At 64.5% G+C, this 110526-nt stretch carries 117 protein-coding genes, 1 pseudogene and 1 riboswitch (2 of these 119 running past the window's edge); of the genes and pseudogenes, 52 read left to right on the forward strand and 66 right to left on the reverse strand.

Annotated elements, in window-relative coordinates; all coding sequences use genetic code 11:
- Together XH96_RS14365 and XH96_RS14370 are read right to left on the reverse strand one after the other, a co-directional pair.
- A protein-coding gene (locus XH96_RS14365; RefSeq protein ID WP_194393066.1) for a GNAT family N-acetyltransferase crosses the window boundary here: on the reverse strand, positions 1-1022 show its 5' portion. 148 nt of this gene lie to the left of the window's left edge; 1022 of the gene's 1170 nt are visible here — the first part of the coding sequence; its start codon is at positions 1020-1022; its stop codon lies beyond the left edge, outside the window.
- A 106-nt stretch (positions 1023-1128) separates the two neighbouring features.
- Positions 1129-2064 carry a transglutaminase family protein gene (locus XH96_RS14370; RefSeq protein ID WP_194393067.1) on the reverse strand — a complete coding sequence of 312 codons (936 nt, stop codon included), beginning with the start codon at positions 2062-2064 and terminating at the stop codon, positions 1129-1131.
- A 181-nt stretch (positions 2065-2245) separates the two neighbouring features.
- Here XH96_RS14370 and XH96_RS14375 point away from each other — a divergent pair, with 181 nt between their 5' ends.
- A complete protein-coding gene (locus XH96_RS14375) occupies positions 2246-3109 on the forward strand; it encodes a transglutaminase family protein (protein WP_194393068.1) in 864 nt (287 codons plus the stop codon).
- A gap of 88 nt (positions 3110-3197) precedes the next feature.
- Here the strand turns inward: XH96_RS14375 and ccoG are convergent, their stop codons facing one another.
- Genes ccoG through XH96_RS14395 form a run of 4 tightly spaced genes read right to left on the reverse strand, consistent with a single transcriptional unit; the run spans position 3198 to position 6629 of the window.
- Positions 3198-4637 carry a cytochrome c oxidase accessory protein CcoG gene (ccoG, locus tag XH96_RS14380; protein ID WP_194393069.1) on the reverse strand — a complete coding sequence of 480 codons (1440 nt, stop codon included), beginning with the start codon at positions 4635-4637 and terminating at the stop codon, positions 3198-3200.
- A 36-nt stretch (positions 4638-4673) separates the two neighbouring features.
- Positions 4674-4877: a DUF2892 domain-containing protein gene (locus XH96_RS14385; RefSeq protein ID WP_028181089.1), complete on the reverse strand. Its 204-nt coding sequence runs from the start codon at positions 4875-4877 to the stop codon at positions 4674-4676.
- Between the two features lie 25 nt (positions 4878-4902).
- Positions 4903-5346, reverse strand: a complete 444-nt coding sequence (gene trxC / locus XH96_RS14390; protein WP_194393070.1) for a thioredoxin TrxC — start codon at positions 5344-5346, stop codon at positions 4903-4905.
- A complete protein-coding gene (locus XH96_RS14395; RefSeq protein ID WP_194393071.1) occupies positions 5343-6629 on the reverse strand; it encodes an NAD(P)/FAD-dependent oxidoreductase in 1287 nt (428 codons plus the stop codon). The genes trxC and XH96_RS14395 overlap by 4 nt, the downstream gene beginning before the upstream one ends.
- Before the next feature lie 117 nt (positions 6630-6746).
- Here XH96_RS14395 and XH96_RS14400 point away from each other — a divergent pair, with 117 nt between their 5' ends.
- From XH96_RS14400 to XH96_RS14415, 4 genes are all read left to right on the forward strand, one after another.
- Positions 6747-7046 (forward strand): ArsR/SmtB family transcription factor, encoded by a 300-nt coding sequence (locus XH96_RS14400; RefSeq protein ID WP_371740165.1) that lies wholly within the window; start codon positions 6747-6749, stop codon positions 7044-7046.
- A 128-nt stretch (positions 7047-7174) separates the two neighbouring features.
- Positions 7175-8170, forward strand: a complete 996-nt coding sequence (locus XH96_RS14405) for an efflux RND transporter periplasmic adaptor subunit (RefSeq protein WP_246790078.1) — start codon at positions 7175-7177, stop codon at positions 8168-8170.
- Positions 8167-11391, forward strand: coding sequence for an efflux RND transporter permease subunit (locus XH96_RS14410; RefSeq protein ID WP_194393073.1), 3225 nt, complete (start codon positions 8167-8169; stop codon positions 11389-11391). The genes XH96_RS14405 and XH96_RS14410 overlap by 4 nt, the downstream gene beginning before the upstream one ends.
- Positions 11392-11401: 10 nt before the next feature.
- Positions 11402-11758, forward strand: a complete 357-nt coding sequence (locus tag XH96_RS14415; RefSeq protein ID WP_194393074.1) for a carboxymuconolactone decarboxylase family protein — start codon at positions 11402-11404, stop codon at positions 11756-11758.
- Between the two features lie 76 nt (positions 11759-11834).
- Here XH96_RS14415 and XH96_RS14420 read toward each other — a convergent pair whose 3' ends face one another.
- Both XH96_RS14420 and XH96_RS14425 read right to left on the reverse strand, forming a co-directional pair.
- Positions 11835-12167: a hypothetical protein gene (locus XH96_RS14420; protein ID WP_194393075.1), complete on the reverse strand. Its 333-nt coding sequence runs from the start codon at positions 12165-12167 to the stop codon at positions 11835-11837.
- Positions 12168-12267: 100 nt separating this feature from the next.
- The gene (locus tag XH96_RS14425) at positions 12268-12672 is read right to left on the reverse strand and encodes a hypothetical protein (protein WP_194393076.1); all 405 of its coding nucleotides are present in this window, start codon (positions 12670-12672) and stop codon (positions 12268-12270) included.
- Positions 12673-12824: 152 nt separating this feature from the next.
- Here XH96_RS14425 and XH96_RS14430 point away from each other — a divergent pair, with 152 nt between their 5' ends.
- A complete protein-coding gene (locus tag XH96_RS14430; RefSeq protein WP_194393077.1) occupies positions 12825-13046 on the forward strand; it encodes a hypothetical protein in 222 nt (73 codons plus the stop codon).
- Positions 13047-13223: 177 nt separating this feature from the next.
- On the opposite strand, the gene XH96_RS14435 is transcribed toward XH96_RS14430, so the two are convergent.
- Positions 13224-13463, reverse strand: coding sequence for a PilZ domain-containing protein (locus XH96_RS14435; RefSeq protein ID WP_194393078.1), 240 nt, complete (start codon positions 13461-13463; stop codon positions 13224-13226).
- 122 nt (positions 13464-13585) lie between these two features.
- Positions 13586-14050: a PaaI family thioesterase gene (locus XH96_RS14440; protein ID WP_028181100.1), complete on the reverse strand. Its 465-nt coding sequence runs from the start codon at positions 14048-14050 to the stop codon at positions 13586-13588.
- A gap of 381 nt (positions 14051-14431) precedes the next feature.
- Between XH96_RS14440 and XH96_RS14445 the strand changes: the two genes are divergently transcribed.
- Both XH96_RS14445 and XH96_RS14450 read left to right on the forward strand, forming a co-directional pair.
- Positions 14432-14728, forward strand: coding sequence for a hypothetical protein (locus tag XH96_RS14445; RefSeq protein WP_194393079.1), 297 nt, complete (start codon positions 14432-14434; stop codon positions 14726-14728).
- Positions 14729-14834: 106 nt separating this feature from the next.
- A complete protein-coding gene (locus XH96_RS14450; RefSeq protein WP_028181102.1) occupies positions 14835-15089 on the forward strand; it encodes a hypothetical protein in 255 nt (84 codons plus the stop codon).
- Between the two features lie 23 nt (positions 15090-15112).
- On the opposite strand, the gene XH96_RS14455 is transcribed toward XH96_RS14450, so the two are convergent.
- Complete coding sequence (locus tag XH96_RS14455; RefSeq protein ID WP_035680900.1) at positions 15113-15346, reverse strand: hypothetical protein; 234 nt, start codon at positions 15344-15346, stop codon at positions 15113-15115.
- A gap of 309 nt (positions 15347-15655) precedes the next feature.
- Here XH96_RS14455 and XH96_RS14460 point away from each other — a divergent pair, with 309 nt between their 5' ends.
- On the forward strand, positions 15656-15913 hold the full coding sequence (locus tag XH96_RS14460; protein WP_194394138.1) for a DUF2798 domain-containing protein: 258 nt from the start codon (positions 15656-15658) through the stop codon (positions 15911-15913).
- A 423-nt stretch (positions 15914-16336) separates the two neighbouring features.
- Here the strand turns inward: XH96_RS14460 and XH96_RS14465 are convergent, their stop codons facing one another.
- The 8 genes from XH96_RS14465 to XH96_RS14500 form a co-directional block, all read right to left on the reverse strand.
- A complete protein-coding gene (locus XH96_RS14465) occupies positions 16337-16510 on the reverse strand; it encodes a hypothetical protein (protein WP_194393080.1) in 174 nt (57 codons plus the stop codon).
- Between the two features lie 67 nt (positions 16511-16577).
- Positions 16578-16748, reverse strand: coding sequence for a hypothetical protein (locus XH96_RS14470; RefSeq protein ID WP_194393081.1), 171 nt, complete (start codon positions 16746-16748; stop codon positions 16578-16580).
- Positions 16749-16901: 153 nt separating this feature from the next.
- Positions 16902-17102 carry a hypothetical protein gene (locus XH96_RS14475; protein ID WP_061882986.1) on the reverse strand — a complete coding sequence of 67 codons (201 nt, stop codon included), beginning with the start codon at positions 17100-17102 and terminating at the stop codon, positions 16902-16904.
- Between the two features lie 646 nt (positions 17103-17748).
- Positions 17749-18168 carry a Rap1a/Tai family immunity protein gene (locus XH96_RS14480; RefSeq protein WP_194393082.1) on the reverse strand — a complete coding sequence of 140 codons (420 nt, stop codon included), beginning with the start codon at positions 18166-18168 and terminating at the stop codon, positions 17749-17751.
- A 588-nt stretch (positions 18169-18756) separates the two neighbouring features.
- On the reverse strand, positions 18757-19446 hold the full coding sequence (locus XH96_RS14485) for a hypothetical protein (RefSeq protein WP_371740166.1): 690 nt from the start codon (positions 19444-19446) through the stop codon (positions 18757-18759).
- Positions 19447-19543: 97 nt separating this feature from the next.
- Entirely contained in the window at positions 19544-19744 is a 201-nt protein-coding gene (locus tag XH96_RS14490; RefSeq protein ID WP_194393084.1) for a hypothetical protein, read from the reverse strand.
- A 195-nt stretch (positions 19745-19939) separates the two neighbouring features.
- A complete protein-coding gene (locus tag XH96_RS14495; RefSeq protein WP_194393085.1) occupies positions 19940-20524 on the reverse strand; it encodes a protein-S-isoprenylcysteine O-methyltransferase in 585 nt (194 codons plus the stop codon).
- A 5-nt stretch (positions 20525-20529) separates the two neighbouring features.
- Positions 20530-21762 carry a hypothetical protein gene (locus tag XH96_RS14500; RefSeq protein WP_194393086.1) on the reverse strand — a complete coding sequence of 411 codons (1233 nt, stop codon included), beginning with the start codon at positions 21760-21762 and terminating at the stop codon, positions 20530-20532.
- A 185-nt stretch (positions 21763-21947) separates the two neighbouring features.
- Here XH96_RS14500 and XH96_RS14505 point away from each other — a divergent pair, with 185 nt between their 5' ends.
- Positions 21948-22670, forward strand: coding sequence for an SGNH/GDSL hydrolase family protein (locus XH96_RS14505; RefSeq protein ID WP_246790079.1), 723 nt, complete (start codon positions 21948-21950; stop codon positions 22668-22670).
- 501 nt (positions 22671-23171) lie between these two features.
- Here XH96_RS14505 and XH96_RS14510 read toward each other — a convergent pair.
- Positions 23172-23399: pseudogene (locus XH96_RS14510) on the reverse strand (integrase core domain-containing protein); the annotation flags it as partial.
- A gap of 408 nt (positions 23400-23807) precedes the next feature.
- On the opposite strand from XH96_RS14510, the gene recA reads away from it, so the two are divergent.
- Together recA and XH96_RS14520 are read left to right on the forward strand one after the other, a co-directional pair.
- A complete protein-coding gene (recA, locus tag XH96_RS14515; protein WP_028178852.1) occupies positions 23808-24896 on the forward strand; it encodes a recombinase RecA in 1089 nt (362 codons plus the stop codon).
- 52 nt (positions 24897-24948) lie between these two features.
- Complete coding sequence (locus tag XH96_RS14520; RefSeq protein ID WP_194393088.1) at positions 24949-25374, forward strand: hypothetical protein; 426 nt, start codon at positions 24949-24951, stop codon at positions 25372-25374.
- Positions 25375-25482: 108 nt separating this feature from the next.
- Here the strand turns inward: XH96_RS14520 and gcvP are convergent, their stop codons facing one another.
- From gcvP to gcvT, 3 genes are all read right to left on the reverse strand, one after another.
- Complete coding sequence (gcvP, locus tag XH96_RS14525) at positions 25483-28350, reverse strand: aminomethyl-transferring glycine dehydrogenase (RefSeq protein ID WP_194394139.1); 2868 nt, start codon at positions 28348-28350, stop codon at positions 25483-25485.
- Between the two features lie 87 nt (positions 28351-28437).
- Positions 28438-28806: a glycine cleavage system protein GcvH gene (gcvH, locus tag XH96_RS14530; protein WP_194393089.1), complete on the reverse strand. Its 369-nt coding sequence runs from the start codon at positions 28804-28806 to the stop codon at positions 28438-28440.
- Positions 28807-28816: 10 nt separating this feature from the next.
- The gene (gene gcvT, locus XH96_RS14535) at positions 28817-29965 is read right to left on the reverse strand and encodes a glycine cleavage system aminomethyltransferase GcvT (RefSeq protein WP_194393090.1); all 1149 of its coding nucleotides are present in this window, start codon (positions 29963-29965) and stop codon (positions 28817-28819) included.
- Between the two features lie 146 nt (positions 29966-30111).
- Positions 30112-30200: riboswitch (glycine riboswitch) on the reverse strand.
- A gap of 223 nt (positions 30201-30423) precedes the next feature.
- On the opposite strand from gcvT, the gene alaS reads away from it, so the two are divergent.
- Both alaS and XH96_RS14545 read left to right on the forward strand, forming a co-directional pair.
- The gene (alaS, locus tag XH96_RS14540; protein WP_194393091.1) at positions 30424-33102 is read left to right on the forward strand and encodes an alanine--tRNA ligase; all 2679 of its coding nucleotides are present in this window, start codon (positions 30424-30426) and stop codon (positions 33100-33102) included.
- Between the two features lie 6 nt (positions 33103-33108).
- Positions 33109-34335, forward strand: coding sequence for a cyclic nucleotide-gated ion channel (locus tag XH96_RS14545; protein WP_194393092.1), 1227 nt, complete (start codon positions 33109-33111; stop codon positions 34333-34335).
- A 4-nt stretch (positions 34336-34339) separates the two neighbouring features.
- Here the strand turns inward: XH96_RS14545 and XH96_RS14550 are convergent, their stop codons facing one another.
- Together XH96_RS14550 and XH96_RS14555 are read right to left on the reverse strand one after the other, a co-directional pair.
- Positions 34340-34843, reverse strand: coding sequence for a DUF3455 domain-containing protein (locus XH96_RS14550; protein WP_194393093.1), 504 nt, complete (start codon positions 34841-34843; stop codon positions 34340-34342).
- Between the two features lie 98 nt (positions 34844-34941).
- On the reverse strand, positions 34942-36156 hold the full coding sequence (locus XH96_RS14555) for an NADP-dependent isocitrate dehydrogenase (RefSeq protein ID WP_194393094.1): 1215 nt from the start codon (positions 36154-36156) through the stop codon (positions 34942-34944).
- A 324-nt stretch (positions 36157-36480) separates the two neighbouring features.
- Between XH96_RS14555 and XH96_RS14560 the strand changes: the two genes are divergently transcribed.
- Both XH96_RS14560 and XH96_RS14565 read left to right on the forward strand, forming a co-directional pair.
- Positions 36481-37689, forward strand: a complete 1209-nt coding sequence (locus XH96_RS14560; RefSeq protein ID WP_194393095.1) for a TrmJ/YjtD family RNA methyltransferase — start codon at positions 36481-36483, stop codon at positions 37687-37689.
- A gap of 187 nt (positions 37690-37876) precedes the next feature.
- The gene (locus tag XH96_RS14565) at positions 37877-38320 is read left to right on the forward strand and encodes a DoxX family protein (protein ID WP_246790081.1); all 444 of its coding nucleotides are present in this window, start codon (positions 37877-37879) and stop codon (positions 38318-38320) included.
- Positions 38321-38326: 6 nt separating this feature from the next.
- Here XH96_RS14565 and XH96_RS14570 read toward each other — a convergent pair whose 3' ends face one another.
- Positions 38327-38476, reverse strand: coding sequence for a hypothetical protein (locus XH96_RS14570; RefSeq protein WP_194393097.1), 150 nt, complete (start codon positions 38474-38476; stop codon positions 38327-38329).
- 201 nt (positions 38477-38677) lie between these two features.
- Positions 38678-39331 carry a TetR/AcrR family transcriptional regulator gene (locus XH96_RS14575; protein ID WP_194393098.1) on the reverse strand — a complete coding sequence of 218 codons (654 nt, stop codon included), beginning with the start codon at positions 39329-39331 and terminating at the stop codon, positions 38678-38680.
- 247 nt (positions 39332-39578) lie between these two features.
- On the opposite strand from XH96_RS14575, the gene XH96_RS14580 reads away from it, so the two are divergent.
- Genes XH96_RS14580 through XH96_RS14590 form a run of 3 tightly spaced genes read left to right on the forward strand, consistent with a single transcriptional unit; the run spans position 39579 to position 42217 of the window.
- A complete protein-coding gene (locus XH96_RS14580; protein WP_028178841.1) occupies positions 39579-40121 on the forward strand; it encodes an OsmC family protein in 543 nt (180 codons plus the stop codon).
- Positions 40122-40156: 35 nt separating this feature from the next.
- Positions 40157-41290: an acyl-CoA dehydrogenase family protein gene (locus XH96_RS14585; protein ID WP_194393099.1), complete on the forward strand. Its 1134-nt coding sequence runs from the start codon at positions 40157-40159 to the stop codon at positions 41288-41290.
- Positions 41291-41338: 48 nt separating this feature from the next.
- Positions 41339-42217: a sulfurtransferase gene (locus tag XH96_RS14590; RefSeq protein ID WP_194393100.1), complete on the forward strand. Its 879-nt coding sequence runs from the start codon at positions 41339-41341 to the stop codon at positions 42215-42217.
- A gap of 117 nt (positions 42218-42334) precedes the next feature.
- On the opposite strand, the gene XH96_RS14595 is transcribed toward XH96_RS14590, so the two are convergent.
- On the reverse strand, positions 42335-44281 hold the full coding sequence (locus tag XH96_RS14595; protein WP_194393101.1) for a sigma 54-interacting transcriptional regulator: 1947 nt from the start codon (positions 44279-44281) through the stop codon (positions 42335-42337).
- A 160-nt stretch (positions 44282-44441) separates the two neighbouring features.
- On the opposite strand from XH96_RS14595, the gene XH96_RS14600 reads away from it, so the two are divergent.
- From XH96_RS14600 to cynS, 4 genes are all read left to right on the forward strand, one after another.
- A complete protein-coding gene (locus XH96_RS14600) occupies positions 44442-45824 on the forward strand; it encodes a CmpA/NrtA family ABC transporter substrate-binding protein (RefSeq protein ID WP_194393102.1) in 1383 nt (460 codons plus the stop codon).
- Positions 45825-45990: 166 nt separating this feature from the next.
- The gene (gene ntrB, locus XH96_RS14605; RefSeq protein WP_194393103.1) at positions 45991-46830 is read left to right on the forward strand and encodes a nitrate ABC transporter permease; all 840 of its coding nucleotides are present in this window, start codon (positions 45991-45993) and stop codon (positions 46828-46830) included.
- Between the two features lie 5 nt (positions 46831-46835).
- Positions 46836-47759, forward strand: a complete 924-nt coding sequence (locus XH96_RS14610; protein WP_194393104.1) for an ABC transporter ATP-binding protein — start codon at positions 46836-46838, stop codon at positions 47757-47759.
- A gap of 14 nt (positions 47760-47773) precedes the next feature.
- Entirely contained in the window at positions 47774-48262 is a 489-nt protein-coding gene (cynS, locus tag XH96_RS14615; RefSeq protein WP_194393105.1) for a cyanase, read from the forward strand.
- A gap of 56 nt (positions 48263-48318) precedes the next feature.
- On the opposite strand, the gene XH96_RS14620 is transcribed toward cynS, so the two are convergent.
- On the reverse strand, positions 48319-48642 hold the full coding sequence (locus XH96_RS14620; RefSeq protein ID WP_194393106.1) for a DUF1476 domain-containing protein: 324 nt from the start codon (positions 48640-48642) through the stop codon (positions 48319-48321).
- A 323-nt stretch (positions 48643-48965) separates the two neighbouring features.
- Between XH96_RS14620 and purC the strand changes: the two genes are divergently transcribed.
- Positions 48966-49733 carry a phosphoribosylaminoimidazolesuccinocarboxamide synthase gene (purC, locus tag XH96_RS14625; RefSeq protein ID WP_173015815.1) on the forward strand — a complete coding sequence of 256 codons (768 nt, stop codon included), beginning with the start codon at positions 48966-48968 and terminating at the stop codon, positions 49731-49733.
- 15 nt (positions 49734-49748) lie between these two features.
- The gene (gene purS / locus XH96_RS14630; RefSeq protein WP_025037302.1) at positions 49749-49991 is read left to right on the forward strand and encodes a phosphoribosylformylglycinamidine synthase subunit PurS; all 243 of its coding nucleotides are present in this window, start codon (positions 49749-49751) and stop codon (positions 49989-49991) included.
- Positions 49992-50001: 10 nt separating this feature from the next.
- Here purS and XH96_RS14635 read toward each other — a convergent pair whose 3' ends face one another.
- Positions 50002-51018, reverse strand: a complete 1017-nt coding sequence (locus tag XH96_RS14635) for a magnesium and cobalt transport protein CorA (RefSeq protein WP_194393107.1) — start codon at positions 51016-51018, stop codon at positions 50002-50004.
- 169 nt (positions 51019-51187) lie between these two features.
- Between XH96_RS14635 and purQ the strand changes: the two genes are divergently transcribed.
- Both purQ and XH96_RS14645 read left to right on the forward strand, forming a co-directional pair.
- Positions 51188-51889 carry a phosphoribosylformylglycinamidine synthase subunit PurQ gene (gene purQ / locus XH96_RS14640; protein WP_194393108.1) on the forward strand — a complete coding sequence of 234 codons (702 nt, stop codon included), beginning with the start codon at positions 51188-51190 and terminating at the stop codon, positions 51887-51889.
- Positions 51886-52857 (forward strand): tripartite tricarboxylate transporter substrate binding protein BugD, encoded by a 972-nt coding sequence (locus XH96_RS14645; RefSeq protein ID WP_194393109.1) that lies wholly within the window; start codon positions 51886-51888, stop codon positions 52855-52857. The genes purQ and XH96_RS14645 overlap by 4 nt, the downstream gene beginning before the upstream one ends.
- Positions 52858-52860: 3 nt before the next feature.
- On the opposite strand, the gene XH96_RS14650 is transcribed toward XH96_RS14645, so the two are convergent.
- Both XH96_RS14650 and XH96_RS14655 read right to left on the reverse strand, forming a co-directional pair.
- Entirely contained in the window at positions 52861-53823 is a 963-nt protein-coding gene (locus XH96_RS14650) for a DMT family transporter (RefSeq protein ID WP_194393110.1), read from the reverse strand.
- A 76-nt stretch (positions 53824-53899) separates the two neighbouring features.
- On the reverse strand, positions 53900-54379 hold the full coding sequence (locus XH96_RS14655) for a PaaI family thioesterase (RefSeq protein ID WP_194393111.1): 480 nt from the start codon (positions 54377-54379) through the stop codon (positions 53900-53902).
- Between the two features lie 186 nt (positions 54380-54565).
- Here XH96_RS14655 and purL point away from each other — a divergent pair, with 186 nt between their 5' ends.
- Positions 54566-56776, forward strand: coding sequence for a phosphoribosylformylglycinamidine synthase subunit PurL (purL, locus tag XH96_RS14660; RefSeq protein WP_194393112.1), 2211 nt, complete (start codon positions 54566-54568; stop codon positions 56774-56776).
- A 156-nt stretch (positions 56777-56932) separates the two neighbouring features.
- On the opposite strand, the gene XH96_RS14665 is transcribed toward purL, so the two are convergent.
- Positions 56933-58120: an acyltransferase gene (locus tag XH96_RS14665; protein WP_194393113.1), complete on the reverse strand. Its 1188-nt coding sequence runs from the start codon at positions 58118-58120 to the stop codon at positions 56933-56935.
- A 181-nt stretch (positions 58121-58301) separates the two neighbouring features.
- Here XH96_RS14665 and XH96_RS14670 point away from each other — a divergent pair, with 181 nt between their 5' ends.
- On the forward strand, positions 58302-58475 hold the full coding sequence (locus XH96_RS14670; protein WP_061883064.1) for a DUF1328 domain-containing protein: 174 nt from the start codon (positions 58302-58304) through the stop codon (positions 58473-58475).
- A 116-nt stretch (positions 58476-58591) separates the two neighbouring features.
- On the opposite strand, the gene XH96_RS14675 is transcribed toward XH96_RS14670, so the two are convergent.
- Entirely contained in the window at positions 58592-58951 is a 360-nt protein-coding gene (locus tag XH96_RS14675) for a DUF427 domain-containing protein (protein ID WP_194393114.1), read from the reverse strand.
- A 202-nt stretch (positions 58952-59153) separates the two neighbouring features.
- Between XH96_RS14675 and XH96_RS14680 the strand changes: the two genes are divergently transcribed.
- Positions 59154-59390 carry a BolA/IbaG family iron-sulfur metabolism protein gene (locus XH96_RS14680; RefSeq protein WP_008139419.1) on the forward strand — a complete coding sequence of 79 codons (237 nt, stop codon included), beginning with the start codon at positions 59154-59156 and terminating at the stop codon, positions 59388-59390.
- 24 nt (positions 59391-59414) lie between these two features.
- Positions 59415-60608, forward strand: coding sequence for a low temperature requirement protein A (locus tag XH96_RS14685; protein WP_194393115.1), 1194 nt, complete (start codon positions 59415-59417; stop codon positions 60606-60608).
- 9 nt (positions 60609-60617) lie between these two features.
- On the opposite strand, the gene egtD is transcribed toward XH96_RS14685, so the two are convergent.
- Positions 60618-61589, reverse strand: coding sequence for an L-histidine N(alpha)-methyltransferase (gene egtD, locus XH96_RS14690; RefSeq protein ID WP_194393116.1), 972 nt, complete (start codon positions 61587-61589; stop codon positions 60618-60620).
- A 48-nt stretch (positions 61590-61637) separates the two neighbouring features.
- A complete protein-coding gene (egtB, locus tag XH96_RS14695; protein WP_194393117.1) occupies positions 61638-62936 on the reverse strand; it encodes an ergothioneine biosynthesis protein EgtB in 1299 nt (432 codons plus the stop codon).
- 238 nt (positions 62937-63174) lie between these two features.
- Here egtB and grxD point away from each other — a divergent pair, with 238 nt between their 5' ends.
- The 3 genes from grxD (at position 63175) to XH96_RS14710 (ending at position 65446) form a co-directional block, all read left to right on the forward strand.
- Complete coding sequence (grxD, locus tag XH96_RS14700; RefSeq protein WP_194393118.1) at positions 63175-63501, forward strand: Grx4 family monothiol glutaredoxin; 327 nt, start codon at positions 63175-63177, stop codon at positions 63499-63501.
- 3 nt (positions 63502-63504) lie between these two features.
- Positions 63505-64074 (forward strand): O-acetyl-ADP-ribose deacetylase, encoded by a 570-nt coding sequence (locus tag XH96_RS14705; protein WP_194393119.1) that lies wholly within the window; start codon positions 63505-63507, stop codon positions 64072-64074.
- Positions 64075-64186: 112 nt separating this feature from the next.
- Entirely contained in the window at positions 64187-65446 is a 1260-nt protein-coding gene (locus XH96_RS14710) for a serine hydrolase (RefSeq protein ID WP_194393120.1), read from the forward strand.
- Position 65447: 1 nt separating this feature from the next.
- Here the strand turns inward: XH96_RS14710 and XH96_RS14715 are convergent, their stop codons facing one another.
- From XH96_RS14715 to XH96_RS14755, 9 genes are all read right to left on the reverse strand, one after another.
- Complete coding sequence (locus XH96_RS14715; protein ID WP_194393121.1) at positions 65448-66515, reverse strand: low specificity L-threonine aldolase; 1068 nt, start codon at positions 66513-66515, stop codon at positions 65448-65450.
- A gap of 313 nt (positions 66516-66828) precedes the next feature.
- On the reverse strand, positions 66829-67056 hold the full coding sequence (locus tag XH96_RS14720) for a hypothetical protein (RefSeq protein WP_194393122.1): 228 nt from the start codon (positions 67054-67056) through the stop codon (positions 66829-66831).
- Between the two features lie 114 nt (positions 67057-67170).
- A complete protein-coding gene (gene rpsD / locus XH96_RS14725) occupies positions 67171-67788 on the reverse strand; it encodes a 30S ribosomal protein S4 (RefSeq protein WP_028181912.1) in 618 nt (205 codons plus the stop codon).
- A 278-nt stretch (positions 67789-68066) separates the two neighbouring features.
- Positions 68067-68834, reverse strand: a complete 768-nt coding sequence (locus XH96_RS14730; protein ID WP_194393123.1) for an acyltransferase — start codon at positions 68832-68834, stop codon at positions 68067-68069.
- Positions 68835-68943: 109 nt separating this feature from the next.
- Complete coding sequence (locus tag XH96_RS14735; RefSeq protein WP_194393124.1) at positions 68944-69081, reverse strand: hypothetical protein; 138 nt, start codon at positions 69079-69081, stop codon at positions 68944-68946.
- Between the two features lie 71 nt (positions 69082-69152).
- Positions 69153-69926, reverse strand: coding sequence for an HpcH/HpaI aldolase/citrate lyase family protein (locus XH96_RS14740; protein ID WP_194393125.1), 774 nt, complete (start codon positions 69924-69926; stop codon positions 69153-69155).
- Between the two features lie 63 nt (positions 69927-69989).
- Positions 69990-70787: a glutamate racemase gene (gene murI / locus XH96_RS14745; RefSeq protein WP_061882945.1), complete on the reverse strand. Its 798-nt coding sequence runs from the start codon at positions 70785-70787 to the stop codon at positions 69990-69992.
- A gap of 109 nt (positions 70788-70896) precedes the next feature.
- Entirely contained in the window at positions 70897-71703 is an 807-nt protein-coding gene (locus XH96_RS14750; protein ID WP_194393126.1) for a Crp/Fnr family transcriptional regulator, read from the reverse strand.
- 249 nt (positions 71704-71952) lie between these two features.
- The gene (locus tag XH96_RS14755; protein ID WP_194393127.1) at positions 71953-73035 is read right to left on the reverse strand and encodes a preprotein translocase subunit SecD; all 1083 of its coding nucleotides are present in this window, start codon (positions 73033-73035) and stop codon (positions 71953-71955) included.
- Positions 73036-73263: 228 nt separating this feature from the next.
- Here XH96_RS14755 and XH96_RS14760 point away from each other — a divergent pair, with 228 nt between their 5' ends.
- Complete coding sequence (locus XH96_RS14760; RefSeq protein ID WP_194393128.1) at positions 73264-75171, forward strand: acyl-CoA synthetase; 1908 nt, start codon at positions 73264-73266, stop codon at positions 75169-75171.
- 162 nt (positions 75172-75333) lie between these two features.
- The gene (locus tag XH96_RS14765; RefSeq protein ID WP_194393129.1) at positions 75334-77178 is read left to right on the forward strand and encodes a caspase family protein; all 1845 of its coding nucleotides are present in this window, start codon (positions 75334-75336) and stop codon (positions 77176-77178) included.
- A 9-nt stretch (positions 77179-77187) separates the two neighbouring features.
- Here XH96_RS14765 and XH96_RS14770 read toward each other — a convergent pair whose 3' ends face one another.
- The 3 genes from XH96_RS14770 to purB form a co-directional block, all read right to left on the reverse strand.
- Positions 77188-78360, reverse strand: a complete 1173-nt coding sequence (locus tag XH96_RS14770) for a M20 aminoacylase family protein (RefSeq protein WP_194393130.1) — start codon at positions 78358-78360, stop codon at positions 77188-77190.
- 86 nt (positions 78361-78446) lie between these two features.
- Positions 78447-79283 carry a HEPN domain-containing protein gene (locus XH96_RS14775; protein ID WP_194393131.1) on the reverse strand — a complete coding sequence of 279 codons (837 nt, stop codon included), beginning with the start codon at positions 79281-79283 and terminating at the stop codon, positions 78447-78449.
- Between the two features lie 105 nt (positions 79284-79388).
- Positions 79389-80696 (reverse strand): adenylosuccinate lyase, encoded by a 1308-nt coding sequence (gene purB, locus XH96_RS14780; RefSeq protein ID WP_194393132.1) that lies wholly within the window; start codon positions 80694-80696, stop codon positions 79389-79391.
- A 582-nt stretch (positions 80697-81278) separates the two neighbouring features.
- On the opposite strand from purB, the gene XH96_RS14785 reads away from it, so the two are divergent.
- Entirely contained in the window at positions 81279-81866 is a 588-nt protein-coding gene (locus tag XH96_RS14785) for a TetR family transcriptional regulator (RefSeq protein ID WP_194393133.1), read from the forward strand.
- Positions 81867-82418: 552 nt separating this feature from the next.
- Here XH96_RS14785 and XH96_RS14790 read toward each other — a convergent pair.
- A complete protein-coding gene (locus XH96_RS14790; protein WP_194393134.1) occupies positions 82419-83072 on the reverse strand; it encodes a response regulator transcription factor in 654 nt (217 codons plus the stop codon).
- Positions 83073-83079: 7 nt separating this feature from the next.
- Positions 83080-84447, reverse strand: a complete 1368-nt coding sequence (locus XH96_RS14795; protein WP_194393135.1) for a sensor histidine kinase — start codon at positions 84445-84447, stop codon at positions 83080-83082.
- Positions 84448-84647: 200 nt separating this feature from the next.
- Between XH96_RS14795 and XH96_RS14800 the strand changes: the two genes are divergently transcribed.
- The 5 genes from XH96_RS14800 to XH96_RS14820 all read left to right on the forward strand — a co-directional run bounded on the left by XH96_RS14800 (position 84648) and on the right by XH96_RS14820 (position 89001).
- Positions 84648-85418: a MotA/TolQ/ExbB proton channel family protein gene (locus tag XH96_RS14800; protein ID WP_194393136.1), complete on the forward strand. Its 771-nt coding sequence runs from the start codon at positions 84648-84650 to the stop codon at positions 85416-85418.
- Entirely contained in the window at positions 85415-86101 is a 687-nt protein-coding gene (locus tag XH96_RS14805) for a hypothetical protein (RefSeq protein ID WP_194393137.1), read from the forward strand. Before XH96_RS14800 ends, XH96_RS14805 begins: the two co-directional genes overlap by 4 nt.
- Complete coding sequence (locus XH96_RS14810) at positions 86094-86699, forward strand: hypothetical protein (RefSeq protein ID WP_194393138.1); 606 nt, start codon at positions 86094-86096, stop codon at positions 86697-86699. Before XH96_RS14805 ends, XH96_RS14810 begins: the two co-directional genes overlap by 8 nt.
- 116 nt (positions 86700-86815) lie before the next feature.
- Positions 86816-87556, forward strand: coding sequence for a metallophosphoesterase (locus tag XH96_RS14815; RefSeq protein ID WP_194393139.1), 741 nt, complete (start codon positions 86816-86818; stop codon positions 87554-87556).
- A gap of 5 nt (positions 87557-87561) precedes the next feature.
- Positions 87562-89001, forward strand: coding sequence for a bifunctional serine/threonine-protein kinase/universal stress protein (locus tag XH96_RS14820; protein WP_194393140.1), 1440 nt, complete (start codon positions 87562-87564; stop codon positions 88999-89001).
- 25 nt (positions 89002-89026) lie between these two features.
- Here XH96_RS14820 and XH96_RS14825 read toward each other — a convergent pair whose 3' ends face one another.
- The 5 genes from XH96_RS14825 to rpe form a co-directional block, all read right to left on the reverse strand.
- Positions 89027-89209, reverse strand: a complete 183-nt coding sequence (locus XH96_RS14825; RefSeq protein WP_131871275.1) for a hypothetical protein — start codon at positions 89207-89209, stop codon at positions 89027-89029.
- A gap of 25 nt (positions 89210-89234) precedes the next feature.
- On the reverse strand, positions 89235-89414 hold the full coding sequence (locus tag XH96_RS14830) for a hypothetical protein (RefSeq protein WP_194393141.1): 180 nt from the start codon (positions 89412-89414) through the stop codon (positions 89235-89237).
- Between the two features lie 4 nt (positions 89415-89418).
- Complete coding sequence (locus tag XH96_RS39625; protein ID WP_256439349.1) at positions 89419-89553, reverse strand: hypothetical protein; 135 nt, start codon at positions 89551-89553, stop codon at positions 89419-89421.
- A gap of 131 nt (positions 89554-89684) precedes the next feature.
- Positions 89685-90245 (reverse strand): hypothetical protein, encoded by a 561-nt coding sequence (locus XH96_RS14835; RefSeq protein WP_194393142.1) that lies wholly within the window; start codon positions 90243-90245, stop codon positions 89685-89687.
- Between the two features lie 49 nt (positions 90246-90294).
- Complete coding sequence (gene rpe / locus XH96_RS14840; protein WP_194393143.1) at positions 90295-90996, reverse strand: ribulose-phosphate 3-epimerase; 702 nt, start codon at positions 90994-90996, stop codon at positions 90295-90297.
- A 250-nt stretch (positions 90997-91246) separates the two neighbouring features.
- Here rpe and XH96_RS14845 point away from each other — a divergent pair, with 250 nt between their 5' ends.
- Positions 91247-92032 carry an EF-hand domain-containing protein gene (locus XH96_RS14845; protein ID WP_194393144.1) on the forward strand — a complete coding sequence of 262 codons (786 nt, stop codon included), beginning with the start codon at positions 91247-91249 and terminating at the stop codon, positions 92030-92032.
- 13 nt (positions 92033-92045) lie between these two features.
- Here XH96_RS14845 and XH96_RS14850 read toward each other — a convergent pair whose 3' ends face one another.
- Genes XH96_RS14850 through XH96_RS14860 form a run of 3 tightly spaced genes read right to left on the reverse strand, consistent with a single transcriptional unit; the run spans position 92046 to position 96193 of the window.
- On the reverse strand, positions 92046-92258 hold the full coding sequence (locus XH96_RS14850) for a KTSC domain-containing protein (RefSeq protein ID WP_194393145.1): 213 nt from the start codon (positions 92256-92258) through the stop codon (positions 92046-92048).
- A 55-nt stretch (positions 92259-92313) separates the two neighbouring features.
- On the reverse strand, positions 92314-93309 hold the full coding sequence (locus XH96_RS14855) for a P1 family peptidase (RefSeq protein WP_194393146.1): 996 nt from the start codon (positions 93307-93309) through the stop codon (positions 92314-92316).
- Between the two features lie 58 nt (positions 93310-93367).
- Positions 93368-96193 carry a PAS domain S-box protein gene (locus XH96_RS14860; RefSeq protein ID WP_246790084.1) on the reverse strand — a complete coding sequence of 942 codons (2826 nt, stop codon included), beginning with the start codon at positions 96191-96193 and terminating at the stop codon, positions 93368-93370.
- 238 nt (positions 96194-96431) lie between these two features.
- Here XH96_RS14860 and XH96_RS14865 point away from each other — a divergent pair, with 238 nt between their 5' ends.
- Entirely contained in the window at positions 96432-96818 is a 387-nt protein-coding gene (locus XH96_RS14865; RefSeq protein ID WP_194393148.1) for a response regulator, read from the forward strand.
- 81 nt (positions 96819-96899) lie between these two features.
- Here the strand turns inward: XH96_RS14865 and XH96_RS14870 are convergent, their stop codons facing one another.
- From XH96_RS14870 to XH96_RS14890, 5 genes are all read right to left on the reverse strand, one after another.
- Positions 96900-98018 carry a branched-chain amino acid ABC transporter substrate-binding protein gene (locus tag XH96_RS14870; protein ID WP_061882924.1) on the reverse strand — a complete coding sequence of 373 codons (1119 nt, stop codon included), beginning with the start codon at positions 98016-98018 and terminating at the stop codon, positions 96900-96902.
- A 158-nt stretch (positions 98019-98176) separates the two neighbouring features.
- The gene (locus tag XH96_RS14875; protein ID WP_194393149.1) at positions 98177-98920 is read right to left on the reverse strand and encodes an ABC transporter ATP-binding protein; all 744 of its coding nucleotides are present in this window, start codon (positions 98918-98920) and stop codon (positions 98177-98179) included.
- Positions 98917-99750, reverse strand: coding sequence for an ABC transporter ATP-binding protein (locus XH96_RS14880; RefSeq protein WP_194393150.1), 834 nt, complete (start codon positions 99748-99750; stop codon positions 98917-98919). The genes XH96_RS14875 and XH96_RS14880 overlap by 4 nt, the downstream gene beginning before the upstream one ends.
- Positions 99747-101048 carry a high-affinity branched-chain amino acid ABC transporter permease LivM gene (livM, locus tag XH96_RS14885; RefSeq protein ID WP_194393151.1) on the reverse strand — a complete coding sequence of 434 codons (1302 nt, stop codon included), beginning with the start codon at positions 101046-101048 and terminating at the stop codon, positions 99747-99749. Before livM ends, XH96_RS14880 begins: the two co-directional genes overlap by 4 nt.
- 27 nt (positions 101049-101075) lie before the next feature.
- A complete protein-coding gene (locus XH96_RS14890) occupies positions 101076-101993 on the reverse strand; it encodes a branched-chain amino acid ABC transporter permease LivH (RefSeq protein WP_194393152.1) in 918 nt (305 codons plus the stop codon).
- A gap of 291 nt (positions 101994-102284) precedes the next feature.
- Between XH96_RS14890 and XH96_RS14895 the strand changes: the two genes are divergently transcribed.
- Together XH96_RS14895 and XH96_RS14900 are read left to right on the forward strand one after the other, a co-directional pair.
- Positions 102285-102470, forward strand: coding sequence for a hypothetical protein (locus XH96_RS14895; RefSeq protein ID WP_081494932.1), 186 nt, complete (start codon positions 102285-102287; stop codon positions 102468-102470).
- A gap of 200 nt (positions 102471-102670) precedes the next feature.
- Positions 102671-103225, forward strand: coding sequence for a hypothetical protein (locus XH96_RS14900; protein WP_194393153.1), 555 nt, complete (start codon positions 102671-102673; stop codon positions 103223-103225).
- On the opposite strand, the gene XH96_RS14905 is transcribed toward XH96_RS14900, so the two are convergent.
- The 3 genes from XH96_RS14905 to XH96_RS14915 form a co-directional block, all read right to left on the reverse strand.
- A complete protein-coding gene (locus XH96_RS14905; protein WP_084807568.1) occupies positions 103187-103579 on the reverse strand; it encodes a carboxymuconolactone decarboxylase family protein in 393 nt (130 codons plus the stop codon). The genes XH96_RS14900 and XH96_RS14905 overlap by 39 nt on opposite strands.
- 127 nt (positions 103580-103706) lie before the next feature.
- The gene (gene pcaD, locus XH96_RS14910; protein ID WP_194393154.1) at positions 103707-104489 is read right to left on the reverse strand and encodes a 3-oxoadipate enol-lactonase; all 783 of its coding nucleotides are present in this window, start codon (positions 104487-104489) and stop codon (positions 103707-103709) included.
- Positions 104490-104524: 35 nt separating this feature from the next.
- On the reverse strand, positions 104525-105880 hold the full coding sequence (locus tag XH96_RS14915; protein WP_194393155.1) for a 3-carboxy-cis,cis-muconate cycloisomerase: 1356 nt from the start codon (positions 105878-105880) through the stop codon (positions 104525-104527).
- 171 nt (positions 105881-106051) lie between these two features.
- Between XH96_RS14915 and XH96_RS14920 the strand changes: the two genes are divergently transcribed.
- From XH96_RS14920 to XH96_RS14945, 6 genes are all read left to right on the forward strand, one after another.
- On the forward strand, positions 106052-106498 hold the full coding sequence (locus tag XH96_RS14920) for a carbon monoxide dehydrogenase subunit G (RefSeq protein WP_024340831.1): 447 nt from the start codon (positions 106052-106054) through the stop codon (positions 106496-106498).
- Positions 106499-106632: 134 nt separating this feature from the next.
- Positions 106633-107118 (forward strand): (2Fe-2S)-binding protein, encoded by a 486-nt coding sequence (locus XH96_RS14925; protein WP_028137319.1) that lies wholly within the window; start codon positions 106633-106635, stop codon positions 107116-107118.
- A 27-nt stretch (positions 107119-107145) separates the two neighbouring features.
- Positions 107146-107952 carry a xanthine dehydrogenase family protein subunit M gene (locus tag XH96_RS14930; protein ID WP_194393156.1) on the forward strand — a complete coding sequence of 269 codons (807 nt, stop codon included), beginning with the start codon at positions 107146-107148 and terminating at the stop codon, positions 107950-107952.
- A 62-nt stretch (positions 107953-108014) separates the two neighbouring features.
- On the forward strand, positions 108015-108938 hold the full coding sequence (locus XH96_RS14935) for a MoxR family ATPase (RefSeq protein ID WP_061882914.1): 924 nt from the start codon (positions 108015-108017) through the stop codon (positions 108936-108938).
- Positions 108939-109067: 129 nt separating this feature from the next.
- Entirely contained in the window at positions 109068-110270 is a 1203-nt protein-coding gene (locus tag XH96_RS14940) for a VWA domain-containing protein (protein ID WP_061882913.1), read from the forward strand.
- A gap of 9 nt (positions 110271-110279) precedes the next feature.
- A protein-coding gene (locus tag XH96_RS14945) for an XdhC family protein (protein ID WP_007602422.1) crosses the window boundary here: on the forward strand, positions 110280-110526 show its 5' portion. It continues 77 nt past the right edge of the window; 247 of the gene's 324 nt are visible here — the first part of the coding sequence; its start codon is at positions 110280-110282; the stop codon falls past the right edge of the window.

Genomic DNA, 110526 nt, shown 5'->3' on the forward strand with positions numbered 1-110526 from the left:
GGATTGATCATGGGGTGATCGGCGCTCGCCGTCGAGTCCGCGCTGGCGATGGCGGGATCGGCGCAGAGGTGGCGGGTGAGCTCGAGGGTGAGCTGCACGCCCGGCGAATATTTTGCGAAGTGTTCATCGACGCCGAGCTTGAAGAAGAAGGCGCGGTCCTGGTGGCGCAGCACGATGCCGGCGGCGACCGCCGTCGTGCCGGCGCGCAACGTGACGATCTCGCATTGCGCGGTCTCTGCCAGCGCGGGGACGGCGCGGCGGATGAAGGTCGCATCGCCCGCATGCTGGACCAGCGCGGTGCCGCGCTTGCCCTTCCAGCCGCCGGCTTCGAGCTGCAGGAATGTCTCGAGCGCCGGCCCGATCTCGTCGGGCCTGCGCGCGACCTCGAACACGACGGGCCCGTGCTCCTCCAGGCGATGGCGCTGGCGCCGCAGCTCCTTGAGCTTCTTGGCGCCGAGCGCCTCGCGCAGCAGCGTCTCACCATCCTGTGTCGCATCGAGGCTGGCACGGATGTAGGAGGAGAGGATTCGCGGCTTCAGGCCGGCGCGGCTCAGGACCTGTTTCAGCGAATTCATCGCCGCGCCGTCGAGCGCGACGTCGGTCAGCACGAGCGCATGCGCGCCGGCCTCGCGTGCCCGCTGCAACAGCCGCGTGGCGGCCTCGATCGGCGCATCGCCGTCGATCAGCGGGCTGCACAGCGTGCCGTAGGGATGCGCACTCACCAACGCGGGCAGGGGAATCTTCAGGGCGCGCCAGAGCGAGATGACCGGCATCAGTCCGATCAGCCGCGTCGAAGATCCATCGAATGCCGGCAGTGCCGCGGCATTGCTGCGGCCGCGCGCGCTCGCACTGACAGCCAGCTCCCAGGCGGGCAGGTAATATCCGTTCGGCTCGACCGCGCGCTGCGCGAGTGCGCGCCACTGGCCGGGGTCGATCGCCGTGAGCGGAACGAGCGCGCGCGCGGCGCCGGCATTCCTTGCCGATGCCGGATTGACCGCTGTCTGATGCGCGATGTCGACCACGTCCGTCGTCCCCGTCTACGCGGGCAGAGCCCGTCCCAGGGGATCATCCTTAGCGCAAAGATTGGAAAAATAGCGTTGGGCCACATAATCAGTTCGAGCGGTCCCGTTAACGTCCCGTTGAGGATACCGCCCGATCCGGCGCCGCCGTGCCTGTCTCCTCGGGCGCCGGGCCGGTCTCCGTCTTCACGTTGACCGCGACCTCCATTCCGAGCTCGTCGTCCGCCTCCCCCCAGTAGGACCCCGAGAGCGGAATCGCCTGCGCCGGCGTGCGGGCAACTCCGACCCTGATCAGATCGCGGTTTCCGACAATCCCGTTGGTCGGATCGAACTCGACCCAGCCCGAGCCCGGCACATAGATCGAGCACCATGCGTGGGTCGAGCCCCCGCCCAGCCGTGCCGGGCCGTCGCGGTCCGGCACGTAGACGTAACCGGTGATGAAGCGGGCCGCGAAACCGAGCGATCGGGCGGCCTCCATCATCAGCAGGGCAAAATCGCGACAGGTTCCCTGCTGCAGGTCGAGCGTTTCGGCGGGCGTTTGCGTGCCGTGCGAGGTTCTCCTCCGATAGGAGAAACCTTCGGCGATCGCTTCGTTGAGCGTCATCAGCAGTTGCCCCGTCGGCCGGCTCGCCGAGGGCGCAATGAACTTCGACAACCAGTCGTCGACGGCGACGTCGCCGGGATGATGCCGGAGCATGTACGGTGCAAGATCCGGCAACTCGGTCTCGTCGTAGGCGAACGGATGCTCGCGAGCGTATGGCTCGATCCGGAAATCCGGCGCGTTCTCGGGTGTATGCTCCAGCCGGATCGTGGTCTCGAATTCCAGCACGTCGGTCCGGGCCGCAAAATCGACGAGGGTTACGCAATTGCCGAACACATCGTGGATCCAGCGGATTTCCGACGGCTCGGGGCGCACTGCGAGTCGGCACGCGAGCAGACGCTGATCGAAGCTGTCGCGTGGACGAAACAGCAGCTGGTGCTGTCCAAGTCTGACGGGCTGCCGGTAGCGGTAGGTCGTGCTGTGGTGGACGGAATAGAGGGGCATCTGTTGTACTCAGGCTCGCACCATATGAGCCTGCTTCTGCATCGGTTCCAAGAGCCCAATTGTGTGTGCACACCGCACAAGTGCCTTGCATTTCAGCAGGTTCGCGGTAGCGCACGCGGAACCAATGATCCCCAGCGGGGCTTGTCGATCGACATCAATGGCGATGCGAGAGGACACGATCTTGAGGATCCGGGCAGGCTACGACATTGCGTTCAACTGTTTTCAGGACGTGCCGATGGTGCTGATGCTGACCGTTCATCCGTCAAGGCAAGGCGACGTTCTGACCGACCATGCCATCCGGGTGTCGCCGAACGTTGCGCTCAGGGATTACGAGGATGGGTTCGGCAACGTCTGCACGCGGCTTGTCGCCCCTGTCGGTCAGATCAATATTCGAAACGAGTTCATCATCGAGGATAGCGGGTTGCCCGACGAGGTTGCGCCTCATGCCGAACAGATCCCGTTGGACCGGCTGCCCGACGAAGCGCTGGTGTATCTGCTGGGCAGTCGCTATTGCGACACCCAGCGCCTGACGGATCTGGCCTGGTCGACGTTCGGCCGCATCAGCGGTGGCTGGAACCGCGTCCAGGCGATCTGCGATTACGTTCACGGCCATATCAAGTTTGGCTATCAATTCGCGCGAAGCGACCGGACGGCTTCCGAAGGCCACGAGGAGCGTATCGGAGTTTGCAGGGACTTCGCGCACCTCGCCGTCACCTTGTGCCGCTGCATCAACATCCCGGCCCGTTACTGTACCGGTTACCTCGGCGATATCGGCGTGCCGCCGGATCCGGCGCCGATGGATTTCAGCGCGTGGTTCGAAGCCTACATCGGCGGACGTTGGTACACGTTCGACGCGCGCCACAATCATCCCCGCATCGGCCGCGTCGTGATCGCACGCGGCAGGGATGCAGCCGACGTCGCCATTTCGACCGCCTTTGGCCAGGCGGAACTCGTGCACTTCAAGGTGATCACGAACGAGGTGCGGGACTGCGATGCCATTCCGACCCGACCTGCGATGGCGCGGGAGCGGCGGCTGTTCGCTTGAGTTGGCGGACGCCTGGCGTCTCCTGTCCCGGTCGTGAGCGGCCTGACTGTCCATTCCTCCCCTGTGCCGGAGATGTCTTACCGGGTGGCTAATTGTCACCCGGGACGAAATGGTCGCGGGCACCCGCGCGCTCGCCGCTGGCCGTGTCGGTGATGGCGAGATCGATGTCGCGCGAGGTCTTCGGCAAATCGGCCGGGCCGACCTGCACCGACAGCCGGACTTCGCTGGTCTGATCCTGCCCGACCTCGACCACGGGCTTGCCGTCGGAACTCGGCGCGATGCCCGCAACGCGAAGCGTCGCACCAGGCAGGCCCGAGACTTCGATCGCGAACGATCGTTGCGGACCCTTGTTGAGGATGCGGACGGTGTAGTCGTTGCGGACACCTCCATCCGAGAGCTGGACGAACAGCGGATTGCGCTCGTGCAGCACGTTGACGTCCATCGTCGCGCGTGTGGCGAGCGTGTACAGCATGATGCTGCCGACGATGGCGATGGCCGCGGCATAGACCAGGGTGCGCGGACGGATGATGCGGTAGATCGGCGGCTTGCCTTCGCGCCGGCGCTGCATGTTGATGTCAGTGTCGTAGCCGATCAGGCCGCTGGGCCGGCCGATCTCGCGCATGACGTTGTCGCAGGCATCGATGCACAGGCCGCACTGGATGCAGCCGAGCTGGATGCCATGGCGGATGTCGACGCCGGTCGGACAGACGTTGATGCACTGATGGCAGTCGACGCAATCGCCGGCGGGATTGCCCTGCGCGCGGGCAGCATCCGCCTTCTTCACCGACATGCGCGGTTCGCCGCGGTCGCGGCGATAGGTGACGTTGAGCGCCCATTCGTCGGTCAGTGCCGCCTGGATCCGCGGCCACGGACACATGTAGATGCACATCTGCTCGCGGGCGTGGCCGGCGAAGACGTAGGTGGTGGCGGTGAGAATGCCGATCCAGAGATACGCAATGAACGGCGCCTGGAAGGTCGCAAGCTCCTTCACCAGCGTCGGCGCGTCTGCGAAATAGAGCACCCAGGCGCCGCCGGTCCACCATGCGATCATGATCCAGAGGAAGTGCTTGAGCGCAACCTTCCGGATGTGACCGAACGTCCAGTAGCTCTTGTCGCCCTGCATGCGCTCGCGCCGGTCGCCTTCGACCCAGCGCTCGACCGCATAGAACAGGTCAGTCCATACGGTCTGCGGACACATGTAGCCGCACCATATTCGGCCGGCGACCGCGTTCATCAGGAACAGCGTCATGGCCGCGATGATCAGCAGGCCGGTGAAGTAGTAGACTTCCTGCGGCCACAGCTCGATGAAGAAGAAGTAGAAGCGCCGATGCGGGAAGTCGATCAGCACGGCCTGGTCGGGCAGGCCGGGTCCGCGATCCCAGCGTACGAACGGCAACAGATAGTAGGTCCCGAGCGTGACGCAGAGGATCGCCCATTTGATGCGGCGGAAAGGACCGTGGACCGACTGCGGATAGACCTTCCTCCGCTTCTCGTAGAGAGGTCCCTCGATGAAGGTGTCGTCGGTCATGGCAAATTCCCCCGCATCACAGGCTGGGTTGCGCGTTCAGGAGAACGCGCAACCGCTGCTCAGGCCCAGCTTCCTGAACACGATCGCCGCCGGGCAGAAGCCCGTGAACGAGGCCTGCAACATGTTCAGCCCGGCAAATGCCGTCAGCAGGTACCAATACGCATTCACATAGGTGCCCAGTGCGAGACCGAGCAGGACGACGAATCCCGCAAAGGCGAGGACGGCTTTATCGACATTCATGGCAGGCTCCTTTTTATCTGGCGACTTACGAACGGGTCAGGTTGGATTCAGTCCAGGCGACGATGCTGCGCGCATCCATCGCGCCGGAGTGACGGGCGATCTCGCGGCCACCGCGCATCAACAGCAGGGTCGGGATGCCGCTGATGTTGAGGCGCGACGACAGTGCAGGTGCGTTGTCCGAGTTGAGCTTCAACAGCCGGACGTTCGGCTCCAGCTGCTGCGCGGCGCGCTCGAACATCGGTGCCATGGCGCGGCACGGGCTGCACCACGGTGCCCAGACGTCGACCAGCACGGGAATGTCGGTGCTCGCGACATGGCGGATGAAGGCCTCCTCGTCCACCTCGATCGGATGAGCGGTGAAGATCGGCTGGTGACAGGCACCGCAGCGCGCACCTTGCGCCGCGCGTTCGGCAGGCAGGCGGTTGATGCGTCCGCAATGTCCGCAGACGATCTGGCGTGTCGTGCTCATGTGCCGGTTCGGACCTCCTTGAGCTTGGCGATGTTCAGCTTGTCGAGAACGAAGCGCTCGTAGAACGGCTCGCTCTCGCCGCGCCGCATCTTGCGCAGGAAGTATTTCTCGAAGGCGACCTTGGCGAGGTGCACCCATTCGCCCTTGGAGGACCAATTGACGTTTCGCGGCGGGATCTGCGGCTGCGCAAGGAAGGCGACGCCGGAGTCGCCGAAGTCGGCGAGGCAGATCGCGTTCCAGGTCGGCTGCGCCGTGGGCGCCTTGCCGCGAAGCAGGGCGCCGATGTTCATCGCCGTCGCCGTCACCATGGATTCGATCATGAAGCCCGTCTTGGGGACGCCGACCGGCACCGGTGTCGCGCCGACCGGGGCGATCGCGACGCAGACGCCGACCGCGAAAACGTTGGGAAAGGCGGGATTCTGCTGGTGCTTGTCGACGACGACGAAGCCACGTGGGTTGGTCAGTTTCTCGATGCCGCGCACCGCCTCGACGCCGCGGAAGGCGGGCAACATCATCGAATAGGCGAAGGGCAGCTCGTGGGCCTTGCGAGACGTGCCGTCGTCGGCGAACTCCTCCACCGACATCAGGCCGGGGGCGACGTTGTCGACGCGGGCGTTGGTGATCCACTTGATGTGCTTCTCCCGCATCTCGCTTTCCAGGAGACCCTTGGTGTCCCCGACGCCGTCGAGACCGAGATGGCCGATATACGGCTCCGAGGTGACGAACGTCATCGGCACGCGGTCACGCAGCTTCCGCCGGCGCAGCTCCGTCTCCAGGATGAAGAGGAATTCGTAGGCCGGCCCGAAACAGGACGCGCCCTGCGCGGCACCGATGACGACCGGGCCGGGGTTCGCCGCGAGCTTCTCGAAGGCTTCTCGGGCATGCGCGGCATGATCGACATGGCAGATCGACTGGGTATGGCCCTGCGGGCCGAGACCCGGAATCTCGTCGAACGCCAGTTCGGGACCGGTCGCGACGACCAGATAGTCGTAGTCGATCGACGTGCCGTCGCCGAGCTCGACACGGTTTTCGGTCGGATGGACGCGCCTTGCACCCTGGGTCAGCAGCCGCACGCCCTTGCGCTTCATGACGTCTGCCAGATCAATCTCGATCTCTTCGCGCTTGCGCCAGCCGACTGCGACCCAAGGATTGGATGGGACGAAATGATAGACGGCGCCTTGCGAGACGACGCTGAGGCGGTCCTCCTTTCTCAACTGGGGCAGCAATTCATAGGCCATCAGTGTTCCGCTCAGGCCAGCTCCGATTACGACAACTTCCGCCATGGGTTTACCTCCGTTGGACCAAGCCGCTCCGCCGGTTCAGTTCCGACTGTTGTGCAGCGCTTGACGATATATTCGTAATTGCGTATATACGCAAGTATGAAGATGAACGTTGAAGTTATGGAACGGGCGGCGGATCAGGCGAGCGAGCTGCTGAAGGCGCTCGCCAACCGGCATCGTCTGCTGATCATCTGCCAATTGATCGACGGCGAGCGGTCGGTGGGCGAGCTCGCCGAATTCCTGAGCCTGCGGGACTCCACGGTGTCCCAGCATCTTGCGCTCCTTCGCAAGGATGGTCTGGTGTCTGCCCGGCGTGAAGCGCAAACGATCTTCTATTCGATCGCAAGCGAGCCGGCGCGCGAGGTGCTGAAGACGCTCTACCAGGCATTCTGCGCGCCGAAGTCCGCCAGGACCAGATGAAACCTAGGAGAGCTCGGAGGAGGGCGCCTTGACCAGGATCAACACGCCCCTTTCCGATGCAGATGAAATGAGCTGCGCAGCGGCGTGGTGATGCTTTGGTCATGACACGGAAGAGTCCCATGCGATGTATGGCGAGTTATCTTGGCCTGCTGGCTGCTTTCGCGGCGATAGGCTTGTCTGGAACACCGGCGACGGCGGCCGAAACGCTCGTGGTCGCGCGGCAATCAATCGCCGATGAAAAGGCCGTCTTCGCCACGGTCGAAAGCACCAGCGTGGTGCCGGCGCGCGGACGCATCGGCGGCACGGTGGTTCAGCTCAAGGTCAGGGAAGGGGATCGCGTCGCCGCCGGCCAGGCGATCGCGACCATCGGCGACGAAAAGCTGGTGTTGCAGATGAGATCGCTCGACGCGCAGATCGAGGCGCTGCAGGCGCAGGCGAACCAGGCGCAGCTCGACTTCAGCCGGACCGAAGGGCTGGTCGAACGCGGTATCCTGCCCCGGATCAAGCTCGACGAGCAGCGCACCGCGCTGAACGTCGCCGAGAACGGCCTGCGTGCCAAGACCGCCGAACGTGCGGTGATCAACGAGCAGCTCAACCAGGGTCAGGTACTCGCGCCGGCGGATGGTCGCGTGCTGAAGCGGTTGATCACGATAGGATCCGTCGTGCTCGCGGGCGATCCGATCGTCACCGTCGCCCAACAGAACTTCAAGCTGCGGCTTCGCGTGCCGGAGCGGCATGCGCGCTTGCTCAAGGCGGGCGACAGGATTCGCGTCGATGGCGCGGAGTTCGTCGGAGAAGCCGCCAAATCGGGCGTCATCGACCTCGTCTATCCTCAGATCGAGGAGGGGCGCGTCATTGCGGATGCGACCGTCGAGGGCCTCGGCGAATATTTCGTCGGTGACCGCTTGCGGGTCTGGATCTCCGGCGGCATGCGACCGGCCTTCGTCATCCCGTCGAGCTATGTGACGAGCCGGTTCGGCATTGACTATGTTCGGCTGCAGAAGGACAGCGGCACGATAGACGTACCGGTGCAGCGTGGCCGCGAATTGCCGACGCCGGCGCACCCCGACGGGCTCGAGATCCTGTCCGGCATTTCAGCCGGCGACCAATTGGTGCGGCCGTGAATCTCGGGCTCTCGGGACGGTTGACCAAGTCGACCATCGCATCGCCGCTGACGCCGCTGTTCCTGCTCGCGGCGCTCGTCGTGGGGCTGATCGCTGTCGTGGTGATCCCGCGCGAGGAGGAGCCGCAGATCAGCGTTCCCATGGTGGACATCCGTGTCAATGCCGACGGCCTGCGCGGGCCGGACGCGGTGGAGCTGGTGAGCAAGCCGCTGGAATCGATCGTCAAGGGCATCGACGGCGTCGAGCACGTCTACAGCCAGACCGAGGACGATCGCGTGATGGTCACCGCGCGTTTCCTGGTCGGCACCAAGTCCGAGGACGCCATCCTGCGGGTGCACGAGAAGATCCGCGCCAATCTCGACCGCATTCCCGTCGGCATTCCCGAGCCGCTGATCGTCGGCCGAGGCATCAATGACGTCGCGGTCACGGTGTTGACGCTGTCGCCGAAGCCGGAAGCTGCCAGCCGCTGGACCGACAAGGACCTCTACGAGCTCGCGGACAAGTTGCGTGCGGAACTGATGAAGGTCGACGATATCGGCCTGACCTACATATCCGGCGGCGCGGCGCAACAGATCCGGGTCGAGCCAGATCCGGAGAAGCTGTCGCTGTTCGGCATCACGCTGCAGCAGCTCGTGGCCAAGGTCAAGGACGCCAACCGCTCGTTCCTGGCGGGCCAGGTCCGCGATGCCGGCATCGTGCGGAGCGTCGCGGCGGGCCAGACGCTGTCCGGCGTTCCCGATATTGGACTATTGCTCATCACGAGCCGCGACGGCCGGCCGGTCTACGTCAAGGACGTCGCCTCCGTCATCGTCGGCCCGAGCACCGTCGAGCATCGGGTCTGGACCGAATCACGTGACAGCGCCGGACGGTGGACGCGCACGCCTGCCGTCAGCCTGGCGCTGGCCAAGCGGGCCGGCGCCAACGCGGTCGTCGTGTCCGAGAGCATCGCCGAACGCCTCGAAGGACTGAAGTCGCGCCTTCTTCCCGAAGATATCCAGGTGACGGTGACGCGCGACTACGGCGAGACCGCCAACGAGAAGGCCAATGAGCTGTTGTTCCATCTCGGGCTCGCAACGATCTCGATCGTCGTGCTGATCGCGATCGCGATCGGCTGGCGCGAGGCGCTGGTGACCTTCGTCGTGATTCCCACGACGATCCTGCTCACGATGTTCGCCGCAAACCTGATGGGCTACACCATCAACCGCGTCAGCCTGTTCGCGCTGATCTTCTCGATCGGCATTCTCGTCGACGACGCCATCGTCGTGGTCGAGAACATCGCGCGGCACTGGGCCATGCGCGACGGCCGGCCGCGCCTGCAGGCGACCATCGAGGCGGTGGCGGAGGTCGGCAACCCCACCATCGTCGCGACGTTGACCGTGGTCGCGGCGCTGTTGCCGATGCTGTTCGTGTCAGGCCTGATGGGCCCCTATATGGCGCCGATCCCGGCCAATGCGTCGGCTGCCATGCTGTTTTCGTTCTTCGTGGCGATGGTGGTGGCACCCTGGCTGATGCTCAAGCTCGCGCCGAAGGGCGACATTGCCCCGACACATGCGGCCCACGACGAAGGCCGACTCGGCCGGCTCTACCGGCGCTTCGCCACGCCGATCGTGCGGAGCAAGCGGTCGGCCTGGATATTCCTGCTCGGCGTCGGCGTCGCGACGCTGCTGTCGATGACGCTGTTTGCGACCAAGTCGGTGACCGTCAAGCTTCTGCCGTTCGACAACAAGTCCGAGATCGCCGTTCTCGTCGACCTGCCGGAAGGGGCGAGCCTGGAGGCGACCGAGCGCACGCTGTTCGGCGCGGCCGAGATTGCGCGGCAATTGCCGGAGGTCACCTCGCTGCAATCCTATGCCGGCACGCCGGCTCCCTTCAACTTCAACGGCCTGGTACGGCACTATTACTTGCGGGAGAGGCCCGAGTTCGGCGAAGTGCAGATCAACCTGGCTGCGCGTGGCGAGCGCAAGCGCGCGAGCCATGAGATCGCGCTCGAGCTGCGCGAGAAGCTGAAGGCGCTCGGTCCGCCCGCGGGCACCAGCATCAAGGTGGTCGAAGTGCCGCCCGGCCCGCCGGTGCTGTCGACGCTGCTTGCCGAGGTCTACGGTCCCGATGCGGCCACGCGCCGGGCGGTCACGGCCGAGCTCAAGAAGATCTTCGCGGACGTGCCTTTCATCGTCGATATCGACGATTCCATCGGCGAGAAGCGGCCACGGCTGCGGCTTTCGATCGACCAGGACCGCCTCGAATTCTTCGGCGTCGAGCAGCGCGACGTCTACGACACCATTCAGGCTCTGTTCGGCGGCACCTCGATCGGCTATTCGCATCGCGGTGAGGACCGCAACCCGATCGAGATCGCGGTGCATCTCGGAAAGCGCGACCTGGTCTGGGACGAGGCTTTGGCTTCCACGCCGGTGCCAGCCAATACATTGCCCGGCAGCAAGACGGTGGTCGAGCTCGGTCAGGTCGTGAAGGCGACCATGGAGGAGGGCTCGCCGACGATCTTCCGCCGCGACGGCCGCTTTGCCGACATGGTGATGGCCGAGCTTGCCGGGCGCTTCGAGGCGCCGCTCTACGGCATGCTCGCGGTCGCCGATCGCGTCGATGCCCATGACTGGGGCAAGCTGCCGAAGCCTGCGATCAGCCTGCACGGCCAGCCGTCGGACGAGTCGCGTCCGACGCTGTTGTGGGACGGCGAATGGGAAATCACATGGGTGACCTTCCGCGACATGGGGGCGGCCTTCGGCGCAGCCATCCTGGGCATCTACGTGCTGGTCGTCGCCCAGTTCAGGAGCTTCCGTCTGCCGCTCGTGATCCTGACGCCGATCCCGCTGACGCTGATCGGCATCCTGATCGGGCACTGGCTCCTGGGGGCGCCGTTCACCGCGACCTCGATGATCGGCTTCATCGCGCTGGCCGGCATCATCGTGCGCAATTCGATCCTGCTGGTCGACTTCATCCGGCACAGCGGCGCCGAGGGCAAGTCGCTGCGCGACGTAGTGCTGGAAGCCGGTGCCGTCCGCTTCAAGCCGATCCTGCTCACCGCGCTCGCGGCCATGATCGGGGCTGCAACCATCCTGCTCGATCCGATCTTCCAGGGATTGGCGATCTCGCTCCTGTTCGGGCTTGCCTCGTCAACGCTGCTCACCGTGCTGGTGATTCCCGCGATCTATATCGCCTTGCGCGCGCCGCGCGAAGAGGCTCCACCCACAGCCAGATCCAGCTAGCGAGGAACCGATGGACAAGGACTACGTCGATATCACCAGGAACATCTCGGCCAATCTGAAGAAGCTGCGGAGCGACATTCCCGACACCATGAAGGGATTTGCCTTACTCGCTCAGGCCGCCACGCGCGACGGCGCGCTGGACAAGAAGACCAAGGAATTGATCGCGCTGGCGATCGGCGTCGCCGCGCATTGCGACGGCTGCATCGGCTTTCACACCGAGGCGCTGGTCAGGCTCGGTGCGACGCGCCAGGAGATCGAGGAGACGCTCGGCATGGCCGTCTATATGGGAGGCGGGCCGTCGCTGATGTACGCCGCGGACGCGATCGCGGCCTACGAGCAGTTCCAGCAACAATCGGCAGCCGTATAGTTGCCGGTCGCCTGACACGATGATGCGAACGGGACCGGGCGATTCATCTCGTCCGGTCCCGCTCATCGTTGATCGATTACCAGCGGTCGTCGACACCGACCCCGACGCTCACGCCAGGCGCACGAATGCCGACTCCGGCGCGCGGGCCGTCGTCCCAATGGCGATGATAGGTCCGGCGCTCGTAATAGCGGTCGCGCGGCATGTAGTTGTAGGAATCGCGTACGATCACGCGTGAACCGCCGCGCGTGCGATAGCAGCGGCCGGCGTCGTCGCAGACGAGCCGCACCTGCTGGACGAGATCCGGATTGGTGTATTCGCTGGTCGTGTAGATATCGGAAGCCTTCGCACCCGACGCGGCTGCCAAAGCGCCGAAGCCCGCCACCAGGGCCATCGTAAACGTCCTCATCATGTCCTCCTCCGAGACTGCCCTCGGCGGTAACAAGAAGGGGAGGCTGTGATCGTTCCCGCAGAGATGCTTGTTTTTCCCGGAACCGCACATCAAGGGGTTCCTAGATCCGCTCGTAGGACTCCGTCCGGCAGATGTCGTCCTCTTCCGCTCGGCGGCGGTCCACGATCTTGCCGCCGGATATCGTCACGACGTAGGTCTGGGCACCGAGCGGCGTGCCGGTCGCGGAGGTGAGCTGCGCGCGGACGCACGCCGTCCAGCCCGTTCCTCGCACCTCGCGACGGGGCGGGGCGACGTGCACCTCGCGCGGATAGGACGTTGCGAGAAAGACGACGTCGATCTGCTCGCGCACCAAGCGCTTGACGTCGGGAGGCGCTTCGGGCGGCGGCTGCTCCGCCTCCTTCATGCGCATGAATTCCGGCACCGGTGCACGGCTGTCGGCAAAGCCGCAAGCACCGAGACCAAGCGCGCCACCGAGCAGCGCTGCATGAGAAATAATCCGCAACATCCGTGAAGGTCCCCTGCGGACCGACAAATAGGTACGAATGCGATCCGACGAAGTCCGCGCCAATCAAAACTTGCTGAAGGGGCGGAGCCGTGGGCGTTTGCTATTCCGCGATTGCGGGCTAGTTTGTACCCCACATGAGGGGGATTGCACCGATGAGGATTTTGGTCATAGCGGCGACGGTCTTGGCACTGACGGCTGCCTCGGCGCAGGCGCAGGGCCGGCGCCAGCCTAACGACGGAGCCAAGCCGGACAACACGCCCAAGGTCGACGAGAAAGCCTACAAGGCCGCGCTCGAGCGCATTCCCGAGCCCAAGGACAAGTACGACCCGTGGGGCGGCGCCCGCCCGAGCGAAGCTGCCAAGAAGCCGAAATGAAGTGAGGCTTGCGGACCTGCCGGTTTGATTTCGGCCGCGCGCGCACTCCCATTGTTTGTAGCGCGGCCAAGCCGCGAGGCGCCGTCGCCTTGGTCGCGCATGATCGATCGTCCCGGCGGACGACTTCTTGCGGCATCGCGCGTACGATGCGAACGCTCATTCACACCGTGTGCACGACTACACGAAGGCGAGGCCGACGCGCTTGTCGCTGCGCCAGACCGTGCGACAATGCCGTGCAAAACGGTCGCGCGTGATCGAGAGCTCGAACGATTGCGGCAGCATGACGGGGGCGTCCAGGTCGATCGCCGCGCCGCCTGCCGACATGTTTCGCACCGTGCAAGCGATGCCGCCGTTTTCGAAGGTGATCGTTCCACCTTTGAAAACACGGTGACGTTGCGATGCGCGCTTCTCGATCATCCGCGTCAGGTCCTGCTGATGATTGTGAATTAGTGCATAGAAATTACATTGAACTAAACTCAATACTGGCGCTACTTGCGCAGTGCTTCAGACTTTGTTTACGACAGCGAAGCGGAGAGCGTTCACCCCGGCAGCATCGCGAACGCGCTCGACACCATCGCGACCGGCTTGCTGTCGGCGGCGGAGAGCAGCGTGACGCGGCCAAAGCTCATGGTGCGCCCGAGCCGCACCACGCGCGCGTCCGCCAGCACGTCCATTGAGGAGACCGCGCGCATGAAATGCGTGGTCTGGTCGACCGTGGTCATGGGGCGGTAGCCGCGGTTGGCAGCGAGGATCGCGATCACCATGGCGGTGTCGGCAAGCGCCATCAGGGCCTGGCCGCAGACCACGCCGCCGTTCCGGCACAGTCGCTCCGAAAACGGCATGCGCAGGAGCGCGCCCGGCTGCCAGTCCGGCACGTCAGCCGGCTGCGCGTGCTCGATGCGCTCGACCGCGAGGTTGAGATCCTGGACCCAGGGCGCAAAGACCTCGCCGAGGATGCGGCGGGCGTCGGCGAGGCCGAACTCGGCTTCTGGCTGCATTTGCATTGCTGTCGCGCTCTCCTGTGTTGCCGGGTGTTTCGTCTCATTGTGCGCGCATCGGCGCGGCAAAGTCACCCGGTCTCGCGCCGGTCCCGTCGGCTTGAAATTGCCTGACTTGGCCCGGTATGATGCCCTGCTTGGGTACGGGTGGATGATGTTGCGTCGGTGTGTCCTCGTCGTTGGCATGGTCGCGATCGGTCTCGCGCTGAGCGGGTGCACCAAATGCGGCCCGATCTGGGACGACTGGCTGCATGCCCCCAAATCGTGCAGATCGGATCGGCTCTAGCGGGCCCACGCGGCCTTGAGCGGCCTCAGGTTGCGACCGGGCTGAGACAAGGATGACACGGCGCGAGCGATCCGCGCGCCTGGATGATCAAGGAGTAGATGATGAAGCTTTTCCGTTTGGCCGCGGTGCTGGCCGTGCTGGCGGGACCTGCCTACGCGCAAATGCCCAATCTCAATTTGCTGCAGGATGCCCCGAGCAAGACCCCGGAGGAGAAGGCCGCCGAAGCCGAGCGTGAAAAGGCCTACAAGGAAACGCTGAAGAAGATTCCGGATTCCAAGGCGTCCAACGATCCCTGGGGCGGCATGCGCTCCGATCCGCCGAAGCAGCCGGCGGGACCGAAGGCATCGGCCGTCACCGGTACGCCGAAGAAGACCAAGAGCGGCACTGCCGCCAACTGACCGCAGCCCGTCCGGGGGCGACACGAGGCCTTCGGACAGGACTCCTCTTGATCCGGCCCGCGCCCTACATTTGGCTGAGAGCGGAGCGCGTAGAGGAGGACAGGACATGGCCGATCGTCCGCGGGATCTCGCCGAGCGGATGGCGCGCCGGCGCAAGATGGCCGGCAAGCCGGGCCAGGCGGCTGGTGACGGCTATCTGCGCGAGACCTTCACGCTGCCGCGCGCGGCGGCGCGGGAAAGGGCGCAGGCCTTCTTCGCCCGCTACCCCAAGGCCGGCTACATGAGTGCGGTCGAGACCTGGCGCGAACTGCCCGGCGGCGACATCGAGTTCACCATGCGCCGGCTGCCCAGCGCGGACTGACACGGCCTGATCCAAAGTCCTTGCTAGTCGAAGGTTTCGGCAACGATGCGGATCCGGAACACCGGCTCCTTGGCCTCGTCCAGCAGCTCCATCTGCCATTCGGAATTTTCCTGGAGCTTGCGGGCAATGCCGGCGGTCATGTCGGCGCAGACGCTGGTCATCTCCTTCCAGGCCGCATCGCGATTGGCAAATTCCGTCGCCTGGTCGGCGCAGCCGGAATAACGGCCGTTGCGGATTCGAAAGAAATAGAGCGGCATGGCAGGCACCGATCGCGCGCATGGAGCCTCGTCCCCCAAGGCCCTGGGCGCGCGCAGTCCAATCCCAAACCACCGTCGGATCAATCCCGGGCGGCTACGGACTGCCCGGGACCATTGGCGGGCTGCGGCGCGCAAATGGGCGCGGGAGCTCCGTGGTTCTCCGACCCTGAACAGAGTTCCTGAACTCCGTTCAGGTTGCACCCGGGCGACGGGTCAAGGCGTGGCTGCATGCCGGTTCCCGGCGAGGCTTCCCCGATCCCCGACGGCATGTGCCTTGCTTGCCTGATGGGGCAGCACCCAGGGATACTCATGCTCGGCATTCCCCGCCGCTATTCCCATTTCGTCTTCGGCATCATCCAGTCCGGACTGACCTCGCTGGTCGCGGCGGGAATCGCCAGCCTGCCCGCAGACAGTCCGATGATCTTCGTTCGGCACTGGATGGTGTCGTGGCTGATCGCATGGGCTGCGATGCTGCCCATCGTGCTGCTGGCGGCGCCTGCGATTCGCGCCTTCTCGCTGCGTCTGACCCGGGAGGAGAGGGACCCGCGAGCCAGTCGGCAGGCTTGAAAAAGCGCCGTAGCGCTCGGCACGTGAGGTCGCGCTCGAACGGCCGCAGACTGACCGCGCACCCGTCCCAATTTCGACATCCGTTCGCACCACTGCCGACACACCCGTCGGCAAGATTTTAGCCGTTCGGCGCGGCCATGGGGGAAACGTGGCCCGCCGACAACGGGGTGGCATCATGGATAACGTAGAGCGGTCATTTGCCGCCGCGACGGCGGCTGGCTTCGTAGTGCTGGTGATTGGGCTGGTGCTGCTGGCGCTGCTGTAGGCGGGTTTGCGAGCCGGGTGACGGCGGCTGTGCCCGTCCGGTTGGGTGGCGCCAGGCACGCCTCGACTTTCAAAAGCTGGAAAACAACCCCATGCACAGTAGGGTGCCTGGAAATTTCATCGACACGCCAATAGCTTGTTGGTAGTAATTAGATACCTTTAATCTGCACGCAGCGCCTTCATCGGCCACGCATCCGCGATGCCCGGATCGAGATCGGCAGGCGGTCGCCCCGGACCGACCGCCGTCTGCTGCCGATAGGGGACGGCCTCGGTCCACCCCGAACCCGATCCCAGGCGGACCTCAAGCGCGATGCGATCAGGATGAATCGTCATCGCGCCTTCGGTCGTTGTTCAAGTGTGATCTTTTCGGAAAGCCGCTGCGCACTTTTCCGATCAGGCTCTAGTGGATCTTGATCTCGTTCAAGGGCAGGCGGAGCTCGGCGGCGCGCTCTTCACGGTCCTTCCTGCGGAACTCGTTTTCCTTGCGCTCGAACTTGACCATCTCTTTCTGCGCTGCCTCCAGCAGGGGATTGCGTCTGATCGCATCGTGCTGCGTGTCGTTGTCCGTCATGGCCGGGGTCCCCAGAGTTGCGGTCCCATCCCAAAGAAGGCCGGAGACCGCGAAAAGGTTCGGTGCCGCAGGATTGCGGAAACATGACGGCGCACCGGCCGCGCCCTTGATGCGCGGCAGCCTTCGTTCCCGAAGAGCAACACCGATTGCCGGCTATTTCGGTGGTTGAAGCCCGGGTGATTTGACCCAGTCGTGCAGATGATTGGCGACGTCGGCCTGGCGGGCCTTCTTGAGGAGGGCATCTCGCTCGGCCCCCGGTGGAAGCCTGGAGGCCTGCTGCTGGACCTGCTTCACCCACGCGGAAAGCCGGTCCTGGAGGGTCAGCTGTTGCTTGAAACGTCGCCGCTTGAACATGGCGTTCTCATATCCATGCGAGGAAGGCGGGAGCGCGATCGGCGTCCTCGTCACCGACAGTGCCCGGGATCCGCGCGGTGATGATCCATTAGGATCCATAAACGGATCCGCGTCTGTTCAGTTGTGCGCACAAGGCGAACTGGGACGCCGAAATGAATCTCGGAACTCCGTCAATGCGGCTCCGGCCGCTCTCGAAGGGAATGATCGTTCACTCTGCGGCGCATCCGGCGACAGAAGCTCTCGACGAACCGGGCAGGCGATTCGAAATTGACGAGCAGCCTTTCGGCCTGCACCCAATCGTCCGAACCAGGGCGAATGAATCCATCAATCGCCTTTGCCGGTCGGCGCGCGCACGGCATGTCGCAGCCCTGCTTTCGACGAACGCGAGTTGAGCGCAATCTCGGCCAAGCTTGTCTTCTTCCTCGATCAGCTGATTTTGCACCCTGCGGACCTCGCGACCCGAACGACTTCGTTGACGGGCGGCCAACCATGTTGCTCCAGACGCGCTTCGCTTGCTGATAAGGCGTTGGGTGCTGGTTGTGGAGGTGTGCACTGCGGTTCAGTTCGCGCACCTCAACGGTGTGCATTGCCCGACGTGAACGTTCGCGGACCGCAAGGCTAGCATCACTGGCCGCAGATAGGCGTTCTATTTGGTTTTCTTGGGGGCACGCTTCTTCGGTCCAGTTCCGGTGGACGACCCGGCATCGTCCCCATGGCAGGGCCAGGCATCTCTGAATGCTTCGATGGCGACGGTGATCCCCGGCTCACTCGCTCGATCCGGATTGTTATCAAGATACGCCAGAAAAACCTTGGCACTTTGCAAGGGGCTGCCTTGCGCGGGGGGGCATGCACGCACGTTGGCTGGCAGATTTGGTGAAAAGAGCATCGCAGTCTCGATCATTCCCTCACATACGCCGGCGGATCGAGCTTCGTCCTGATTGCGGAACGAGTTCTGAACAAGCAGTTCGCAAGACTTTTGCGCGTCGGTTGCTTTATCGACAACCGTGGCGCTGGCCTTCCCGATGACCGCTAGGATTAGGCCGGCAACAATAACATGAACCCGCATCCGCGTCCCCCGAACAGCGGCGCGATAGCTTACTGCATTCAGTATGCCGCAATAGAGTGGCCGCCCGCGCCGTTCCAGGCGGCTCAGACGGCTTAGCTCAAAAAAGCCGTCTGATCCACCGCGCTCAATACGCGCGACGTGAACTCATCTCTTCCATTTCCACAAAGCCGAAAGAGCGCTTGTCGACTTGACAACACGCAGCCTTACACGCCGTCACCGCCGCAAAGGTCGGCTACGCCGCGATCATGATCGCAAATCAACAAGCGTGCTGATGGTACAGGTCCCGATCCAACGCAGAGAGCATCCATTATCCGGCCGTGTACGCGACGTGCACAGGTCGATTGATATTGATGCTCGGCCTCGACGCAGATTGCCTAAGCGGTGAACCTCGCCTGCGACGACAACCTTCCTCAACTACGCCAAGGAGGACTTCATCCTCAGAACGGTTTCCAACAAGAACTTTGCCATGGCCATGCGGAGGTGGGACTGCCTGGCTGCGCAGCGCCCGGACGTTCTCATGATCTCCCGGCCATTCATCAACCAAGCGAGGCAGCGAGGAAAACCAGAGATAAACTCGGTCCGAGGATTCTAGCCTCGACCGGATTCAAGCTGCACCGTTTTTCGCCCCCCGTTCAGCTCTCTGAGTTTGTTGACGTATTCCTCAGGCTTTAGCAGATGAAACGGAGCGTTGAGGCCCATGAAAGTCGCTATGCGGCCGAGGAAAGCAGTGCAGTTGGTCGTTGCTGCATTCCACAGCGGCGAAGTCTCCTGCAGGTGCTTGATATGAGCAAAGACCTTCTTGGCATCGGCCTCATTCAAATAAACGCGATAGCTGGCCGTCAGATATTGCTCGTCAAGATCACCATAGCTCGCACCCGTCTCAGAGGGGACAAATATGAGGTGTCCCAGGAGGTAGGGTATCTCGTCGCCGGCCGGAGCCAGACCAGCGACCTCGACCTGCTTTTCGCTCGTCTTTCCGTACCACACGAATGCATGACCGTACGTTGCTGCCGTTCGGGCCCGAAAATCAACGTAGTAGGGACCCGTGACGGCAGCTCTTCGAACTGGCTTTACATCTGATGTGGTCGGCCGGGCTCCCGGCGCAGCAGCCATGCTCTCCGCATGCTTCGTCGCCGAACTGGGGAGAGCGTCCCGTTGCTGCTGGTCGGTACGCGCCACGAGGGGTTGTGCGCTACTGAACCCGGTCCCCAGGCCCACAAAGGCCGCCAACATGGCGGCCTTTGCAAGCAGCTCTAGACCCGGATATTTCCGAATCATTCCCGCCATCTACGAATCCTCTTGGATCCAAGATCCGATGCCACAGGTAGCCTGCCACCCCAGACGAACGCCGCTGGCGTGGGAATAGATAGTCAGATCAACCCTTGGTCACCAACGGGGCCGGGGCGGCAACCGGATATTTGCCCACCGGGCTCTTCCCCACGGGATATTTGCCGATCGGAGCTTTGCCAACCGGCGCGGGGGCGGCGGCAACCGGCTGAGGCCGTGGCAGGTCGGCAGCAGCTGCGGTTCCCACGAAGGCCAACGAAGCAATTCCAAGTACAACGAATTTCAGCATCGGGTCTCTCCATTTGTTCGGGAGCGATTGGAATTCACCTGGTGCGCATAGAAATAACCTGACACTCGCCACGACACCAACGGGAGTCCGCGGTTCCGACAGCTTTTTCTACCCTATGTTGCGGAAATGGCACGCAAATGAGGCGCCTGGTTCCAAATCACTCTCGTGGGCACAACAGACGTGCCCTAACCTGCCTCAGAGTATCCGCGGGAAGACCCGGCCGGTTCGCGCCATATACTCGCGGTAGCTGTCGCCAAACGTCTGCAGCATCATTCGCTCTTCTCTTGCAACACGGCCAAAAAACAAAATCCCGAAGCCGGCAATGCCCGCGAAACCGGCGATCCAATTAGGCAGCAGCAATGTCTGGGCGATAGCCCACAGCCAAAATGCTGAATACATCGGGTGTCGAACTCTCCGGTAAATTCCTTCCGTCACGAGTTCATGGTTCTCCCGCACGTCGAGGCTTATCGACCAATTCCGGCCGAGTGCACGGTGTGTCAGGTGAAACACGCCCAAAGCCGCAACAGCGAAGAAAGATCCCAACCAGGCCAACGAGGGATAAAAGCCGTGATCTGCGAAACGAGGCATTCCTGTCGCTACGTAGACGAGCGGAACAAGTCCGAGTCCCGAGAGAGATGTAAGCAGGAGAGCAATTTCCAAGGGGCCGCGAGCGCTCCACACGATCCTGGCACGGCGAGAGCGCCGCGCGTACTTATAACGTATAACGTACCAGCCGATCGCCAATGCAACGAAGATGATTTTCGAAGTGGTGGGCGTCATTTGAACTAGGCTGCCGCGCCCGGAATACCTGGCAGTTCGCTTCCTGATAGCGGCGCGCCTGCAATAAGTCCTCCGTCGTCAGCTATCATCGACACGGCGCCATCCGGCGCGAGCGTCTGGGATTTGGCTGAAATAGGTCCGCAAGTCAGCATGAAGTAGTCATACGATGCTCGCTTATCATTTCCGCTGACAAACTGGCAGTGCAAGCGGAAGTAGTCGAAGCGGATCCGTCGATACATGTCGTCGTCAAGCATTCGACTAAGTCTCACGACCCTGACGATCGCCTCGTTTTCTGTCGACAATCCCATTTCGGCCATCGGCCGGCTTTTGTAAAAATTCAACAGGTCGATGAGGGCCTGATAATCGCCCCAGAAGATCGCGCGTGAATTGGCGACGCGTTCCATAGCCGCGCGAAAGCGAGTTGCCTTCGGGTGCAGGCCGATCTTGAGTATGGATGATCCAACGCTCAAGAATGTCACGGGAGTTTTGTTCCAATCGAGCGCAGGGGCCAGCCTCAAGGCGCGATCAAGTAGGTCAACGGCAAGTACCGCGCCAAGACTGTGCCCTATGACCAAAATCTCGTCTGCGGCAGAGCTGCGCGCCGCGGCCACGAGCTCGGCGGCCAATCTGTTTAGTCTCTGCTCAATTTCCGTATTTCCGCATCGAATATACTCGCGAGAAAAAATCCAATCATCGAACAAGGCGCCCAGGCGGAGCCAGTGCCACGGGCCCGCCAGAACGGCTACGATTCCGCAGAAGCCGCCACCGGCAGCGATAGGAATGGATCCAGTGATCTTGAATGCAACTGCGCCAATCAAAAAGGCGGCAGCGATGAGCAGTCCGAACATGACCAATGGATAGAGAAAGAACAGTGCATAGCGCCAGTTGGTCAGCAAGTACCGCCAAAGAGTGCCGGTCAAAACGAAATCCAGAAACGCAAGAGTTCCGACGGAAATGCGTGAGACGATGCTTCGACGCCCGAAGGCCTCAATTACGTCGTGCCATCGGACCAGACGGTAATCGGTTTCGACGAGCCAATCGGGGCCAGCTGTCGTCACATTCCATCGTATCTGGTCGGCGGTATCATGCAAACCGCCAACGGCCGCTTTCACTGACCAGGTACGTTGGAACCTCGCAATTTCGCGCACAAAGCGTCGTTGCGCGCTGACATGCGACGTGATTGGATCATAACCGCCGATATGGAATACCAACCGTTTCGCTACAGGCTTGCCGGACATTGTCTTATCCCCGGACTCATGCGTGCCGCTCGCTCCCCACGCGTCAATCGCCCTGCAATCAAAAACAGACGGTTGAAGCCAAGGGTTGTCAAGAGAGAATCGACCAGTTATTGGGAAACATGGGTCGATTTGTTCTGCCACGCATAAGCCGAACCGCTCGAACAATAGCGTCGATCGGTGCTGCCGTGATTGTCGGTTTGTCCAGCACAGCGCCCTCTCAAGCGCAGGACGAGGCATCATCCGGCGAGAGATGCCTTGCTGCAAATTTGGATGTTTCGCTGGGCGCACAACTGCCCCGCACAGCGGCGCGTTTGAGATCTGGTGAGCCGCTAAGGATTGTCGCGATCGGATCATCGTCGACGGTGGGGCTCTGGGTACTTCGGTCCGCGGCCACGTACCCACAGGTGATGCGCCGAGAACTCTCGAGGCTTAGATCCAACGCAACGATCGAGGTCGTCAACAGCGGTCGAGTCGGCGATACGATTCCGAACAACATCGCGCGGTTCGAGCGTGACGTTTTCGCGCACACTCCTGATCTCGTTATCTGGCAATTGGGTACTAATGACGTCGCCTGGGGTGGCCGGCCGGACCAAGGGCTCAAAAGAAGCGTTCTTGAAGGGGTAAGGGCACTTAAGGCGGGGTTTGCCGATGTCGTGCTGATGGATCTGCAATATGCGCCTCAGGTGCTCGCTTCCGCAAGCTACTCAACGATGGAGGGCATCATCGCCGATGTCGCGAAGCAGGAACGGGTCGGTCTATTCTCTCGTTTTGCGCTGATGCGTAACTCGATCAATGCCGGAGTTCCGCAAAGCGCGCTTGTGACGTGGGACGGATTGCACAACACCAGTGATGGTTATGATTGCATTGGACGAGCTCTTGCGCGAGCCATCTCAACGAGCGCGCGTTGAAAAGCTCTAAAACAGCGATTCGCATGCTGTGCGGTCTCGGATGACTTTGGGTACCGCCCAGGGACAGCGGCGCCGAGCGTATAGATGCACGCGAACGCGCGCGAAGACCAATTCTCTTCGGCAATTGCCGAGTCTCTCGAAGCGGTAACATCAATTCGCGCCGACGTTGTCAGGAGGTGCGCTCATACCCCATTATGCGGGCCAACTCATTGACCTGTTGCTGGTGCTTGTCGCCGTGTGGATGGCGCCAGCCACCATCTTTATTATCTACGCCTATTTCGCTCGTCTTAAGCATCCGGTCAGCGAATCGGTCTTTGGACGTGTGGTCATCATATCCTTGTTCATCATAACCACGTCGATCTGGCTCCCGATAGTTCTGACCGCCATAGTCCTATCACTGGTCGGTCATTTGTGGTTCCGCTTCACGGGACAACCACGCAAGTAGCTAGATATTACTAGAGGTGAACCGCCCCGGGATTGCCGGAGGCTGTTTGGTTTTAGTCATGCCGCCATGGCCGGTTGTCCCAGCATGGCGTAGCAGCGTTTCTCGGCTTCGGCCGGCGGAATGTTTCCGATGGGCTCCAGGAGCCGCCGATTGTTGAACCAGTCCACCCATTCCAAGGTCGCGCACTCGACGGCCTCGAAGTTGCGCCATGGTCCGCGCCGATGGATCACCTCGGCCTTGTAGAGACCGTTGATCGTTTCGGCGAGCGCGTTGTCATACGATTCACGTTTGTTGTGGCAGGGATTTGCAAACCGGGAGAAAATGGCAATCCGGGGCTGGCTAAGCCATTTCATTTCGGAATCATTGAAACCCGGACGCATGAGGGGCCGTTGTCCCAGAACAGCGGCCCTTCGCGATTGACGCCCGCTGCGGGGAATTGGGACAGTCGCGCGCGTGGCTAAATGCCGGTGCACTCAATGATCTCCGACGTGCGCGCTTCGTCCGTTGCTACACCAGAATTGCGACACCAGGCTCGCCGCGTTTCGGGCGGAAGGTTGCAGCCAATGCCCGCATCTTCCGCAAAAGAACATATTGCGAACCTGGAACAAATAGGGTACATTGCTTTTATCGCCGAGCTGCCTCGCCAATTGTTTGTCCCTCACGCGAATCCTCGCCATAAGGAGCACGACCCAATGTCCGCAACTGCCCTGCGTATCGTCGAAGGATCTTCCATGGACAAGAGTAAAGCTCTGGCCGCCGCGCTCTCGCAGATCGAGCGCCAGTTCGGCAAGGGCTCGGTGATGAAGCTCGGCAAGAACGACCGGTCCATGGACATCGAGGCGGTGTCCTCCGGCTCGCTTGGGCTCGACATCGCGCTCGGCATCGGCGGCCTGCCCAAGGGGCGCATCGTCGAGATCTACGGGCCGGAATCCTCGGGCAAAACCACGCTGGCGCTGCACACGGTGGCGGAAGCGCAGAAGAAGGGCGGCATCTGCGCCTTCATCGACGCCGAGCACGCGCTCGACCCGGTCTATGCCCGCAAGCTCGGGGTCAACATCGACGAACTCCTGATCTCGCAGCCCGACACCGGCGAGCAGGCGCTGGAAATCTGCGACACGCTGGTGCGTTCGGGAGCGGTCGACGTGATGGTGATCGATTCGGTCGCGGCGCTGGTGCCGAAGGCCGAGCTCGAGGGCGAGATGGGCGATGCGCTGCCGGGTCTGCAGGCCCGCCTGATGAGCCAGGCGCTGCGCAAGCTCACGGCCTCCATCAACAAGTCCAACACCATGGTGATCTTCATCAACCAGATCCGCATGAAGATCGGTGTGATGTACGGCTCGCCCGAAACCACGACCGGCGGCAATGCGCTGAAATTCTACGCCTCCGTCCGCCTCGACATCCGCCGCATCGGCGCGATCAAGGAGCGCGACGAAGTGGTCGGCAACACCACGCGCGTCAAGGTGGTGAAGAACAAGTTGGCGCCGCCCTTCAAGCAGGTCGAGTTCGACATCATGTACGGCGAGGGCGTCTCCAAGATGGGCGAGATCCTCGATCTCGGCGTCAAGGCCGGCATCGTCGAGAAGTCCGGCGCCTGGTTCTCCTATGACAGCCAGCGCCTCGGCCAGGGCCGCGAGAATTCGAAGGCATTCCTGAAGGCCAATCCCGATATCACCGCCAAGATCGAGACCTCGATCCGTCAGAACTCCGGCCTGATCGCCGAGCAGATTCTCGCCGGCACGCCCGAGCGCGACGCCGACGGCGAGGAGCCGGCGGAAGAGTAAGCCTCGACCAACGAAAAGTTTTTCGCGAGGAGCGGGCGCTGAGGACGTTGAGTTGCCGACGTCATCGGCGCCCGTTTCGTTTGGTGATAGAAGAGATACCGGATCAGTTGTTGAGGCCGGGATCGCCGTGAGTTGGAACCAATCCGAGGTCATCGCTGTTCGCCGGATCATCATTGAGACGGCGAAAGACATACTTTCTGGAAGCACGTCCCCGGTAGAAGGTGCGAGGACAATAGCAGGGCACCGCTTCAAGGCACGCCTCGAAGACGATCCCGATATCTTGCCCTTTGTGGGAATCGCTTCGGAGACCGAATCCTTGCCGTTCGGACGCGAGAGAGCGCACTGGCAGGCGCGCGCGCTCGCTGAACTCCAAGGCAAGATCAATGAATCACAAGCCTGGGCGCTTACGGTTGCGAGCACCCATTGCCAGAGCCTTGTGGCCCGGTCGGGAAGCCTGATGCGTTGGCCCGACGGCTAGGACCGGTAGGGTGGGCAAAGGCGCGCAAGCGCCGTGCCCACCATTCCAACGTGTACGAAGGTGGTGGGCACGCTGAGCTTTGCCACCCTAAAAGACCTCCGTCGGGTCCTACTCCGCGGCTTCCGCGTAGTCGCTGACCGGCGGGCAGGAGCATACCAGGTTGCGGTCGCCGTAGACGTTGTCGACGCGGCCCACGGGGCACCAATATTTGTCGGTGCGCGAGACGCCGTCGGGGAAGCAACCCTCGGTGCGGGTGTAGGCGCGCTTCCAATCGTCGTCGGCGATGTCGTGCACGGTGTGCGGGGCGTGGCGCAGGGGCGAGGCTTCGATCTTGAAGCGGCCGGCCTCGACCTCGGCGATCTCCTTCCGGATCGCGATCATGGCATCGCAGAAGCGATCGAGCTCGGCCTTGGATTCCGACTCGGTCGGCTCGATCATCAGCGTGCCCGGCACCGGGAAGCTCATGGTCGGGGCGTGGAAGCCGTAGTCGATCAGCCGTTTGGCGATGTCGTCGACGGTGACGCCCGAGGTCGTCTTCAGCGCGCGCGGATCGACGATGCATTCATGCGCGACGCGGCCCCTCTCGTTCTTGTAGAGCACCGGGAAGTGCGCATCGAGCCGCGCTGCGATGTAATTGGCGTTGAGGATCGCGATCTCGGTGGCGCGCTTCAGGCCTTCGCCGCCCATCATCAGGATGTAGATGTAGGAGATCGTCAGGATCGAGGCCGAGCCGAACGGCGCGGCCGAGACCGGGCCGACCGGAGCGTCGCCTTGTGTTGCCGGATGACCCGGCAGGAACGGCGCAAGGTGCGCCTTGACGCCGATCGGGCCCATGCCCGGGCCGCCGCCGCCATGCGGGATGCAGAAGGTCTTGTGCAGGTTGAGATGGCTGACATCGGCGCCGTAATCGCCGGGCCTGCTCAGGCCGACCTGGGCGTTGAGGTTGGCGCCGTCGAGATACACCTGGCCGCCATGGGCGTGGACGATGTCGCAGATCTCGCGGATGTGCTCCTCGAACACGCCGTGCGTCGAGGGATAGGTGATCATGATCGCGGCGAGGTCGTTCGAATGCTTCTCGGCCTTGGCGCGGAGATCACCAACGTCGACGTCGCCGTTCTTCTCGCAGGCGACCACCACCACGTCCATGCCGGCCATCGCGGCCGAAGCGGGATTGGTGCCGTGCGCGGAGGAGGGAATCAGGCAGATCTTGCGGTGGCTCTCCCCGCGCGCGGCATGATAGCCGCGGATCGCCAGCAGCCCGGCATATTCGCCCTGCGCGCCCGAATTCGGCTGCAGCGAGATCGCGTCATAGCCGGTGATGTCGCACAGCCATTTCTCCAGCCGCGCGAACAGCGCGTGATAGCCGGCGGCCTGCTCGCGCGGCACGAACGGGTGCAGCGTCGCAAACTCCGGCCAGGTCAGCGGCATCATCTCGGTGGTTGCGTTCAGCTTCATGGTGCAGGATCCCAGCGGGATCATGGCGCGGTCGAGCGCGAGATCGCGATCGCTGAGCTTGCGCATGTAGCGCAGCATCTCGGTCTCCGAGCGATGCGCATGGAAGACCGGATGGGTGAGGAACGGGGTGGTGCGCTTCAGCGTCTCCGGCAGCGCCTCCCGCGTCCCGGCGTCGATCTCGGCATAGGCGAAGGTGCCGCCGAAGGCGCGCCAGACCGCTTCCACCGTCGCAGGCGTCGTCGTCTCGTCGAGCGCGATGCGCAGCGCCGTGTCACCGATGCCGAGATTGATCTGTTCGGCCGCGGCGCGCGCGACGATCTCGGCACGCCCGGCGCCGGCATCAACGCTGAGCGTGTCGAAGAAGGTGTCGGACTGCGGCGCAAAGCCGAGCTTGCGCAGGCCGCTCGCGAGTACGGCGGTGCGGCGGTGGACGCTGCGCGCGATCTGCGAGAGCCCCTCGGGGCCGTGATAGACCGCATACATCGAGGCGATCACGGCGAGCAGCACCTGCGCGGTGCAGATGTTGGAGGTCGCCTTCTCGCGGCGGATGTGCTGCTCGCGGGTCTGCAGCGCGAGGCGATAGGCAGGCATGCCGCGGGAATCGACGGAGAGGCCGACGATGCGGCCGGGCAGCGAGCGCTTCAGCGCATCGCGCACCGCCATATAAGCCGCGTGCGGCCCGCCATAGCCCATCGGCACGCCGAAGCGCTGCGCCGAGCCGATCGCGATGTCGGCCCCTAACTCGCCGGGCGAGGCCAGCAGCGTCAGCGCCAGCAGGTCGGCGGCAATGATCGCAAGCGCGCCCTTGGCCTTCAGTGCTGCGATCGCGGGCCTGAGGTCACGCAACGCGCCCGATGACCCCGGATATTGCAGCAGCGCGCCGAGCACGTCGGCCGTGTCGAGATCGGTCAGCGGATCGCCGACGATCAGGGTCCAGCCCAGCGGCTCGGCGCGGGTCCGCATCACGGCCAGCGTCTGCGGATGGACGTCCTTGTCGACGAAGAAGGCCTTCGCCTTGACCTGCGAGTGCCGCTCGGCGAGCGCCATGGCCTCGGCGGCGGCGGTGGCCTCGTCGAGCAGCGAGGCGTTGGCGACGTCGAGCCCGGTGAGGTCGCAGATCATGGTCTGGAAATTGAACAGCGCCTCCAGCCGGCCCTGGCTGATCTCGGGCTGGTAGGGCGTATAGGCCGTGTACCAAGCCGGGTTCTCGAGGATGTTGCGCTGGATCACCGCGGGCAGGATCGTGCCCGAATAGCCTTGGCCGATCAGCGAGGTGAAGACCTGGTTCTGGGCTGCGAGCTCGCCCATATGCGCGATCGCCTCGGTCTCGCTCAGGGGCTTGCCGAGATCGAGCGGGGCGGCCTGCCGGATCGAAGCCGGCAGCGTCTCCGCCATCAGCGCGTCCACGCTCTTGGCGCCGACGGTCTCCAGCATGGCGGTGACGTCGCGTGCCGACGGGCCGATGTGGCGGCGAACGAAAGAGGCGGCGGTGTCGCCGTTGGATTTGCGGTGCGCGGTCATCATGGGTCCTCGCTTTAGGTCTTCTGTCGTCGCCGCCATGGCCGGGACAAGCCCGGCCATGGCGATGTGGAAAGATCGCGCCTCATCTCACGCCGTATGGGCCTTGTAGGCGGCTTCATCCATGAGGCTGCCGAGCTCGCTCTTGTCGGCCATCCTGATCTTGAAGAACCAGGCCGCACCCTGCGCATCCGAGTTCACCAGCGCCGGCTCGGCGGCGAGCGCCTCATTGGCCTCGAGCACTTCGCCTGTAACAGGCGCGTAGACGTCGGAGGCGGCTTTCACCGATTCCACGACGGCGGCGGCTTCGGCCTTCTTCAAGCTCCGGCCGACCTTGGGCAATTCGACGAACACGACGTCGCCGAGCTGCTGCTGGGCGTAATCGGTGATGCCGACGGTGGCGATGTCGCCGTCGATCGCGAGCCATTCATGGTCGGAGGTGTACAGCGTCGTGGTCATTGTCTTGTCCTCAGCGTTTGTAGGTGTTTTTCACGAAGGGCATGGCGGCGACTGCGAGCGGCAGGCGCTGGCCGCGCACCTCGGCGAAGAGTTTGGTGCCGAGCGCGCTCAGATTCGTGGGCACGTAGCCCATCGCGACCGGCGCATTCAGGCTCGGGCCGAAACCGCCCGAGGTGACCTTGCCGATCGGCTCGCCCGCGGCCTCATCCGCAAACAGCAGCGCGCCCTCGCGCACCGGCGCGCGGCCTTCGGCACGCAAGCCGACGCGGCGGCGGGACGCGCCGTTATCGAAATGCGCAAGGATCTTCTCGGCCCCGGGAAAACCGCCGGCGCGCACCCCGCCGCTGCGGCGGCTTTTCTGCACCGACCATTCCAGCGCGGCCTCGACCGGCGTGGTCGCGGTGTCGATGTCGTGGCCGTACAGGCAAAGTCCGGCTTCGAGCCGCAGGCTGTCGCGGGCGCCGAGGCCGATCGGCAGCACGTCCGGGTTTTCGAGCAGCGTCCTGGTCAGGCGCTCGGCGTCGGCAGCGGGAACGGAGATCTCGAAGCCGTCCTCGCCGGTATAGCCGGAGCGCGAGACGAAGCATTTGATGCCGGCGACCTCATGCGGGCCGGCATCCATGAATGTCATGGACGGCGCCCCTGCACACAATTTCGCCAGCGCCGCTTCCGCCTTCGGGCCCTGCAGCGCGATCAGCGCGCGGTCGGCAAGAGAATCGATGACGCAGTCGTCCGCGAGGTGCGCGCGCAGATGCGCCTCGTCCGCGTCCTTGCAGGCGGCGTTGACGACCAGGAACAGGTGATCGCCGAAATTGGCGACCATGAGATCGTCGAGGATCCCGCCGTCCGCATTGGTGAACTGGGCGTAGCGCTGCCGGCCCGGTGCAATCGCCACGATGTCCTGCGGCACCAGCCGTTCCAGCGCGCGGGCGGCGTCCGCGACCTTGCCCGACTTCGGCCGCAGGGCGAGCTGGCCCATATGGGAGACGTCGAACAGGCCGGCCGCGGCGCGCGTATGGAGGTGCTCCTTCAGCACGCCGGCAGGGTACTGCACGGGCATGTCATAGCCGGCGAACGGCACCATCTTGCCGCCGAGGGACACATGCAGGGCGTGGAGGGGCGTCTGTCGGAGCGATTTCTGGTCGTCGGGTGCTGGCATCACAGGGGTCCTCGGCGGTTCCCCGGGGACGATTCCCCGGGCCAACCTGTCGAAGCCCCATCTGTCGCTGTGCCTGAGAGTATTATCCCGTCGGCGGGTGCCACCCGGGTTGTTAGGCCCGTCGGCGCCTCTTTCCAGATGCTGTCAAAGCCACGCGGTCCTTTTGCCTGAGAGTTTCCGGGGCGGTTGCTCCTTCGGCGCCGGCAGTAAAGCCGGTCTCTCCCGACGTGGCCGTACGATATAGATGGTTACAGACCACAGGGCGGCCAAGCCTGTCAACGCGGCGGTTTCGCCTTTTCAACCGGGATTGCGCGCCTGCGGCAACCCTCTGATCTCCTTGCACAGTTTCTGGACACTGAAGCAGGCCTTGTCTAAAAGCGCTTTGGCCCGCAGATATCAGCCCTAACCTCTGGTTTGGATGGCAGGAAGCGGGTCCCAGCACACCCGATTGGATGAACATGAGCGGCGTCAACGAGATCAGGTCGACCTTTCTGAACTTCTTTGCCGAGAACGGCCACGAGATCGTGCCGTCCTCGCCATTGGTGCCGCGCAACGACCCGACGTTGATGTTCACCAATGCCGGCATGGTGCAGTTCAAGAACGTCTTCACCGGTGTGGAGAAGCGCCCCTATCAGCGCGCCACCACGTCGCAGAAATGCGTGCGCGCCGGCGGCAAGCACAACGACCTCGACAATGTCGGCTACACCGCGCGCCATCTCACCTTCTTCGAGATGCTCGGCAATTTCTCGTTCGGCGACTATTTCAAGGAGCGCGCGATCGAGCTTGCCTGGAAGCTGATCACGAAGGAATTCGGGCTGAAGAAGGACAAGCTGCTCGTCACGGTCTATCACACCGACGACGAGGCGGCGGGGCTGTGGAAGAAGATCGCCGGCTTCTCCGAAGACCGCATCATCCGCATCCCGACCTCGGACAATTTCTGGGCGATGGGCGACACCGGCCCGTGCGGCCCGTGCTCGGAGATCTTCATCGACCGCGGCGAGCACATCTGGGGCGGGCCTCCGGGCTCGCCGGAAGAGGACGGCGACCGCTTCCTCGAATTCTGGAATCTGGTGTTCATGCAGTTCGAGCAGGTGACGAAGGAGGAGCGCCAGCCGCTGCCGCGTCCCTCGATCGACACCGGCATGGGCCTGGAGCGGATGGCCTGCATCCTCCAGGGCGTCGAGAGCGTGTTCGAGACCGACCTGTTCAAGAACCTGATCGATGCGACGGCGTCCGCGCTCGGCACCGGGCCGAGCGAGCAGACCGTGGCCTCGTTCCGCGTCATCGCCGACCATCTGCGCTCCTCGGCCTTCCTCGTCTCCGACGGCGTGCTGCCTTCGAACGAGGGCCGCGGCTACGTGCTGCGCCGGATCATGCGCCGCGCCATGCGCCACGCGCAGCTGCTGGGCGCCAAGGAGCCGCTGATGCACCGGCTGGTCTGGGCGCTGGTCCGCGAGATGGGCCAGGCCTATCCCGAGCTGATGCGCGCGGAAAAGCTGATCGAGGAGACGCTGCGGCTGGAAGAGACCCGCTTCCGCAAGACGCTGTCGCGCGGCCTTGCGATCCTCGACGAGAAGTCGGCCGGCCTGAAGAAGGGCGACATGTTCGACGGCGACGTCGCCTTCACGCTCTACGACACCTACGGCTTCCCGCTGGATCTGACGCAGGACGCGCTGAAGTCGCGCGGCATCGGCGTCGATCAGGCGGCGTTCACGGACGCGATGGAGCGCCAGAAGGTGAAGGCGCGCGAGTCCTGGAAAGGCTCGGGCGAGGCGGCTTCCGAGGCGATCTGGTTTCCGCTGCGCGAGAAGCTGGGTGCGACCGAATTCCTGGGCTACGAGACCGAGAGCGCCGAAGGCGTGGTGTCCTCGCTGGTCAAGGATGGCCATGAAGTCGCCAGCCTCAAGGCCGGCGAGACGGGCGCGATCGTGCTCAACCAGACGCCGTTCTATGCGGAGTCCGGCGGCCAGGTCGGCGACACCGGCGTGCTCTCGGGTGAGGGCGGCGTCAAGTTCCGCGTCACCGACACGCAGAAGAAGCTCGGCGATCTCTTCGTCCATGTCGGCACGGTGGAGAGCGGCGAAATCAGGCTCGGCACCGCGCTGCAGCTCGAGGTGGATCATTCGCGGCGCTCCTCGATCCGCGCCCATCACTCGGCGACGCATCTCATCCACGAGGCGCTGCGCCAGGTGCTCGGCGACCACATCGCCCAGCGCGGCTCGATGGTCGCGCCGGACCGCCTGCGCTTCGACTTCGTGCATCCGAAGCCGATCACGCCGGAGGAGCTCGCCCGCGTCGAGGACATCGCCAACGATGTGGTGCTGGAGAACGACGAGGTCACGACCCGCATCATGGGCGTCGACGAGGCCCGCGAGGCCGGTGCACGCGCCCTGTTCGGCGAGAAATACGGCGACGAAGTCCGCGTCGTCTCGATGGGCAGGACTGCGCGCGAGCGCGGCGCCAACGCGCTCGGCTGGTCGGTCGAGCTCTGTGGCGGCACCCATGTGAAGCGCACCGGCGATATCGGCCTGATCACGCTGACGGGCGAGAGCGCGGTTGCATCCGGCGTGCGCCGCATCGAGGCGCTCACCGGCAATTACGCGCGCCGGCATGCGAACGAAACCATGGCGCTGGCGAAGACCGCGGCGAACGAGCTGCGTACCTCCCTCGACGACGTGCCGGCGCGCATCTCAGCGCTGATGGAGGAGCGCAAGAAGCTCGAGCGCGAGCTGTCCGACGCCCGCAAGAAGCTCGCGATGGGCGGCGGCGCGTCCGCCAGCAACGGCGCCGCGGCCGGCGTGCGCGATGTCGGTGACGTCAAGCTGATGGCACGTGCCGTGGAAGGCATCGAGATGAAGGATCTCAAGAGCCTCGCCGACGACGGCAAGAAGCAGATCGGCTCGGGCGTCGTCGCCATCGTCGGCGTCACCGAGGACGGCAAGGCCGGTGTGGTGGTCGGCGTCACGCAGGACCTCACCGCGCGCTTCAACGCCGTGAACCTCGTGCGCGTCGCCTCCGAGGCGCTCGGCGGCAAGGGCGGCGGCGGCCGGCCCGACATGGCCCAGGCCGGCGGTCCCGATGGCGCCAAGGCGGCGGCCGCGCTCACCGCGATCGAAAAAGCGATGGCGGGCGCTTAAGTCGCCATGGCCCCCGTTCCGCGCGGACGTGGGCTCCGCGATCCCGAATTTCGGGATCGCCTCTACGATTTGCTGGAGCACGATCCGCTGGCCTACTCGGTCGGGTCGCGCTTCATCCAGCTGATCATCGGGATCATCGTGCTCAATGTGGCCGCGATGATCCTCGCCTCGCTGCCGGAGCTCGATGCGCAGTTCGGCACGCTGTTCGCAGCCATCACCATCCTGTCCGTGATCGTGTTCGCGCTGGAATATGCGGCGCGGTTGTGGACGGTGGCGGGGCACACCCAGCGCAAGGGCTCGGCGCTGGCCGACCGGCTCGGCTACGCCTTCTCCGCACTCGGCATCATCGATCTCATGGCGTTCCTGCCGGCGGCAATCGTGCTCGCCACCGGCGGGCATGCGACTCTGGCCGCGCTCGGCGTGCTGCCGTTCTTCAAGCTGATCCGCTATTCGCCGGCGATGCGCTCGCTGCTCGCGGCCGTGCATGCCGAGCGGCGGGCGCTGATCGGCTGCATCGTCATCCTGATCGGCGCGGTGCTGACCTTCGCATCGCTGCTCTACGCCATCGAGCGCGACGTGCAGCCGGACAAGCTCGGCACCATCCCGCAGGCGATGTGGTGGGCGATCGTCACGCTCGGCACGGTCGGCTATGGCGACGTCGTGCCGGTGACGCCGCTCGGCAAGTTCGTCTCCACCTTCGCCATCATCGCCGGCTTTGCCATGATCGCGCTGCCGGTCGCGATCATCTCGACCGCCTTCGCCGAAGAGGTGAAGCGGCGCGATTTCGTCGTCACCTGGGGCATGCTGGCGCGGGTGCCGCTGTTTTCGCATCTGTCGGCCGCGGAGATCGCCGACATCATGCGCCTATTGCGGGCGCGCACCATCGAGCAGGGCGAGATCCTGGTGCGGCGGGGCGATGTCGCCTCGTCGATGTATTTCATCACCGCCGGCGAGGTCGAGATCGCGCTGCCGAGCCAGCATGTGCGGCTTGCCGACGGCACCTTCTTCGGCGAGATCGCGCTGCTGCACAAAACAAAACGCAGCGGCACGGTGACGGCGACCCGCAAGACCCGGCTGCTCGTGCTCGACGCCCAGGATTTCCACGCCCTGATCGCGCGCATGCCGACGCTCGCCGACCACGTCCACACCACCGCCAAGGCACGGCTCGCCGACACCGGCGACCTCGCGCTCGCCGAGCTGGCGCAGGCGGAGAAGAACGACGCCGACCGCTGAGCGGTCAGCCCTTCTTCAGGAAAACATAATCCGCCGAGTAGGGCGCGCTTTTGAACTCACCCGCCTTTTCGCACGCGCCGTCGAGCTCGCCGCCATGGGTGTTGATGCGCTGGACCGTGGTGACGGGCGCCAGGGTGCCGCTGCCGCGGTGGGAGGCGACGTCCAGCTTCAGCCAGGGGATATCGGCGGCCGTCGCGCCCGGCGCGTTGCCGACGGCCCTGCCGACCACGGCGCTGCCGTCGGCGAGCTCCCAGTTCGGCCCGGCGTAATGCCGGCCGATCGTTTTGCCATCGGACAGCAGCGTCGCGATCGGCTCGCGGAAGACCCAGGCGAGCTTGCCGTCAGCGCCGGCCTTGCACTCGTAGACCTGCGCGCCCTCGGCGTGGACGCTGAGCACGACGGTCTCGCCCGGCGCCGCGATGGCCTCGGGGAGAGGATCGGCGGCTCTGGCTTGCCCGGCCATGGCGGCCAGCAACAGCAGGCTGGGGACGGCAGGCTTGATCGCCATGGTCGCATCTCCGCGCGAGGGCAACAAAATAAAAAAGGGCCACGCTTTGGCGCGGCCCTTCATGATGTCTGGCCCAGTCGGGCGAAATTGCGGACGGCTCAGGCCGCCAGCTCCTTGGTCAGGTTCTCGGCGACCTTGTCGAGGAAGCCCGTGGTCGAGAGCCAGCGCTGGTCGGCGCCGACCAGGAGCGCGAGGTCCTTGGTCATGTAGCCGGCCTCGACGGTGTCGACGCAGACCTTCTCCAGCGTGTTGGCGAACTTCGCCAGCTCGGCATTGTTGTCGAGCTTGGCGCGGTGGGCGAGGCCGCGGGTCCAGGCGAAGATCGAGGCGATCGAGTTGGTCGAGGTCTCCTTGCCCTTCTGGTGCTCGCGGTAGTGACGGGTCACCGTGCCGTGGGCGGCTTCGGCTTCCACCGTCTTGCCGTCGGGCGTGAGCAGCACCGAGGTCATCAGGCCGAGCGAGCCGTAGCCCTGCGCGACGGTGTCGGACTGCACGTCGCCGTCGTAGTTCTTGCAGGCCCAGACATAGCCGCCGGACCATTTCAGCGCCGAGGCCACCATGTCGTCGATCAGGCGGTGCTCGTAGGTCAGGCCCTTGGCGTCGAAGTCCTTCTTGAACTCCTTGTCGAAGATCTCCTGGAAGATGTCCTTGAAGCGGCCGTCATAGACCTTGAGGATCGTGTTCTTGGTCGACAGGTACACCGGGTAGTTGCGGAGCAGGCCGTAATTGAACGATGCGCGGGCGAAGTCGATGATGGAGTCGTCGAGATTGTACATCTCCATGGCGACGCCGGCGCCGGGCGCCTTGAACACTTCCTTCTCGATCACGGTGCCGTCCTCGCCGACGAACTTCAGCGAGAGGGTACCCTTGCCCGGGAACTTGATGTCGGTGGCGCGGTACTGGTCGCCATAGGCGTGGCGGCCGATGATGATCGGCTTGGTCCAGCCGGGAACCAGGCGCGGCACGTTCTTGCAGATGATCGGCTCGCGGAAGATCACGCCGCCGAGGATGTTGCGGATGGTGCCGTTCGGCGACTTCCACATCTGCTTGAGGTTGAACTCCTTCACCCGGGCCTCGTCCGGGGTGATGGTGGCGCACTTGACGCCGACGCCGACCTTCTTGATCGCCTCGGCGGCGTCGATGGTGACCTGATCGTTGGTGTGGTCGCGGTATTCCATCCCCAGGTCGAAATAGAGCAGCTCGACATCCAGGAACGGGGTGATCAGCTTGTCCTTGATGTACTGCCAGATGATCCGGGTCATCTCGTCGCCATCGAGTTCGACGACGGGATTGGATACCTTGATTTTTGCCATGATCGGGGAAGCCTCTTGGGAACGGCGCTTTTGGCGCGCCACGGGAATATCCGCCGCCTCTTAGCACCGCCGCGCGGCGGGCGAAAGCCAAGGGATTATGCACTTTTAGCTCATCCAGCTTCCGCAGATGGGGAGCGGACAGCCGGGCCGGGGCTCGCGTTCCCAGCGAGATTCAAAAGTCGAATCCAAGTCGTTATTTCCCTTGAGAATTTCGTCAGGACAGGCAAACGACAGGCGGACGGGGCTGGCCGGAAGGCGCGGCTTGAATCGATTCCTGAGAGCGCCTGGCCAAGGCCTTGAGAGACAGTGTGAAAGCGAAGCGAGATGTCGGGGACTGACAAGAGCAAGGCGGGTCTATCCCTCGACGGTCCCATCGTCATCCTGGTCGAGCCGCAGCTCGGCGAGAACATCGGCATGGCCGCACGTGCCATGGGCAACTTTGCTCTCGGCCGGCTTCGCATCGTCAACCCCAGGGACGGCTGGCCCAACATCGCGGCCCAGCGCGCCGCGGCCGGCGCCGACCATATTCTGGAAAAGGTCGAATTGTTCGACACGGTGGAGCAGGCGGTCGCCGACCTCGACCTCCTGTTCGCCACCACGGCACGTCCCCACGACCAGGCCAAGCCGGTGGTCGGGCCGGAAGCCGCAGCCGGCGAGATCGCCGGGCACGTCGCGACCGGCGGCAGGTGCGGCATCCTGTTCGGCAGGGAGCGCTGGGGCCTGACCAACGAGGAGGTCGGCCTCTCCAACCGCATCATCACCTTCCCGGTCAATCCGGGCTTTGCCTCGCTCAACCTCGCCCAGGCCGTGCTGCTGGTCGGCTATGAATGGTTCAAGCGCGCGACCTCGGGCGCGCTGCCCCACGCCATGCCGGAACGCTCCGAGCGCGCCTCGCAGCACCAGATGCAGGCCTTCTTCGACAATCTCGTGCGCGAACTCGACAAGGTCGAGTTCCTGCGCCCGGCCGAGAAGCGCGACACCATGCTGGTGAACCTGCGCAACATCTTCACCCGGATGGAGCCGACCAAGCAGGACATGCACACCCTTCACGGCGTGATCATGGCGATCGCGGAGGGACGCAAGGGCCCGGCCAAGGGCGGCGTGCTCGACGGCGAGCAGGCGACGCGCCTGCGCGCGCTCTTGGCCGAGCATGGGCAGGGCGGTGGCGTGCCCGACAGCGGCTCCACCGTGCGCGGCCTCGCCCGCCTGCTCCGCCGCAACCCGACCGACGCCGAGCGCCTGCTGTGGCAGGCGCTGACCCGCGACCGCCGCTTCGCTGGCCAGTTCAAGCGCCAGACCCCCGTCGGCCGCCACATCCCGGACTTCGTCTCGTTTCCGCACCGGATCGCGATCGAGCTGGTGAACCCGGGCGAGGGCGAGGCGATTGCGGCCGACCGCGTGGGCCGGCGGACCTGGCTGGAGGCCCGGGACTATCGGGTGATGGAGATGCGCGCAGCGGATGTGGAGCGTGATCTCGAGGCGGAGCTGGTGCGGCTTGCGGGGATGATGGCCGACGGATCGCGCGCTCCTTAGCAGCAGGCTCAAGGCGCGTCGTACTCCACTATGTCCCGCGAATATGCGTCAACTCCGCTGACACTCGTGAGCGGCAGCTCGGCCTGCGCGCGGTCTGAGCGCTTCGTGCGATCCGCCAATCATGCTAGGTTGGCTCTTGCCGTGGACGTGTCCAGCCGGTCGTGGACAGCAAGGGGGGATTCTTTCAGTGAAATCCCATTTTGAGTCGCCGCCGCTCGACGAGTTCGCCACAAGGAGAGCGGGCGTGCTGATCTTGATCGGCCGTATTCTGCTTGCGTGGGTATTCGTCGGAAGCGCGTACGGAGCGCTATCCAATTTCGGCGGCTCGGTGGGCTATTTCAGGTCGCTGAACCTTCCAGCAGCTGAGCTGTTCACCATCACGAACATAGCAGTCGAGATCCTCATATCCCTTGGTCTGATATTGGGTTTCGGCACCCGCTACTGCGCGGTTCTGATGTTCGTGTTCGTGCTGACGGCGACAGTGATCGCACACCGCTACTGGGAATATCCCGCCGGCGCGCAGCAGATTGGTCAATACAACCATTTCCTGAAGAACATCTCGATCATGGGAGGCGCGATGCTGATCTTCGTCACTGGGCCAGGCCGATTCAGCTTGGACCGGGCAACGTAGACGGCATCACTTCACATGGGGCTTGAATGCGTCCTCGATCGCTCGACGGATGCTCCTTGTGAGCGGCTTCAAGGCATCGCCCAGGAACGCGAAGAGAAGCATCAGCCACGTCGCAAGCGCGGCACACCACAGCATGACTTCCAGTATCTCGGGCATGATGCCCTCTCGAAAAATACGTTCTCTGAAATATGGCCAGTGTCGCCCAAAGGAGCCGGCACGGCAAGGGCCGCCTCTGTCGGCCACGACGCGTGCGCTGGTCGGAGAGCCGGTAAGCCTGGCTGACCCACTGGAAGCGGACACCCCATTCGAATACCCGCGTGACCGCTGAAGGGCGTTTCCCTAACCGTCGCTACGGACTTACACCGCCTCGAGCTGCTCCGTCGCCCGCTTCTTCTTCGCCTTGGACTGGCCGAGCAGGGGGCCTGCCGTGAGTGCCGCCGTATCGGCCACGCCCGGGTCGCGCGAGATCATCGCCGCGACGATCGCGCCATCGATGAGGAGGCCGAGCTGATGCGCGAGCACCGCAGGCTCGGTCGAGCCGAGCTCGCCGGCGAGCTTCTCGATGTGGCCGAGCACGATCTTCTTGTGCTTCAGCGCGATGTTGCGGAACTGCTTGGCGTCCTTGTCGTGCTCGCCGACCGCGTTGATGAAGGGGCAGCCGTAGAAGCGCTCCTCCGCGAACCAGCTCTTCAGCGCGGGAAAGATGCGCGTGAGCTTCGCCTGCGCATCGCCGCCGCCTTGCTCCATGGCGCCGATGAACCATTCGCGCCACTGCTTGCCTTCGCTTTCCAGCACGGCGTTGACGAGATTGGTCTTGGAGCCGAACAATTTGTAGAGCGTGGTCTTCGCGGTGCCGGCTTCCTCGATGATCGCATCGATGCCGGTGGCGTTGATGCCGTTCTTGCAGAACAGATGCGTCGCGGCGCTGAGCAGGCGCCCGCGCGCGGATTCGTCGTCGCCTGCGCCGGCGTGGGGCGAGTTCGAATTCTTCTTCGATGACGTCTTTGCCATGGGCTGCAACTTAATCGCAGCTGCATCACATCAGCAAGCCGCATCTGTCCAGCGCTGAAAAGATTCGCATCCGCTCGGTCATCTGCTCCGCCTTTGAGCATGACGGGGCTGATCAATCGGCAGGCAGCGACGCTTAAGCGGCTCCAATGCTTCGCATTTCGCTTTTCGCCGCTTCTGGCACGCTCCATGCAAGGAAACAGACCGTTCGGTATCCTACCGATTTCCACTTCTGCCAGGGAGAAGACTGATGACTGCCGTCGTTCAAAAGACAGTGCTGACGGGGTGCCTCGCGCCCATCGACAAGAATGGGCTCGAGCAGCTGATCGCCAACGGCAAGGCGAATCCGAAGGTCATCAAGACCTTGAAGTGCAAGACGGTCGCGGAAGGCAAATTCCGCCACGCCAACTACATCCGCAACCTGCCGCCCTACATCGTCGACGAGCCGCCGGGCCTGCTGGGCGACGACACCGCGCCCAATCCGTCCGAAGCTTCGCTCGCCGCGCTCGGTTCCTGCCTTGCGGTCGGCCTGCACGCCAATGCCGTGCATCGCGGCTGGATCGTCAACAAGCTCGAGCTGGAGCTCGAAGGCGATCTCAACATCACGGCGGTCTGGGGCACCGGCGACACCTCCGACAAGCCGGTCGGGTTCACGGACGTCCGCGTCAAGGTCGACATGGAATGCGAGGGCGTCTCGCAGGACGAGATCAATGCGCTGGTTGCCCATGTGAAGAAATGGTCGCCTGTCGCCAACACGTTCACCCGGCCGGTCAATCTCGAGGTCGGCATCTAGCAGACGGCAATCAGGACAAGGTGCGGGAGACGATCATGGGTTCACTGGCTTTATCGCGGGCCGAAGTTATGGATCAGCCCGCACCGTCCATTGCGGGCGAGGTGGCGCGGATCGCGCGCGAGCAGCTCGCGCCGCTCGCCGCGGGCATCGACGATGGTACGGTCTATCCGGCCGAGGTGCTGCGCAAGTTCGGTGCGGTCGGGGCGTGGGGCAGTCACGTGCCTCACGAAGGCCCCGCCGATCTGCGCTGCGCCATCCAGGCGATGGCCGCGATCGGGGAAGTCTGCGGCGCCACGGCTTTCATGGCCTGGTGCCAGGACACCCTGGTCTGGTACGCGGCGAACTCGACGAACATCAAGCTCGCCAAACGCTTCGGCGATGCCTTCTCGACCGGTCGCGTGCTCGGCGGCACCGGGCTCTCCAACCCCATGAAGAGCTTCTTCGGTATCGAGAAACTGAAGCTGAAGGGGCGCAAGGTCGAGGGCGGCTACATCGTGCGCGGTGCGCTGCCCTGGGTCTCCAATCTCGGCCCCGACCATTATTTCGGCACCATCTTCGAGCGTGAGGACGATCAGGGCACCGCAAGTGGCGAGCCCGGCACTGTGATGTTCCTGGCCGACTGCTCGGACCCTGCGATCACGCTGACGCCGTGCAAGCCGTTCCTCGCCATGGACGGCACCGGCACCTACGGGGTGCAGTTCCGCGACGTGTTCGTGCCGGACGAGCTGATCCTGGCCGATCCGGCCGGGCCCTTCGTCAAGAAGATCCGCGCCGGCTTCATCCTGCTCCAGGCCGGCATGGCGCTCGGCCTCATCAAGGACTGCATCAACATCATGGACGAGGTCGACAATCCCCTCGGCCACATCAACCGCTATCTGCCGCAGCAGCCGGTGCACTTCCGCGATCTCGCCGCCGAGCTCGAGGCCGAGACCATGGCGCTGGCGCGCGATCCCTACAACGAGGAGGAAACCTACTGGCGCAAGGTGGTCGCACTGCGGCTTCGCGCCGGCGAGGCCAGTGTCGCGGCGGCGCATGCGGCGATGCTGCATTGTGGCGCACGCGGCTACCTCAAGAGCCACCGCGCGCAGCGGCGCATGCGCGAGGCCTATTTCGTCGCGATCGTCACGCCTGCCACCAAGCAGCTGCGCAAGATGCTCGCCGAGTCCTGAGTTCTACGAGTCCACCCGAAGACCCCCAACCTCAACGGAGAGGCTGCCATGACTGACGTTCTGATCACTGCCGTCGAACTCGCCGATCTCTTGAAGACTGAGCCGTGTGTCGTCATCGACACCCGCAATCCCGACGCCTACGCCGCCGGCCATCTGCCCAATGCCGTCAATGTGCACGAGATTTTCACGTTCCTGGCGACCTCCACGCCCGAGGGCATGGCCGAGCTGAAGACTAAGTTCGCCGATGCGTTCGGCGGCGCCGGTCTTTCCGGCAAGGAGACGGCGGTGATCTACGAGCAGTCGATGAACTCCGGCTTCGGCCAGTCCTGCCGCGGCTATTACCTGCTCACCATGCTCGGCTATCCCAAGGTGAAGGTGCTGCATGGCGGCTTCGATGCCTGGTCGGCCGCGGGCTTCCCGGTGACCAAGGACGTGCCGACGCCGGTGAAAGCTTCGTTCGCCATCGTGCCTGAAGCGGGCGAGATCCTGATCGATGCGAAGACCATGCTGGGCGCCGTCGGCAAGCCCGGCATCGCCATCCTCGACGTGCGCGATGTCGACGAGTGGATCGGCGACAGCTCCTCTCCCTACGGCAAGGACTTCTGCCCGCGCAAGGGCCGTATCCCCGGCGCGGTGTGGCTGGAATGGTACCGCATGATGAAGCCGACAGCCGAGGGCCCGCGCTTCAAGTCCAAGGACGAGATTCTGGCCGAATGCGCCACCGTCGGCATCTCGCAGACCACGCCGGTCTACCTCTACTGCTTCAAGGGCGCGCGCGCCTCGAACACCTTCCTGGCGCTCAAGAACGCCGGCGTGAAGGACGTGCGGATGTATTTCGGCTCCTGGAACGAATGGTCGCGCGATCCGTCGCTGCCGATCGAGCAGGGCTTGCCGATTGCAGCTGGTGTCACGACCAAGGCGGCGTGAGTGCACGCCTCGTCCTTCGAGACGACCGCTTCGCGGTCTCTTCAGGATGAGGCTAAGCGGCATCGGTGCGTGTTGAAACTGCTGCCGCGCACTCCGCCCTCATCCTGAGGAGCCCGCCTAAAGCGGGCGTCCCGAAGGATGTGTTGCCCGCGGACGAGGCGCAATTCCCAGCGCCTTGATCCGCGAGGCCAAGGTGGTCGGCTTGACGTCGAGCATCTCGGCGGCACCGCCGGGGCCGAACACCTTGCCTGCGCAGGCCTCGAGTGCAGCCAGGATATTGGCGCGCTCGTGCTCGCGCATCTCGGATGAGGTCATGACCGCGGGGCGCGCATCGGCCTTCGGGCGTGCGGCGCCGGTCGGAACCTGCGCGCCGGAGCCGTCGGGCAGATCGATGCGCAGACGGCCGTTCTGGGACAGGATCGCGGCGCGCTCGATCACATTCTGCAATTCGCGGACATTGCCGGGCCAGTCGTAGCGGGTCAGTCGCCGCGCATCGCCCTCGGACAGACGCAGGTTCGACTTCAGCGCCTTGCCCTCGCGCGTCAGGAAGTGCTGGGCGAGCAACGGAATATCCTCGCGCCGTTCGCGCAAGGGGACGGTCTCGATCGGGAACACGTTGAGGCGAAAATAGAGGTCCTCGCGGAAACGGCCGCGCTGGACTTCCTGCTTGAGGTCGCGATTGGTCGCGGCGATGACGCGGACGTCGACCGCGCGCGTGCGTGCCTCGCCGACGCGCTCGAAATGGCCTTCCTGCAACACGCGCAGCAGTTTGCCCTGGAGCTCGAGCGGAATTTCGCCGACCTCGTCGAGAAACAGCGTGCCGCCGTCGGCCAGTTCGAAGCGCCCGATGCGGTCGCGCATTGCGCCGGTGAAGGCGCCGCGGACATGGCCGAAGAACTCGCTCTCGAACAATTCGCGCGGGATCGCGGCGCAGTTGACACGGATCAGCGGCCGGTCGCTGCGGGTCGAGTCCTCGTGGATGGCGCGCGCGATCAGCTCCTTGCCGGTGCCGGATTCGCCGGTGATCATCACGGCAGCGGCGGTCGGCGCCACCAGCTTGACCTGGCGCAGCGTCTTCTGGATCGCCTCGCTTCCACCGATGATGCCGCGCGGATTGGTCTCGATGCGGATCTCCTCCTGCAGATAGGCGTTTTCCAGTTCGAGTCGCTCGCGCAGGCGGTCGACTTCGGCGAGCGCCGCGTGCAGCTTCTCGTCGGCCTCGCGGCGCTGGCTGACGTCGCGAAACACGACGACTGCGCCGACCACGACGCCGCGATCGCGGATGGGCGTGGAGGTGTATTCGACCCAGGCCGGCGAGCCGTCCTTGCGCCAGAACACCTCGCCATCGACCTGATGCACGGCGCCGTCACGGAACGCTGCATAGATCGGGCAGTCGTGATCGGGGTAGTGGCGGCCGTCGTGGTGGGTGTGGTGCACGATCGGGTGGATCTCCTTGCCGACCAGCTCTTCGGCGGTCCAGCCAAGCATCCGCTCCGCCGCGGGGTTCACGAAGGTGGTCTTTCCTTCCGCGTTCACGCCATAGATACCTTCGCCGGCGGCGCGCAGGATCAGCTGGTTCTCGCGCTCGATGTCCTGAAAGACGCGCTCGACCCGCTGCCAGGTCGATATGCCGCTGCGCATGTGATCCTCGGCGGCGGCATCGACATTGCGCCGGCGGCGCGCGTCGAGATCTGTCAGCGTGAGCAGCAGCAGCGTGCGGCCGTCATGCGGCACCACGCAGCCTGCATATTCAAGCTGAAGATCTTGCCCCGTCGCGTGGCGGGGAGTGAGCGCCGTGGTCCAGTAGGCGCCCTTGTGCAGCACGGCCTGGGTGAAGACGGTGAGGGCCGGAAGCTCGCCGGCGTGGAGCGTGCTGGGCCTGGTCTGCCGCAGCAGCGCGCGGTCATAGCCGAGCAGGGAGCAGGCGGCGGGATTGGCATCGACGATCTGGTCGCTGAAGGGATCGACCAGCAGTGTCGCCTCGACCGAGGATTCGAACGCTGCGACGCGCGGATCAATCGGGGGAGCCACGTCGTCCTGGACGGGCATTGGCGTTGGTGCCATTGCGAAATCTCGTAATTGAACTACGAAATCTCGTTTATCACGAATTTTCGTAGTGACCAAGCGCGATGGAAAGTGCTGCGTCGTCAAGGCGCTGGTCGATCTGGAGGCCGTGGCATGCTCCTTGCGTAATCCTTCCTCGCAACGACGCGCAGGAGGGCTGATGTCCACGTTCGACAATCCGTTTGATCCCGACCGCAACCTTCGAGCCGGCTGCGCCTGTGGCCAGCACCGATCCGCGGCAGAGCATGACCAGGCAGCCGCGGCGCTGCATTGTGAGCCCGTCGAGAGCGAGGAGAAGCGCTACGAAGGTGTGGTCGCTTCTGCCGTGATGCGCGCGATGTTTCCGCAGGACGTGGCGCGCCGCGCCTTCCTGAAATCGGTCGGTGCGTCGACCGCGCTTGCGGCGCTGTCGCAATTCTTCCCGCTCAAGACGGCGACGGAAGTCTTCGCTGCGACCGGCGCGCCCGAGAAGAAGGACCTCAAGGTCGGCTTCATTCCGATCACCTGCGCCACGCCGATCATCATGGCGGCGCCGATGGGCTTCTATGCCAAGCACGGCCTCAACGTCGAAGTGGTCAAGACCGCCGGCTGGGCGGTGATCCGCGACAAGACCATCAACAAGGAATACGACGCCGCGCACATGCTGGCGCCGATGCCGATCGCGATCTCGCTGGGCCTGGGTGCCAACGCCATTCCGTTCGCCGTCCCTGCGATCGAGAACATCAACGGGCAGGGCATCGTGCTCGCGACCAAGCACAAGGACAAGCGTGATCCGAAGGACTGGAAAGGCCTGAAGTTCGCCATCCCCTTCGACTATTCCATGCACAATTACCTGCTGCGGTATTATCTCGCCGAGCACGGCATCGATCCCGATACCGACGTGCAGCTGCGCTCGGTGCCGCCGCCGGAAATGGTGGCGAACCTGCGCGCCGACAACATCGACGGCTTCCTCGCGCCCGACAACATCTGCCAGCGCGCGATCTATGACGGCGTCGGCTTCATGCATCTGCTGTCGAAGGAGATCTGGGACGGCCATCCCTGCTGCAGCTTCGCCGCCAGCAAGGAGTTCATCACCACCGCGCCGAACAGCTTTGCGGCGCTGACGCGGTCCATCGTCGATGCCACCGCCTATGCGTCGAAGGCGGAGAACCGCAAGCAGATCGCGGAGGCTATCGCGCCGGCGAACTACATCAACGCGCCGGTCACGGTGCTGGAGCAGGTGCTGACCGGCACCTATGCCGACGGCCTCGGCGGTGTGAAGACCGATCCAAAACGTGTCGATTTCGATCCGTTCCCGTGGCAGTCCTTTGCAGTGTGGATGCTGACGCAGATGAAGCGCTGGGGCCAGATCAAGGGCGACGTCGACTACAAGGCGGTCGCCGAGCAGGTGTACCTCGCCACCGATACCAAGAAGCTGATGACCGAGATGGGGCTGTCGCCGCCTGCAAGCGCGTACAAGTCCTTCGCGGTGATGGGCAAGAATTTCGACCCGGCCAAGCCGGAGGATTACGTGGCGAGCTTCAAGATCAGGAAGGCGTCGTGAGCGCGCCACTCTCTCCCTCGTCGTCCCGGCGAACGCCGGGACCCATACCGCGTGATCTATCGATCGTGTTCGGTAAGAGTGCCGGACGGCGAATCGTCGCCAAACTTCTCCCTGGGGTTATAGATCCCGGCGTTCGCCGGGACGACGCGCGGAGAGGGCTTGCGCGATGACATCCTCCCTCCGCCTCCGCGCCGGCCTCGTCTCCATCGTGCTGCTCGCCGCGTTTCTCGGCGTCTGGCATCTGGCCACGCGCTCCACCGCGCCGGTCGCCACGATGAGCCCCGAATACGCCAAGCTGATGGGCCTGACCGCAACGCAGGGCAAATCGGCGATGCCCGGACCGCTCGACGTCGGCGCCAAGCTCTGGGAGCATGTGAAGCGGCCGTTCTACGACAACGGGCCGAACGACAAGGGGCTCGGCATCCAGCTCGGCTATTCCATCGCGCGCGTGGGCACCGGCTATCTGCTGGCCGTGCTGGTCGCGATTCCGCTCGGCTTCCTGATCGGCATGTCGCCGCTGCTCAGCAAGGCGCTCGATCCCTTCATCCAGGTGCTGAAGCCGATCTCGCCGCTGGCCTGGATGCCGCTCGCGCTCTACACCATCAAGGATTCCTCGGTCTCGGCGATCTTCGTCATCTTCATCTGCTCGATCTGGCCGATGCTGCTCAACACCGTGTTCGGCGTTGCCAGCGTGCGCAAGGAATGGATCAACGTCGCGCGGACGCTGGAGGTCGGGACCGTCAGGCGCGCCTTCACGGTGATCCTGCCGGCGGCGGCGCCGACGATCCTGACCGGCATGCGCATTTCGATCGGCATCGCCTGGCTCGTGATCGTCGCCGCCGAGATGCTCGTCGGCGGCACCGGCATCGGCTACTTCGTCTGGAATGAGTGGAATAACCTCTCGATCACCAACGTCATCATCGCGATCCTGCTGATCGGGGTCGTCGGCATGCTGCTCGACCAGATCCTCGCGCGCTTCACGCGCATGGTCACGTTTCCGGAGTAGGGCAAGTGACCGACAAATTCGTCTCCATCGAAGGCATCGCCAAGCGTTATCCCGGTGCGGGCGGCGCGACGACAACCGTGTTCGAAAATCTGTGGCTTTCGATGGCGCGCGGCGAGTTCTGTTGCGTGATCGGCCATTCCGGCTGCGGCAAGACCACCGTGCTCAACATCCTCGCCGGCCTCGATGCGCCGAGCGAGGGCGCCGTCATCGTCGACGGCCAGGCGATCGCGGGCACCAGCCTCGACCGCGCCGTGATCTTCCAGAGCCATGCGCTTCTGCCCTGGCGTACCGTGCTCGGCAACGTCGCCTATGCCGTCAGCTCGAAATGGCGGAGCTGGGATCGCGCCAAGGTGAAGGCGCATGCGCAGACCTTCATCGATCTCGTCGGTCTCACCGGCTCCGAGCACAAGCGCCCCTCGGAACTGTCGGGTGGCATGAAGCAGCGCGTCGGCATCGCGCGGGCGCTGTCGATCACGCCGAAGATGATGCTGATGGACGAGCCGTTCTCGGCGCTGGACGCGCTGACGCGCGGCACGCTCCAGGACGAGGTGCGGCGCATCTGCCTGGAGACCGGGCAGACCGCGTTCATGATCACCCACGACGTCGACGAGGCGATCTATCTCGCCGACAAGATTTTCCTGATGACCAACGGTCCCGGCGCGGTGCTGGCCGAGGTCGTCGAGAACCCGCTGCCGCGGGATCGCGGCCGCACCGATCTGCACCGCCATCCGCTCTACTACGCCTTGCGCAACCACATCATCGATTTCCTGGTGACGCGCAGCAAGACCTTCGTCGCCGAGACCCCCGATCACGATCCACGCAACGTGCCGATGGTGCACATCGGCAAGCCCGGATTGACGATCGCGTCGAACGGCGAGGAGCCACGCCAGACCTGGACCCCCGGGACCAGTCCCGGACTGACTGCCTGACACGGAGACCCCTGATGAAACGCGAAGACCTCACCGAAAAGCTGCTCGACATCAAGCGCGAGAAGGGCTGGAGCTGGAAGCACATCTGCGAGAAGATCGGCGGCTATTCCGAGGTGCTGATCGTCGGCGCGATCATGGGCCAGATGAAGCTGACCAAGCCGCAGGCGGCCAATGCCGGCGAGCTATTCGGCCTGTCGAAGACCGAAGTTGCGATGCTCAACGAGGTGCCGATGCGCGGCACCGGCACGCCGATGCCGCCGACCGATCCGCTGATCTACCGCTTCTACGAGATGGTGATGGTGAACGGTCCGGCCTGGAAGGCGCTGATCGAGGAGGAGTTCGGCGACGGCATCATGTCGGCGATCGACTTCGACATGGCGCTCGAACGCGTCGCCAACCCGAAGGGCGACCGGGTCAAGATCACCATGAGCGGCAAGTTCCTGCCGTACAAATATTACGGCGCCAGCGGCAACGTGCCGGAATACGGCTTCAAGGAGGACTAACTAGCCTCCGTCATTCCGGGTCCGCGCTGGCGCGCGTCCCGGAATGACACTTCGTGTCACTTCCCCGCCTTCACCTCGGCGGCGGCGACCGCGAGCAGCTCGCTCATCTTGGCGCGAATCACCTGCTCGGTGACGGCGACGTTCTTGGCGGCGAAATCGGCGGTGATCTTGCGCAGGACGTCGGCATCGCCGGCCTCCTCGAAATCCGACGCGACCACCTCCTTGGCATAGGCGGTGGCGGCATCACCGGTGATGCCGAGCTTTTCGGCCGCCCACAGGCCGAGCAGCCGGTTGCGGCGGGCCTCCGCCTTGAACTTCTGCTCCTCGTCGAGGGCATACTTCTTCTCGAAGCCTTCCTGGCGCTTGTCGAACTCGCTCATGCCTTGTTCCAAATCCCCTGCTGAATGGCGCGGGAGCCTTCCGTTGCGGCGCCCCGGCTGCATGCCTACATAGATAGCACGAATCGGCAAAACAACGGGCCGTTAAGCCGCAGGCAAGATGGTATAAGTTGGCGCCGGACGGCCGGATCGATTGTGCTGGGACAGCCAATCGGATAGGTTGCCTAAAGGCTTGGTTCCCGTTCTGTTTCCAAGGGTTTATAGATGGGTTCCCAGCCGTTCACGGCAGCTCCGCTGTGGGTCGTAATCCTAGTCAACCGGAGCACACCAAATTCATGGATTTCAACAAAACACGGTACATCCCAATGAGCCGTCGGCGTCGCATTTATGAAGGCAAGGCAAAGGTTCTTTACGAAGGTCCGGAGCCCGGTACCCTGATCCAGCACTTCAAGGACGACGCCACCGCGTTCAATGCGAAAAAGCATCAGGTGATCGAGGGCAAGGGTGTCCTCAACAACCGGATCTCGGAGTACCTGTTTCAGCACCTCAACGACATCGGGGTGCCGACCCATTTCATCCGCCGGCTCAACATGCGCGAGCAGTTGATTCGCGAGGTCGAGATCGTGCCGCTCGAGGTGGTGGTGCGGAACGTTGCCGCCGGCTCGCTGTCGCAGCGCCTGGGCATCGAGGAGGGCACGCAGCTGCCCCGCTCGATCATCGAATTCTACTACAAGAACGACCAGCTCAACGACCCCATGGTGTCGGAAGAGCACATCACCGCCTTCGGCTGGGCGACGCCGCAGGAGATCGACGACATCATGGCGCTCGCCATCCGCGTCAACGATTTCCTCACCGGCCTCTTCCTCGGCATCGGCATCCGCCTCGTCGACTTCAAGATGGAGTGCGGACGCCTGTTCGAGAACGAGATGATGCGCATCATCGTCGCCGACGAGATCTCGCCGGATAGCTGCCGTCTGTGGGACATCAAGTCGAACGAGAAGCTCGACAAGGATCGCTTCCGCAGGGATCTCGGCGGCCTGCTCGAGGCCTATACCGAGGTCGCAAAGCGTCTCGGCATCCTCATGGAGAACGAGCGTCCGCAGGGCTCCGGCCCGGTGCTGGTGAAGAGCTGAGAGGGGTTTTTTGACGTGAAGGCACGTGTCACCGTTACCTTGAAGACGGGCATCCTCGATCCGCAAGGCAAGGCCATCGAAGGCGCGCTGAAGTCGCTCGGCGTCGACGGCGTCGCCAGCGTCCGCCAGGGCAAGGTGTTCGACATCGAACTCGCCGGCGCCGACAAGGCCAAGGCCGAAGCCGCTCTGAAGGAGGCCGCCGACAAGCTGCTGGCGAATACCGTGATCGAGAATTATCGGGTCGAGCTGCTCGGGTGAGCAGGGTGGCTCACAGCCACCCGACGCTGCGAAAACGCCAGTACAGGGAGCCGCATGCCGTCAGCATCACGCCGAGCAGCATGTAGTAGCCGTACTCCCATTCCAGCTCCGGCATGTGCTTGAAGTTCATGCCGTAGATGCCGGCGAGCGCGGTCGGGATCGCGATGATCGCGAGCCACGAGGCGAGCTTCTTGGACACCGCCGTCTCCTGGGCCTGGCCGACCAGCAGGCTGGCCTCGAAGGCGAAAGCCAGCACCTCGCGCATGGAATCGATGCGCTCCTGGATGTTGCGGACGTGATCGGTGACGTCGCGAAACAGCGGCTGCATGGCCTGCCGCACCATCGACAGTTCGTCATGCTCGAGCCGGCGGCAGACCTCCACCAGTGGGCCGATCGCGGTCCGGAGTCGCAAGAGGTCGCGGCGCAGCATGTAGAGGCGCTCGATCTGTGTCTTGCTGAGGGGCTTGGAGAGCACGTCGTCCTCGATGCCCTCGACCTCCTCGTGAATGCTCTCGAGCACGGGTGAGTAATTGTCGACGATGAAATCGAGGATGGCGTAGAGGATGTAGTCCTCGCCGCGCGCGAGCGCCCGCGGGCAGCTCTCGCAGCGTTCGCGCACCGGTGTGTAGGACGTCGAGGCGCCGTGGCGCACCGAGACCAGATAGCCTTCGCCCACGAAGATGTGCGTCTCGCCGAAGGCGATCCGGCCCTCGATCAGTTGCGCGGTGCGCGCCACGATGAACAGGGCCTCGCCATATTGCTCGATCTTGGGCCGCTGATGGGCGTGGTTGGCGTCCTCGATCGCGAGCTCATGCAGGTCGAACTGCTTCTGGACTGCGCCGAGCAGCGTCATGTCCGGCTCGTGCAGGCCGATCCAGACCACGTGGCCGGGCTTGGCCCGCCAGCTCGAGGCCTCGCTGATGGCGATATTGGCGACGCGCCGGCCGTCGACATAGGCGCCGGCGGCGACGACGCCCTCGGTGGGCACCGGCTCAGAGGGGGATGCGGGCAGCGACGGGACGTTCATGGCTTCAATCCCGGGCGAAACGACTGGCCGATCGGCATGCGACTATCGCCTGTGTACAAGGCGCTCGACCGAGGCTAGCACTGGTAAAATCCCCGTCAAATGGTTATGTCTCTTCACGAATTGGCCCTTCGGCCAGCCCCGATTCCCGCCCACCGTCGGAACCTCTGCCATGAAAGCCGCCATCCTCGTCTTTCCCGGAATCAACCGCGAGCGCGACATGGCGCGTGCCTTGAGGCTGATCTCCGGCAGCGAGCCCGCGATGGTGTGGCACGCCGAGACGTCACTGCCTGCGGGCACCGATCTCGTGGTGGTGCCGGGCGGATTTTCCTACGGTGACTATCTGCGCTGCGGCGCGATCGCGGCGCGGGCCCCGGTGATGGATGCGGTGCGCGACTATGCCGCCAACGGCGGGCTCGTGCTCGGCGTCTGCAACGGATTTCAGATCCTCTGTGAATCCGGCCTGCTGCCGGGCGTGCTGATGCGCAACGCGCGGCTGAAATTCATCTGCCATGACGTGCATCTGCGCGTCGAGCGTTCCGACACGCCGTTCACCCGCGGCTACAATGCCGGGCAGGTGATCCGCGTGCCGGTCGCCCATGGCGAGGGCAATTACGAGGCGGATGAGGAGACCATCAAGCGGCTCGAAGGCGAGGGGCGGGTGCTCTATCGTTATTGTTCGCCTGAAGGTGTGGTCGACGAGGCCTACAACATCAACGGCGCTGCGCACTCCATCGCCGGCATCGTCAACGACAAGGGCAACGTGCTCGGCATGATGCCGCATCCGGAAAACCACGTCGAAGACATCATGGGCTGCACCGATGGCCGCGGCCTGTTCGCCGGCCTCGTCCAGCACCTGGAAAGAGCCGCTTGATTTCGCTCGTAGTGAAGCGTGCTCTCGCCGCAGTCGCGGCGCTCGCGTTCGTAACATGCGCATCCGCGCAAGATTATCCCAAGCGTCCCATCACAATGATCGTGCCGTTCGCGGCCGGCGGCACCTCGGACGTGATCGCGCGCGCGGTCGCCGAGCAGATGGGCATCGCGCTCGGCCAGACCATCGTGATCGAGAACGTTGCGGGGGCTGGCGGCTCGACCGCGCTGGCGCGCGCCTCCCGCGCCGAGCCCGACGGCTACACCATCGCGATCGGCAACGCCGGCACCAATGCTGCGACCTACACGATCTATCCAAAACTGCCGTTCACGCCTGAGTCCTTCGTGCCGATCGCCATGGTGGCGAAGACGTTCGGCATCATCGCCTTACGCGAGGACTTTCCGGCGAAGGACCTGAAAGAGTTCATCGCCTACGCCAAGGCCAATCCCGGCAAGATCAATCTCGGCCATGCCGGCGTCGGCTCCTCGAACTACCTGATCTGCAAGAGCTTCGTCACGGCAGCCGGGATCGACGCGACGCTGGTCGGCTATCGCGGCGCCGCGCCCGCGCTGACCGATGCGGTCGGCAGCCAGATCGACGGCGTCTGCGATGCGGCGGCCTCCGTCTCGCAGTCGATCAACGAGAAGCTTGTGAAGGGGCTGGTCGTCGGCTCGACCGTGCGGCTCGCCACGCTGCCGGGCCTGCCGACTTCGGCCGAAGCGGGCCTGCCCGAATTCGAGGCGCAGGGCTGGAACGGCCTGTTCGCGCCCAAGGGCACCCCGCCGGCCGTCATCGCCAAGCTGAATGCCGCTGCGCGCACCGCTGTGGAAACCGACGCGGTGAAGAAGCGCTTCGCCGACCTCTCGACCGTTGCCCCCGATGCCGACGAGCACGCGCCCGAAGTGTTGCAGAAGCTCGTGACGCGTGACGTCGAGAAATACCGGAAGATGCTCGCGGACGACGCCAAGTAACAGCTACCGCAGCTTCAGCCTTTCCGCCGGCACCGTCATCGCCGCAACGCCTGCCATGACCAGCAGTAGCCCCAGCGCGAGGTTCGACGGCACGCTCTCGCCGAGCAGCAGGACCGACAGACCCACGCCGATCGGGATGCGCAAATAGCCTTGCGCGTTCGTCGTCAGCGTGCCGAGCCGGCCGAGGCAGACGTAGAACAGCATCAGGCCCAATGCGCTGGAGACGATGCCCATGACGATGGTGGCGACGATCGCCGTCGGCGTCGGGCGCAGCGTCCAGGGCTGGTCGATGATCAGCGCGGGCGGCAGCAGCACGAGGCCGCCGAACAGCAGCGAGCCGGTTGCCACCACCATCGGATCGTACTCGGAGAGACGGAGGCCGAAGATGGTCGCGCAGGCAAAGGAAATGGTGGCGAGCAGGATCGCGATCTCCGCTACGATCTCGCTGCCAAGGCCATGCAAAGCATCGAGCCCGACGATCGCGACGGTGCCGGCCAATCCCAGGATCGCGCCAGCGAGCTTGAGCAGCGTCGCCGGCTCGTGCCGCGTGATCAGCGAGGTGATCAGGAAGGCGAAGATCGGCGTCGTCGAAGCCAGCACCACCGTGTTTGAGGCCGGCACGTATTGCTGCGACCAGGTGATGATCAGGAACGGGAAGGTCGAGTTGATTAGCTGCTGGGTCGCGAATAGCTTCCACGCCTTCACGTCGGTCGGCAGCTTGACGCCGCGCATCCACAGGATCGCGAACAGGAAGGCGGCCGCGATCAGTGAGCGTGCCGAGATGAAGGTGATGGGCGGGATGGTGGGAAGCGCCAGCTTGGTCAGCGGATAGGTCGAGCTCCAGCAGCAGGCAAGCGCGAGCAGCAGCGCATAGTCGCGCCAGTTGCGTACCCCGGTGGCGATGGACGGCAACGGCGTTGATGCGGCCGCCGCCGTGCGACCCGCCTCCGATGTGCTCTGCGGCACCTTTTGCTTGCTCCCCGGCGCGAACGCGCTTGCCGGGAAGTCTGGGCGAGGGCGCGCGAAAAGGGAAGCCGCCGAGCTATGCGTTTGGCTGAGGGAGCGCCTTCCGCTTCATCCGCTTGATCGTGCCGGAAAAGGTGAGCAGCACGCGCGTCCCGGACGTCATCTTGCCGCGCAGGAAGATCAGCGAGCCGCCGGCGCGGGTGACCTCGCCGGTGCATTCGATCAGCTCGCCCTCGCGTGCCGCGTCGAGGAATTCGCAGGCGAAGTTGGTCGTCACCGCCCGGCTGTCGAGGACATGGGTGGCGATCGCAAACAGGGAGTAGTCGGCAAAGGCCATGAAGCAGCCGCCATGGACGTTCCCGGAGCCGTTGAGGTGCTTTTTCTCGACCCGGAAGGCGCTGCGGACGCTGCCGTCCGCCTCGATCCGGTGCCAGAACGGGCCGACATGGGACTCGAAACTGTCGCGAATCCAGGTCCGCCAGCCTACAAATTCGCCCTCGGTGGCGACGTGGAGGTCGGGGCGGCGGGGCGGGGGTGCTTTGGTCAATTCGTGCAAAGGAAATCAGGCCTTCAATTGCGGGTCTTGAGCCCTTAAATCCGATCCGACCGCGCCGTGCAATTCCCGTTCCCGCGGTCGCCCCGGCGCAAAACGTGGGACAGCGGGAAAATGCGCCATAAAGGGCTTTTCGAAGCCGTCCGATGTTCCTAGAACGGCCAAACCGCCGCCGAAAGCCTCGAATCCATGAAGAATGAACCCAAGATCACCCCCGAACTGGTTGCCGCCCACGGGCTCAAGCCCGACGAGTACGAGCGCATCCTGAAGCTGATCGGGCGGGAGCCGACCTTCACCGAGCTCGGCATCTTCTCTGCGATGTGGAACGAGCACTGCTCGTACAAGTCCTCGCGCATCCATTTGCGCGGCCTGCCGACCAAGGCGCCCTGGGTGATCCAGGGCCCCGGCGAGAACGCCGGCGTGATCGACATCGGCGACGGACAGGCCGTGGTTTTCAAGATGGAGAGCCACAACCACCCGAGCTATATCGAGCCGTACCAGGGTGCGACCACCGGCGTCGGCGGCATCCTGCGTGACGTCTTCACCATGGGCGCGCGCCCGATCGCCTGCCTCAATGCACTGAGCTTCGGCGCGCCCGAGCACCCGAAGACGCGGCATCTCGTGTCCGGCGTCGTGGCGGGGGTCGGCGGCTACGGCAATTCCTTCGGCGTGCCGACGGTCGGCGGGCAGGTGCGCTTCCACACCCGCTATGACGGCAACATCCTCGTCAACGCGATGGCGGTGGGCCTCGCCGATGCCGACAAGATTTTCTATGCAGCCGCCTCCGGCGTGAACATGCCGATCGTCTATCTGGGCTCCAAGACCGGGCGCGACGGCATCCACGGCGCCTCGATGGCCTCGGCCGAATTCGACGACAAGTCCGAGGAGAAGCGCCCGACCGTGCAGGTCGGCGATCCCTTCGCCGAAAAGCTGCTGCTGGAAGCCTGCCTCGAGATCATGGAGAAGGGCTGCGTCATCGCGATCCAGGACATGGGCGCGGCGGGCCTGACCTGCTCGGCGGTCGAGATGGGCGCCAAGGGCGATCTCGGCGTCGACCTCGATCTCGATGCAGTGCCGACCCGCGAGACCGGCATGAGCGCCTATGAGATGATGCTCTCGGAGAGCCAGGAGCGCATGCTCATGGTGCTCAAGCCCGAGAAGGAAAAGGAAGCCGAGGCGATCTTCAAGAAATGGGGGCTCGACTTCGCCGTCGTCGGCTACACCACGCCGAGCAAGCGCTTCGTGGTCAAGCATGGCGGCGACGTGATGGCCGATCTGCCGATCAAGGAGCTTGGCGACGAGGCGCCGGTCTATGACCGCCCGCATGTCCCCTCCACCGCGCTGCCGGTCGTGCACGCCCGCGACGTGCCGGCGCCGATGGGTCTCGGTGCCGCACTGGAGAAGCTGATCGGCACGCCCGACATGTGCAGCAAGCGCTGGGTGTGGGAGCAGTACGACCACGTCATCCTCGGCAACACCATGCAGCGCCCCGGCGGCGATGCCGCCGTGGTGCGCGTTGAGGACGGGCCGAAGGGCCTCGCGCTGACCGTCGACGTCACGCCGCGCTATTGCGAGGCCGACCCGTTCGAGGGCGGCAAGCAGGCGGTGGCGGAAGCCTGGCGCAACATCACCGCGGTCGGCGGCAAGCCGCTCGCGATCACCGACAATCTCAACTTCGGCAATCCTGAAAGGCCCGAGATCATGGGTCAGTTCGTCGGCTGCCTGAAGGGCATCTCGGAAGCCTGCCGCACGCTCGACTTCCCGGTCGTGTCCGGCAACGTCTCGCTCTACAACGAGACCAACGGCCGCGCGATCCTGCCGACGCCCTCGATCGGCGGCGTCGGCCTGCTCGACGATTTCACCAAGTCAGCTTCGCTCGCCTTCAAGGCCGAGGGCGAGGCGATCCTGTTGATCGGCGAGACCCATGGCTGGCTCGGCCAGTCCGTGTACCTGCGCGACATCTGCGGTCGCGAGGAGGGCGCGCCGCCGCCGGTGGATCTCGCCGCCGAGAAGCGCAACGGCGATTGTGTGCGCGGCATGATCCATGCGGGCACCGCGACTGCCGTGCACGACCTCTCCGACGGCGGCCTCCTGATCGCGCTGGCCGAGATGGCAATGGCGGGCGGGATCGGCGCAAAACTGCTCGCGGCGCCGACCGCGCTGGTGCCGCAGGCCTATTGGTTCGGCGAGGACCAGGCGCGCTATCTCGTCACCGTGCCGGAAGCGGAAGCCGGCCGCGTGCTCGCCAAGATGCGTGGCTGCGAAGTGCCGTGCGTGCGGATCGGCACCACCGGGGGCGATGCGATCGCGATTGCCGGCGAAGCGCCGGTGTCGATCGACACGCTGCGGGCATCGTTCGAGCGGTGGCTACCGGAATATATGGGCGGCAAGGCGGCGTAGGCGCTGCGACACACGCTGTCATTGCGAGCCGACGGGTCCGCGCGAAGTGCGGCCCGATGACAGGCTCCGCGAAGCAATCCAGGACCCCTCCGCCGAGGCAGTCTGGATTGCTTCGTCGCAAGGGCTCCTCGCAATGACGAGTGGAGAGGCCATGCCTCACAATACGCGCGAGGCGCCCGGGATCTGCCGCAACGCTCGCGTGAGCGCCCAGCTCGCCGCGACTGTCAGTACAAAGCCGATCGTGGCCTTGACGATCGCCGGCAGGTCGTAGTCGAACAGCCAGTATTGCAGCCACAGTGCGAATGGATAGTGCACCAGGAACATGCCGAACGCGTCGCCCTGCATTGGATCGAGCAGCTTGGCTGAGCCTGATTGCTTGAACCTCTGGAAAAAGGCCAGGATCAGAAACATGATGGCCACGCTGAAGACAGTGAAGCAGATGGCATAGAGCGCTTCATACCAGTCCGGCAACGGCGACGGATTGCCCAGTATTTCGCGCTTGATGAAGATCAGCACCCACAAGAGGCAATACGGAACGATCGCCAGTACCATCCAGTCCCAGCTGACCTTTGCCATGCGGCCGTCGACAGCGAGCAGCCCGCGATCCATTTGCGCAACGCCGATGCCGGCACCGAAAAGGAAGTAGGTCGCGTAGAGCATCACACGCCCTTGCTGGACCGAGAACGGCCCGAACTCGAACCAACTGCTATGCCCGTAGCGAACCAGCCCGGGAACGTAAAAGGCAGCGGTGACGGCAAGCATCACTGCGAAGAACACCGCGGGCCGGCGGCGGCCGTGCAGCGAGAGCCGATTGATCGGATCGAGCAGATTGGGCGACAGCCGGTACAGCAGGCAGGCAATCAGGTCGAAGCCGAGCAAGACCCAGAGAAACCAGATCGGCCCGCTCGGCCACGGGCCCTTCGTGATCATATTCCAATAGTATTCCGAAAAGCCGATCTCGGGATGGTGCCGCAGTGAGATGGCGTAATAGGCGACCGGAATGACCGTGAAAGCGCAGATCACGAATGGCAGCGCGAGCCGAAGCAGGCGATCCTGCAAGTAGTTCAGCGGTCCCTTCCGGGCGATGCTAGACCAGGCGAACAGTCCCGACAGGAAGAAGAACATCGCCATGAAGAAACTGTCGGTGGCGAGCACGATCATGTCGAAGCCGAAGAAATAGGTCGGATCGGTATGACCGAAATAAGTATAGGGGATCACCGCGTGATGCAGCAGCACCACCAGAGTCAGGAAGGTGCGGGCGCGATCAATCGCCAAGTTGCGCACCTTGCTCTGCGGCGCGGCATGCACCTCTGCGCCGATCGTCGCTGAATGTGACATCGTCATCGTGCCGCCCTGATCGCGTTCCTGATCCCGGCTGGACTCTGCCGCCGGGAACTCGATTCAGCAAGGGCAGTTTGTGTGGTAGGTCGCCCCCGATTACCTTTGGGAACCAGTTCCTCGCAGCGATGTTAGCGTTCGCCGAAAAACAGCGTAGGCCGTGAGACGCGGCAGTTCGGAGCTGGCCATGACGATCCTGAAATGGGCGTTGATCTTCCTGCTTGTATCGATCGTGGCCGGCGTGCTCGGCTTCACCGACATTTCGGCCGCCTCCGCCGATATCGCCCGCTTCCTGTTCTACGTCTTCGTCGTGATCTTCCTCGTCCTGCTGATACTGGGCCTCACGATCTTCCGGGCTTAGCGGGGCCGCCGCCCCGCACGCTCAGTCATGACAGCGGCCTTGACCCGGGCATCCATCGATTGCGTCCAGGAAGGCCGGGAAGAAGCCCCGGCGATGACGGCGGCGTATGGAGCGCGCTACCCCACTTCTTCGATCTTAACCTTGTCCGGATAGAAGGCGAGATGGCCGGCAATCTCGGTCATGGCGGGGAAGGGCGCCTCATAAGTCCAGATTGCGTTGTCCAACATCTTGCCGTCGGCCTTGACGGTGAAATAGCTCGCATCCCCCTTGTACGGGCAGTGGGTGACACGGTCGGTGCGCTCCAGCAGGGCCATGTTGGTGTCCTCTCGTGGCACATATTGCACCGCCGGGTATTTGGCTTCCTTCAGGGTCAGCGCCTTGCTGGTCTCGGCGATGACGATGTCGCCCGCGGTCACCCGGACGCGCCGGGGATTTGGGGTGATGGTGATGGGGTGGTCGGGCCCTGGAAGCTTCATGATTTTTCACGCCTTTTCGATCAATCTGCCGCGCGCGGCACTTTGTCGTGCCTTTATCCTGATGGGATCACGGATATAGTGCCGGAAGGCGTGACGGAGAAGGCCGTTCACGCTAAGTTTGCGCTTGCCGGCGAGCGGGACCCCGGCAGCGATTCGAACGCTTGGACCAGAAAACGCTTGGACCAGAAGGAGCGAGACCCGAATGCCCATGGATGCCCACGATATCGAGGCGATGATCAAGGCTGCGATCCCCGATGCCGAGGTGACCATCCGTGACCTCGCCGGCGACGGCGACCACTATGCCGCGACCGTGATCTCGGAATCCTTCCGCGGCAAGTCGCGCGTCCAGCAGCACCAGATCGTCTACCAGTCCCTGCAGGGCCAGATGGGGGGCGTCCTGCACGCGCTGGCGCTGCAAACCGGCGTGCCCGGCACCTGACCTGATCGTGCCACGGGGGCGATGATGGCTGCGGACAACCCTCGCGGCGCGATGTTTCGCGTTATCGTGCCGAGCCAGCACAGCCGCGTCACCTTTGTCGAGCTGTTCTTCGACCTCGTCTTCGTCTTTGCCGTCACGCAAATCTCGCACTCGCTGCTGCATCATTTCACGCCCCTCGGCGCGGTGCACGTCGCGGTGCTGTTTCTCGCGGTGTGGTGGGTGTGGGTCTACACCGCCTGGGTCACCAACTGGCTCAATCCCGAGCTGACGCCGGTCCGCCTCCTGATCTTTTTGATGATGCTGGGCGGCCTCGTGCTGTCGACCACGATCCCGACCGCGTTCGAGGGGCGCGGCCTGTGGTTCGCGATTGCCTACGCGACCATGCAGGTCGGACGTACCGCATTCTGGCTGCTCGCAACGCCGCGACATCGCACGGCCGTGCGGCACAACGCGATCCGCATCCTGACCTGGTTGTCGATCTCCGCGGTCCTGTGGATCGCAGGCGGCCTGTCCGAGGGAGATACGCGGCTATCGCTGTGGATCGCGGCCGTGATCTGGGAATACATCTCGCCGGCGGCACGCTTCTGGGTCCCGAAGCTCGGGTTTTCCTCGGTCGAGGCGTGGGCCGTCGAAGGCGGCCACATGGCCGAGCGCTGCGCGCTGTTCGTCATCATAGCACTCGGCGAAGCCATCGTCGTCAACGGCGCCACCTTCGCCGAGCTCGAGTGGACCGCGAACAACATCCTGGCCTTCGTCTCGGCGCTGGTCGGCGCCATCGCGATGTGGTGGATCTATTTTCACAAGGGCGCGGAGGCCGGAGCCGAGCGCATCTCGAAATCCGCCGAATCCGGCCGCCTGGCCCGGCTCGCCTACACCTATCTGCACACGCCGATCGTGGCCGGCATCATCCTGACCGCGGTCTCGGACGAACTGGTGTTGAAGCATCCGACCGGCCATTCCGACACCCGCACCATCGTGAGCACGATCGGCGGGCCCCTGGTGTTCCTGGTCGGCACCATCCTTTTCAAGTACGCGATCCGCGGCTTCCTCCAGCTCTCTCACGGGATCGGCATCATCCTGCTGCTGGCGGTGAGCTGGTTTGCGGCGGACCTCTCGCCGCTGTGGCTGTCGGTCGCCACCACGATGATCATGATCGTCGTGGCGGTTTGGGAGTCGGTGTCGCTGGGATCAGAGCCGGAAGAAGCGGCGGAGCATTGAGCCCCGGCGCTACTCCGCCACCTCGAGCGCGTGCACCGAGAACATGTTCGCCGCGTCCGTCCAGCTCTCGCGGACGCGCCAGCCCGCGCCCTGCGCCAGCGCGGCGAAACGCTCGATGCTGTATTTGTAGCTGTTCTCGGTGTGGATGCTCTCGCCGGGGCGGAACGAGAAGCTGGTGCCGAGCAGACGCACGGTCTGGCTCTTCTTGCTGATCAGATGCATCTCGATCCGGTGCCGCTCGCGATTGTAGATCGCGCGATGGGTGAAGGCGGAGAGATCGAAATTGCCGCCGAGCTCGCGATTGATGCGCACCAGCACATTCAGGTTGAAGCGCGCGGTGACGCCGGCGGCGTCGTTGTAGGCGTCAAAGAGGATCCGCTCGTCCTTCTCGAGATCGGCGCCGATGATCATCTGCGCGCCCTTGCCGAGAATCTTGCGGGCGCTCCTCAGGAAGGCCTGGGCCTCTTGCGGTTCGAAATTGCCGATGGTCGAACCCGGGAAGAAGCCGACCTTCGGCATGGATGCGACCTGCTTGGGCAGCTCGAACGGCGTGGTGAAGTCGGCGGCGACCGGATAGATGCCGAGCGTCGGGAAGTCGCGCTTCAGCCCGTTCGCCTGCGCCTTCAGGAAGTCGCCGGAAATATCGACGGGGACATAGGCCGCGAACCTGCAATGATCGAGCAGCAGGCGGACCTTCGTGGTCGCGCCGGCGCCGAACTCGACGAGCGCCGCGTGCTCCGGAATGATGCTTGCGATCTCGCCCCCGCGCTCTCTCAGGATCGCAAGCTCTGTGCGCGTCGGATAATATTCCGGCAGGCGCGTGATGGCCTCGAACAGCTCCGATCCCGTCGCGTCATAGAAATATTTCGGCGACAGTTTTTTCGGCTGCTGCGAGAGGTCCTCGATGGCCTCGCGGGCAAAGGCGGTGGTCTGCTCGTCGGGAAGATGGGCTTCGGCCAAAGCGCTGGCGTGCACATTCATGATACTCTCCTGAACGCGCTGTCCGGCGCGCATTGATCGTCGGAAAATTTAGTCGTAATCGGCGAGCCGCAGTCCGGTGAACTGCCAGCGATGGTGCGGATAGAAGAAGTTGCGATAGGTGATACGGCTGTGGCCTTGCGGAGTTGCGAGCGAGGAGCCGCGCAGCACCAGCTGGTTGACCATGAACTTGCCGTTGTACTCGCCGAGCGCGCCTTCGACGGCGCGGTAACCGGGATAGGGTGAATAGGAGCTGCGGGTCCATTGCCAGGCGATGCCGAAGGCGTCGTTGAGCTGGCCGGCGCGGGCCGCGACCTCCCATTCCATCTCGGTCGGCAGGTGTTTTCCGGACCAGCGCGCGAAGGCGTCGGCCTCATAGTAGCTGATGTGGCAGACGGGCGCGTCCGGATCGACCGGCTTGAGGCCGGCCAGCGTCATCACGTGCCATTGGCCGTCGATCTCGCGCCAGTAGCCCGGGGCCTGCCAGTCTTCCTTGCTGGCCGCGGCAAAGCCGTCCATCAGCCACAGAGTTGCCGTCCGATAGCCGCCAGCCTGCATGAAGGCGAGCCACTCGGCATTGGTGACCAGATTGCGGGCGAGCTTGACCGGACCGACGAGGGCGCGGTGGGCGGGCTTCTCATTGTCGAAATGGAAGCTGTCGTCGACATGGCCGACGGTGTGGATGCCTTCGTTGAGCGCCGGCCAATCCTCGCCGTTGCGCGTTGCGGCCGGGAAGCGCCAGTCCGGATCGTAGGCCGGATAGATCGGGTTCTGCGCAAAGGCATGCAGGATGTCGGTGAACATCAGCTCCTGATGCTGCTGCTCATGATTGAGGCCCACCTCGACCAGCGACGCGATTGCGCGGAGCTTGTCCTCGCGAGCCTCGCGGAAGAATTTGACGACGGCGGCATCGACGTATTTGCGATAGGCGCCGACCTGGTCGGCGCTCGGCCGGGTGATGTCGCCGCGATGATTGCGGGCGTGTCGCGGGCCGGCGCTGACGTAATAGGAATTGAACAGGAACGCGAAATCGGGGTGGAAGGGCCGGTAGCCCGCAGCGTGCTCGCCGAGCAGGAATTGCTCCCAGAACCATGTGGTATGGGCCCGGTGCCATTTGGTCGGGCTGGCATCGGGCATAGACTGGATCTGCTGGTCCTCCGGTGACAGCGGCGCCGCCCGCCGTTCGGTCTCATTGCGGACGGTGAGAAACGCCGATTCCAGCCGCTGGGCGAGGTCGTCCGGATGGGAGGACGGTGACGAAAGCTGGGGGGCGGCCGTAGCTGAGGCTTGTTTCGTCACGTTTTTCTCCAGACAGGACAAGAGAACGTTGTTCGCGCGACCCGGTTCCACAAACAGGGTTCGTCCTAGATAGGGGCTCTGTTACGGTATGAAAGTCCTCTCCGGCGATGATATTGATGTCATCAGCCTATGGACCTGTTGGGCTCCGCACTGTCGCCAGGGGGCCCGTCGCCGCCATTTTACTTTGGATGCACAACGGTTTGGGCTACATATATGGGTAGGTATCGGGTTAAATCGGTCGAGCCGGCCCGAAAAGATTGGTGAGGGCTCGGCCTAGAAGGACATGGATATGAGCATCGAGGAATTCATCGCCAACGAAGTGAAGTCGAACGACGTGGTTCTGTTCATGAAGGGCACGCCGCAATTTCCGCAGTGCGGTTTCTCCGGCCAGGTCGTCCAGATCCTCGATCATCTCGGCGTCGGCTATAAGGGCCTCAACGTCCTCGAATCCGCCGAGCTGCGCAACGGCATCAAGACCTTCTCCAACTGGCCGACCATTCCGCAGCTCTATGTGAAGGGCGAGTTCGTCGGCGGTTGCGACATCGTCCGCGAGATGTTCCAGGCCGGCGAATTGCAGCAGCTCTTCTCCGAGAAGGGCGTCGTCGTCGCGGCCTGATACGTGACCGTCCTGATGTGCCGGATCGGCGGCGCCAGGCTTGAGGTCATCGTTGCCGACATCACGACACTCGGCGTCGACGCCATCGTCAACGCCGCCAACACGTCGCTCCTTGGAGGGGGCGGCGTGGACGGTGCGATCCATCGGGCGGCCGGGCCCGAGCTCGTCGCCGAATGCCGCATGCTCCACGGCTGCAAGACGGGTGACGCGAAGATCACCAGGGGTTATCGGCTCAAGGCCGCACATGTGATCCATACCGTCGGTCCGGTATGGAATGGCGGCACGCTCGGCGAGGACGATCTGCTCGCCTCCTGTTATCGCCGATCGATGGAGCTGTGCGGTCGGCACGAACTGACATCGGTGGCATTTCCCGCGATTTCGACCGGCATTTTCCGCTTTCCTGCCGACCGGGCGGCCGATATCGCCGTGCGCACCACGATCCAAGCGCTCGCTGCTGCGCCGTCCGTTGCGTACGTGGTGTTCTGCTGCTTCGCCCAGCCTGGCGCCGAACTCCATGCCGAAGCGCTTGCGCGACACGGCGGCCCCGGCAAAATCGCCGGTGCTGTTTCGTGATCGATCCGAGGCAGGAAAAGTTTCCTCGTCCTCCTGAAGCAGATCCCGGCCGAGCGCCAGCGCATGCAGCGAACATTGAAGCAGTCGGTTTATGAAGCCATGGAGAAATGACATGCGTGGACGCCGCGCGTTCATCGCGGGGCTCGTTCTTCTCGTTGCCGTCGTCGGTGCGAAGGCCGGCGCCGAGGGACGCGCTGCCCGCACGCTCTCCACGGAAGGGCTGGCGAAGGTTTCCGACTACATCCGGAACGAGGTTGCCGCCGGCAAGATCCCCGGCGCTATCCTGCTGCTCCAGCAATACGGCAAGCCGGTCTACTACGAGAATTTCGGCGTTCGCGATGTCGGCACCCAGATATCGATGAGCGCGGATACGATCTTCCGCCTCTATTCGATGTCGAAGCCGATCACATCCGTCGTGGCGATGATGCTGGTCGAGGAAGGCAGGCTTTCGCTCGACGATCCCGTGTCCAAATACATTCCGGCCTTTGCCGGCATGAAGGTGGGCATCGAAAGGAAAGCAGCGGACGGCAAGGTTTCGCTGATGCTGGAGCCGCAGCAGCGTCCGATCACGATCAAGGACCTCTTGCGCCACACCGCGGGGCTGCCTTACGGCTTTCGTGGCGGTGGACTGGTGCGCGAGGTCCATGCTGCGGCCGACCTCTTCAACAGCGATCTTTCCAATGCCGGGTTTGTCGCGAAGCTCGCCACGTTGCCGCTCGCCGAGCAGCCTGGCACGGTGTGGACCTACGGTTTCGCCACCGACGTGCTCGGCCGCGTCGTTGAGGTGGTCTCGGGCAAGACGCTGCTCCAGTTCGAGAAGGAGCGGCTGCTCGACCCGCTCGGCATGACCGAGACTGCGTTCTACGTTGCCGATCCCGCCAGGTTTGCACGTATCGCCGAGCCGATGCCGGAGGACCGCAGCATCAGCCCGACGACTGCAGTCCGCGACATCAGGCGGCCCGTGAGATGGGAATCCGGCGCCGGCATGGTCGGCACGATCGGCGACTACGCCCGCTTCGCGCAGATGCTGCTGAATGGCGGCACTTATGAGGGCCGTCGCTATCTGAAGCCCGAGACCATTGCGCTGATGGTTTCGGACCACATCGGACCCGAGACGAAGATCGTACGCGACCGGATGTACTACCCGGGAGAAAGCTCGGGCTTCGGCCTCGGCTTTGCGATGCGCACCTCGGTGCCGCCGGGCACCTCTTGGCCACTCGGCGAATATCGCTGGGACGGAGTTGCCGGCACGTTCTTCTTCATCGATCCCGAAGACGATCTGTTCGGGATATTCATGGCGCAGACGCCGTCGCAGCGCGGCCGGATTCAACTCGAGCTGAAGACGCTGATCTATCAGGCGATGGGGCGCTGATTCAGGCGCCGCGCACGATCTCGCGCACGTATCCGATCGTTTCCTCGATCTGGCTCGCATTGACGTCGAGATGGGTGCAGGCGCGGATGCGGCCGTCCATCATCGCAAGCGTCACGCCGCGCTGACGGAGCGCGGTGACCATCTTGTCGCCGGGAATGCCGGCGCCATCGGGCTTGAAGAACACGAGGTTGGTCTCGGGCTCCTGCACCTCGATTCCTGCGATCTGCGACAGTCCGCGGGCGAGCGCCCGCGCATTGGCGTGGTCGTCGGCCAGGCGGTCGACGTGATGGTCGAGCGCGTAGATGCAGGCCGCCGCGCAGATTCCAGCCTGCCGCATCGAGCCGCCGAGGCGCTGCTTCCACTGCCACACCGCATCGATGAACGCGCGCGAACCCGCGAGCACGCCGCCGATCGGCGCGCCGAGGCCCTTGGAGAAGTCGATCCAGGCCGAATCCCAGCCCGCGGTCATGTCGCGCGGCGAGATGCCGCTGGCCACGGTGGCGTTGAGCAGGCGTGCGCCGTCCATATGGGTGACGAGGCCGTGTTGCCTGGCGATCGCGACGATCTCGTCGAGCGCGGTCTTCTTCCAGATCGTGCCGCCGCCGATATTGGCGGTCTGCTCGACGCTGACGACGGTCTGCGGCGGCTGGTAGCGCGTGCGCGGATGCAGGGCTTTCCGGAACGTCTCCGGCGTGAACTGGCCGTCGGGGCCCTTGAGCTGCGTGACCTGGAAGCCGCCGATCGCCGCGTGCGCGCCGCCCTCGCGCGCGATGATGTGTGCGGTCTCATGGGCGAGGATCTCGTCGCCGGGACGGCAATGCACCAGCGTCGCGGTGACGTTGCACATCGTGCCGGAGGGCATGTAGACCGCGGCTTCCTTGCCGAGCAGCTCGGCAACACGCTCGCACAGCGCATTGACGGTCGGATCGTCGCCGACCTGCTCGTCCCCGACCTCCGCCCGCGCCATCGCCTCGCGCATCGCGGCCGTCGGCCTGGTCTGCGTATCCGACAGCAGATTGATGCGGACAGGTGGCGCCTTGGGATCGATGGGGGGAGGGGTGTAGAGCATCAACTTGCTCCTCGAATGGTACTCACTCGCGATCAGCGAGTTCTGGGTGGACGCCGGGCGGCGTGGCGAAACCGCATAATAGCGATTTCTACCTCGGTCACACGATAATCGATCAGATAAGGATAAGGGTTCACGGGCAAGCGACGGACGTATGCACGAGTGGTTTACCGCCCTGCATAAGGATGATCCTGAATGAGAGCGATCGGCGCGATAGTGCGGTCGCGTACGTGGCCCGCTCCCTGGGGCGAGCGTGTCTCGATGTAAGTCAGAATTTGGTCGATCTGGGCGAGAGCCCGCTTCGTGTAACGGACTTTCACAGCCCGTGCTTGGCCCACATCGCGCGGACTTCGTCGGGGCCAGCCAGTTCGCCGCGAGCGATTTCAGCTTCAGCCTCGGCGAGATCGACCTCTTCTGCTGCCGTTAGCTGGAGCGGAGGCTGCTCGACGCCCGCGAGTTCAAGCAGGGCTCGCGCCAGCTCATCCTGCTCCGAATCGGGCAGGCCGGAGACTTTGCTGAAGGCCTCTTCCAGAAGACGAGTCATGCTCAACTCCGCGATGCGAAATCATAGCACAGATGGCCTGAGACATGGGAATGGCCGGCTCAAACAAAAAGGCCCCGGAAACCGGGGCCTTTGAACGTTCGATCTGCCGAATGATCAGCGCGAATAGAATTCGACCACCAGATGCGGCTCCATCTGCACCGGGAACGGCACGTCGGAGAGGTTGGGGATGCGGATGTACTTCGCCGTCATCTTGCCGTGATCGACTTCGAGATAGTCGGGCGTGTCGCGCTCGGGCAATTGGCTGGCTTCGAGCACGTGCGCGAGCTGCTTGGAGGCTTCCTTGACCTCGACCACGTCGCCGACCTTGAGCTGATAGCTCGATATGTTGACCTTGCGGCCGTTCACCTTGACGTGGCCGTGGTTGATGAACTGGCGGGCAGCGAAGATCGTGGAGACGAACTTGGCGCGGTACACGACCGCGTCGAGACGACGCTCCAGGAGGCCGATCAGGTTCTCGCCGGTGTCACCCTTGAGGCGGCTCGCCTCGACATAGATGCCGTGGAACTGACGCTCGGAGATGTTGGCGTAATAGCCCTTCAGCTTCTGCTTGGCGCGCAGCTGCACGCCGAAGTCGGAGAGCTTGCCCTTGCGGCGCTGGCCGTGCTGGCCGGGGCCATATTCGCGGCGGTTCACGGGGCTCTTCGGGCGGCCCCAGATGTTCTGGCCCATACGGCGATCGATCTTGTACTTCGCCTCACTGCGCTTAGTCATCGCGTCCTCTTTGGTTGCATGGTTTGAGGAAACGCGCCCTCCTGTGTGACGGGATGATCCCGGCACCGACAGGTCCGATCCCCAAAGCTTAAGGGATTTGACCACGGGTCGCGAAACGCTTCGCGGGCCGAAATCGGCCCGCGAGCAGGCGGCTTTTAGGGGAGTTTGGGGCTGGCTGTCAATTCTTTAGCGGTCATTCCCGGGCGCCCGCAGGCGAAACCGGAATCTCGAGATCCGGGTTCGGTGCGGCGTACCGCCCCGGGATGACCGCCGCGCGTTCAGGTCCCGACCGCCCGGATCGGCTTGGAGCCGGCTGCCCGCAATTCGGCAGCGATTTCAATGTTGAGGACCTGCTCCAGCCGGGTCAGGGCCCGGGCAATCGGGGCGGCGTCGGTGACCCGGTGGTCCCAGCGGATCACGACATGGATGGTCTGGTCGGGCTCGACGCGCCCATAGCTGACGATATAGGGGCCGGGCGTGATGGGGTGGAGCTCGCCGCCGCCATAGGCGGCCACCGAGCTCACCCCGAAGCTGCCGAACCAATTGCCCCGCTCGCGGCCGAAATTCAGACCGATGGCCCACGACAGCCGCCGGAGCGGCAACGGCAGCTGGGTCGTCCGCATGATCTTGCGGAACATGGGGACGTCAGCGATCGGTGCTGTCTTGCCGCGTCGGATCTCGGCATCGATCGCCGCCAGCGACAGGGCCTCTGGGGCTGTGATTCGCTGCGGCATCACGCATTCCTCGCCGGCCTCGACCCGGGCGATCGCCACAAGCGCCACGCTCTTCGGCAGCTCATAGAGGGTCGGCCAAGGCCATTTGGCGTAGACGGTGCGCAGGACCGGCTCGTCTCGGGCAACCAGGGCAAAGGCTTTGACGAATATCGCGGCCCAGCCGGCGGGTGCCGTTGCGCCTGCGCGGGCCTCCAGCAGGGGGCGGATATTGAGCGAACGGGAGAGCGAAACGAAGGGCACGCCCATCGAGGCGTGCATGAGGTCGCAAATCAGGCGGCGCCGCAGCGAAATGGTCTTGGGCGTCCCGCGCATCGCTCTACAATTCCTGGGATAAGATTAAAATATGTGCAACGAGCGGGTCGTCGCTCGTCCCGTGCTCTAGCATGAACCAACCGGCTTGGGACCTTTGGGTTCGCCGCTTTCAGGGCGCCGGTGAAGCCAGAGGCTCGGCCCTGTCGATCAAGAAAATTACCAATGTTTTCAATTCATTATTGCCAAAGGCAGTGCCTGTTGAGGCAAGGCTGGCCAAGGATTGCGCGAGAAAGGTCTTCTTCAGCATGTTTCGCTCTGGACCGCGGACCCAGCAGCGCCGCGGTTCCCGGCAAGGTCGGCCACACGCGGTGCGGCGATTCAGCGCTTGATGCCCTCGAGCGCCGCCATGATGCCACGCTGGAACAGCGACCAGTCGAAGCCGAGCGCGATCGCGCGGTAGCCGCGGTCGATCAGAGCGTTGGCCTGGTCGGCGGTGCGGGCCACGCCCCCGATCGGCACGCCGCTTCTGAGGATGCCGGCCTCGGCGCGCGCGATCAGTTCGAGCAACTCCGGATCGTCCATCTGGCCGCGCTTGTTGATGGAGGTGGCGAGGTCGCCGGGGCCAATGACGGCGACGTCGATGCCCGGCGTCGCCATGATCTCGTCGATGCGGTTGACCGCGTCGACATGCTCGATGGTGATCATGCAGATCATCTCGTCGTCGGCGCTCGCCATGTAGTCCGGCATCGACTGGCCCCAACGGAACGGGGCGTGGAACGGACCCCAGAGCCGGTCTCCGCGTGGCGGGTAGCGCACGCTGCGAACCGCTTTCTCAGCCTCTGCGCGATTGGCGATCATGGGGAAGTTGATGCCGAAGGCGCCGATGTCCATCGGTGCCTTGGCAAGCCAGGGCTCGTTCGCCGCGATCCGCACCAAGGGGGTGCAGGGCGTGCCGGTCGTTGCGGCGATCATCGCATGCGCTTCGGTCAATCCGATCGGGCCGTGTTCGAGATCGACGATGATCCAGTCGAGCGAGCGCGCCATGATCTGCACGGTCTGCACGCTTGGGATCGTCGCGATGGCGCCGAAGGCGGGGCGGCCCTCGCGCCACAATTGGCGGAGGCGGCTGAGCGGCGTGGACGGGACCGACATGGAAATGGCCTGCGGGAAAGATGACGACGGCGGAGCCTAGCAGCGGCTCGTTGCCGCGCAAAGTCAGGCCAGCGCGCGCCCGCCGAAGAACGGCGTCAGCGTGGCCGACAGGCCGTGTGCGCGGTTCGATGTGAAGATCATCTCAGCGCCCGACTGCGCGAGTGCGCCGATCCGCGGGCCAAGCAGATCGGAGACGCGGCGGGCGATCGCCGGGGCCGGATCGATCCAGTCGACCGGCCAGGGTGCGAGCCGCCTCAGCCGATCGAGCAGCAGCGGATAATGCGTGCAGGCGAGCACCACCGTGTCGGTGCGCGATGTCGCGTCGGCGGGATCGCCGACGAAGCAGGGCGCGAGTTCGGCGGCGAGGGCCTCGTCGCTGACCGGTGCGCCGCGGAGCTCGGCTTCGGCCAGCGACGCAAGCTCGGGCGAGCCGACCAGCGTCACCTCGCAGCCTTGCGCGAAATCGCGGATCAGCGCCTTGGTGTATTCCCGCTTCACCGTTCCCTTGGTGCCGAGCACCGAGACGCGGCGGGTTCTCGACTGCGCGCAGGCCGGCTTGATCGCCGGCACCGTGCCGACGAAGGGCACGGAATACGCGGCGCGCAAGTGAGAAAGGACCAGGGTAGAGGCCGTGTTGCAGGCGATGACGACGAGGTCGGGATCATGCGTGCCGATCAACTCGCCCATCAGCGGCACCACGCGGGCGATGATCTCAGCCTCGTCATGGTGCCCATAGGGGAAGAAGGCGTCGTCGGCGACATAGACGTAATGCGCACCCGGGCGCGCGGCCACGACCTCACGGAGCACCGTGAGCCCGCCAAGGCCGGAATCGAACACCAGGATGGTTTCAGAATTGGTCACGCCGATACCCTAGCCCGTCATGGTTACCATTCGGTTTTTAGGGCGATTTTGCGGCGGGGGCCCCGCAAAGTCCCGGACGGAGGGCGACGCCACGTTGCCCGCGGGGCGGTCACGCGATCCTGTTCGTCGTCGCCGCGCGCTCCGTTGCCAGCTGCTTCTGCAAGCGGTCGATGTTTTGCAAGAGGCGCTGGCTGGTCAGCACCAGGAAGTAATAGCCGAACTGCGGATCCTGGAAGTAGATCTCGAGCAGCCGGTCATAGGTGATCGTCAGCACCTGTCCGTCCTCGATGCATTCGATCGTTCCGGTGCGGCGGTTGTCCGGCGTCAGGAAGCCGAGCTCGCCCATCAGCGCGCCCGGCCCGATCTCGACGTTGATCTCCTTGACCAGGAACTTGCCGGTGACCGTGAGCAGCATCTCCTTGGCCGGGTCGCCCAGCTTGAACAGCGTGTCGCCGCGGCGATATTTGCGCTCGGTCATGAACGGCTTCAGCCATTCGATCGACATGTCGCCTTCGGCGGCATGGCGCGCTTTCTTGACCAGCTTGAGCATCTGCCGCAGGCGCAAGGCGTTGATCGGAAGCAGGAGAAGATAGAGGAGGAATGTCGCAACGTTGGCGGAGAGCGCGCCGAACACGGCGAAGAACCCGCAGCCGATCATGTTGGCGACGCGCAGGGGCACCATGGTCCGCATCAGGAGCGTGGCAACGAAGAACCCGGCGCCCACCGCGGCGAACAGATTGGCCAGCGTGATGTTATGGACGAAGATCTCCAGCAGGCGGTTGAAGATCGCGTCGTAGGTGACGTTGTCGGGGTCGAGGCCCATCTGGACCAGGATCTTGGCGATCCTGAGGTTGTCGGTTGCCGCATCGAGAATGCGGTCGAGGATCGACGAAATGTCTGCGCTGCCGGACGGCATGATCTGGTCCTCGCGTAAGGCCTTCAATCCTGGTCGGCACCCGTATAGCCGAAATCGAATGACGACCGCTTGAATGACGCTTCCGGCCGTCATGCTGCAAGAGGCAAATTTTAGCGTGGTCGGGCGTTTCGGCAATTGCCCCTTGGTTGCCCGGGCGGCCACGGCGCGGCCGTGATTCGGGGCGGCCGTGCGGGCTGCGGCGTCGCGGACCGGCCGGGATGCCGGTGCGGCCGGGGCGTGGCGCGACGCTTAAGGCTTGGTGGCGGGCTGCACGACCTGCTGCTCGACAAGGCCGAGGCGCCCCGGCAGCGAGCCGGCGCGCAGCAGCATCGCGACGCTGTTGGCCTCTTCCAGGGTGAAGTTGCCGGCGATCTGCCCCGAGCCGCCGGTGATGGGCTCGCGGATCACGGGAGCGGAGATCACCTTGTCGTCGAGCACGATGGCAAAGGGCTTCCCGACGTTCTCTGCGGTGATGTGGGCGAAGCGCCGTGTGCCGCGGCCGTTGAAGCGGAACGAGGCGATCGGCTCCTTCGTGTCGCTCGTAAATCCCGGGCCGGCATAGCTGATGTCGTCGCCCTCGAGCGCGCTGTCCCTGGCGACGAGATAGGGAAGCCTGTCCTTGAAGCCGAGCAGGACTTCGGTGCCTGCCGGAGGCGCGCCGGATTGCGCCTGCTCCGCGGACATCGAGAGATCGATCAGGCGGAATCCGACCTTGACCTTCCTGGCGAAGATCGCGGTGACATGCTCGGCCTCCATCACGCCGGGCAGGAAGATGCGGATGCGGTCCGGCCCATCGACTTGAACGCTGGCAAGCTTGACGCCGGCGTCCTTGAGGCGCTGCTCGATCATGGCGACGGAATCTTCGACGAGGTCGCGCAGCCGCTCGGCGGATGCGGCATCGGTCGGTGCAAGCCTGATCAGACCGTCTCCGCCATCAGTCACGGTGAACGCATGCGCCGGCAGTCCCTCGGCCGCCGACCCGAGTTTGCGCGTGAGCTGTTCGCGACCCTTCGCGTCCGCGATCTTCACGTCGACGCCGCCGTCGCGGATCGCAAGGCCGGAGAAGGCGATCCGGCCCTCGCGCAGGGTCTTGTAGACGTCGTCGCGCAGATCCGTGACGGCCGCCGCCCGCAAGCCGTCAGTGTCTACCTTGTAGACGATGCGGGACCCGCCCAGCTTCTCCATCTTGTCGGCGACGAAGGCTGCGATTTTGGCCCGCATCTTGTCGAACTGGGTGTCCGCGCCGAGAGTGGCAGAGGGCAGAGCGATTGCGAATACCGTCGCGAACGCGGCGATCAGCCGCGTGATGCGATTCCGCAGGGGCGTCGTCATGATCACCTCAAGTCTTGCGGCAGGACGCTGGCGAGCGAATTCAGTGCCAGTTCTTGGTCCCCGCATCAGCCGCAGAGGTTCAAGCGCCACATCCGCTAGGCAATGGACGAACGCTCAATCATCCATCATTCTGTCCGCGCTCGGCCGGCGATCGGCCGGGGCCTCGCCCAACCAAGATGTCAGAAGATACGGGGGCGGGGACATGCATCTGAGGGAGGACGGAATTTCATGGCGGGCATCCACGCGCTCGATCGGTTCATCGGCAACGACTATCCGGATCTTTTGACGGACGAGGACGTCCGCTCGTTCGAGCAGATCCCTTACGCTGACCGCGTCGCGGCCGAGAGCACCTATGATGCGATCAGGCTAGGTGCGGCGCGCAATCCCGACGGGGCGGCGATCCAGTTCCTGCAAAACGCCGATCCCGCCGACACGCCGCTGGTCGTCACCTATCGCGACTTCATCGCGCGTGTCACGCAGGCCGCCAACATGTTTCACGCGCTCGGCGCCGAGAAGGGCGACGTCATCAGCTTCATGTTGCCGCTGGTGCCCGATGCCTTCGTCACGCTGTTCGGCGCGGAGGCCGCCGGCATCGCCAATCCCGTCAACCCGCTGCTCGAGCCACACCAGATCGCCGAGATCCTGGAGGCCGCGAACACCAGGATCCTGGTGGCGCTCGGACCGATGCCGGGCACCGACATCTGGCAGAAGGTCGAGCAGATCCGCCCGCAGCTCAAGAATCTGAAGGCCGTGGTGCAGGTGTTCGGCGGCGGCGATCCGGCGAAAGGCATCTTTGCCTTCAGCGACCTGATCAAGCAGCAGCCGTCGGACCGGCTCGTCAGCGGACGCCAGATTTCGGGCGCGGACATCGCCGCTTATTTCCACACCGGCGGCACCACGGGCACGCCGAAGCTGGTGCGGCACACCCATGCCAACCAGGTCTATCAGGCCTGGGCACTCAATCTGCTGCTGAAGGGGAAGCCCGGCGCCAATCTGCTGTTCGGCATGCCGCTGTTTCATGTCGGGGGATCGCTGACACAGGTGCTGACGACGCTGTCGAGCGGCGGTTCGCTGGTCGTGCTGTCGCCGAGCGGCTGGCGCAACCCGAATGCGGTGAAGAACATCTGGCAGCTCGCCGAGCGTTTCAAGCCCGAAGCGCTGTCGAGCGTGCCGACGGTGCTTGCCGCCACGCTCGCGGTGCCGCCGGGCAACGCGGATATCTCGAGCCTGAAATATGCGGCGGGTGGCGGCTCGGCGATTCCGGTCGCGGTGGGATCGGCGATTCAGGAGAAACTGAAGCTGCCGGTGGTCGAGGTCTACGGCATGACCGAGACCTCGAGCGTGCACACGCTGGCCTATCCGTCGCGGCCGATCCGGCTCGGCTCGGTCGGCCTTCCCATGCCTTATGCGCGCGTGCGCATCGTGCAGCTCGATGCTGAGGGACGCCTGATCCGCGACTGCAAGCCGGACGAGATCGGCGTCGTCATCATGGCAGGTCCCGGCGTGTTCGGGGGCTATCTCAACGACGAGCACAACAGGGGCGCCTTCGTCGACGAGGTGTGGGTCAATTCCGGCGATCTCGGCCGGCTCGATGCCGACGGCTATCTCTGGATCACCGGCCGCGCCAAGGACCTCGTGATCCGCGGCGGCCACAACATCGATCCGGCACCGATCGAGGAGATCATGTTCCGCCACCCCGCGGTCGGCTTCGCCGCGGTGGTTGGCCAGCCCGATGCCTATGCCGGCGAGCTGCCGGTGGGGTATGTGCAGCTGAAGCCGGGCGCAAAGGTCGAGCCGGGCGAGCTGGAATCCTGGGTGCGCGAACGTACGCCGGAGCGCGCCGCCGTCCCGGTCCAGGTCATCCCGATCGATCCGATGCCGGTGACCGGCGTCGGAAAGGTGTTCAAGCCGCAGCTGCGCTGGGACGCGGCGCAGCGCGTGTTCACCAAGGTGCTGGCGCCGCTGGTCGAGCGCGGCATAGATTGCAAGGTGAGGGTCGGCGCCCATGGCAGCCACGGCTCGATCGCGACCGTGACGCTCGCCGGTGTTTCGGAGGATCAGCGCGAGGCCGTCGCGAACGAGGTGCACAAGCTGCTCGCACCGTTCGTGATGCGGCACGAGGTAGTGCAGGCGTAGCGCCCCTCAAAGATCTGCCCACCGAGTTGGACAGGAGGCGACGCTTCGCCACGTTATCCATAACGCCTTCGAGAGCTCTATGTGACTGGCGTCACATAAGTAGAGTTAGCAATCGGCGATGCTTCCGAATAGTCTCATGGAATTGCATCCGGGGGGGCGCAAGTGATTCCGTTTCGGCTATTTGTTTTGTTAATATTGGCGGTGGGCTTTGCCTGCGGACCGGCGCATGCCGACCGGCGAGTCGCGCTCGTGATCGGCAATTCCGCCTACAAGAGCGCACCCAAACTTGGCAATCCCGTCAACGATGCCACCTTGGTCGGCGGCATGTTCAAGAAGGCCGGTTTTGATTCCGTCGACGTCAGGCTGGATCTCAGTGCCAGCGAGATGCGGCGCATGCTGCGCGAGTTCGCCGGCAGGACGCGCGATGCGGAAATGGCGGTGATCTATTACGCTGGCCACGGCATCGAGCTCGACGGCAACAACTATCTCATTCCGACCGACGCTACGCTGGAGACTGACGGCGACGTTCTCGACGAGACCATCCCGGTCGAGCGGGCATTGTTCGCGGTCGAGCCGGCCAAGCAGCTGCGCCTGATCATCCTGGATGCATGCCGCGACAATCCATTCGCGAAGACGATGAAGCGCACACTGGCCTCGCGCGCGATCGGACGCGGCCTCGCCAAGGTCGAGCCGACCAGCCCGAACACGATGATTGCGTTTGCGGCAAAAGCCGGCTCGACGGCGTCCGATGGCGATTCCAGAAACAGCCCGTTCGCCACCGCGCTGGTCGAGCACCTGCCAAAACCCGGCCTCGATCTGCGCAAGGCCTTCGGCTTCGTTCGCGACGATGTGCTCAAGGCGACCGGCTACAAGCAGGAGCCCTATGTCTACGGCTCGCTAGGCGGCGACGATGTGCCCTTGGTTGCGGTCAAGCCGGCTGCGACCGGTCCGCAGGCGAACCCGCAGGAGGCCGTGCGCAGGGACTATGAGCTCGCGCTCCAACTTGCGACGCGCGACGCCTGGGAAGCGTTTCTGGCAGCATATCCCGACGGCTTCTACGCCAATCTCGCCAAGGGGCAGCTGAACAAGATCGGCGCCGAGGAGACGCGCGCGGCGGCTGAGCAAAAGGCAAGGGTGGCCGAGCAGGAAAAGGCGAGGCTGATTGCCGAGCGCGCCCAGAAGGCCGAGCAGGAGAAGGCGGCCGCGGCGGCCAAGGCGGCCGAAGAGGCGCGGATCGCGGCCGAAAAGAAGAAGGAGATCGAGCAGGCGAGGGCCGAAGCGGCCGAACGCGAGCGCAAGGCGGCAGAGGCGGCGGCTGCGAGAGCGCTGGCCGAGAAGCAGGCGGCGGAAAAGGCCAAGGCCGAGCTTGCCGCAAGGCAGGCTGCCGAGAAAGCGGAGCAGGCTGCAAAGCCGGCGGCCGATCGGCAGTTGCCCGAAGTCGAGAACCAGAAAGTGGCCGCGCTTTCGCCCGCGCCGACATCGTCGTTATCCGCAGCTGACCTCGCCAAATCCGTACAGAGCGAATTGCGCCGCGTCGGCTGCCTCACGTCGACTGCGGAGGGCGAGTGGACGGCGGCCGCGCAGCGCTCGCTGACGCTGTTCAACAAATATGCCGGCACCCAGTTCGATGTGAAGCTTGCGAGCGTTGACGCACTCGATGCGCTCAAGGCGAAGCCGGGACGGGTCTGTCCGCTGGTGTGCAATTTCAGCTTCAAGGCCGACGGCGATCAATGCGTGAAGATCACCTGCCGCGCCGGCTATCGCGTCGGTGACGACAACGAGTGCGAGAAGATCCCGGAGAAGAAGCCGGTCGCAACGCGGGAAGATTCGAGAAGGCGTGATCAGGATCGAAAACAAACGGAGGGCGCGCCATCAGCGCCGCAGGCTTCGGGGCAGGTGATCTGCAACAGCGCCGGTTGCAGGCCGATCGCCAAGGGGTGCCGGCTCGGAACAGCCAATCATCCGTCCAATCCCGCGGTTAAAATACCGGCCGAAATCTGCAACTGAAGACGAGAGTCAACCCGCCGGCATCCGCGTTTCGACCAGACGCGCCCAGAACGAGGCGCCGTGGCCGAGGATGTTGTCGTTGAAGACGTAGGCCGGGTGGTGGCACTCGTTGCCGTCGCCCATGCCGACAAGCACCATTGCGCCGGGGCGTGCTTCCAGCATGAACGAGAAGTCCTCGGCACCCATCATCGGGATGAACTTGTCGTTGACGCGCTCAGTGCCGACGATGTCGCGAGCGACGTCGGCGGCAAGGCCGGCCTCGCGGGCATGGTTCATCGTCACCGGATACATCCGCGTGTACTTCGTCTCGGCCGAGCCGCCATAGGCGCGGGCGATGCTGTCGGCGACTTCGCCGATGCGGCGCTCGACGAGATCGCGCACCTCGGGGTCGAGCGTGCGCACGGTGCCGCCGAGTTCGGCGACCTCCGGGATGATGTTGAAGGCGGTGCCGGAATGGAATTGCGTGATCGAGATGACCGCCGACTTCAGCGGATCGACGTTGCGCGCGACGATCGATTGCAGCGCATTCACGATCTGCGAGCCGATCAGCACGCTGTCGACCGATTTGTGCGGGCCTGCGCCGGCGTGTCCGCCCTTGCCATGCACGGTGATCTGGATGTTGTCGGAGGACGCGAGCATCGGGCCGGGCGTGGTTGCGAAATGACCCTCGGGCAGGCCCGGCATGTTGTGCATGCCGTAGACCTCCTGGATGTTCCAGCGCGTCATCAGCCCGTCCTCGACCATCGCCTTGCCGCCGCCGCCACCTTCTTCGGCGGGCTGGAAGATCACCACGGCCGAGCCGTCGAAATTGCGCGTCTCCGTGAGATATTTGGCGGCGCCCAGCAGCATGGCGGTGTGGCCGTCATGGCCGCAGGCGTGCATCTTGCCGGGGACCTTGGAGGCATAAGGCACGCCCGACGTCTCCATGATCGGCAGCGCGTCCATGTCGGCGCGCAGGCCGATGGCCTTGCCGGAGGCCGACTTGCGGCCGCGGATCACGCCGACCACGCCGGTACGGCCGATGCCCGTCACCACCTCGTCGCAGCCGAACTCGCGAAGCTTGTCCGCGACGATGCCGGCGGTGCGGTGGACTTCGTAGAGCAGCTCGGGGTTCTCGTGGAAGTCATGGCGCCAGGCGGCCATTTCGTCGGAGAGGGCGGCAACGCGGTTGACGATGGGCATTCGAGGGGTCCGTTCGTGTTCGTAGGGTGAGTCAGCGTAGCGTAACAGACCTAATGCACGCAAATCAGACAAGAGCTGTGCCCGGCTTAGTCTGCGAAGATGAGCTTCTTTGGCTCTGGAAAATGCCCTAGCTCGATGCATTTCGCTAAGCAGGACCGCAACACGTCTCGCGTGAAATGGGCAGTCTCTTGTAAATCAGTCAATTGCCCCCCGGACCCGTGCGTAACTTTGGAGCGCGTATTGTAGCTACGTCTTAGGCGTTCAAATAGCTCTGATCGGTCGGAGCCACTCTTTAGAAAATTGGCTATGTAAAGACAGAGACGAAAAGACAATTCGGTGTCTGTCTTGAATAGCGCCTCGAGGCCGCTCCAAGCGAGAAGGAGGGCCGCGTTTGCATAAGGCACACAATGGTACGATGTGAGTGCTTGCATGGCATTTTGGAAGATTGCTTCTTTCGTGAAGCGCAGTCCCGTGGCCATGTTAGCTTTGATCCATGCCGCATCCTCAGCCGTTAGCGTTATATTTTGGTAGTGACTGGGGACGGTATCGACGAACGGCGTACAGTATATGTGCGGTCCCTCGGAATCTGGTTCATCCAGCATTGAGACGTTCAGGACTGCAGGCGCGTATATCCAGCCGGCAGTTCTGATCATAAGGAGGAAAGAGAAGACGTGAACGGGGTTGAAATCAAAGATTCCATCTCCGCTTGCGCTACGCAATGCTATTTCGAAATCTAAGTCGTCAATCTTCCTAAAAGTTTGCAAGTCCTCGACTACGTGCTTTCGCTTGATCTTGATGGATCTCTTAGGATCTCTTCTCTGAATGTGGAGAAGTATTGGCTCCGCCTCTGGATATATCGCGAGGTCTTCAAAACCTAACGTGACCCCCCTGCAAGGTATGTAGCGCCAATACCAGTAGATCATTGATGCCCTCAGTCCGTACCCCGGATGAGCGAAGCGACATCGGGGATCTTTCGCGGGAGATCTCCCGGGGTATCGCTGCGCTCACCCGGGCTACGAAAGCGATGTTCAGCTCTCGCCGAACACGCGCTTGAAAATCGTGTCGACGTGCTTGAGGTGATAGCCGAGGTCGAACTGTTCCTCGATCTCGGCGTCGGTGAGATACTTCTTCACCTCGGTGTCCTTCTTGAGGAGCTGGAGGAAGTCGCCTTCGCCGCGCCAGACCGGCATGGCGTTGCGCTGCACGAGCTTGTAGGCGTCCTCGCGGCTCGCGCCCTTCTGCGTCAGCGCCAGCAGCACGCGCTGCGAATGCACGAGGCCGCCGAGGCGGTCGAGGTTCTTCTGCATGTTGGCGGGGTACACCAGGAGCTTGTCGATCATCCCGGCGAGGCGCACCAGCGCGAAGTCGAGCGTCACGGTGGCGTCGGGGCCCATCATCCGCTCGGCCGAGGAATGCGAGATGTCGCGCTCGTGCCAGAGCACGACGTTCTCCAGGGCCGGCGTCACATAGGCGCGCACCATGCGCGAGAGGCCGGTGAGGTTCTCCGACAGCACCGGGTTGCGCTTGTGCGGCATCGCGGACGAGCCCTTCTGCCCCTCCGAGAAGAACTCTTCGGCCTCCAGCACCTCGGTGCGCTGCATGTGGCGGATCTCCACGGCGATCCGTTCGATCGAGGAAGCGATCACGCCGAGCGTCGAGAAATACATGGCATGACGGTCGCGCGGGATCACCTGCGTCGAGATCGGCTCCGGCACGAGCCCCATGGCCTTCGCGACATGCTCTTCGACGCGCGGATCGATCTGCGCGAAAGTACCGACCGCTCCGGAAATGGCGCAGGTCGCGACTTCCTTCCGCGCGGCGATCAGGCGCTCCTTGGCCCGGGTGAATTCGGCATAGGCATAGGCGAGCTTGAGGCCGAAGGTGACGGGCTCGGCGTGGATGCCGTGGCTGCGGCCGATGGTCGGCGTCATCTTGTGCTCGAAGGCGCGCTTCTTCAGCGCGGCCAGCACCTTGTCGAGGTCGGCGAGCAGCAAGTCGGCGGCGCGCGTGAGCTGGACGTTGAGGCAGGTGTCGAGCACGTCGGAGGAGGTCATGCCCTGGTGCACGAAGCGCGCCTCGGGGCCGACGATCTCGGCGAGGTGGGTGAGGAAGGCGATGACGTCGTGCTTGGTCTCGCGCTCGATCTCGTCGATACGGGCGACGTCGAACGTGGCGTCCTTGGCCTTGGCCCAGACCGTTCTGGCGGCCTCCTTGGGGATGGTTCCGAGCTCTGCGAGCGCGTCCGCCGCATGCGCCTCGATCTCAAACCAGATCTTGAACCGGGTCTGTGGCTCCCAGATCGAGGCCATTTCCGGGCGGGTATAGCGGGGGATCATCTGACGGCTCCAGCAAGGTAGGCGGGCGGCCCAAGGGGGCTGTGCCGGCCAAAATGTCTTTTACGCCGTGATTTAGCAGAGCGGGGAGGCCTGAACAAACGGCGGGCGCAAGCTAGCAGGGGATGATTGGACCGAGCAGGCAGCCAGCGCCAAGGTTCGGCCGGCAGCGGTATCCGGCGAGGGGACTGCCCCGGCCGCAGAAATCAGCGGTCAATCACGGATCATTGACTGACAGATATTGAAATCTGTCAGCGGGACGTGTATATCCGTCTCCGGACGCTCCGATTGGGCGTCCCGCGACAATCCTCCGGGGAGCCCGACATCCGAACAAGCTCGGATCGGAGGGCGGATCGAACAACGGGGACCGCGGACGAATGGAGACTTACGACGATGACGACCGAAATCCTCAATTTCACCGGCGCGATTGGGCATTGGCTCAATTTGCTGGTGGCGCGCCAGATCGCGGCGCAGGCTGCAAAACTGCCTCATTAAGGCATAGGCTTTCCGAACGACCGGCAAGGGCGCTTCGGAAGCAGCCCTACCGCCGGGTAACTGAGCCCCAAACGGGAACATGGTGCTGGCATGAATGAAGCCGTTGTCTTGACGCCGGAGCGGATCCTCGAAGTCACCGAGGACGTGCTCAGGCGCTACGGACTTGCCAAGGCCACCGTGGTCGACGTTGCCCGTGCGCTCGATGTGAGCCACGGCAGCGTCTATCGCCATTTCCCCAGCAAGGCCTCGCTGCGCGAGGCCGTTGCAAAACGCTGGCTGGACCGCATCGACGCGCCGTTGCTGGCGATCGCCAACGAGCAGGGGCCGGCGCCCGACAGGCTCGACCGCTGGCTGCGCACGCTGTTCGCAGCCAAGCGTTCGCGTGTGCTCGACGACCCCGAAATGTTCGAGACCTACCTGACGCTGGCACGCGAGGCCTGCGCGGCCGTCAAATGTCACAAGGACACCATGATCGACCAGATCGCGGCGATCCTGACCGATGGCGTGAAGCGGGGCGAATTCGCCGTGGGCGACGTCAAGGCAACCGCGCGCGCGATCTTCGATGCGACCGTCCGCTTCCATCATCCCGCCCATGCCGACGAGTGGAAGGACGCTGATCTCTCCGCGCGCGTCGATGCGACGCTCGCTCTGCTGCTGCGCGGGCTGAGGACGGCCTAAAGCGCGATGCGATTGGGACGAATCGTCATCGCGCTTTAGGTTGCTGTTTGAGCATGATCTTTTCGGAAAACCGCTGCGCACTTTTCCGGATCATGCTTTAAGGCCGCAAATTCCATTCAATCCCGGCTGCGGCCAGTCAACCTTTCGCCTTTTGGAGAGCGGCGCCGTCGCGAAGCGAGGGCGAGGAAGCCGAATGTTTTCGTGTGTGGAAGGCAGGATCGGAGGATGGCACGACCGGCGGGCTGTGCGGGTATGCATTGACTGCGATCTCGACGGCGTCCTTTGACCGCTTTCGAAGGCGGTAGAACGTCAGCTCCTGATCGAACATGGGGCAGCGAAAGTGGACGACGGCCGTGTCCGGCAGGCGGCAAAGTTCGTCGATGAGCTCGCCTACTGTGATGATCGGGGGATGGTCGACTGCCTTGTGGTGACCCTTACTCATGACGCTTTACTCCTTTTCTGGCGTACTAACCGGAGCCGGATCGGCTCCGTTCCAATCTCGTTCAGCAGATTGAGAAGCTTCGGGAGATAAGGAGTGCGGCAGCCTGGCTGCTAGATCCTGGTCAGCCCACAGGTCGCGGCCAGCCGCACGAGTTGCGCATCCGTGCGCGCGCCGGTCTTGGTCTTGATCAGGTAGTGATAGTTCTGCACCGTTTTGACGCTGAGATTGAGATGCGTCGCGATCTGCTCGGTGGTGGCGCCGCCGGCGAACTGGCGCAGGATCTCGATCTCGCGCTCACCCAGCTGGTCCAGCGCCGAACCCTTCGGCGACAGGCTGTCCTCGGCCAGAACATGCGCGATGTCGTCGCTCATGGCGCGCTCACCGCGCGCCACGCTGCGGATGGCGCGCACAACCGCGGACGGCTCGCTGCTCTTGGTGACGAAGCCCGAGGCTCCGGCGCCAAAGGCGGCCTTCACCAGCACGGCTTCGTTGTGCATGGTGAAGACGAGGATCCGCGCCCGCGGGCTGCGCGCGCGGATGTTGCGGATCGCCTCCAGCCCGCTCGCGCCGGGCATCGAGATATCGAGCACGACGACGTCGGGATCATGCGCCTTGAACGCGCTGTAGGCGTCCGCGGCGTTGTCGGCCTCCGCCACGACGTGCAGATCTCCCTGGCTTTCCAGCACGCGCCGGTAGCCTTGCCGGACGATCGGGTGGTCGTCGACCAGCAGCACGGAGATGCCTGTTGCTGCAACCTCGCTCATGCCGGCCTCACGCAGCGAGCGGGATGGTGGCGGCAACGCTGAGGCCGCCGCGGGCCGGCAGGATCGACAGCGATCCGCCGGCTGCCGTGACGCGCTCGCGGATGCCCGTCAGACCGAAGCCGGCCGACTGCGCGACACGGGCTGCGTCGCCGCCGCCGTCGTCCTCGACGTGGATCAGCAGCGCATCGTCCTCGCCGGCACGGCGTTCGACGCGCAGGCTGATCTCGCGCGCCACGCCGTGACGGAGCGCGTTGGTCAGGCATTCCTGTGCCACGCGATAGGCCGTGTTGGCGGCCGGACCGCTGATGTCGGTGAGGTCACCCCTGAGATCGAGCTGGATCGTCGGCCGCGCCGCGCTCTGCGAACGCCAGCTGTCGACGAGATTGACGAGGCTCGCCTCGAGCCCGAGCTCCTCGGGCAGCGGATTGCGCAGACGCTTCAGTGCATCGCGGAGCGAGGACATCAAATGATGGGTGGCCTGCGAGATCATGCGCGCATCCTGAGCGATTCCGGTGCTGCGGTCCTTCGTGCTCGCTGTCTCGATCGTGTTGGCGAAGGCGAGGATGGCGGAGAGATTCTGCCCGAACTCGTCGTGCAGCTCGCGGGCGAGGGCGCGACGCTCGTCGTCGCGGATTTCGATCAGGCGCCGCGTCAGGGCGGCGCGCTGCTCGGTGGCTTCCTCCAGCCGGTTGCCGAGCGCGCCGACGGCGCTGCCGATCATCGCCAGCTCCATCGAGCGGAAGCGCGGCAGCTTCGTGCGATATTGACCGCGCGCCATGCGCTGCAAGGCGGTGACGATCGTGCGCGCCGGTGCCAGCGCATGTGCGATCGCGAGCGAGGCCAGCAGCGCAATTGCCGCCGCCATGAGCAGCGCGACATCGATCACATTGAGGATGTACTCCCAGGCCAGCGAGATGGCCGCCGCGCCGTCCGGCGTCGCAACCACCGTGCCGGCAGCCGCCGCGCGGGGGCTGACGGGCCGGATGACCTCGGCGTGGCTGCCGAGGAAGGTGGGCACAATGGCGGCGAACCAGCGCGGCGGCGCCTTGCCCAGCCCCTCGCTCTGGCCGCAGAGCGGCTTCTCGAATGCCACAGCCGGCTGGAACTCGACGCAGACGCCGGGCGAGATCAGCTTCATCGTCTCCAGCGTGCGCCAGTCCGGAACCGGCAGGAGATGCTCGCGCGCTCTGCTGCTGCGCAACAAGAGCTCGCGCCAATACAGCGCCTGGAGCGCCTGCGCGACCCGCTGCGCCGAGGCCGCGGTCGCCCGATCGATGCTGCGATAGGCGTCGAAGGTGGCCCACACGGTCGCGGCTCCGAGACAGAGCACGACGATGAGCAGCAGACGGGCGACAAGCTGAAGCACGAGGCGCATGCGATCACCCCCGACGTTTGGTAAGGTCAGCCTAACAACGCCGCCGCGTCTTGCCAATTGTGGTGGTTGGGGCGGATTGCAGCTTGGGCAAATTTCCCAAGCCGGATTGGGCATGGGTCTTTGGACCTGAAACGGCGGCTTTGATCTAATCGGTGGGGATGCGTTGCAAGCCAGTGCTTGCGAGCCAGGAGCGGTGCAGCATGAGTTCGATCACGATTGGACCGATCGCGGGGACTGCGACCGACCCGTCCGAGCGCAGTGCGCTCCTGTTCTGGATGATCTTCACCGGGCTCTCGATCTTCGCCGTCGTGCTGCTGTGGCGCTTCGGCCTGATCCACCTGATGCTGACCTCGGACCGGACCTACATTTCCAGCGTGATCGCGCTGCTTTACGTCCTCACCTGCGGCCATTGCTTCCTGCGCACGCGGGCGATTGCGCGTGAAGGCGCGGCGGCGCGGCGCTGCCGGGCGGTGCTGGCGGCGCCGGACGGCAGCAAGGTGCTGGATGCGAGCGCGGCGGTGCTGCCGCGCGGACTGGTGCGCGACCACATCCAGAGCCTGGTGACGAAAGCCGCGGCGCAGGACTACCGGCCGGTCGACCAGACGCTGCTGTTGCGAAACCTCGCTGATCGCTTGCGGGGCTCCAACGGCTTCGGTGCTTTCGTCTCCGATACGCTGATGAAGCTCGGCCTGCTCGGCACCATCATCGGCTTCATCATCATGCTGGCGCCGATCGCGGGACTGGATGCCGCCGACAAGGTCGCGATGCGCTCCTCGATGGGCCTGATGAGCGACGGCATGGCGGTCGCGATGTACACGACGCTCGCCGGCCTCGTCGGCTCGATCCTGGTCCGCATCCAGTACTACATGCTCGACGCCGCGACCCAGCGGGTGTTCTCGGATGCAGTGCTGCTGACGGAGACCTATGTGACGCCGGTGCTGGAGCGCAAAGGTTCCGGTGCGCCGTCATGATGGATGATTTCGGTCTCTATCCGCGCGAGGAGCCGTTCGATCCGCTCGGCGTGATGCTGTTCAAGGCGCTCCAGGTGATCGCGTTCCTGTTCTTCCTGGCACTGCTCGCTGTCTCGCCGGACGCCAAGGACGGCAAGATCGACTCGAAGGCGGAGTTCATCATTACGATGGACTGGCCGGACAATCATCCAGACGATCTCGACCTCTTCGTGCAGGATCCGGCCGGCAACATCGCCTGGTATCGCCACCGGGAGGCCGGCTTCCTGACGCTCGACCGCGACGATCGCGGCGGGGCCAATGACTTCATCATCGTCAACGGCAAGAAGATCGCCTCGCCCATCCGCGAGGAGATCGTCACCGTGCGCGGCATCGTCGCCGGCGAGTACACCGTCAACGTCTCGCATTTCGTCGCCACCACCGGCGAGCCTGTGACCGCCAGTGTGAAAGTGCAGAAGCTCAATCCGACCGCGCAGGTGATCTTCGACAACAAGTTCACGCTCGACCACACCGGCGACGAGAAGACCGCGGTCCGATTCCGGATCGATGCGGAAGGCAAGGTCGTCGATGTCGATCAGCGGCCGAAATCGCTGCTGGAGACGTTCCGCAGCAGCTGGCGCAACGGCGGCGATCTCGATCCCAGGACCGGCGTGAGCAGGAACGCTACGAGGGTCCGCCGTGACTAGCCTGCAAACGGTTATCCTGACGTTGTCGGTCGCCTATGCCGTGATCGGCGCGCTGCTGCTGGTGGTGCTGGTCTATGCGCGGCTGCACTGGTCGTTGAAGGCTGTCGCCGTGGTCGTCACCAGCGCCTTCTATGTCGTCAGCTTCACCGAAATGCGCGGACTGCTCGGCTGGGCCAGCTCCGACAGGATGCCTGCCGCCTTCAAGCTGCTCCAGGCCCGCATCGTCGAGCCGCATTCGCTGGAAGGCGATCCCGGCTCGATCTATCTGTGGGTCGAGGCGCTTGACGAGGACAATCGCCCGAGCGGCATCCCCCGCGCCTTCCGGGTGCCGTACGACGACAGGCTGGCCGACAAGACCCATGCAGCGCAGAACGAGATCGCGGCCGGTCATCCCCAGGGCGGGCGTGCCGCGGATTTCGGCGGCGGCGACGGCAGCCTGATCGACATGGTCAGGGAATATGTAACGCCGAAGACGATCCTCGAGACCAGCGGCGGCGATTCATCGACAGGCGAATTCAATGCGCCGCCGGCCGGCGCGCAGGGCGCCGTGTTCACCCCGCTGCCGCCGCCCCGGATGCCGCCCAAGGACGAGCAATAGGCACTTCACCAGCCGCGCGGGGCACGCTGGTAAACGGCGCGGCGCTGGCGCATGGTCTTGACCTCCCTCAATTTGGCCTTATCGGCCTTCAATAAGATTTGGAGGGTGGAGGGTGCGTGCTCCTAGCTGTCTTCTCGGATATCCACGGCAACCGGCAGGCGTTTGAAGCTTGCTTGAAGATCGCCCGTGCGAAGGGCGCGGAGCGCTTCGTCCTGCTCGGCGATTTCGTGGGCTATGGCGCCGATCCGGAATGGGTGGTGGATACCGCGATGGAGCTCGTTGCGCAGGGCGCCGTCGCCGTGCGCGGCAATCATGATCAGGCGGTCAATTCCTCGGCCGAGACCATGAACGCCGAGGCGCAGATCGCGATCGAATGGACCCGCGGCCGGCTCGACACCGCGCAGCGGCGGTTCCTGGCCGAATTGCCGATGCTGGTGGAGGACAGTGACCGCCTGTTCGTGCATTCGGAGGCCTCCAGCCCCCAGCGCTGGCACTATGTCCGCTCGACGGTGGACGCCGCCAAGAGCCTGATCGCGACGCCTGCCCATGTCACGTTCTGCGGCCACATCCATCGCCCCGCGCTCTATTCGATGTCGGTGACGGCCAAGATGACGAGCTTCGTGCCAAAGACCGACGTCCCCGTGCAGCTCCTGCGCGGACGGCAATGGCTCGCCGTGCTCGGCTCGGTCGGCCAGCCCCGCGACGGCGATCCCTCGGCGTCCTTCGTGCTGTTCGACACGGACTCATGCCAGCTCACCTATTGCCGCGCACCCTATGACATTGCGACCGCGGCAAGCAGGATTCGCGACAATGGGCTGCCGCCCTGGCTGGCCGACAGGCTGTCGCAGGGGCGCTGACCGCGATGCCGAAACCCCTGGTCAAGTCAGGCGCGGAGATCGACGGTTACACCATCGGTGAATGCGTGCATGCCGGCGGCATGGCGACGCTGTGGGCCGTCACCCATCCGGGCATCGACGTGCCCTTGCTGATGAAGATCCCGCGGGTGTCGGAGGGCGAGGATCCCGCCGCGATCGTCTCCTTCGAGATGGAGATGATGATCCTGCCGCGGCTCGCGGGTCCGCACGTGCCGGCCTGCTTCGGCACCGGTGATTTCGCCCACCAGGCCTATGTCGTGATCGAGCGCATCCCGGGCGCCACGCTCTACAAGCGGCTGCCCGACCTGCCGCTGCCTTACGACGAGGCGCGGCAGCTCGTCGCCAGGATCGCAACTGCGCTTGCTGATTTGCACCGGCAGAACGTGATCCATCACGATATCAAGCCGAGCAGCATCATGTTCCGCGATTCCGGCGAGGCGGTGCTGATCGACTACGGGCTGTCGCATCACAACCACCTGCCGGATCTCCTGCAGGAGGAATTCCGCCTGCCTTACGGCACCGCGCCCTACATGGCACCCGAGCGGCTGTCAGGGGTGCGCGACGATCCGCGCAGCGACCTGTTCTCGCTCGGCGTGCTGCTCTATTTCTTCACGACCGGCGAGCGGCCGTTCGGTGAGGGCGAGACGCTGCGCGCGATGCGGCGCCGGCTCTGGCGCGACCCGCATCCGCCGCGGAAACTCCGCGCCGACTATCCGCCCTGGCTTCAGGAGGTGGTGTTGCGGTGTCTCGAGATCGAACCGGTGTGGCGCTACCCGACGGCGTCCCAGCTCGCCTTCGATCTCGCCCATCCGGACCAGGTCAAGCTCACCGCGCGCTCGGAGCGGGTGAAACGTGATCCGCTCAGCGTCGCCTGGCGGCGTCGTTTCAACCTTGGCGTCATGGCGCCGCGCGCGAAATCGGACGTCGCGGCCCAGATCGCATCGAGCCCGATCCTCGCTGTCGCGCTCGACACCGTGGAGGGCGCACCGGAGCTGAACGAGGCGCTGCGCGTGACCACCGAGCGCATCCTCGCCACCTTGCCGTCGGCGCGGCTCGCCTGCGTCAACGTGCTCAAGCTGAACCGGATCGCGATCGACCGGACGCTGGACGAGCAGGGCTCCAACAAGCATATCGACCGCCTGGTTGCGCTCAGGCATTGGGCGACGCCGCTCAAGCTGGATGAGAGCCGGCTGACGGCCCATGTGCTGGAGTCGGTCGATCCCGCCGCCGCGATCCTGGAATTCGCCGAGGCCAACCAGGTCGACCACGTCATCATCGGCGCACGGCAGAACTCGTTCAGGCGCACGCTGCTCGGCAGTGTCTCGGCCAAGGTGGCCGCGGAAGCGAGCTGCACCGTCACCGTGGTGCGGCCGCAGCGGCTGGCTGGCAATGTCGGCGACTCAGATGGCGGCGACAGGGCGGGATAGCGCGCCTGGCTCTTGCGGGTTTGGATCAGGCCGCGTGGGCGGAGCGCTTGCGGCGGATGGGCCAGGAGAATTCCGGGCCGGGTTCGCCGTGATCCGCGCCGCCGCCGAAATACTGGATGATCTCGCGGCAAGGCTCGCAACTGAACAGGTTACGCGACGCGGACGCCTTGGTCATTTCCTTCAGGCAGTTCGGGCAATGCGGCTTCATCAGTATCGAGTCCAATCCAGAATCTTCAATGCCGGTTCGGTGACCGGAGCGGGTAATCCAGGTCCGCCGTTTCCTCGCCCGGATCGTCCCGCATCTCGCCTTCGGCGAGTTCGAGCCGACCGAAGAAGTAGTCGAGGCCCGGATGCGGACGACGCGGGATACGGCACCTGCGCTTCGGCTGGCGCTTCACGAGCGCGAATTGCACGGCGTCAGATCCGATTGCGACGGACGCTGCGCGCCGAACGTACCGGGACCTGCACCGGTCCGGTCGAAGGGCCGAACAGAACAAACGCACTGAAACCAATCCACAACGCCACGCCAGTCCAGACCAGGGTCGTCGTCATGATGTGCTCCCGTGAAAAACAGGCAAGAACCACTAGCAGTGATTTGCGCGAATCAGGGAAGTCCGGAGGAGTACGGAACGAGGTTGCAATTTTCAGCAATTGCCCACTGCAGCGCCTGGAGGCGCTCCAGTTTATTGCGCGGGCGACCGCCGCACCTTTCCGGCGCGTGCGCCCTCGAGGATATCCCGGACGCGCGGAGCGTTTCGAACACAGCGAAACCCGTAGCGGCCGGTGTAGTCGGTATCGGGCGAACGCGTCGATCGCCCTGATGCGAAGTTGAGATGGCCGGTGCCGCCGCCGATGTCGAGAATTTCGAACGCAGTGTCCATCGCCCGGAACGGCGTCTGGCTGACGGTCCGTCTGCCCCAGGCCGTTCGCAGGATCAGCGCGCGGCGATCGGTGATCACATAGAGCGTCTGCAGGTCGTGCAGCAGCATCACCAGCGGAGCGGCAGCCATCGCAACTCCGAGCATCATGAGAGGTTGGGCTGCTTGGTCGATCCAATCGTTCCTGACGGCGACGGCGGTCAGCAACAGCCAGGGGACGCCGATCCACCACAGACATCGCCACATGATCATCCGGGCAACGCCGTCGGGCTGGCCCTGCCAGACCACCCGCTCGCCGTCCTGCAAGGTCTCGGCGAGCAGGCGCCGCAAGCCTGCCAGGAAGGGAGTGGCACGGATCTCATCCATTCCCATTGGTCGCTGCGGCCATAAGGCCGGTTCGGCGCGCGAATGGAGGTCAGATGGCCTCGCCGCGGGCTCCCAGCGCGGCGTTGCGGATCGCGGCGATGTTGGCCTTGTAGGCGTCCTGCGTGCCGCCCCTGAACACGGAGGTGCCGGCGACGAAGGCGTTGGCGCCGGCCGCCGCGAGCGCGCCGGCAACGTCAGGGCCGACGCCGCCGTCGACCTCGATGTCGATCGGACGGCCCGCCGTCATCGCGCGGATGTCGCGGATCTTGCCGATCGCGGAGGGGATGAAAGCCTGGCCGCCGAAGCCGGGGTTGACCGACATCACCAGCACGAGGTCGACGAGGTCGAGGACGTATTCGAGCGCGCTGATCGGCGTCGCCGGATTGAGCGAGACGCCGGCCTTCTTGCCGAGCGCGCGGATCGCCTGCAGCGAGCGGTGCAGGTGGGGACCTGCCTCCGCATGCACGGTGATGTGGTCGCAGCCGGCTTTCGCGAAGGCCTCGAGATAGGGATCGCAGGGCGAGATCATCAGATGCGCGTCGAAGATCTTCCTGGTGTGCGGACGCATCGCCTTGATGATATCGGGACCGTAGGAGATGTTCGGAACGAAGTGCCCGTCCATCACGTCGAGATGGATCCAGTCGGCGCCGGCGGCATCCACCGCGCGCACCTCCTCGCCGAGCTTGGAGAAGTCCGAGGCCAGGATCGAGGGCGCGATGGCCAGGGGGCGGGGGGCGAAGGCTTGGGTCATGGCGCGTTTTCCCGTGGCGGCCGTGAAAGATGGCCTCGCCTAACATGGGCCTCCGTGGCGGGCAATGCAGGGAAGCCGTGCTTCCTGTGGGCGGAAATTTCTGCCGCGGCCGGCACGAATTGCCGGTGTTCCCCGGCGGTGCCGAGCGCGGCGGAGGCGGATTTCATTGAGCTTTTCACGATGGCACGACGCTTGCTGACGTCAGTCCGGAACATTGGCTGCGGCGTGCCGCATCGGTTGGAGTTGTGCAATGTTGTTCGCCCTTGGTGCGGTATCGAGTGCGCTCGGCGCGATCCAGTCGCTGACGAACTCGAAATCATCCTCATCGACGCAGAAGACGGGATCGACGCAAGGCGCGACCAACCCGTTCGCGATCGACAGCGGCAGCAGCACGACCACTGGCGCCACCTCGTCGGTCAATTCGGGCAGATATCCGCAGATCTCGGCGGAGACGATGAACGCGCTGTTCGCGGCGCAGGGCCAGTCGACGGACACGAGCGGCGCGACCAGTTCATCCTCGACTGGGTCGGCGTCTTCGGCATCGAAGAGTCCCGAGGATGCGCTGAAGGACCTGTTCTCGCAGATCGATGGCGACGGTGACGGCAAGATCACCAAGTCCGAGTTCGAGGACGCCCTCGGCGCGGGCGGCACCAATCTGGCCAAGGCCGACGAGGTGTTCTCGAAGATGGACGCGAATGCGGATGGCGACATCAATCTCGGAGAGATGACGAAGGCGCTGCGGGGCGGCCACGGCGATCAGGCGCAGGGCGCCGGCGGCTCGGGCGGTGGTTCGGACTCCTCGTCGCAATCCGGCGGCGGCTCGACGTCGGCCACGACGACCAATGCCGATGGCTCGACCACCACCACCGTCACCTATGCCGACGGATTCAAGATGTCGACCACCGTGCCTGGCGCCTCCAGCAGTTCGAATGCCAACGGCGGCGGCAATTCGCCCTATGACTGGTTCGGGCAGATGATGCAGCGTCAGGCGCAGGCTTCGGCGGGGTCGGCTTCATCAATGTCGATGAGCGTGTAAGCGCGCTCCAAGGCTAACCCGCATATTCGCGCGTGATGTCACGATAGACATAACGGTCGCGGATCTCGCGATTGAAGAACGTCCCTTTTGAGCGCGCTTGACCGAATGCAGCGGCGGTCTCGGGCGGAACGTCCTCGTAGAGGTAGATCCTTCCGCTGACGAAAGTCACCTTCAGCTCGCGCGTGCCTGGCGCATATCGAAAGAATCGGATCACGGACGACGGCATGGCGAAACACCTCGGTCCGCCGGGACAACGCCGTGTCCGCGGTTTCGTTTCCCGCCTAGCCGAACTTGTCCTTCCATGCCGGCAGTGCACCGGGGAACGGCAGCGCGGTCGCGCTGTACACGCCGCTTGCGATCGCGCGTGCGACCACGTTGGCGGCGACCATGCCGAGCTCGGTGAGCTCCACCAGCGGCTCGATCGGCTTTTCGCAGGTGGCCGCGGCAAACAGCACGTCGCCGTCGAGCGGAGCGTGCACCGGATAGATCGCGCGGGCAAATCCGGTCTGCGCGATCATCGCGAGCCGCTTGGCCTGCGCCTTGCTCAGGATCGCGTCGGTGACGACGAGGCCGATCGTGGTGTTCTCGCGCTCACTCGCGGCCGGCCCGCCCTTGATGCGCATCGCCAGCATGTCGGGCGTGAACGCAGGCGGCAGGCCCCGTCCGCCGAACTCGCCGTTCTCCTCGAACGGCGCGGCCCAGAACCAGGGACCGTTGCCGACGGTGACGCTGCCGACCGCGTTCACCACCATGATCGCGGCGACCTTGACGCCGTTCGTCGTGACGGCCGACGCCGAGCCGATCCCGCCCTTGAAGGTGGCGGTGGTCGCACCCAGGCCCGCACCGACGCTGCCGAGCGCGAAATCGGTGCCGGCGGCGGCGGCGGCGGCATAGCCGAGATCGCGATAGGGCGAGAAGCGGCCCCAGGCCTTGTTGCCGCCGTTGAGCAGGTCGAACACGATCGCGCCCGGAACGAGGGGGACCACGGCCTCCCGGACCCTGAAGCCGCGCCCCTGTTCGGCGAGCCAGGCCTGCACGCCGCCGCCGGCATCGAGGCCGAAGGCGGAGCCGCCGGAAAGCGCGATCGCATCGACCCGCTCGACGGTATTGGCGACGTCGAGCGTCGAGGCCTCGCGCGTACCTGGGCCGCCGCCGCGGACGTCGATCGCCGCGACGGCCGGCTGGTCGAAAATGATGGCGGTCGTGCCGGAGGCCACTTCCGTATTCTCGGCATGGCCGACCCGGACGCCGGCGATATCGGTGAGAAGGTTTTTCAAGACGGCCTCGTCGTTGAGAGCATTTCGCGATCTGCGATAGCGCAGCGATGCTGCAGGCTCAACCGGCGAGCGCGGTCCTGAGCATCTTGGCGAGCTCGGACTTGCGGTAGGGCTTGGCCAGCAGCAGCACGCCGGAATCGAGCCGGCCATGATGGACGATGGCATTCTCGGTGTAGCCCGATGTGAACAACGTCTTCAGGTCGGGGCGGCGCCGGGCCGCTTCGTCGGCGAGCTGGCGTCCGTTCATGTTGCCGGGCATGATGATGTCGGTGAAGAGCAGGTCGATGGTCTCGTCGCTGTCGATGATATTGAGGGCCTCGGTGCCGTTGGCAGCCTCGAGCGCGGTATAGCCGAGGCTCCTGACCTGCGTCACGACATACTGCCGCACCAGCGCATCGTCCTCGACGATAAGGATCTTCTCGTCGCCGCCGGCGATGGGCGCGTTCTGGAACGCCTCGTACTCGGTATCCTGCACCCCGCTCGAGCGCGGCAGATAGATCTTCACGCTCGTGCCGTGGCCTTCCTCGCTGTAGATCTTGATGTGGCCGCCCGACTGCTTGACGAAGCCGAACACCATGCTCAAGCCGAGGCCGGTGCCCTTGCCGACCTCCTTGGTGGTGAAGAAGGGATCGAACACCCGGTCGATCAGCTCCGCCGGGATGCCGCTGCCGGTGTCGCTGACCGCGATCATCACATAATTGCCGGCAGCGACGTCGGGGTTCATGCTGGCATAGCCGTCGTCGAGGAAGATGTTGCGGGTCTCCAGCACCAGGGTGCCGCCATCGGGCATGGCGTCGCGCGCATTCAGCGCGAGATTGAGGATCGCGGTGGACAGCTGGCCCGGATCGACCAGCGTCGGCCAGGCATCCTCGGTGAGCTGCGGCATGATGGTGATCTGCTCGCCGAGCGTCGGATGCAGCAGCTTGGCGGCTTCGAGCGCCAGCGCATTGACGTCGATCTCGCGTGGCTGGAGCGGCTGCTTGCGGGCGAAGGCGAGCAGATGCCTGGTCAGCTGCGCGCCGCGCTCGGCGGCATCGTCGATCAGCTTGGTGATGGCGGCAAGCTCGGGCCGGTCCGCGACCGCGTCGCCGAGAATGCCGATCGTGCCCGTGATGACGGTCAGCACGTTGTTGAAGTCGTGGGCGACGCCGCCGGTCAATTGCCCGATCGAGTCCATCTTCTGGATCTGCCGGAGCTGGGCTTCGGCGGCCTGCTTGTCGGTGAGGTCGCGGCCGATGAAGTAATGGCGCTTCACCGGCTCGGACCAGGTGCCCATCCAGTTCAGCGTGACCTCGTGACCGTCGTAATGGTAGTAGCGCGCCTCGAAGCTGCGCTTGACCGCACCACGACGGGCCGCGCGCATCTCATTCCGCGTCTTCTCGAGATCGTCGGGATGGATGAACTCGGTCGCGCTGTGACCGACCATGTCCTCGGGGTCGTAGCCGAGAATGTTCTTCACGCTCGGGCTGACCTGGACGAAATTGCCATAGCCGTCGGTGACCAGGATCAGATCCTGCGACGTCTCGAAGATGCGCTGGCGTTCTTCGGTCTCCCGGCGCAGCTTCTCTCTCGCCTGCTTCTCTTCGGTGATGTCGTGGGCAATCTTGGAGGCGCCGATGATCTCTCCCTCATCGGTCCGCAGCGGGGTAACGTTGAGGACGACGTCGAGCGGGCTTCCGTCTTTCCGGATCCGGATCGTCTCGTGCTGGGCGATCGACTCATTGCTGGCGATCCGGTTGAGGATGCTCCTGACCTCGCCCTTGAGATCCGGCGGCACGATGATGTCGATCGGCTTGCCGATGGCCTCGGCAGCCGAATAGCCGAAAAGATGTTCGGCGGCCTTGTTCCAGCCGGTGATGATGCCATCGAGCGATTTCGTGATGATGGCATCGTTGGACGACTCGACGACTGCGCCGTACAGCGCGAGCCGCTTGCCGTAATAGTCGCGTTCCGAGGCCGATTGCTGCCGCAGCCTGCCGACGAGGCCCACCGTATGTGCCTGGAGGCGGACATTCTCGATGAGAAGCACTGCGAGCACGAAGGTCGCCGCAGCGAGGCCGTAGAGCCGTCCGGCATAGAAGCCGAGATCGAAGCGTGCGACGTTGACGATCGCCGACAGCGCGATGTCGAACAGCCAGGCGCACATGACCACCATGAGCCAGACGTCGATCACCGTATGCGGCTTGCGGAACCAGAGCGACACCAGTGCGGCGAAGCTCAGCGACCACACGAAGGACACGACTCCGATCATGGTTGGGGTGTACCGGCCGTCGCGCAACAGGACCGGCAGCAGATCATGCTGCGCGGTCACGATCCAGGTGAAGACCGTCATCGCGGCGACGACGCCGAGCAGGCTGGCGTAAATCGCCCGGCTTGCCGCGCCGCGAATCCGGGGGCCACCGTCCTTTTCTTTCAGCCAAGCATAGCCCATCACGCACAGTGGAAAGACGGCGTGCCAGATCATGTAGAGCCAGACCGTGGTCTGCCGGCCCGCGCCAAAGAGCCCGGTGGGTGCGAACAGTCCGGGGAAGGTGAGGGCATGAACCAGCGCCGCCGCGGCGGTGAAGAGATAGCCGGTCGCGAGCCACAGCAGCGCGCGGGTCCGCAAGATCGCAAACTGCGACAGCAGCAGCACGGCCGTGACGATGTCGCTTACGGCGAGCGCCGATTGATAACTCGCGACGAAGGCCGGCACCGGCAGGAGCGGGGTGCCCGCGAAGGGCACGGCCGCTGCGAACAGGAGCGAGGACACGCCGACGATCGTCGACGCTGCGGTGCGGTCGGCCGACGTGGCCGGCAGGGTCGAGAGAAAAGTGCTCCGGTCGACCGTCGCAGGTACATCCACCCCTCGCGGGTCGGTCTTGAGCTGGTCGGGTCTGAGCATCTCCGCAGGTCTCATTCGGCCGGCAGTCCGTTCATGGTAGCGGTTCTGGGCGCGGATCGTGAACAGGACCGGCCACGACTCAACCGAAGGTTACAGGTTTCTTAATCTCCGTGGGAACACGGAATAGGGCTTGGGTAAGGAGCCCTTTACCGGGGCGATGCCACAATGCCGCTCCGCCGCGGCGGGTTCCAGGTTCGAACCTGGCGATTCTGATCTCGATATCGGGAGTTGTTCCCCCATGCCCCGCGTTCTCATCATCGACGACCAGAAGGACGTCCGTGCGATGGTCGCGATCGTGCTTCGGGTCAATCATTTCGAGGTCGCGGAGGCCGAAAGCGGCGCGGCCGGGCTGAAGGCCTTCGCGGAAAGCCCCTTTGACGCGGCGATCGTCGACATTTTTCTCGGCGACACCAGCGGCGCCGACGTCATCGCGACCCTGCGCGAGCGTGCACCGATGCTCCCCATCATTGCGGTCTCCGGGATGACGGCGCTCGACTTCCTGGACCAATCGCCCCACCTCGCCAACGTGGTCTGCCTGCAAAAGCCGTTTCGGCCGAACGACCTGCTGCAGGCCTTGCGGAAGGCCCAGGCCGCGGCCGGCGGCAAGCTGGCCGCAGCCGTCTGATCCTGCCGCAAGAAGAAACGCCCCGGGCCAGGCCGGGGCGCGATGATGGTTGATGGCGGCCCAAAGGCCCGGCAGGCGCGCTCAGGTGCCGTTGCCGCTGATCTCGGCGTAGCCGCCCTTGGCGTCCCACTTGTAGACGACGTAGTCGATCTGCTTGATGTCGCCCTTGGCGTCATATTCGACCGGGCCGATCACGGTGTCCCACTTGCCGGCCTTCATCGCCGCCATGACCTTCTTGGCGTCGGTGGTGCCGGCTTTCTTGGCCGCCTGCGACCACACCTGCATCGCCGCGTAGGTGTAGAGGGTGTAGCCCTCGGGGTCGATGTTCTTGGCCTTGAATGCCTCGACGATCTTCTTGGCGGTGGGCTTGTTGCGCGGGTCGGGGCCGAAGGTGAACAGCGTGCCTTCGCCGGCGGGGCCGGTGATGGAGGCGTACTCCTTGTCGGCGAGCGCGTCGCCAGCCATCAGCACGGTCTTGAGGCCCTGGTCCCGCATCTGGCGCAGGATCAGGCCGCTTTCCTGGTGATAGCCGCCGACATAGACGAGGTCGATGTTGTCGCGCTTCAGGCGGGAGACGATCGCGTTGAAGTCCTTGTCGCCCTTGTTGTAGGACTCGTACATCTTCTCGGTGACGCCGGCCTTGTTCAGCGCCTTCTTGGTCTCGTCGGCAAGACCCTTGCCGTAGGTGGTCTTGTCGTTGAGAATCGCGATGTTCTTGCCCTTGTAGTTCTTGGCGATGTACTGCGCGGCGATCAGGCCCTGCTGATCGTCACGGCCGCAGACGCGAGCCACGTTCCAGAGCTTGCGCTCGGTGAACAGCGGGTTGGTCGAAGCCGGCGTGATCTGGAGCACGTTGCCGTCGGCATAGGCTTCCGAAGCCGGGATCGACGACGACGAGCAATAGTGCCCGGCCACGAACGGGATTTTCGCGCCGGCGATCTTCTCGGCGATCGAGCGCGCCTGTTTCGGGTCGCAGGCGTCGTCTTCGACGGAGAGCGCGAGCTTCTTGCCGTTGACGCCGCCGGCGGCATTGATATCGGCCACGGCCATCTCGGCGCCGTTCTTCATCTGGCGGCCGAAGGCGGACTCGCCGCCGGTCATCGGGCCTGCGACTGCGACGGTGACATCCTGCGCGAATGCCGCGCCCGACAGCGCGAGCGATGCGCCGAATGCCAGACCGATGAGCTTCAGTGATTTCATGAGATACCTCGCGGGTGGTCGCCTGTGGACGTTGCCGGGAATGCCCGGTTCAAACCGGCGCCATTCTTGAATGAATTCGAGGAGAAGTCACCGGCAAAATACGGGCATTTGCGGAGATATCTCGCCACATTCGGCCGCACTTGTCGGTCCTGGCTCGGTCAGCCGTGGCGTCCGCCTTCCAGATAGGCGGCGCGAATCTCCGGGCGCTGCAGCAATTCGGTGCCGGTCCCGGCCAAAGTGATCAGGCCATTGACCATGACGTAACCGCGATGGGCGAGCTTGAGCGCATGGTTGGCATTCTGCTCGACGATCAGGACGGTCAGACCGTCCTGCCGGTTCAGGGTCCGGATCGCATCGAAGATCTGGCGTGCGATCAGCGGTGCGAGGCCGAGCGAGGGCTCGTCGAGCAGGAGCAGGCGGGGGCGGCTCATCAGCGCGCGGCCGATGGCCAGCATCTGCTGCTCGCCGCCGGACAGAGTTCCACCGCGCTGGGCATAGCGTTCCTTCAGCCGCGGAAACAGCGCGAACACGCGTTGCAGCGTCGTCTCGCGCTCGGCGTCGGTGCATTCGGTCGAGTCCGCCCCCATCTGAAGATTTTCCGCAACGCTCATGCGCGGGAAGATGCGGCGGCCCTCCGGCGATTGCGCGATGCGCAAATGCGCGATCTCGTGGGTGGGAACGTCGGTGATGTCGCGGCCTTCATAGAGGATATGGCCGGCGCGGGCGCGCGGCTTGCCGAAGATCGTCATCATCAGCGTCGACTTGCCGGCGCCGTTGGCGCCGATCAGCGCGACGATCTCGCCGGCATTGATCTCGATGTCGACGCCCTTCAGCGCCTCGATCTTGCCGTAGGCGGCGCGAAGACCGCGGATCGCGAGCAGGGGAGTGGGCGCCGATGTCACGTCCCGTTCTCCATCACGGCCACGGCCTCGTCCTCGTCGGCGCCGAGATAGGCGGCGATCACCTTCGGATCGTCGCGGACCTCGCGCGGCGCGCCCTCCGCGATCTTCACGCCATGGTCCATCACCACGATGTGGTCGGAGATCTCCATCACCACCGACATGTCGTGCTCGATCAGCAGGATCGAGGTGCCGAGTTCGTCCCGGATCGAGAGCAGGAGCTCGCTCAGGGCCGCGCTCTCGCGCGCATTGAGGCCGGCCGCGGGTTCGTCCAGGCACAACAGGGCGGGCCCGGTGCACATTGCGCGGGCGATTTCCAGCCGGCGCTGGTCGCCATAGGCGAAATTGCCGGCGGCGTCGTCGGCGCGGTCGAGCAAATTGACCCGCTTCAGCCAGTCGGTGGCCAGATCGATCGCACGCTTTTCGGCGTCACGGTAGGTGGGAACGCCGAGGAGACCGAGAAGGGTGTAGCCGGAGGCGCGCATCAGCGCGTTGTGCTGCGCCACCATAAGGTTCTCCAGCGCGGTCATGCCGGGAAACAGGCGGATGTTCTGGAAGGTGCGCGCGACCTTGGCTTGCTTGGCGATGCGGAAGTCGTTCAGCCGCTCCAGCGCCATCACCCTGCCGTCGTCGTGGGTGAGGCGAATGGTGCCGCCGCTCGGCTTGTAGAACCCGGTGATGCAGTTGAAGACCGTGGTCTTGCCGGCGCCGTTCGGCCCGATCAGCGCGGTGATCTTCTTCCGCTCCGCCGAAAATGACAGGTCCTGCACGGCAACGATGCCGCCGAAGCGCATGACGAGCCGGTCGACGCTCAGAATCTGGTCGGCGCTCATCCGTGCCCTTCCTTGACGAGGTCGGACGAGATGGCCTCCGCCTTGGTCAGATACACGGTCGGTGCGCGATGGCCGATCAGGCCGCGCGGCCGCCAGATCATGATCAGCACCATCGACATGCCGAACACCAGCATGCGGTAGGTCTCGAGGCCGCGGAACAGCTCGAAGCCGCCGATCATGGCGAGCGCGGCAAGCGCCACGCCGAGCTGCGAGCCCATGCCACCGAGAACGACGATCGCGAGCACCAGCGCCGATTCCTGGAAGGTGAAGGATTCCGGGCTGATGAAGCCCTGGCGGGTGGCGAAGAACGCGCCGGCGAAGCCGCCGAACATGGCGCCGGTCGCGAAGGCCGTGAGCTTGGTGGTCGTGGTGTTGATGCCGAGCGCACGGCAGGCGACCTCGTCCTCGCGCAAGGCCTCCCAGGCCCGCCCGATCGGCAGGCGCCGCAGCCGGATCGTCACCCAGTTGGTGAGGAGCGCCAGCGCCAGGATCAGGTAGAACAGGAAGACGATGCGGTGGGTCGGCGAATACTCGATGCCGAGCCTGGCGGCGAGCCCTTCGTCGCTGTTGTCGAGCGGGATGCCGAAGAAGGAGGGGCGCGGAATGCCGGAGACGCCGTTCGGCCCGCCGGTCAGCTCCTGCCAGTTGATGATGACGAGGCGGATGATCTCGCCGAAGGCGAGCGTCACGATGGCGAGATAGTCGCCGCGCAGGCGGAGCACGGGGAAGCCGAGCAGCACGCCCCAGAACGCGGCGAGAATGCCGGCGAGCGGCAGGCAGATCCAGAACGACCAGCCGAAATTGGTGGCGAGCAGTCCGTAGGAATAGGCACCGACCGCATAAAACGCGACATAGCCGAGATCGAGCAGGCCGGCGAGCCCGACCACGACGTTCAACCCCCAGCCCAGCATCACATAGGTGAGCACGAGGATCGCGAGGTCGAGGATGTAACGCTGGTCATAGAAGATGACGGGCACCAGCACCGTGAAGATCAGAAGTGCCGGCGTGAGGTAGCGGCCGATGAAGGACATGCCGCTCTGCACCGCCGGCGGCACCAGCTTCTCGGCGCCGGTCGGGCCGATCCATTGCCGCAGCAGCTCGATCACGATCGAGCCGCCGAACACCGCCCCGACGAGGGAGGCGAGTTCGCCGAAGCGCGTCCAGTAGGTGAGCTGGCCGTCGGAGCCCGCCTCGGTGCGGATACCGACCATCAACGAGAACAGCACCAGCGCGATCAGCGCGTTGATGAAAGCCGTCTTCAGGAGGGAGGTGATGCCTGTTGCGGGTTTTGCCGTCATGGTCGAGGGAGCTGCCACGCGTGACCGTCAGACTTTTTCGACTTCGGGACGACCAAGCAGGCCGGTCGGCATGAAGATCAGCACGACGATCAGGATCGAGAACGCCGCGACGTCCTTGTACTCGACCGAGAAATAGGCCGACCAGAAGGTCTCTATCAGACCGATCGCAAGCCCTCCGAGCATGGCGCCGGGCAACGAGCCGATGCCGCCGAGCACGGCAGCGGTGAACGCCTTGATGCCGGCGACGAAGCCCATGAAGAAATCGACGAGGCCGTAATAGAGCAGGTACATCAGGCCGGCCACCGCAGCGAGCGCGGCGCCGATCACGAAGGTCATGGAGATGGTGCGGTCGACGTCGACGCCCAGCAGGGCCGCCATGGTCTGGTCCTGCTCGCAGGCGCGCATGTCGCGCCCGAGCCGGGTGCGGGAGACCAGCCAGGTGAAGATCGCCAGCAGCACGATGGTCGTGACGACCACCATGATCTGGATGTTGGAGAGCTGGATCACGAAGCCGTCCGCGCTCTCGTGCAGCGTGTAGCCGCCGGTGATGAAGGGCGGGATTGGCTTGACGCGTGCGCCTTGCGCCACCTGCGAATAGTTGGTGAGCACGAAGGACATGCCGATCGCCGACAGCATCGGGGCGAGACGGAAGGAATGGCGCAGCGGCCGGTAGGCGATGCGCTCGATGGTCCAGCCATAGAGCGCGGTGATCGCCATCGAGACCAGCAGCACGACGAGCAGGATCACGGGGATGGCGGTCAGCCCGAGCGAGATCAGGATCACGAAGGTGATGAGCGCGATGAAGCCGCCGATCATGAAGACGTCGCCATGGGCGAAGTTGATCATGCCGACGATGCCGTAGACCATCGTGTAGCCGATCGCGATCAGGCCGTAGATCGAGCCCAGGACGAGACCGTTGATGAGCTGCTGGGCGAAATAATCCATGGGCTGCCGTTTACCAAACCTGACGCCGCTCAAAGGGAGCTATTCGAGAGAGAGTCTTGAGTTTCTTCTCGGGCCCCGGCAGCCCTTGAGCATTCTTCAGGTTTTGTAACAGGAGGGAACTGGCGGCTGCAACTAGCGAAGCCGCGGCAGACGGGCTTGTACAATGGTCATTTCGTTACGACCGTCGTCTTTTCCGGTTCCGCTGCTGCGAGGAACCGGGTTCCCTCAGGCAACCAAAGCGGATGGCGGCCGTTGTCTCAGCTCTGACGTCCAACAAGGGAGTTTCCCGAAATGACGAAGCAGCAGAACCAGAATCCGGGCCAGCAGAGTCAAAACCCCGGCCAGCAGCGCCCCGGCCAACAGCCCGGGCAGCAGCAGGGCGGCGGCCAGAAACCCGGACAACAGCAGCAGAACGACCCGATGCGCCAGGGCGAGCGTCCAGGCCAGCAACAGGGCGGCCAGCGCGGTCAGGAATAGCGAGTTTGGGAGCCCAGGAGTGAGGAGGCCCCGCCGAGAGGCGGGGCTTTCCTTTTGGCGCCAGGTCCCTGGGACAGTTCCCCATCCCCAGGGCAGTTAAGGTAAACAAAGAGTTTAAATTGCCGCCGCGGTCTGATGCGAGTTAGCTCGGCGAAGCCGCGGCCTTTTCGTCGAAGGCCGGCAAACAGGCGGGAAGCGGCATGTTCGGGAATTGGCGGATCGGTTCGGTCAACGGCGCGCTGCTGGCGGCCTATTTCATTCCGGCCTGGGCGATGGTTGCCTTCAACATCATTGTCGCCCCGGTGCACGGCCTCTACGAGCGCCCGAGCGTTGCGGTCGCGCTGTTCCTGAGCGACCATCTCCAGATGGCGGGGATGGACACGGTGCGCGCCGCCTGGCTGCTTGCGCTGGGCCGGCTGACGGTCGTAGCGTTCTTTGCGTTCTTCCTCGTGCTGCTGTGCATTCCCCGAATCCGCAAGAGCGGCGGCAGCGACGAGGCGCTCGGCATCGCGCTGGCGATCGGCAGCCTGATCTCGTTTGCCAGCATGGTGATGGCCTCGAAGGTCGGCGAGATCGCCGCGCTCCGGCTGCATGCCACCGAGCTCCTGCTCTTGCTCGGCGCCGCGATCGTTGTGGTGATCGAGAAGCCGGCGCCAGCGCCGAAGACGTCGGAGATCGCCGCGCCGCCAAGCCTTAAGCCGCCAAGCCTTGAGCCGCTAGGCCTTGAGCAGGCCGAGCTCCTGCACAATCGCTGAGGCTTCCTTGACGGCGTGGTTCGCCGCCGGCACGCCGCAATAGATCGCCTGCTGAAGCAGGATTTCCTTGATGTCGTCAGGCGTGAAGCCACCCTCGGCGAGCGCGGCACGCACGTGCAGGCGAAACTCGTCCCATTGCCCGAGCGCGACCATGGTGCCGATCACCAGCACGCGTCGCGTGCGCTCGTCGAAATGCGGTCGCGTCCAGATCTCGCCCCAGGCGTAGCGCGTGATCATGTCCTGGAAGTCGGTGTTGAAGGCGTTGCGGTTCGCGATCGACTTGTCGACCCAGGCATTGCCGAGCACTTTCCGGCGCACGTTCATGCCGGCATCGCGGCGCTTCTGGTCGTCCATGTGTTTCCTCCGAATGAGTCATTCCGGGGCGCCTCGAAGAGGCGAACCCGGAATCTCGGGGTTGCGAATGCCGATCGAGATTCCTGGTTCGATGCTGCGCATCGCCCCGGAATGACGAAGGTCGTTGCTAACGCTGCGTCAAAAATCCCACCACAGCATCCGTGAATGCGTGCGGCTGCTCGACGTTGGAAATGTGGGCGGCGTCGATGATGGTCATGCTCGCGCCCGGAATGTTCGAGCGGATCAACTCGGCCGCCGAGATCGGCGTCGCCATGTCGTGGCGGCCGGCGATCACCAGCGTCGGGCTCTTGATCCTGGGCAGCAACTCGCGCTGGTCGAGTGTCGACAGCGCCTCGCAGCAGGCGAGATAGCCCTCGACAGGGGAGGCGAGCAGCATCGACTTCATCCTCGCCGTGATCTCAGGCTCGCGCTCGCGGAAATCTTGCGTCAGCCAGCCCGCGATCACGGCGTCGGCAACCGCCGCGATGCCGCCCTCCTTCACCGCCTTGATGCGGTTGCGCCAGTTTGTTGGATCGGGATAGTAGCAGGACGTGTTGGCAAGGATGAGCTTGGCCATGCGCTCCGGCGCGTTGGCGCCGAGCCATTGCCCGACCATGCCGCCCATCGACAGGCCGCACCAGTGCACCTTCTCGATGTTGAGATCGTCGAGGATCGCCAGCACGTCGCGGCCGAAACGCTCCATCGAGTAAGGACCCGGGGGGACGTTGGACTTGCCATGGCCGCGGCGGTCGTAGCGGATGACGCGGAACACCTGCGTCAGCGCCTTCATCTGCGGCTCCCACATCTGAAGCGTGCAGCCCAGCGAGTTCGACAGCATCAAGGTGGGCCCGCCGTCGCGGCCCTCGACGGAGACGTTGAGCAGGCAACCGTCGGCATCGATCATGGGCATGCGGCGTCTCCGTCGTATTTGCGTATTTGCGGTTCTTATTCGAGGTCGAGGCTGTCGAGCAGCCGGTCGATCAGGGCTTGGGAGGCTCCTTGATAGGCCATCGGCTCGAACAATGCCGCAATTTTTTCCGGAGAAAGGTGCGCGTTGACCTGCGAATCGGCCGACAGCACCTCGCGCAGATGCTTCCTCTCGGCGACCGCGCGCTTGCTCGCGGCCTCGATCAGATGATGCGCATCGCTCTTGCCGATCTTTTCGGCCAGCGCGAAGGTGACCGCTTCGGCCATGATCAGCCCCTGCGTCGCATCGAGATTGCTGCGCATGCGCGCCGCATCGACCTCGAGGCCTTCGGCGATGTCGACGATAGCCGCAAGCGCGCCGGAGGTGACCAACATCAATTGCGGCAGCGTCGGCCACTCCGCGTGCCAGGGACCGGCGCTGCGCTCGTGGTCCTGCACCTGCGCGGCCAAGATCGTGGCGGCGAGCTGCGGGGCCATGGTGGCGGCGCCCAGCGCGCTCGCCGCGGCGACCGGGTTGCGCTTGTGCGGCATGGTCGAGGAGCCGCCGCGCCCCTCGCCGGCGGGCTCGAACGCCTCGGCGACGTCGGTCTGCATCATCAGCGAGACGTCGCGCGCGATCTTGCCGCAGCTGCCGGCCAGAATTGCGAGGCAGGATGCAGCCTCGGCGATGCGGTCGCGATGGGTGTGCCAGGGCGCCTCAGGCAGCGGCAGACCGAGCTCCTGCGCCAGCCGTTCTGAAACCGCGAGCCCCTTGTCGCCGAGCGCGGCGAGCGTGCCGGCGGCACCGCCGAATTGCAGCGCCAGGCCCTCGCGGCGGAGTCGCCGCAGGCGGCAGCGGGCGCGGGCAAGGCTTGCGGCATATTCGGCCGCCTTCAGCCCGAACGGCATCGGCAGCGCATGCTGCAGCCAGGTCCGCGCCACCATCGCGGTGTTGCGATGGCTGCGCGCCAGCGCGGCAAAGCCCTTGATGGCGCGGCTGAGGTCGACGTCCAATGCATCGATGCCGGCACGAAGCGTCAGAATCGTCGCGGTGTCGATGACGTCCTGGCTGGTCGCGCCCCAATGCACGTAGCGCGCGGCCTCCGCGTCGGTCTTGCCGACATGGGCGGTCAGCATCTTGACCAGGGGAATTGCGAGATTGCCCGATCGCGTCGCGGCCTCGGCCAGTGCGGCCATGTCGAAGGAATCGGCCTTGCACGCGGCCTCGATCGGGCCGATGGCGGATGCCGGAATCACAGCCGTGGCGGCCTCGGCGCGTGCCAAGGCTGCCTCGAAATCGAGCATGTTCTGCAGGGTAGACCGGTCGTCGCAGACCGCGCGCATGGCGGCGCTCGACAGCATCGGCGCGAGCAGGGGGGAGAGGGATGTGCTCATCTTGCGCGCGACCTAATCATCATGGCCCGGCTGTGCCAATCCCCAACCGGCCCCACACGTTTTTTTGCAGTTGCGAATATGCATTGCACGTGACCCGGCCCCGCCCTTTCCTTTGCCGCGCCGCTGCGTTACTTGATCAGCACTATAGTTGTCCGATCCGGGAGGCACCTCATGGCCATGACGATGAACGGCGAAGTCCAGCTTGCGGCGCCGCGCGAGGCCGTGTGGGCCAAGCTCAACGACCCCGAGGTGCTGAAGGCCTGCATCCCCGGCTGCGAGGAGCTGGAGAAGACCGACGATGGCGGCTTCCGCGCAACGGCTAAAATGAAAGTCGGCCCGGTGTCGGCGCGCTTCAAGGGCAAGGTCACGCTGTCCGATCTCGACCCGCCGAATGGTTACAAGATCTCGGGTGAGGGCGAGGGCGGGGTGGCCGGATTCGCCAAGGGCGGCGCGGTGGTCAAGCTCGCGGAGAAGGACGGCGGCACGCTGCTCTCCTACGACGTCGAGGCGCAGATCGGCGGCAAGTTGGCGCAGCTCGGCCAGCGCCTCATCAACGGCACCGCCAAGAAACTGGCCGACGAATTTTTCGCGAACTTCGCCAAGGCGGTACAAGGCTGACACCTATCGCTTTCGGCATGGCGCCTTGCGTTCCGGGCGATGTTGCCCCCGGGCATATTGGCCCATATGATGGGTTGGAATAATTATAAGAACCGCTTCGACGGGACCCGTCGGGGCGCTGATAGAGAGTGCTTATGGCAAAAATCTCCCTCATCGTGAACGGCAATCCTGTGACGGCCAATGTCGATCCCCGCACGCTTCTGGTGCAGTTTCTGCGCGAGAATCTGAAGCTGACGGGCACCCATGTCGGCTGCGACACCTCGCAGTGCGGCGCCTGCGTCGTGCATCTCGACGGCAAGGCCGTGAAGTCCTGCACCACGCTTGCGGTGATGGCCGATGGCCACGAGGTCAAGACGATCGAGGGGCTGGCCGCCGACGGCGCGCCGCTGCATCCGATGCAGGAGGCCTTTCGCGAACACCATGGCCTGCAGTGCGGCTTCTGCACGCCCGGCATGATCATGACCGCGATCGACATCGTGCATCGCAAGGGCCACGAACTCGACGACCACACGATTCGCGAGGAGCTCGAAGGCAATCTATGCCGCTGCACGGGCTATCAGAACATCGTCGCTTCGATCTCCGCCGGCGCGAAGGCGATGGCGAAATCCGACCTCGCGTAACGCGCATCCCGCGATCAGGACATCCAGATGTACGAATTCAAATATCATCGCCCTGGGACGGTTCGCCAGGCGGCCAACCTCCTGGTGAAGAACGAAGAAGCCAAGGTCATCGCCGGCGGCCACACGCTGATTCCCGTCATGAAGCAGCGCCTCGCAAGCCCTCCGCATCTGGTCGACCTCTCCCATATCGAGGGGCTCAATGCGATCGAGATGAAGGGCCGCTCGCTGGTGATCGGCGCCACCGCCAGGCATGCCGAGGTCGCGACCTCCGCCATCGTCGGTGAGGCGATCCCGGCGCTTGCGGATCTCGCCAGCCAGATCGGCGATCCGGCCGTGCGCCACAAGGGCACGATCGGCGGCTCGCTCGCCAACAACGATCCGACCGCCGACTACCCGGCCGCGGTGCTGGCGCTGGGTGCCACCATCGTCACCAATAAGCGCCGCCTGAAGGCCGAAGAGTTCTTCCAGGGCCTGTTCACCACGGCGCTCGAAGCCGATGAGATCATCACCAAGGTGATGTTTCCGCTGCCGAAAAAGGCAGCCTACATCAAGTTCCGCAACCAGGCCTCTCGTTATGCGCTGGTCGGCGTGTTCGTGGCGCGGCGTCCTTCGGACGTGCGCGTTGCCGTCACCGGCGCCGGCTCCGAAGGCGTGTTCCGCGTCACCGCATTCGAGGAGGCCCTGAAGAAGCGCTTCGCCTCGAAGGCGCTGGAAGGCATCGCGGTGCCGGCGGAAGGTCTCAACAGCGATATCCACGGCAGCGCCGAATACCGCGCGCACCTCATCGGGGTGCTGACGCGGCGTGCCGTCGATGCCGCCAACGCCAAGGCGTGAGGTGACCTCACGCATCGGCCCCGAACATGTCCCGATGAGGGCGTAGTAAGACTGGCTTTCTCATGACTTCAACGCCCAATTCGTCCGGTGCTTTGCCGGCATCGGTCGATGCGATGCTCGAACTTCTGACGTCGCGGGGCTACCTCGCCGAGCGGTCGCTTGCGACAGTGACCTACCTCTCCTTGCGCATGGGCCGGCCGCTGTTCCTGGAGGGCGAGGCCGGCGTCGGCAAGACCGAGATCGCCAAGGTGCTCTCGGCGGCGCTGGGGCGGAAGCTGATCCGCCTTCAGTGCTATGAAGGCCTCGACGTTTCCTCTGCGGTCTACGAGTGGAATAGCGCCGCGCAGATGATCGCGATCCGGATGGCGGAAGCCGCCGGCGACACCGATCGCGACCAGCTCTCGAGCGATATCTTCGCCGACCGCTACATGATCAAGCGGCCGCTGCTTCAGGCGCTGGAGCCCGACGTCGCCGGTCCGCCGGTGCTGCTGATCGACGAGCTCGACCGCGCCGACGAGGCGTTCGAGGCCTACCTGCTCGAGATCCTCAGCGACTTCCAGGTGACTATCCCCGAATTCGGCACCGTGAAGGCGCCGCATCCGCCGATCGTCATCATCACGTCCAACCGCACCCGCGAGATCCACGACGCGCTGAAGCGGCGCTGCCTCTATCACTGGGTGGATTATCCTGCCGCCGAGCGTGAGCTTGCGATCGTCAAGACGCGCGTGCCCGGCATCTCCGCCAAGCTGTCGCAGCAGGTGGTGCGCTTCGTGCAGGCCTTGCGCAACCAGGACTTCTACAAGTCGCCGGGTGTCGCCGAGACCATCGACTGGGCGACGGCGTTGTCGGAGCTCGATGCTCGCTCGCTGACCCCGCAAGTGGTCGGCGACACGCTGGGTGCGCTGCTCAAGTATCAGGACGACATTACCCGGATGCAGGGCGATGCCCTGCAGAAGGTGCTGAAGGAAGCGACGAGCGAGAATTGATCTTCCCGTCATTCCGGGGCGCGCGTAGCGCGAGCCCGGAATCCATCGGGCCGCAGAGTTGGTGGATGAATGGATTCCGGGCTCGCGCCAAGAGGCGCGCCCCGGAATGACGACCGAGAGTGTGGACCCATGGCCATCAACCACCTTGCCCCGGAGCAAACCGAGCAGTTCGCCGACAACATCGTCGGCTTTGCCCGCGCGCTGCGCGCCGCCGGCATTCCCGTGGGGCCGGGTGCGGTGATCGATGCCATGAATGCGCTCGAAGTGATTGACATCGGCAACCGCGCCGACGTCTTCACGACGCTGGAGGCGATCTTCGTCAAGCGCCACGAGCATGCGCTGATCTTCAAGCAGGCCTTCAACCTGTTCTTCCGCGCCTCGGAGGAATGGAAGCACATGCTGGATTCGGTGCCGCTGCCGGAGCAGGCCAAGAAGAAGCCGCAGGCGGGTGCGCGCCGCGTGCAGGAGGCGATGTCGCAGCCGCGGATGACCGAGACGCCGCAGCACCAGGAGCAGGATCTGCGCCTGTCCGTCTCCGACAAGGAGATCCTTCAGAAGAAGGATTTCGCGCAGATGAGCGCGGCCGAGATCACCGAGGCGCTCCGCGCCATCGAGCGGATGCACCTGCCGCAGGCGGAGCTTCTGACGCGCCGGCGCCAGCCCGACGCCCGGGGCCTGCGGCTCGACCTGCGCCGCACGCTCCGCGCATCGCTCCGCACCGGCGGCGACATCATCGACATCCATCGCCTCGGGCGGATCCAGAAGCCGGCGCCGATCGTCGCGCTGCTCGATATCTCGGGCTCGATGAGCGAGTATACCCGCCTGTTCCTGCACTTCCTCCACGCCATCACCGACGCGCGCAAGCGCGTCTCGGTGTTCCTGTTCGGCACCCGTCTGACCAACGTCAGCCGCGCGCTGCGCCAGCGCGACCCCGACGAGGCGCTGGCGAGCTGCTCGGCCTCGGTCGAGGACTGGGCCGGCGGCACCCGGATCTCGGCCTCGCTGCACAACTTCAACAAATTGTGGGCGCGGCGCGTGCTGAGCCAGGGCGCCATCGTGCTGCTGATCTCCGACGGGCTGGAACGGGAGGCCGATTCCAAGCTGGCCTTCGAGATGGACCGGCTGCACCGGTCCTGCCGGCGGCTGATCTGGCTCAACCCGCTGTTGCGGTTTGGCGGTTTCGAGGCCAAGGCGCAGGGCATCAAAATGATGCTTCCCCACGTTGACGAATTCCGCCCGGTACATAATTTGAGTTCGATCCAGGAGCTGATCACGACGCTCTCCCAGCCGCTGCCGCCGCATCACCGCAGCCTGATCCGCTCCGCAGCTTGAGAGGCACCCATGCTCGATCGCGACGAGGATATCCTGAAGGCGGCGGAGGACTGGCAGAAGGCCGGCCGTGGCGTCGCGCTCGCCACCGTTGTGGAGACCTGGGGTTCGGCGCCGCGCCCGGCGGGCTCGAGCCTCGTCATCAACGACGAGGGGACCTTCCTGGGCTCGGTCTCAGGCGGCTGCGTCGAGGGCGCCGTGGTGACCGAGGCCATGGACGTGATCCAGAGCGGCAAACCGAGGATGCTGGAGTTCGGCG

Origin of the sequence: Bradyrhizobium sp. CCBAU 51765 (assembly GCF_015291725.1) — a bacterium.
Lineage (GTDB): Bacteria > Pseudomonadota > Alphaproteobacteria > Rhizobiales > Xanthobacteraceae > Bradyrhizobium > Bradyrhizobium liaoningense.

Excerpts from the sequence above, each read along its gene's own strand:
- XH96_RS14370 (WP_194393067.1), bottom strand. The coding sequence starts at position 2,064 with ATGCCCCTCTATTCCGTCCACCACAGCACGACCTACCGCTACCGGCAG.
- ccoG (WP_194393069.1), bottom strand. The coding sequence starts at position 4,637 with ATGACCGACGACACCTTCATCGAGGGACCTCTCTACGAGAAGCGGAGG.
- XH96_RS14385 (WP_028181089.1), bottom strand. The coding sequence starts at position 4,877 with ATGAATGTCGATAAAGCCGTCCTCGCCTTTGCGGGATTCGTCGTCCTG.
- trxC (WP_194393070.1), bottom strand. The coding sequence starts at position 5,346 with ATGAGCACGACACGCCAGATCGTCTGCGGACATTGCGGACGCATCAAC.
- XH96_RS14395 (WP_194393071.1), bottom strand. The coding sequence starts at position 6,629 with ATGGCGGAAGTTGTCGTAATCGGAGCTGGCCTGAGCGGAACACTGATG.
- XH96_RS14400 (WP_371740165.1), top strand. The coding sequence starts at position 6,747 with ATGGAACGGGCGGCGGATCAGGCGAGCGAGCTGCTGAAGGCGCTCGCC.
- XH96_RS14405 (WP_246790078.1), top strand. The coding sequence starts at position 7,175 with ATGGCGAGTTATCTTGGCCTGCTGGCTGCTTTCGCGGCGATAGGCTTG.
- XH96_RS14415 (WP_194393074.1), top strand. The coding sequence starts at position 11,402 with ATGGACAAGGACTACGTCGATATCACCAGGAACATCTCGGCCAATCTG.
- XH96_RS14420 (WP_194393075.1), bottom strand. The coding sequence starts at position 12,167 with ATGATGAGGACGTTTACGATGGCCCTGGTGGCGGGCTTCGGCGCTTTG.
- XH96_RS14425 (WP_194393076.1), bottom strand. The coding sequence starts at position 12,672 with ATGTTGCGGATTATTTCTCATGCAGCGCTGCTCGGTGGCGCGCTTGGT.
- XH96_RS14430 (WP_194393077.1), top strand. The coding sequence starts at position 12,825 with ATGAGGATTTTGGTCATAGCGGCGACGGTCTTGGCACTGACGGCTGCC.
- XH96_RS14435 (WP_194393078.1), bottom strand. The coding sequence starts at position 13,463 with ATGATCGAGAAGCGCGCATCGCAACGTCACCGTGTTTTCAAAGGTGGA.
- XH96_RS14440 (WP_028181100.1), bottom strand. The coding sequence starts at position 14,050 with ATGCAAATGCAGCCAGAAGCCGAGTTCGGCCTCGCCGACGCCCGCCGC.
- XH96_RS14445 (WP_194393079.1), top strand. The coding sequence starts at position 14,432 with ATGAAGCTTTTCCGTTTGGCCGCGGTGCTGGCCGTGCTGGCGGGACCT.
- XH96_RS14450 (WP_028181102.1), top strand. The coding sequence starts at position 14,835 with ATGGCCGATCGTCCGCGGGATCTCGCCGAGCGGATGGCGCGCCGGCGC.
- XH96_RS14455 (WP_035680900.1), bottom strand. The coding sequence starts at position 15,346 with ATGCCGCTCTATTTCTTTCGAATCCGCAACGGCCGTTATTCCGGCTGC.
- XH96_RS14460 (WP_194394138.1), top strand. The coding sequence starts at position 15,656 with ATGCTCGGCATTCCCCGCCGCTATTCCCATTTCGTCTTCGGCATCATC.
- XH96_RS14465 (WP_194393080.1), bottom strand. The coding sequence starts at position 16,510 with ATGACGATTCATCCTGATCGCATCGCGCTTGAGGTCCGCCTGGGATCG.
- XH96_RS14470 (WP_194393081.1), bottom strand. The coding sequence starts at position 16,748 with ATGACGGACAACGACACGCAGCACGATGCGATCAGACGCAATCCCCTG.
- XH96_RS14475 (WP_061882986.1), bottom strand. The coding sequence starts at position 17,102 with ATGTTCAAGCGGCGACGTTTCAAGCAACAGCTGACCCTCCAGGACCGG.
- XH96_RS14480 (WP_194393082.1), bottom strand. The coding sequence starts at position 18,168 with ATGCGGGTTCATGTTATTGTTGCCGGCCTAATCCTAGCGGTCATCGGG.
- XH96_RS14485 (WP_371740166.1), bottom strand. The coding sequence starts at position 19,446 with ATGATTCGGAAATATCCGGGTCTAGAGCTGCTTGCAAAGGCCGCCATG.
- XH96_RS14490 (WP_194393084.1), bottom strand. The coding sequence starts at position 19,744 with ATGCTGAAATTCGTTGTACTTGGAATTGCTTCGTTGGCCTTCGTGGGA.
- XH96_RS14495 (WP_194393085.1), bottom strand. The coding sequence starts at position 20,524 with ATGACGCCCACCACTTCGAAAATCATCTTCGTTGCATTGGCGATCGGC.
- XH96_RS14500 (WP_194393086.1), bottom strand. The coding sequence starts at position 21,762 with ATGTCCGGCAAGCCTGTAGCGAAACGGTTGGTATTCCATATCGGCGGT.
- recA (WP_028178852.1), top strand. The coding sequence starts at position 23,808 with ATGTCCGCAACTGCCCTGCGTATCGTCGAAGGATCTTCCATGGACAAG.
- gcvP (WP_194394139.1), bottom strand. The coding sequence starts at position 28,350 with ATGACCGCGCACCGCAAATCCAACGGCGACACCGCCGCCTCTTTCGTT.
- gcvH (WP_194393089.1), bottom strand. The coding sequence starts at position 28,806 with ATGACCACGACGCTGTACACCTCCGACCATGAATGGCTCGCGATCGAC.
- gcvT (WP_194393090.1), bottom strand. The coding sequence starts at position 29,965 with ATGCCAGCACCCGACGACCAGAAATCGCTCCGACAGACGCCCCTCCAC.
- alaS (WP_194393091.1), top strand. The coding sequence starts at position 30,424 with ATGAGCGGCGTCAACGAGATCAGGTCGACCTTTCTGAACTTCTTTGCC.
- XH96_RS14545 (WP_194393092.1), top strand. The coding sequence starts at position 33,109 with ATGGCCCCCGTTCCGCGCGGACGTGGGCTCCGCGATCCCGAATTTCGG.
- XH96_RS14550 (WP_194393093.1), bottom strand. The coding sequence starts at position 34,843 with ATGGCGATCAAGCCTGCCGTCCCCAGCCTGCTGTTGCTGGCCGCCATG.
- XH96_RS14555 (WP_194393094.1), bottom strand. The coding sequence starts at position 36,156 with ATGGCAAAAATCAAGGTATCCAATCCCGTCGTCGAACTCGATGGCGAC.
- XH96_RS14560 (WP_194393095.1), top strand. The coding sequence starts at position 36,481 with ATGTCGGGGACTGACAAGAGCAAGGCGGGTCTATCCCTCGACGGTCCC.
- XH96_RS14570 (WP_194393097.1), bottom strand. The coding sequence starts at position 38,476 with ATGCCCGAGATACTGGAAGTCATGCTGTGGTGTGCCGCGCTTGCGACG.
- XH96_RS14575 (WP_194393098.1), bottom strand. The coding sequence starts at position 39,331 with ATGGCAAAGACGTCATCGAAGAAGAATTCGAACTCGCCCCACGCCGGC.
- XH96_RS14580 (WP_028178841.1), top strand. The coding sequence starts at position 39,579 with ATGACTGCCGTCGTTCAAAAGACAGTGCTGACGGGGTGCCTCGCGCCC.
- XH96_RS14585 (WP_194393099.1), top strand. The coding sequence starts at position 40,157 with ATGGGTTCACTGGCTTTATCGCGGGCCGAAGTTATGGATCAGCCCGCA.
- XH96_RS14590 (WP_194393100.1), top strand. The coding sequence starts at position 41,339 with ATGACTGACGTTCTGATCACTGCCGTCGAACTCGCCGATCTCTTGAAG.
- XH96_RS14595 (WP_194393101.1), bottom strand. The coding sequence starts at position 44,281 with ATGGCACCAACGCCAATGCCCGTCCAGGACGACGTGGCTCCCCCGATT.
- XH96_RS14600 (WP_194393102.1), top strand. The coding sequence starts at position 44,442 with ATGTCCACGTTCGACAATCCGTTTGATCCCGACCGCAACCTTCGAGCC.
- ntrB (WP_194393103.1), top strand. The coding sequence starts at position 45,991 with ATGACATCCTCCCTCCGCCTCCGCGCCGGCCTCGTCTCCATCGTGCTG.
- cynS (WP_194393105.1), top strand. The coding sequence starts at position 47,774 with ATGAAACGCGAAGACCTCACCGAAAAGCTGCTCGACATCAAGCGCGAG.
- XH96_RS14620 (WP_194393106.1), bottom strand. The coding sequence starts at position 48,642 with ATGAGCGAGTTCGACAAGCGCCAGGAAGGCTTCGAGAAGAAGTATGCC.
- purC (WP_173015815.1), top strand. The coding sequence starts at position 48,966 with ATGAGCCGTCGGCGTCGCATTTATGAAGGCAAGGCAAAGGTTCTTTAC.
- XH96_RS14635 (WP_194393107.1), bottom strand. The coding sequence starts at position 51,018 with ATGAACGTCCCGTCGCTGCCCGCATCCCCCTCTGAGCCGGTGCCCACC.
- purQ (WP_194393108.1), top strand. The coding sequence starts at position 51,188 with ATGAAAGCCGCCATCCTCGTCTTTCCCGGAATCAACCGCGAGCGCGAC.
- purL (WP_194393112.1), top strand. The coding sequence starts at position 54,566 with ATGAAGAATGAACCCAAGATCACCCCCGAACTGGTTGCCGCCCACGGG.
- XH96_RS14665 (WP_194393113.1), bottom strand. The coding sequence starts at position 58,120 with ATGACGATGTCACATTCAGCGACGATCGGCGCAGAGGTGCATGCCGCG.
- XH96_RS14670 (WP_061883064.1), top strand. The coding sequence starts at position 58,302 with ATGACGATCCTGAAATGGGCGTTGATCTTCCTGCTTGTATCGATCGTG.
- XH96_RS14675 (WP_194393114.1), bottom strand. The coding sequence starts at position 58,951 with ATGAAGCTTCCAGGGCCCGACCACCCCATCACCATCACCCCAAATCCC.
- XH96_RS14680 (WP_008139419.1), top strand. The coding sequence starts at position 59,154 with ATGCCCATGGATGCCCACGATATCGAGGCGATGATCAAGGCTGCGATC.
- XH96_RS14685 (WP_194393115.1), top strand. The coding sequence starts at position 59,415 with ATGGCTGCGGACAACCCTCGCGGCGCGATGTTTCGCGTTATCGTGCCG.
- egtD (WP_194393116.1), bottom strand. The coding sequence starts at position 61,589 with ATGAATGTGCACGCCAGCGCTTTGGCCGAAGCCCATCTTCCCGACGAG.
- grxD (WP_194393118.1), top strand. The coding sequence starts at position 63,175 with ATGAGCATCGAGGAATTCATCGCCAACGAAGTGAAGTCGAACGACGTG.
- XH96_RS14710 (WP_194393120.1), top strand. The coding sequence starts at position 64,187 with ATGCGTGGACGCCGCGCGTTCATCGCGGGGCTCGTTCTTCTCGTTGCC.
- XH96_RS14715 (WP_194393121.1), bottom strand. The coding sequence starts at position 66,515 with ATGCTCTACACCCCTCCCCCCATCGATCCCAAGGCGCCACCTGTCCGC.
- XH96_RS14720 (WP_194393122.1), bottom strand. The coding sequence starts at position 67,056 with ATGACTCGTCTTCTGGAAGAGGCCTTCAGCAAAGTCTCCGGCCTGCCC.
- rpsD (WP_028181912.1), bottom strand. The coding sequence starts at position 67,788 with ATGACTAAGCGCAGTGAGGCGAAGTACAAGATCGATCGCCGTATGGGC.
- XH96_RS14730 (WP_194393123.1), bottom strand. The coding sequence starts at position 68,834 with ATGCGCGGGACGCCCAAGACCATTTCGCTGCGGCGCCGCCTGATTTGC.
- XH96_RS14735 (WP_194393124.1), bottom strand. The coding sequence starts at position 69,081 with ATGCTGAAGAAGACCTTTCTCGCGCAATCCTTGGCCAGCCTTGCCTCA.
- XH96_RS14740 (WP_194393125.1), bottom strand. The coding sequence starts at position 69,926 with ATGTCGGTCCCGTCCACGCCGCTCAGCCGCCTCCGCCAATTGTGGCGC.
- XH96_RS14750 (WP_194393126.1), bottom strand. The coding sequence starts at position 71,703 with ATGCCGTCCGGCAGCGCAGACATTTCGTCGATCCTCGACCGCATTCTC.
- XH96_RS14755 (WP_194393127.1), bottom strand. The coding sequence starts at position 73,035 with ATGACGACGCCCCTGCGGAATCGCATCACGCGGCTGATCGCCGCGTTC.
- XH96_RS14760 (WP_194393128.1), top strand. The coding sequence starts at position 73,264 with ATGGCGGGCATCCACGCGCTCGATCGGTTCATCGGCAACGACTATCCG.
- XH96_RS14770 (WP_194393130.1), bottom strand. The coding sequence starts at position 78,360 with ATGCCCATCGTCAACCGCGTTGCCGCCCTCTCCGACGAAATGGCCGCC.
- XH96_RS14775 (WP_194393131.1), bottom strand. The coding sequence starts at position 79,283 with ATGATCTACTGGTATTGGCGCTACATACCTTGCAGGGGGGTCACGTTA.
- purB (WP_194393132.1), bottom strand. The coding sequence starts at position 80,696 with ATGATCCCCCGCTATACCCGCCCGGAAATGGCCTCGATCTGGGAGCCA.
- XH96_RS14785 (WP_194393133.1), top strand. The coding sequence starts at position 81,279 with ATGAATGAAGCCGTTGTCTTGACGCCGGAGCGGATCCTCGAAGTCACC.
- XH96_RS14790 (WP_194393134.1), bottom strand. The coding sequence starts at position 83,072 with ATGAGCGAGGTTGCAGCAACAGGCATCTCCGTGCTGCTGGTCGACGAC.
- XH96_RS14795 (WP_194393135.1), bottom strand. The coding sequence starts at position 84,447 with ATGCGCCTCGTGCTTCAGCTTGTCGCCCGTCTGCTGCTCATCGTCGTG.
- XH96_RS14800 (WP_194393136.1), top strand. The coding sequence starts at position 84,648 with ATGAGTTCGATCACGATTGGACCGATCGCGGGGACTGCGACCGACCCG.
- XH96_RS14805 (WP_194393137.1), top strand. The coding sequence starts at position 85,415 with ATGATGGATGATTTCGGTCTCTATCCGCGCGAGGAGCCGTTCGATCCG.
- XH96_RS14820 (WP_194393140.1), top strand. The coding sequence starts at position 87,562 with ATGCCGAAACCCCTGGTCAAGTCAGGCGCGGAGATCGACGGTTACACC.
- XH96_RS14825 (WP_131871275.1), bottom strand. The coding sequence starts at position 89,209 with ATGAAGCCGCATTGCCCGAACTGCCTGAAGGAAATGACCAAGGCGTCC.
- XH96_RS39625 (WP_256439349.1), bottom strand. The coding sequence starts at position 89,553 with ATGACGACGACCCTGGTCTGGACTGGCGTGGCGTTGTGGATTGGTTTC.
- XH96_RS14835 (WP_194393142.1), bottom strand. The coding sequence starts at position 90,245 with ATGGATGAGATCCGTGCCACTCCCTTCCTGGCAGGCTTGCGGCGCCTG.
- rpe (WP_194393143.1), bottom strand. The coding sequence starts at position 90,996 with ATGACCCAAGCCTTCGCCCCCCGCCCCCTGGCCATCGCGCCCTCGATC.
- XH96_RS14845 (WP_194393144.1), top strand. The coding sequence starts at position 91,247 with ATGTTGTTCGCCCTTGGTGCGGTATCGAGTGCGCTCGGCGCGATCCAG.
- XH96_RS14850 (WP_194393145.1), bottom strand. The coding sequence starts at position 92,258 with ATGCCGTCGTCCGTGATCCGATTCTTTCGATATGCGCCAGGCACGCGC.
- XH96_RS14860 (WP_246790084.1), bottom strand. The coding sequence starts at position 96,193 with ATGCTCAGACCCGACCAGCTCAAGACCGACCCGCGAGGGGTGGATGTA.
- XH96_RS14865 (WP_194393148.1), top strand. The coding sequence starts at position 96,432 with ATGCCCCGCGTTCTCATCATCGACGACCAGAAGGACGTCCGTGCGATG.
- XH96_RS14870 (WP_061882924.1), bottom strand. The coding sequence starts at position 98,018 with ATGAAATCACTGAAGCTCATCGGTCTGGCATTCGGCGCATCGCTCGCG.
- XH96_RS14880 (WP_194393150.1), bottom strand. The coding sequence starts at position 99,750 with ATGAGCGCCGACCAGATTCTGAGCGTCGACCGGCTCGTCATGCGCTTC.
- livM (WP_194393151.1), bottom strand. The coding sequence starts at position 101,048 with ATGACGGCAAAACCCGCAACAGGCATCACCTCCCTCCTGAAGACGGCT.
- XH96_RS14890 (WP_194393152.1), bottom strand. The coding sequence starts at position 101,993 with ATGGATTATTTCGCCCAGCAGCTCATCAACGGTCTCGTCCTGGGCTCG.
- XH96_RS14895 (WP_081494932.1), top strand. The coding sequence starts at position 102,285 with ATGACGAAGCAGCAGAACCAGAATCCGGGCCAGCAGAGTCAAAACCCC.
- XH96_RS14900 (WP_194393153.1), top strand. The coding sequence starts at position 102,671 with ATGTTCGGGAATTGGCGGATCGGTTCGGTCAACGGCGCGCTGCTGGCG.
- XH96_RS14905 (WP_084807568.1), bottom strand. The coding sequence starts at position 103,579 with ATGGACGACCAGAAGCGCCGCGATGCCGGCATGAACGTGCGCCGGAAA.
- pcaD (WP_194393154.1), bottom strand. The coding sequence starts at position 104,489 with ATGCCCATGATCGATGCCGACGGTTGCCTGCTCAACGTCTCCGTCGAG.
- XH96_RS14915 (WP_194393155.1), bottom strand. The coding sequence starts at position 105,880 with ATGAGCACATCCCTCTCCCCCCTGCTCGCGCCGATGCTGTCGAGCGCC.
- XH96_RS14920 (WP_024340831.1), top strand. The coding sequence starts at position 106,052 with ATGGCCATGACGATGAACGGCGAAGTCCAGCTTGCGGCGCCGCGCGAG.
- XH96_RS14925 (WP_028137319.1), top strand. The coding sequence starts at position 106,633 with ATGGCAAAAATCTCCCTCATCGTGAACGGCAATCCTGTGACGGCCAAT.
- XH96_RS14930 (WP_194393156.1), top strand. The coding sequence starts at position 107,146 with ATGTACGAATTCAAATATCATCGCCCTGGGACGGTTCGCCAGGCGGCC.
- XH96_RS14935 (WP_061882914.1), top strand. The coding sequence starts at position 108,015 with ATGACTTCAACGCCCAATTCGTCCGGTGCTTTGCCGGCATCGGTCGAT.
- XH96_RS14940 (WP_061882913.1), top strand. The coding sequence starts at position 109,068 with ATGGCCATCAACCACCTTGCCCCGGAGCAAACCGAGCAGTTCGCCGAC.